Raw genomic sequence first — 115343 nt, 5'->3', positions numbered from 1 at the left:
GCCGGTGCCCCTGCCGGTCGCGCTTGGTTTCGAGATAACGGCTGTTGTGCGGGTTTTCGCCGAAGCTGTGCGGCACCAGTTGCTCGACCGTGATGCCCTGTTCGGCAAGCGCCTGCGCCTTGGCCGGGTTGTTCGACAGCAGGCGGATTTGCTGCACGTCCAGCATGTACAGCATAGCGGCGGCGAGGTCGAAATCGCGTTCGTCTTCACCGAAACCCAGCCGCAGGTTGGCGTCCACCGTGTCGAAGCCCTGATCCTGCAATTGATAGGCGCGCAACTTGTTCAGCAGGCCGATCCCCCTGCCCTCTTGCTGCAAATACAACAGGATGCCTCCGGTTTCTGCGATGCGGGAGACGGCGGCGCGAAGCTGCGGGCCGCAATCGCATTTCAGGCTGCCCAGAACATCCCCCGTCAGGCAGGCGGAGTGCAGGCGGACGAGCGGCGTGCCCTCTGCTTGCCCGATCAGCAACGCCAGATGCTCTGGCCCGCCGTCTGTCGGGCGGAAGGCGACAACCTGTGTGTCCTCCGCGCCGTCCAGCGGCAGACGGGCGCGGCTGATGATCTTCAGGCGCGGTGCGCGCCGCCAGTTCAGCGCGGCAGCGGCATCTGCCTGTGCCCGGTTCGGAGCGCTGGATTCGGCAGGCGTGGCGAACAGCGCGGGCAGCAACGCGGCGCGCTTCGCCAGCGCGATTCCCGCCGCACCCGCGCGGTGCAACGCACCCAGCGGCCGGGTGGGGAACGGCCCCTTGAACGGCTTGGACAGGTCATCGACCGGGTCCGCCGTCGCAAGGCTGGTGACAAGATCATGCCATGAGCGGCGCGTGATCGCGATCACATCAGCTCCTGCCGCCGTGCGCTGGTTCAGCATGTTCAGGGTCGCGGCGCGCTCGGGCGTGATCAGCAGGTCGGCCGGGCCGCCCTGCTCCAGCTCGCCCAGCCGTTCGGCTGTCGCCAGTTCGGCTGCCAGCAGGTCCAACCCCTGTTCGCCGTCTGTCACCCGGATAATCTCACCGCGCCTGAGGTCGTCCACGGCGCGCGCCAGCGCCAGATCAGAGGCGGGATCGATCAAAGATCGAACTCGGCCACCAGCGGCACATGGTCAGACGGACGCTCCCAGCTGCGCGCGGGCACCAGCGTGTGCAGCGCCGTCGCAGTGCTGGCGATATCCGGCGACGCCCACACATGATCCAGCCTGCGGCCCCTGTTCGAGGCCTGCCAGTCAGACGCGCGATAGCTCCACCATGTATAAAGCCGTTCGGGCACCGGCACGAAGCGGCGGCCCAGATCGACCCAATTGTGGCTTTCGCGCAGGTTCGTCAGCGCCTCAACCTCCACCGGCGTGTGGCTGACAACATCCAGCAACGCCTTGTGATTCCAGACATCTTCCGGGTGCGGGGCGATGTTGAAATCGCCCAGAATGATGGACGATTCGCCCAGCGCCCCGGACCAGTCCGTCATGCGGGAAAGGAAATCCAGCTTCTGCCCGAACTTCGGATTCAGGGCACGATCCGGGATATCGCCCCCCGCCGGCACATAGACATTGTGCAGCACCACGCCAGACGGCAGCCGCACGGCGATGTGCCGAGCTTCGCCATTGGCCTGCCAGTCATAGCGATACACAGGTTCCAGCGGCAGCTTCGACAGGATGGCGACGCCATGGTGCATCCGCTGCCCCGCGAGGTTGAAATGGCGGAAGCCCAAGGCCTCCATCGCCGCGCGCGGGAAGGCGTTGTCTTCGCACTTGGTTTCCTGAAGGCACAGGATGTCGATATCATGATCCGCCACCAACTGCTGGATCAGGTGCGGGCGGGCGCGGATGCTGTTGATGTTCCACGAGGCGATGCGAAGAGACATGATGCGCGCATAGATAGGCCGGGCGGCGACGTCACGCCAGAAAAGCGCGAGGGCGCGCGAATCGCTTGTGTGAAACTCGGCGGAGGCCGGAGCGGCTGAGGCCCCCCCAGGCAGGTGCCAACGCGCTCCTTCCTCCCACTCCTCTCCACCCGCTCAGGCTGAGCCTGTCGAAGCCCGTGGAACAGGCCCACCGGCCCAACCGTTGCGCTTCCACGTCCGGGGCTTCGACAGGCTCAGCCTGAGCGGGTGGAGAGGGGGCAGGACAGGTTGGCCGGGTGAGGCAAAGTGCCAAGCAAGCGACGCCTGTTCGCAAAGGATGCAATCGCAAATAAATTGGCCCCCGCTCCGGGGGCATGGAGCGAGGGCCGTTTATGCGTTCGTCACGCAATCAGCGGACTTTCAAGGCCGGGCAACAGGGGGCAAATCCCGGCTTCGCGTCTCGCTGACATCCAGACATTTAGCAGAGGGTTTCTTGCCTCAGCCTGAACAGAACTCTTTTCTGCCCAGACCATCACTTTGTCAAACAGGATTCACGCAATCCAGGCCAAAATGGGCGCTGTTTTACCCTAAATACTGTATCAGCCCGCACGCCCCGGCGGTTTCGTCACCGGGCGCGGATCGCGGAAGCTGAAGTTCGAATCAGCGATGGGGGCGTTGAAGCGCATGTTGCGAAGCTCCACCGTGGTCAGATTCCCCTGCGCGTCCGTCACGCGCCAGCCTGTCAGGCGCAAGCCCCCCGGCGCGGCCGAATCGGGCGCGAGGAAGAACAGGATGCGGCCGATATCCGGCCGCTTCGCATCCTGCGCCAGCACGCCCACTGTGCCCGGCATGGGATTGTCCGCCGCGGGCACGATCTTCGCCACCTTCGCCAGATCGGCGTTCGGATCCAGCAACACGCCCAGCGGTGTCTGCCGCACCGGCCATTGCGAGACCTGCCGCACCTTATAATCCACGAAGCTCAGCCGCGAACCATCCGCCACCACCAGATAGCTGGCCTCCGGCCCATAGTCGAAGCGCACGCGCCCCGGCCGCTTCAGCAACATGGTGCCGCGCGCCTGACGGCCATCGGTCGCCGTCTGCACGAAATCGGCCGACACGGTCTGCGTCGCGGCCAGTGCCTTTTGCACGTCGGCAAGCGACGGCGCGCCCGCCGCCGGGGCGGCGATCAGCGCGATCACCGCAAGTGGAGCAACATATCTCATGCGCGGTCAGCTGCCTGCCGGGCCGTGAACTGCCCTTGAATGGCGCTGATTGCAGGCTCCAGCTCGTTGAAATGGTGGATAAGTTGATCCGCCCCCAGCGTGGCGACGGGTTCCGTGGAATAGCCGAATGACACCAGCACCAGCGGCACCAGCGCGGCCAAAGCCGTGTCCGCGTCTGTCCGGCTGTCCCCCACGAAAATCGCCCGCTGCCCCCCGGCGGCGGCCAGCGTGTCCGTCAAATGGCGTGGGTCCGGCTTGCGATAGGGCCGCGAATCGGCCCCCAGCAGGGCGCGGAAACGCCCTTGCCAACCCAGCGCCTCCACCAGTTGCTCCGCCAGCGCGACCGGCTTGTTGGTGCAGATGGCGAGGCGCAGCCCCTGCGCCTCCAGCCCGCTCAGCGCCTGCTCCACCCCATCGAACGGGCGGCTGTGCACCGCGATATTCGCGCCATAATAGTCGAGGAAGGGCTGAACGCCCGCCTCCACCAGGTCCGGGGAAACCTCCCCGGTGGCGGCCAGCCCGCGCTCCAGCAACTTGCGCGCACCATGGCCCACCATGGCGCGCACGCCCGCCGGATCGATGGCGCGGCGGCCCAGCACGCCCAGCGCATGGTTCAGGCTGGCGGTCAGGTCGTCGGCGCTGTCCACAAGGGTGCCGTCGAGATCGAAGACGATGGTATCGGCCTGCATACGCCCTGCCCTAGCGGCGCACGCCGCAATGGCAAAGCCGGGCTGGATGCTTTTCTTGTAAGCCGCGCTGTGGCAGGGCGCTCGCCATGGCACCTGTTCCCGCCCGGCCCGTCGCCGCCATCATCCTTGCCGCCGGCAAGGGCACGCGCATGAAATCCGATCTGCACAAGGTGCTGCACCCGCTGGGCGGGCGGCCGATGCTGATGCATCTGCTGGCCAGCCTGACCGCGCTCGCGCCGGAGCGGCAGGTGGTCGTGGTGGGCGACAAGGCCGAACAGCTGCGCGCCGCACTGACAGGCTCTGACGTCCAACTGGCCGTGCAGGAGCCGCAGCTGGGCACCGGCCATGCCGTTCTGCAGGCCGAAGCCGCGCTGGCGGGCTTCGATGGCGTGGCGCTGATCCTGTTCGGCGATGTGCCGCTGGTGTCGGGCGCGACCATGGCGCGGCTGGTGCAGGCCGTGGCAGATGGCGCGGAGATCGCCGTGCTGGGGTTCCGCCCCGCCGTGCCGGGCGCTTATGGCCGGGTGATCGCCGATGCAGACGGTCGCATCCGGAAAATGGTGGAGGCGAAAGACGCGACGCCGGAGGAACTGGCCGTGCCGCTGTGCAACGCCGGGCTGATGGCGGTCGACTCCGCCCGCCTGTTCGGCCTGCTGAAGCAGGTGGGCAACGCCAATGCGGCGGGCGAATATTATCTGCCGGACATCGTGATGCTGGCGACTGCGGCAGGCGGGGACTGCCGGGTGCTGGAAGCGCCTCCGGGCGAAGTGCTGGGCGTGAACAGCCGGGGTGAACTGGCGGAGGCCGAAGCGCTGTTCCAGCAGCGCCGCCGCGCAGACCTGATGGCCGCTGGCGTGACGCTGACCGCGCCGGAAACCGTGTTCCTCAGCTTCGACACGCTGATCGGCCGCGATACGCTGGTGGAGCCGAACGTGGTGTTCGCCCCCGGCGTGGAGGTGGCGGCGGGCGCAACCATCCGCGCCTTCAGCCATCTGGAAGGCGCGCGCGTGGCGACTGGCTGCGAAGTCGGCCCCTATGCCCGGCTGCGGCCCGGCACCGTGCTGGAAACGGGCGCGAAGGTGGGCAATTTCGTGGAGACGAAAAAAGCCGTGCTGGGTCCGGGGGCCAAGGCCAACCACCTCAGCTATCTGGGCGACGCGACCGTCGGCGCGAAGGCGAACATCGGCGCGGGCACCATCACCTGCAATTATGACGGCTTCGGCAAATATCAGACGGTGATCGGCGAAGGTGCGTTCATCGGCTCCAATTCGGCACTGGTCGCGCCGGTGACGATCGGCGACGGCGCAATCGTCGGCGCGGGCAGCACGCTCACGCAGGATGTCGCGGCGGATGCGCTGGCGCTGGTGCGGCCACCGCAGGTTTCAAAGGCTGGCTGGGCTGCGCGCTTCCGCGCGGCGGCGCTGGCACGGAAGGGCAAGTAAGCGAATGTGCGGGATTGTCGGGATTCTCGGGGCCGCGCCGGTTGCAGGCGAACTGCTCGACGGGCTGAAGCGGCTGGAATATCGCGGCTATGATTCGGCCGGCATCTGCACCGTGGTGGATGGCCAGTTCCACCGCCGCCGGGCTGAAGGCAAGCTGAAGAACCTCGCGGCGCGGCTGGCGGAAGATCCCTTGCCCGGCACATCCGGCATCGCCCACACCCGCTGGGCCACGCATGGTGCGCCAACGGAAGACAATGCGCACCCGCATATCGTGGGCGACGTGGCGGTGGTTCACAACGGAATCATCGAGAATTTCAAACCGTTGCGAGACGAACTTCAAGCGGAAGGTCGCAAGTTCCTCTCCCAGACGGACACCGAAGTCGTCGGCCATCTGGTCGCGCGGGAACTGGAATCGGGCAAATCCCCGCAAGAGGCCGTGGCCGCCGTGCTGCCGCGCCTGCACGGGGCTTTCGCGCTGGCGCTGCTGTTCCGCCACGATCCCGATCTGCTAATCGGCGCGCGCCTCGGCGCGCCGCTGACGGTGGGCTATGGCGAGGGCGAGAATTACCTCGGCTCAGACGCGCTGGCGCTGGCCGGGCTGACCCAGCGCATCGCCTATCTGGAAGAAGGCGATTGGGTCATGGTGCGGCGCGCCAGCGTCGACATCTTCGATCGGCTGAATCGGCCGGTGACGCGCCCGGTGGTGCAATCCGGTGTCTCCGCGACGATCACCGAGCGCGGCAATTACCGCCACTTCATGCAGAAAGAGATTCACGAGCAGCCGCTGGTGGTCGCGCAGACGCTGCAATCCTATCTGAAGCCGCTGGCGGGCGAAGTGGCGCTGCCCATTCCGGATTTCGATTTCTCCGGCGTGAAGCGCGTGCAGATCGTCGCCTGCGGCACCAGCTATTACGCCGGGATGGTCGCCAGCTATTGGCTGGAGCAGTTCGCGCGGATTCCGGTTGAAATCGATTTTGCCTCCGAATTCCGTTATCGCGAACCGGTTCTGGAGGACGGCGGGCTGGCGCTGTTTATCAGCCAGTCCGGCGAAACGGCGGACACGCTGGCGGCGCTGCGCCACGCGCGCGCTGAAGGGCAGAAGATCGCCGCCGTGGTGAACGTGCCCACCAGTTCCATGGCGCGCGAAGCGGACCTGCTGCTGCCCACCCACGCGGGCACTGAGATCGGCGTCGCCTCCACCAAAGCCTTCACCTGCCAGCTGGCGGTGCTGGCGGCGCTCGCCGCCAATCTGGCGCGGGTGCGCGGCAAGCTAAGCGCGGAAGCCGAGCGCGAGATCGTGAGCCATCTGGCCGAAGCGCCCGCCGCGATGAACGCCGCGCTGAACCATGACGAAGCCGTGCAGGCCATCGCCCCGCTCGTCGCGAAAGCGCGGGACGTGCTGTATTTGGGGCGCGGGCCAGATTTCGCCATGGCGCTGGAAGGCGCGCTGAAGCTGAAGGAAATCAGCTACATCCACGCCGAAGGTTATGCAGCGGGTGAAATGAAGCATGGCCCCATCGCGCTCATCGACGAGCATGTGCCGGTGATCGTGCTGGCCCCTTCCGGCCCCTATTTCGAAAAGACCGTCTCCAACATGCAGGAGGTGATGGCGCGCGGCGGCAAGGTGATTCTGATTTCCGACGCCGCGGGCGTCGCCGCCGCAGGCGACGGCTGCCTCGCCACGTTGGAGCTGCCGGTGGTGCACCCGCTGATCGCGCCGCTGGTCTATGCCATCCCCATTCAGCTGCTCGCCTATCATGTGGCGGTGCTGAAGGGCACGGACGTCGATCAGCCGCGCAACCTCGCCAAATCCGTGACGGTTGAGTAACTCTTTCACACTGAGCAATTCAGCTTGTTGGCGCTCTGCCCCGAACGGGCTTAAGGGGGCGGCATGAGCTTCGACTATGATTATTTCGTGATCGGTGCCGGCTCCGGCGGCGTGCGGTCCTCCCGCATCGCCTCCGGCCATGGCGCGAAGGTGGCCATCGCCGAGGAATATCGCGTGGGCGGCACCTGCGTGATCCGCGGCTGCGTGCCCAAGAAGCTGCTGGTGATCGGCGCGCATTTCGCGGAAGATCTGGAAGACGCCCGCCGCTACGGCTGGGAGATCGAGGGCAAGCGCTTCGACTGGCCGACGCTCCGCGACAATGTGCTGGCCGATGTGGACCGGCTGAACCGCGCCTATCAATCCACGCTGGATACGCACAAGGTCGAGACCTTCCACAGCCGCGCCACCCTGATCGGCCCGAACCGCGTGGCGGTGGATGGCCGCGAGGTGACTGCGAAGCATGTGCTGATCGCCACCGGCGCGCGGCCGCAGCTTCCCGACATCCCCGGTGCGGAGCTGGGCATCACCTCCAACGAGGTGTTTCATCTGGACAGCCTGCCCAAGCGGGCGGTGATCGTGGGCGGCGGCTATATCGCCAATGAATTCGCCGGAATCCTGCACGAACTGGGCGTGGACGTGACGCTGGTGGTGCGCTCCGGCAAGCTGCTGCGCGGCTGGGACGAAAGCCTGTCTGACCGGCTGCTGACCATTTCCACCCAGAAGGGAATCGATTTCCGTTTCAACAGCGTGCCAGCGAAAGTGGAGAAGCTGGAGAGCGGCGCGCTCGCCATTTCCTGCGAGAATGGCCGGGTGCTGGAAACGGACCTGCTGATCTGGGCCATCGGCCGGGTGCCGAACAGCGAGGGGCTGGGGCTGGAGCAGCTGGGCATCGAGCTGAAGCCCAATGGCGCGATTCCGGTGGACGCAAACAGCCACACCAGCCTGCCATGGCTGCACGCCGTGGGCGATGTGACCGACCGGCTGCAACTGACGCCGATTGCCATCCGCGAAGGCCATGCGCTGGCCGACGGGCTGTTCGGCGGGAAGAATTGGACGGTGGACCATGACTGCGTGCCCTCCGCCGTGTTCAGCCACCCGCCGCTGGCCAGCGTGGGGCTGACGGAAAGCCAGGCCCGCAACAAGCTGGGATCGGTGAAAATCTTCACAAGTGATTTCAGACCGATGAAGAGCGTTCTTGCAGAACGGAATGAGCGCTGCCTGTACAAGCTGGTGGTGGATGAAACCACAGATAAGCTGGTGGGCGCGCACATGATCGGGCCGGATTCGCCCGAGATTTTGCAGGCGCTGGCCATTGCGGTAAAGGCGGGGCTGACGAAGGCCCAGCTCGATCAGACGGTCGCGCTGCATCCTTCCATGGCTGAAGAACTGGTGTTGATGCGATGAGCAAGACGAAGTGGACCCCGGAAAGCTGGCGCAAGGCCGAAGGCAAGCAGATGCCGCTGTGGCCGGATGCCGCCAAGGCAAACGCCGTGGAAGCGGAAATGCGCAGCTATCCGCCGCTGGTGTTCGCGGGCGAAACCCGGCTGCTGAAAGATCGGCTGGCCGATGTGGTGGATGGCCGCGCCTTCCTGCTGCAAGGCGGCGACTGCGCCGAAAGCTTCGCCGAATTCCACCCCAACAACATCCGCGACACCTTCCGGGTGCTGCTGCAGATGGCCGTGACGCTGACGTTCGCCAGCCATATGCCGGTGGTGAAGGTGGGGCGTATGGCCGGGCAGTTCGCCAAGCCGCGCTCGTCTGACATCGAGGAAATCGGCGGTGTCGCCCTGCCCTCTTACCGGGGCGACATCGTGAATGACATCGCGTTCGAGGAAGCCTCGCGCATCCCCGATCCGGATCGGCAGAAGCGCGCCTATATGCAGGCGGCTTCCACGCTGAACCTGCTGCGCGCGTTCGCGACCGGCGGCTATGCCAACCTGCATCAGGTGCATAAGTGGAACCTCGATTTCGTCTCGCGTTCGCCCTGGGCGGAGCGTTATTCCGAAGTCGCCAGCCGCATCGGCGAGGCGCTGGCCTTCATGGAGGCTTGCGGCATTTCGCCGGATACTGTGCCGCAACTGAAGGGCACGGAATTCTACACCAGCCACGAAGCGCTGTTGCTGGGCTATGAGGAAGCCATGACGCGGCAGGACAGCCTGACCGGCAATTGGGTGGACACTTCCGCGCATATGCTGTGGATCGGTGACCGCACCCGCTTCGAAGGCTCTGCCCACATCGAATTCCTGCGCGGCGTCATCAATCCGCTGGGGCTGAAGGTCGGCCCCTCGATGAAGCCGGACGAGCTGATCCGGGTGATCGACACGTTGAACCCCGCGAACGAGGCCGGGCGGCTGACACTGATCTCCCGCTTCGGCGCGGACAAGGCAGAGGCGCATCTGCCCGCGCTCATCCGCGCGGTGAAGCGCGAAGGCCGCCATGTGATCTGGAGCTGCGACCCGATGCACGGCAACACGGTGAAGGCGGCTTCGGGCTATAAAACCCGCCCGTTCGACCGCATCCTTGCTGAAGTGCGGCAGGTGTTCGGCGTGCACCGGGCAGAGGGCAGCTATATGGGCGGCATCCATATCGAGATGACGGGCCAGAATGTGACGGAATGCACCGGCGGTGCCATTGCCGTGACGGACGAAGGCCTCGCGGATCGCTATCACACCCATTGCGATCCGCGCCTGAACGCCGGGCAGTCGCTGGAACTGGCCTTTTTGCTCGCCGAGGAACTGGCTGCAAACCGCAAGGGCCTGCCAAAAGCGGCGTGATTGTATTGGGCGCGTTATACGTATAGTCTCTCCGCATAATTCGGGGAGAGACTATGAACGCGCCTGTAAATCCGAAAGACCTGTATCCGGCTGACCTCAGGGTTCAGGAGTATGAGGATCTGGTGCATGTGCCGGGGCCGCCGCCCGCCACGTTCCGCACATGGAAGACCATCAAGTTCCTCGCCGATCCGCGCGGCACTATCGAGGGGCTTGCGAACGAATATGGTCCGGTGTTCCGGCGGCAGGATTATATGGGTTGGGGCGTCACACTGCTGGGGCCGGACGCCAACGAACTGGTTCTGTTCAACCGCGACAAGATTTTCTCCAACAAGCTCGGCTGGGATCCGGTGCTGGAACTGCTGTTCCCCAACGGCCTGATGCTGATGGATTTCGAGCCGCACCGGCAGGATCGCAAGACGCTGTCCGTCGCCTTCAAGCCCGCGCCGATGAAGGCCTATCTGAACGGCCTGAACGAGGGGATCGACCGGCGCATCGGCCAGTGGAGCAAAACCGACAGCTTCAAATTCTATCCCGCAATCAAGGATCTGACGCTGGATCTGGCCGCCGGCTCCTTCCTCGGCCTGCCGTGGGGGCCGGAAGCACAGCAGATCAACAAGGCCTTCACCGATATGGTGCAGGCGTCCGTCGCCATCGTGCGGCGGCCGCTGCCCTTCACCCAGATGCGGCGCGGCGTGCAGGGCCGGGCCTTCATGTGCGAATTCTTCGCGCGGGAGATTCCCAACCGGCGTGGCAAGGAAGGCGACGATTTCTTCTCCCAATTCTGCAACGCCCGCGACGAGAATGGCGATCTGCTGGGCGACGAAGCCATCATCGATCATATGAACTTCCTGATGATGGCCGCGCATGACACGCTGACATCATCCATGACGTCGCTTGTCTATTTCCTGGGCCTCTATCCCGAATGGCAGGAGAAACTGCGCGAGGAAGTGGATGGCGTGCGCGCGAGGCATGGCGACACCCTGCCCTATGAAGCGTTGGGCGAACTGGAATTGGTGGAGATGGCGTTCAAGGAAGCGCTGCGGCTGCTGCCGCCGGTGCCGATGATGCCGCGCCGGGCGCTGAAGGATTTCGAATTCGGCGGCTACAGGATTCCTGCCGGGTCGGGCGTCGGCATCAACACGCTCTATACCCACCATATGGAAGAGCATTGGCCCGAGCCGGAAAAGTTCGATCCACTGCGCTTCACCACCCAGCTTTCGGCCAACCGGCACAAATATGCGTGGGTGCCGTTCGGCGGCGGCGCGCACATGTGCCTTGGCCTGCACTTCGCTTATATGCAGGCCAAGGCCTTCTTCTTCCGGCTGCTATCTGAACGGCGGATCGTGCTGCCGGAAGGCTATGAGGGCAAATTCTGGATGATTCCGATGCCGCGCCCGAAGGACGGCCTGCCCGTCAGGCTGCTGCCGCGCTGAGCCGATCCAGCCGGGTTTTGGCAAAGGCCTGAACCCGGCCTTCGGCAATCGCCTCACGCAGGCCCTGCATCAGCTGCTGGTAATGCCAGATGTTGTGCTGGGTCAGCAGCATCGGCCCGAGCATCTCCTCCGTCTTGAACAGATGGTGCAGATAGGCGCGGCTGTAATGCGCGCAGGTGGGGCATGGGCATTCCGCGTCCAGCGGGCCCGCGTCTTCCGCGTGGCGGGCGTTCCTGAGGTTCAGCGTCCCATCCATCACGAACGCCTGCGCGGTGCGGCCGGATCGCGTGGGCATCACGCAATCGAACATGTCCACCCCGCGCAGCACCGCGCCGATGATGTCGGACGGGCGGCCGACGCCCATCAGGTAACGCGGCTTTTCCGTGGGCAGCAGCTCCGGCGCAGTGTCCAACGCCTCGAACATGGCCTCCTGCCCTTCGCCCACAGCAAGGCCGCCAATGGCATAGCCTTCGAAGCCGATCTCGATCAGCTTTTCCGCCGATTCCCGGCGCAGGTCCGGGTAAAGGCTGCCCTGCTGGATACCGAACAAGGCGGGCGCAGGATTCGCTTCAAACGCCTCGCGAGACCGCTTCGCCCAGCGCATCGACATCCGCATGGAGCGCGCCGCTTCCTCATGCGTGGCGGGGTGCTTGGTGCATTCATCAAACGCCATCACGATGTCCGATCCCAGCAGCCGCTGAATCTCGATGGAGCGTTCAGGCGAGACGAAATGTTTCGAGCCATCCACATGGCTCTGAAAACTCACGCCCTCCTCGGTGATCTTCACCAGCGCGCCGAGGCTCATTACCTGAAAGCCGCCGCTGTCCGTCAGGATCGGCTTCTCCCAGTTCATAAAATGGTGCAGCCCGCCCAGCCGCGCCATCCGTTCCGCGCCGGGGCGCAGCATCAGATGATAGGTGTTGCCAAGGATGATATCCGCCCCGGCGGCGCGCACGGCTTCCGGGTGCATCCCCTTCACCGTGGCGGCGGTGCCCACCGGCATGAAGGCAGGCGTGCGGATCGTGCCGCGATCCGTTTCGATCAGCCCGGTGCGGGCGCGGCCGTCTGTGGCGTGGATTTGAAAGTTGAACATCGCGCGGCAGCGCTTAGGGCAGCAGCAGCGAGGAGTCACCATAGCTGTAGAAGCGATAGCCCTGCTGGATGGCGTGGGCATAGGCCGCCTGCATCCGTTCCAGCCCCATCAGCGCGCTGACCAGCATGAAGAGCGTGCTTTTGGGCAGGTGGAAGTTCGTCATCAGCCCGTCGATGGCGCGGAAGCGGTAGCCGGGCGTGATGAAGATGTCCGTGGTGCCCGTGAACGGCTCCAGCGCGGAGGATTCGAGCAGGCGCAGAGAGGTGGTGCCCACCGGGATGATACGCCGCCCTTCGGCCTTAGCCACCTTCAGCCGGGCGGACACATCGGCAGGCACATGGCCCCATTCGCTGTGCATGCGATGGTCCGCCGTGTCGTCCGCCTTCACCGGCAGGAAGGTGCCCGCGCCCACATGCAGCGTCACCGTCTCCCGCGTGATGCCGCGCGCGTCCAGCGCGGCCAGCAGCTCGGGCGTGAAGTGCAGCGCGGCGGTGGGGGCCGCCACCGCGCCATTGTGGCGGGCGAAGATCGTCTGGTAATCGCGGGCGTCGGCCTCGTCGATGCCGCGCTTGCGGGCGATATAGGGCGGCAGCGGCATCTGCCCGGCGCGCTCCAGCGCGACTTCCAGCGGCTCGCTGCTTTCGAAGCGCCAGTGGATTTCGCCGCCCTCCCCCTTGGACAGCACGATCCCGTCCAGATCGAGGCCGAACGTCACCCGGTCTCCGGGCTTCAGCCGCCGGGAATTGCGCACGAATGACAACCACTCATACGGCCCCAGCCGCATGTGCAGCGTGACGTCGATGCTGGCGTCCCCCTTGCGTCCCGAAAGCTGGGCCGGAATCACCCGGGTGTCGTTCGTCACCAGCACATCGCCCGGCGAGAGCAACGTCGGCAAATCGCGGACGATATGATCAGACAGACCCTGCGGCGACACCCGCAGCAGCCGCGCCGAATCGCGCGGGGCGGCGGGGCGCAGGGCGATGCGGTCTTCCGGAAGGTTGAAGTCGAAATCGGCGACGCGCATCGGCGCGGCCTACTTCTTCGGCGGCTGGTTCTTAGGTGGCTGATTATTCGCCGGCTGGGCCTGCTGCATCAGCTTGGCGGCTTCCTCCGCGACCGGGTCCGCGCCGGCCTTGGGGGCCGGGAAGGCGGGCGGGGCCTTATTGTCTGCGGCTATGGAGGCTTGCAGGATGCGCGACGGGTTGGCGGGCGGCTCGCCGCGTTCGATGGCGTCCACCCATTGCATGCCGGAAAACACCCGGCCGAACACGGTGTAGGTGCGGTCCAGCCTCAGCAGCGGCTGGAACATGATGAAGAACTGGCTGTTGGCGCTGTTCGGATCCTGCGTGCGCGCCATGGAAACCGCGCCGCGCACATGCGGCAGATCGTTGAACTCGGCCTTCAGGTCCGGCAGGTCGGAACCGCCCTCCCCCGTGCCCTTCGGGTCACCGGTTTGCGCCATGAAGCCGTCGATCACGCGGTGAAAGACGATGCCGTCGTAAAAGCCGCGCCGCACCAGCGTCTTGATCCGCTCCACATGGTTTGGCGCAGCCTGCGGGCGCAGCAGGATCGCCACCCGGCCGCCGGTGGAGAGATCCAGATAGAGGATATTTTCCGGGTCCAGCAGCGGCGGCTGCGACGTGGCCACGATGGTGGCGGGGGCTACTCCGCTATCCGCCTTGGGCGCGGATTCCTGCGGCAACTGGGCAAGGGCCGGGGATGCGAAGGCCAGCGCAGCGGCGGCAAGGAACAGGCGGATCATGGGTTGCGCTTCTCGCGAGCAAAGGATTGCGGCAGGCTGAACGACAACACTCAACCCCTGCCCTTGTTGGCGGCGATGCGCGCCGTCACTTCGGCGGCAATCGCCGGGGAGACGAACTTGTCGATCGTCCCGCCATAGCTGGCGATTTCCTTCACCAGCCGGGAGGCGATGGGCTGCAACGCCACGTCCGCCATCAGGAACACGGTTTCGATCTCCGCGTTCAGCTGCTGGTTCATGCCCGCCATCTGGAATTCATACTCGAAATCCGCGACCGCGCGCAGCCCGCGCACGATCATCGAGGCGCCCTGCGCTTCGGCGAAGTGCATCAGCAGCGCATCGAACGAGACCACATCCACATTGCCGATCCCAGCGGTTTCACGGCGCACATGCGCCACCCGCTCGTCCAGCGTGAACAGCGGCGATTTGGATGGGTTGGTGGCGACGCCGATGATCAGCTTGTCCACCAGCTTCGCGCCGCGGGCGATGATATCCATATGCCCCAGCGTGATGGGGTCGAAGGTGCCGGGATAAACGCCGATCCGCATCAGCGGTCCCTTTCGATGGCAAAGCGGGCGATGGCGCGAAGCAGATCTGCTTCCGGCCCGAAGCCCTGCAAATGGTCTATGGCCTGATCGATCAGCATCGCCGCCTGCCTGCGGGCGCGCTCCACCCCCAGCAGGGAGACGAAGGTGGATTTGCCGCGCCCTTCATCCTTGCGCAGCGCTTTGCCGGCAGTTTCGGCGTCGCCCTCCACGTCCAGCAGATCGTCTGCAATCTGGAACGCCAGCCCCAGATCGCGCGCATAGCCTTTCAGCTTCAGCCGGGTCTGCGGACCCACCTTGCCCATGATCGCGCCGGATTCCACCGCGAAGCCGATCAGCGCGCCGGTTTTCAGCTGTTGCAGACGGGTGGTGGTGGGCAGATCGAAGGTGGTATGCTCCGCCTCCAGATCCATCATCTGCCCGCCCGCCATGCCTGCCGGGCCGGAGGCGCGGGCCAGTTCCAGCACCAGTTCGGATCGCACGAACGGGTCTTCATGGGTGGCGTCATCCGCCAGCACTTCGAAGGCGACGGCGAACAGGCTGTCGCCCGTGAGAACGGCGATGGCTTCGTCCCACACCTTGTGCACGGTGGGCTTGCCCCGGCGCAGGTCGTCATCGTCCATGCAGGGCAGATCGTCATGGACGAGGCTGTAGACATGCACCAGCTCGATGGCGAGCGCAACGCGCAGCGCCCGTTCGCGATCGACGTTGAACAGGTCGCACGCCGCCACCACAAGCAGCGGCCGCATCCGCTTGCCGCCGCCGATCACGGCATAGCGCATCGCCTCGTACAGGCGACGGCGCGGGTCTTCAGGAAGCGGGAACAGCCGGTCAAAGCGGGCGTCGACGGCCTCGCTGATGGCTTCCAGCGCGGGTTTCAGGTGCAGGCTTGCTTGCATGGGCGTGGCCAACCTAGCTGGCAAAGGGAGCTTCGCCCACCGGGCGGCCCTCTGCATCGAGCTGGAGTTGGGCGATGCGGGCTTCAGCGGCGGACAGCCGGGCCTCGCAATGGGCTTTCAGCGCCTGCGCTTCCTCGTACAGGCCAATGGCGGCTTCCAGCGGAGCATCGCCGGATTCCAGCTGCTTCACGATGGACTCCAGGCGCTGCAACGCCGCTTCGAAACTGAGCGTGGAAATGTCGGTCGCTGATGCCATGATCTCTCCAGTCAGGGCCTTTGGACGGCGGCGGTTGGCCGGTCAAGCCGATTGACGCGCTTGCCCCCGCCGCCCTAGCGTTGCCGCCCCACAGACAGGAGCCTTCGATTGCGCCAACTGACTCTCGCCGCACTGCTTCTCGCCGCGCCCGCTTCGGCCGCAGTGCCCGTTTCCGCCGTCAACACGCAGGCCGATGCGGTGGAAGCGAAGGTGATCGACTGGCGACGGGATATCCACCAGCACCCCGAACTGGGCAACCGCGAGGTGCGCACCGCCGCGCTGGTGGCCAAGCATCTGCGCGCGCTGGGGTATGAGGTGCGCGAGAAGGTAGGCGTGACGGGCGTCGTCGGCATCCTGAAGGGCGGCAAGCCCGGCGGCGTGGTGGCGCTCAGGGCGGATATGGATGCCCTGCCGGTGAAGGAAGCGACCGGCCTGCCCTTCGCTTCGCAGGCGACCGGCACCTACAATGGCGCGACCGTGCCGGTGGCCCATGCCTGCGGGCATGACGCGCATGTCGCCATGCTGATGGGCGCGGCGGAAGTTCTGGCGAAGCTGAAGGCGGATATTCCGGGCACCGTGGTGCTGGTGTTCCAGCCCGCCGAGGAAGGCCCCCCGGCCGGAGAAGCGGGCGGTGCCTCACTGATGCTGAAAGAGGGCGTTTTCAACGCTCCCAAGCCGCAGGCGATTTTCGGCCTGCATGTGTGGCCGGGCGTGGCGGGCTCGCTGTCATGGCGGCCGGGCGCGATGATGGCCGAGGCAGACACCGTGCACATCACCCTGAAGGGCGTGCAAACGCATGGCGCGGTGCCGTGGCGCGGCACCGATCTGATCGGGCAGGTGGCAACAACCGTGCACGAGGTGAACCGGCTGGTGACGCGAACCATCGATCCGACACAGACACCCACCATCCTGACGATGTCAGCCATCAACGCCGGGCTGCGGCACAACATCATCCCCGACAAGGCCGAGATTTTCGGCACCATGCGCAGCTTCGACCTCGCCCGGCGCGACCAGTTGAAAGAGCAGCTGGAGAAAATGGTGAAGGGAATCGCCGCCGTCTACGGCACCGAGGCGACCGTGGACATCAGCAGCGCCGGTGCGCTGACCTACAACGAACCCGCGCTCGCCACTTGGCTTAGCGGGCCGCTGGCCGAGGCGACCGGCAGCGTTGACCAGATCCACCCCGATGCACCACCGGTGACGGTTTCGGAAGACGTCAGCCTGTTCATGAACAAGGTGGGCGGGGTCTATTATTTCCTTGGCATCAGCCCCGATGGTGTAGCGGCAGGCGAAACACCGCCGAACCACAGCCCCTTCTTCACGGTGAACGAAAAGGCGCTGAAAACCGGCGTGAAGGCGCATGTGCTGAGCGCCATTCGCTTCCTTGAGCAGCAGCCAAAGCGCGAACGGCCTGCCAGCTGACAGAGTCAGGGCCAGAGCGGCTGAACGCCGCTCCGGCCCCGATCAGGTCAGTCAGATCAGATTGCCCGGATCAGGCAGCGACGACGTTACGGCGGCGACGCGCGGATGCGCCGACCATGCCGAAACCGAAAATCATCATCGCCCAGGTGGCCGCTTCCGGCACGCCGCCCGTCATTTCGGTGATGCTGATTGTGCTCAGCTGGGTGAGTGCGACGACGCCACCGCCGGGATTGTCGATGCTGTTGGTGATGCCCGAGCCACCATAATCATAAAGATTATACGACACGCCGCCGGCGTCGAAGGAAATGCCGCCGAGCGTGAAATAGGGGGCTGCGGCAAGCAGGGTCTGGTTGGCGCCGGCATAGCTGCTGAGGCCGGTGATCGCGTTGCCGTTCAGCAGGCCGTCGATCCCCACGACAGTGGTGGGCGCAGCATCCAGCGTGTGGAACTGCCCGCTACCCGTGTAGCCCGGAGCGGTGAAGTTGAACAAATAGGTTGCGGACATCGCCGGAGTGGCCATCGCCACCGCCATGCCAACCATCACCGCGCGTGCAGACGTCATTTTCATTTTTTGCGACCCTTGTGCCTTGTTTTTGTTATGTGGCTTGTTCTCGTTGTTGTCGGCACATTGGAACAATCGGGACGCAAAATCGATTCCAAATAATCGATTTAAATCAATGATATAACAGTGATTAACAATGAACTGGCTGAGAATTCTCAGGCTGCTGCGGCAGCCTTCGCCCGCTCTTCCGCTTCCAGTTCCTTGCGGCTCAGCTTGCCGATCATCGTCTTGGGCAGGCTGTCGCGGATTTCCACGGCGACCACCCGTTCATGCTTGCCCAGATGGCCGTTCAGCCATTTCAGCAACTGCTCGGCGGTGGCATCCGAACCGGCCTTCAGCGTCACGAAGGCCTTGGGGCGCTCGCCCAGATAATCGTCCGGCACGCCCAGCACGATGGCCTCGCTGATCGCCTCATTGGTGTAGAGCACATCCTCTACCTGGCTGGGGAACACCTTGAAGCCGCCGACGATGATCATGTCCTTCAGCCGGTCGACGATGCGGTAATAGCCGTCCTCGTCCACCTCCGCGACATCGCCGGTGCGCAGATAGCCATCCGCGAACACGTCCGCATTGTCGCGCTTCCAATAGCCCTTCATCATCTGCGGGCCACGGAACGCCAACTCCCCGTTCGCGCCGGGCGGTGCCATTTTCGAGGGATCATCCTTGTCCAGCAGGCGGATCAGCGTGCCCGCCAGCGGCTGGCCGATGGTGCCGGGCTTGCCGCCGGAATAGGGGTTGGCGCACACCACCCCGGAGCTTTCCGTCAGGCCATAGCCCTCGATCAGCTTCGCGCCGGTCGCCGCCTCGAACGCGGTCTGCACCGGCTCCGGGCATGGCGCGCCACCGGAAATGCAGATGCGGATCGACGAGAGATCATATGTCTTAAGATCGGGGTGATCGAGCAGCGCGCGATACATGGTCGGCACGCCCGGCAGCGCGGTGATCTTCGCGCGCTGGATCGCTTCCAGCGCAGCCTTCACTTCGAATTTCGGCAGCAGCACCATCTGCGCACCCTTCAGGATGGTGCGGTTCATGATGCAGGTGTGGGCGAAGATGTGGAACAACGGCAGCGCCGCAAGAATGCGATCCGGCGCGTCCGGCTGATCGTCCATCGCGTTCACCTGCTGCGCGTTCACAGACAGGTTGGCGTGCGTCAGCATCGCCCCCTTGGGTGTGCCTGTGGTGCCACCGGTATATTGCAGCAGCGCCACTTCCTCAGGCATCACCGGCTGGCCGTGCGGTTGATATTCCGTGTGGGCGAGCAGGTCCGCGAACGGAATGTGGCTTAGGTCCGTCCGGAACGGCGTGCGCTCGCTGCCCTTGAACAGCCGGTAGAGCAAAGATTTCGGGAAGGGCAGCGCTTCGGCCACATTGCCGATCACCAGCCCCTTCAGCCGGCTGTTCTGCAGCACCGTCTCGATGGTGGGCAGCAGCGCTTTCACGTCCAGCGTGACCATCAGGTCCGCCTCTGCGTCTTCCACCTGCACGCGCAGTTCGTCTGCGGTATACAGCGGCGAGAAATTGGCGAGGCGGGCACCCGCCGTCCATGCGCCATAGGCGGCGATCACATAATGCGGGCAGTTCGGCAGGAACAGCCCCACGGTGGAGCCCGGCCCGATGCCCCGCGCGCGGAACCCGGCCGCCGTGCGGCGCACCTGAGAGGCCAGTTCGGCATAGCTGGTGACGCGCCCCATGAAATCGATGGCGGGTGCCTGCGGCACGCGCGCGGCGGTGCGGAACAGCAGGTCGGGCATCCAACTCGGCTCGAACACCGTCTCGAACGGTGTCGGGTGATCATATCTGGGCATTGAACAATCAGGGCTTTCGGGTTGCTGTGATCCGCACCTTGATCGGAACCGGGAAGGCGACCCAGGCTCCATCGGCGTCGCTGTCCATCCCGATCTTGAATGATCGGCGGTCCAGCATCGTCTGGCCCGTCATCACGGCCGTATTGCCGTTGATGGCGAGCGTGAACGGCAGGGAAACGGGCACCGCGACGCCGCGCAGCGTCAACGTGCCTTTGGCAAGATACTGGCCCGGCTTCACCTGCGTGATGCTGGTGGAAACGAAGCGCGCGGTGGGGTTCTTCTTCACATCGAACCAGTCGGGGCCGGGTAGGCTTCCGTTCACCGTCTTGTCTGCTGTGGTGGCGGCGGACAGATCGATCACGGCCTCCACCCGCGCGTCGGCCAGCTTCGCGGGATCGAAGCGGATCTGCGCGGTGAATTTGGGGAATTTCCCCTCCACCGCCTTTCCGTTCCATGTCGGCGCGAACGCAAGGCTGGATTGCGCGGGCACCACCGCCCAATCGCTGGCGGCGGCAGGCGCGGCGGCCAGCACCACTGCTGCGAACAGGGCGCGCATCAGGGCTGCTTCCGGCGCAGATAGGGCAGCATGCGCGCCAGCACATCATCCCGATCGAGGAAATGATGCTTCAGCGCGCCGCCCACATGCAGCACGAACAGGGCCACGCCGAACCATGCCAGCAGTTCATGTGCTTCCGATGCGCCGCCGCTGATCGCCTTGCTGGTGCCGATGGGCAGGTGCGGCCATTCGAACAGGCCGAACCACATCGTCGGGAAGCCCAGCGGGCTTGCCGACACCATCACCCAGCCGGACAGCGGCAACAGGATCATCACCGCGTAGAAGCCCCAATGCGTCAGCTTCGCCAGCAGCCGCTCTATAGACGTCATATGCGCGGGCAGCGGCGGCGTGCCCGCGAACAGCCGCAGGGCAAGGCGCAGCAGGCTGAGCACCAGCACCGTCAGGCCGAAGCTCTTGTGCAGTTGCACGATGGCAAAGCCCAGCTGCTTTTGCGCGGCCGTGGCATCGGGTTTCAGCAGATCGTCCATCAGCAGGCCGCCCGCGAAATTGCCGATGATCATCAACGCGATCAGCCAGTGCAGCGTGATCGCCGCGGCACTGTAGCTGCTGCGCGCGGCCGTCATTTCTTCAGGAACTCAAGCTCGATCAGCACGGTGATTTCATCGCCCACCGGCCCCAGCAGGAAGTTGGAGCCGAAATCGGAGCGTTTGAAGCTGCCCGTGGCGCTGACACCCAGCACCGGCACCTTGCGCATCGGATGTTCCTTCGCGCCGTTCAGCGTGACGTCCAGCGTAACGGGCTTCGTCACGCCCATCAGCGTGAGGTTGCCCGTCAGCTTACCCGTCGTCTTGCCGGTGGCCTTCAGGCTGGTGGACTGGAAGGTGATGGTGGGATGCTCGCCCGCCATCAACACCTTTTCCGCGATCACCTTGTCGAAATCCTCCTTCTCGGGGAAGGGGAAGTCCGTTTTCACCGAGCGCGGATCAATGGTGACAGACACCGACGAATTCGTCACCACTTTGGGATCAAGGTTGATGGTCGCATCGAAACCGGTGAAGCGGGCGGTGTAGTATGACAGGCCGAGGTGGTTGATCTTCCATGTCAGGCTGGCGTGCGTCTTTTCAAGCACATACTCGCCCGCCGGCACGGAGAGCGGCGCGGCCTGCGCCAGAAGGGGCGTGACGGGCGCAAGCGCGGCGAAGGCCGCGACCACCAGCATCGAACGGATTTGCTTCATCGAAAGAGGCTCCCCACCTGCGAAATATGTGTGAATGGTAAACGCCATGGCCCCGACCGGCAAGTGCGGTCGGGTCACGACGTTCGAAGCAATTGACGGCCGCCCTGAGACGCCCGGAATTCGGCGGCCCCCGCGATCAGGCGGCAGGCAGGCCCGGGTTGGCGATCGCGAACAGGCTGCGCATCTGCGACAGAGAGAACAGGTGCGCGTACACAAGGCCGAGCATGCCGTTCTGCACCATCTTGCGGGCCTGATCGCCGCGCAGGTTCTGCAGCTTCTGCTCGTCCACCATCTTGAAGCCGGCGAAGGTCGCGGGCTGCTCCATCCCCGGATTCTGGATCTGCGCCTGACCGTCCATCAGCAGACCCAGCTTGTTCAGCTCTTCCATGAAGCTCTTGGTGCGGGCAATCGCCTGTTCGAATTGCTCGCAGAATTGCAGGATGTTCTTCGTCACATCGGTCGGCTGCTTGTCGGCGTCGAACATCTTGCTTTCAAACTCGGGGCCGACAAGGCCGGTGGTGTCGTCGAACACCAGGCTCAGCACGTTGGCGTCCGGCGTCAGGCGCGCCAGCATGAAGGGGTGGCGGCGGATATAGGCCGGGATATAGGCACCCGGCGTCCAGTTGCCCTCGGCGTCGACGAACAGATTCTCGCCTTCGCGCAGGCCCACCAGCGCCAGCGGCACGCCGTCTGTGCCTTCCGAGAAGACGATCGGATAGTTGCGCTGGCACATCACGAACTCGTCCACGGTGATCGGAACGGCATGGGTGCCACGCGCGAACGACAGTTCGGTGCGCTCGCCAAGGCCCCAGTCCGCATGCAGGTCAGACGTCAGCGGAATCAGGTTGTTGTAGAAAAGCGGAAGCTGGGCGGGTTGGCTGGCCATCTGGAAATCCTGCTTGGTTGGCTTCGGAACGGCACCCTGCCCCCTCTGGCGCGGGCGGTGCCAACTGTTGGCGGCGGCTCTAGCGTGGGCGGGTGCCCTGCGCAAGCAAGCGCATCCCGCTGCCCTCAGGCAAAAAGCTTGGCCGGGTTCATGATCCCCTGCGGGTCCAGCGCGGATTTGATCGCCCGCATGGCCGCCAGCTTGGCCGGATTGCCCAGCCGGGCCAGTTCGGCAGCCTTCAGCGTGCCGATGCCATGTTCCGCCGAAATGGAGCCCTGATGCTGCGCGATCAGATCGTGCAGCAGATGGCGCGCCTGTTCGCCCTCCTGCTTCAGCCACAGCGGCTGCGCGCCGGGCGGCGGCAGGATGTTCCAGTGCAGATTGCCGTCGCCCAGATGTCCGAACACGAACGGGCGGGTGCCGGGATAGGCAGCTTCCAGCATCTGAACGGCCTCTGCGTGGAAGGCCGGAATATCGGCCACGGCGACGGAAATGTCATTCTTGATGGAGCCGCCATCGCGCTTCTCGGCTTCCGGAATCGTCTCGCGGATCAGCCACATCGCCTCTGCCTGTGCGTCCGACGCGGCGATTGCGGCGTCTTCCGCCTCCCCCGCTTCGATGGCCGCCATCAGCACGGATTCGAGCATGTCCGAAGGCCCGCCCAATTCGATCAGCACATGATAGCGGTGCTTGCCCTGCAACGGCGATTTCAGCGCGGGCATATGGTGCAGTGTAAGCTCCAGCGCTTCAGCCGCGATCAGCTCGAAGCTCTCCACCGTCTCCCCGGCTTCGGCGCGAAGGCGTTTCAGCACCGCCAGCGCCTGCTCGGGGCTGTCCAGCCCCACCCAGCCGGTGCTGCGCGCCACCAGCGCCGGAGACAGCCGCAGCGCCACACGGGTGACGACGCCCAGCGTGCCTTCCGCGCCGATCAGAAGCTGCTTCAGATCATAGCCGCTGTTGTCTTTCCGCAGCGCGGACAGCTGATCCAGCACCGATCCATCCGGCAGCACCGCTTCCAGCCCCAGCACCAGCGCCCGCATCGTGCCGTGGCGCAGCACCTGCACGCCGCCTGCATTGGTGGAAACCAGCCCGCCGATGGTGGCGCTGCCCTTCGCCCCCAGCGAAAGCGGGAAGCGGCACCCCGCCTGCTCGGCGGCCTCATGCACATTGGCCAGAATTGCGCCCGCGCCTGCCACCAGCACAAGGCCCGCCGGATCGATCGATTCGATGGCGTTCATGCGCCGCAGCGACAGGATCACCGCCGGGCCGTGCGGGGCCGGTTCCGGCACCCCCCCGCCCACAAGCCCGGTGTTGCCGCCCTGCGGCACCAGCCCCACGCCATGGCGGCCCGCCCATTCCACGATGGCGACCACCTCGGCCGTGCTGCGCGGCAGCAAAAGCGCATCGGCACTGCCGGTCTTCTGGCCGCGCCAGTCCGTCAGGTGCGGGGCGAGATCATCGGGCGCGGTGCGGACGATGTCAGCGGGAAGTTCGGCAAGCGCCGGAGACAGGCTGGACACGGATGCGGCTTCAGTCTTTCACCAGCTTTTCGATCTTGGCCTGAAGCGCCTTCAGTTCGGCCTTGAGCGCCTTCACATCGGCTTCGGATTCGGCCGGTTCGGCTTCCGGGGTTTCCGCCTTGGGCGCGCCCGGAACGCCGGGAACGCCTGCCGCACCCCAGATATCCGTGGCGGCCTTCATCATCGCCATATTCTGCCGGGCCAGCGCTTCGAACGGGTTGGAGCCCCCCGCCATCATGCCCATCATCGTGCTGCGCACCTGTTCCTGGTTGCGGCGGAACGCCTCCATCGAGGCTTCCAGATAATGCGGCACCATCGATTGCATCTGATCGCCATACATGGCGATCAGCTGGCGCAAAAAGCTGACGGGCAGCAGCGTCGTGCCGCGATTCTCCTCCTCGACGATGATCTGGGTGAGCACGCTGTGCGTGATGTCGTCGCCCGATTTCGCGTCCACCACCTTGAATTCACGGCCCTGCCGCGTCATCGCGGAAAGATGTTCCAGCGTGATATAGCTGGAGCTTTCAGTGTCATACAGACGCCGATTGGCGTATTTCTTGATGATGACGGGGGCGGTATCGCCTTCGGGAGATTGAGCCATCTGATCCGATCCGGAAGAAAGACTGATGAATGAAACGGGACTTAGCATGTGCAACATGAGGCCGCAAATGCAGCTTGTGCGCTTTTCTGCTGCGCAGCATGGCTGAGCCTCGTTCCGCACGCGGACGCGGGCCGCATCCGCTGCCGCTGTTCCTGTCGCTCGCCAGCCGTTCGCTTGCGGAACAGCCCGAGCGGCTGAAAGCGGTGCTGGAGGGGCTGAATCGCTATCAATCCGCCCCCGTTTCGCCGCCGATGCCCGCAATGGCGGAATTGCTGCACCGGGGCGGCGTGCGAATCATGGAAGTGGGCGGCCCGGCGGATGCCCCTCCCCTGCTGGTGATCCCGTCGCTCATCAACGCGCCTGCCGTGCTGGATCTGGCACCGGACAAATCGCTGGTGCGCTATCTGGCGGATGAAGGGCATCGCGTGCTGCTGGTGGATTGGGGGCAGATGGGGCGCAGCGAACGGCGGCTGGGGCTGGCGGGGCTGGTGTCTGCCCGGCTGATGCAGCTGCTGGCGCAATTGCCGGGGCCGGTTTCGCTGCTGGGCTATTGCCTTGGCGGCACGCTGGCGATTGCGGCGGCACAACTGCTGGGGCCAAGGCTGGGGCGGCTGGGGCTGATCGCCGCGCCATGGCATTTCGATGGCTTTTCCGCGCAGGCCCGGCGCGGCGCGCTGGAGACATGGGCCTCGATCCGCCCGCTGTCCGCGCAGCTGGGCGCGGTTCCCGTCACCTTGCTGAACCCGCTGTTCTGGAGCCTCGATGAAGAGGCGGTTCTGGCGAAGTTCGAGGCGCTCTCCCGCCGCCCGCCGGGCGATCCGCAGATCGGCTGGTTCGCCGCCGTGGAGGATTGGGCGAACAGCGGCGCGCCGCTGCCCATCCCCGCCGCGCGAGACCTGTTCCTGAAAGGCTTCGGCGCGGATCATACCGGCACCGGCCGCTGGAAGGTGGCGGGGCAGATCATTTCGCCGGAGCGGATCAGCGCGCCCATCCTCGATTTCGGCGCCACGAAAGACCGGATCGTTCCCCCGGCCGCCCGGATTCGCCGAAGCGGGGTCGACCGGCGCGACGTTCATTCCGGCCATGTCGGCATGGTCGTCGGCTCCGCCGCGCGCGAAACCCTGTGGGAGCCGCTTTCAAACTGGCTTCGCCATCGCTAGATCAACAGCGAAGAATAAATCCGCGAGATCAGGAGACCAGCCATGACCGAAGTCGTGATCGCAGCCGCCCGACGCACCGCCGTGGGCAGTTTCCTCGGCAGCTTTGGCAGCACGCCCGCGCATATTCTGGGGAAAGCCGCCATTGAAGCCGCGCTGGCAGACGCGGGCGTGACCGGTGCCGATGTTGGCGAAGTGATTCTGGGGCAGGTGCTCACCGCAGCACAGGGGCAGAATCCGGCGCGGCAGGCCTCCATGGCGGCGGGCGTGCCGCAGGAAGTGCCCGCTTGGGGTGTCAATCAGGTGTGCGGATCGGGCCTCCGCTCCGTGGTGCTGGCGGCGCAGGCGATCCGCAACGGCGATCACAAGGTGATGGTGGCCGGCGGACAGGAATCCATGTCGCTCTCCAACCACGCGCAGGCGCTGCGCGCCGGGCAGAAGATGGGCGCGCTGGAACTGGTGGATACCATGATCAAGGACGGCCTGTGGGACGCCTTCAACGGCTATCACATGGGCGTCACCGCCGAAAACATCGCCGAGCGGTATCAGATCAGCCGTTCCGCGCAGGATGAATTCGCCACCGCCAGCCAGAACAAGGCGGAAGCCGCCCGCAAGGCCGGAAAGTTCAAGGATGAAATCGTCCCGGTCACACTGAAGGGCCGCAAGGGCGATGTGATCGTCGATACGGATGAATATATCCGCGACGGTGCCACGGTGGAGGCGATGGCCGCGCTGAAGCCCGCCTTCAAGAAAGACGGCAGCGTCACCGCCGCCAATGCCTCCGGCCTGAACGATGGCGCAGCGGCGCTGGTGCTGATGTCGGCCGAGGAAGCTGCGCGCCGGGGTGCGCCGGTACTGGCGAAGGTGAAAAGCTGGGCGTCGGTGGGCGTCGATCCGGCGGTGATGGGGCTGGGGCCGATCCCCTCCTCCAAGAAAGCGCTGGAACTGGCAGGCTGGTCTGTCGCCGATCTCGACCTGATCGAGGCGAATGAAGCTTTCGCCGCGCAGGCGCTGGCCGTGGGGCAGGAACTGGGGATCGATCCCGCCAAGCTGAACGTGAACGGCGGGGCCATCGCCATCGGCCACCCCATCGGGGCTTCCGGCGCGCGGGTGCTGGTGACGCTGCTGCACGAAATGGGCAAGCGCGACGCGAAAAAGGGCCTCGCCACGCTGTGCATCGGCGGCGGCATGGGCATCGCGCTGACCGTGGAGCGCTGATGGCGGCAGGTGAAGCTGTGGGTGGCGAAGCCGGGGCGCTGGCCCCGGCGCGGCTGAACCGCAAGCCCTCGCCGCCGGGCGAGGGCGAGGCGATCCTGTGGCAGGGCCGCCCGCGCATGCTGGCGCGCAAGCTGTGGGAACTTGCCGGGTTCCTGCTGCTGCTGAGCCTGCTGACATGGGCGGCGGTGGAACTGATCCGCCCGCACCTCGCCGGGTCGCAATTCGCGGGGCAGCCGGTGAACCCGTCCCTGCCGCTGATCCTGAGCATGGTGGCGGGAATGGTGATGATCATCGCGCTCCCCGTCTGGCTGCGCTCCAGCGCGCGGGCGCGGGCGCATTACATGCTCACCAACCGGCGGGCGCTGGTGTGGCTGGGCGGCAACGTGATCGCCGAAGCGCAATTGTTCGGGGCGGAGATGGAGGCGGACGCCAGCGAAGTGCGCTTCGACGCGCCGCACATGCTGCTCAGCTGGCGGCTGAAGGACGAAGGCGCGGACAGGCTGCGCTTCGAGCAGATCGCGGACGCGCCCGCCGTCGCGGCGCTGGCAGAAGAACATGGCGCGCGCTGGCTGAACCGGCCGGAAGATCCTCCAGCCGCGCCCGACAGCGCCTCAGGCTGACGACGACGGCCGCGCCTTCATCCGGGCGTGGAAGGCATTGATGTTCGGATGCTCCGGTCCCGTGCGCAAATTCACCCATTTCGCGAAATCGAGACAGACATAGGCGGTGATGTCGGCCACTGTGAAGCGATCGATCGCGACGAACTCGCGCCCTTCCAGCCGCTGCTCCAGCCTGTCCAGCCAGTGGCGGGCCAGCAGCAGCCCGCGCTCCGTCAGGCCGGGGATGCTGGGGGTGGCGGGCATGGTGCCGGCAGCGCCGCGCGTCGCATAGGCTTCGGCCGAATTGCGGAAGGCGGCGGCGATGCTGAACAGGCCTTCGAACTCCATCTGCCGCTGCAGCTGCTCCACCTCCGCCTGTTCCCACGCGGTGCGGCCGAACAAATTGGGTTCGGGGTGCAGCACGTCGAAATAGCGGCAGATCGCCATGCTTTCATCCAGCGTGCGGCCGTCCTCCAGCAGCAAAGTGGGCACAAGGCCGCGCGGGTTGATCGCCAGATAGGCAGGCGAGAGATTCTCGCCGCCCGGGATATCGACCTCCTGCCGGGGCACTTCGACGCCCTTCTCCGCCAGAAAGATGCGCACGCGGCGCGGGTTCGGCGCCTTCACCATGTCATAGAGTTTCATGGGTCTTTTCAATCCTCCCCGCCTGCGGTATAGGCGGCGGCACCATGCAAGGTCACGTCTCTAAACAGCTAATGCTGTCCAAACCGCTGACGCGACGCGGCTGACCGCCGCGCGCCCGCCTTTGGGCGCAGCGCGGCGGGCGGGTGGCTGGCGGCCATCCGGCGGGGCAGAGGCCCCAGCACAAACGGGGCGAGGAACGCCTCCGGAAGTTCAAACTTCCATCATGACCTCGAAACAATTCAAATGCATGGACGTGGCTGTGGATTATCTGTCTCATGATAGCGTGGCGCCCGAACGGGTCGCCGAATTGCTGGACCTCTGCTTTGGCCCCGCCCGGCAGAAGCGCACGGCGAGCCTGCTGCGCGCCGACGCGCCGCGGATCGAGCGGGCGAGCTTCGTTGCGGTGGATGGCGACGAGCTGGTCGGCAGCGTGGAATGCTGGGAACTGGAATGGCGGCACCCGATGGGCGTGCGGCGGATCGCGCTGCTGGGGCCGCTGGTCTCCCACCCCGGTCGGCGTGGCGAGCGTATCGGCGTGCGGCTGATGGACCTGGCGCTGGCCGAGCTGGACGCGCAGCATCTGCCGGTGATGCTGATCGGCGACGAACCCTATTATGGCCGCTGGGGCTTTTCTGCCCGGCACACCGGCGAATGGCTGCTGCCCGGCCCGGTGGACCGCGACCGGCTGCTGCTGCGCACGCGCGCCGGGCACCGGCTGCGCGGCCCGGCGCAGATTTGCGCGGCTGCCAACAGCAGCAGCGCCGCCGCCTGATCCTGCCAGCTTGACCTTGCCAGCTTGACCTTGCCAGCTTGACCTTGGTGGGCATGGCGGCCATGCCAGCCCCATGGTCTCGACAGCGGAACCGATCAGACCTCCCGCGCTGGATCTTTCCCGCGCCAGCCTGGCTGATATCGCCAGTGCCGTGGCGGAAAAGCGGCTGCCCCCTGTCGAGCAATGGAACCCCACCCATTGCGGCCACAGCGATATGCGCATCCGCGCAGACGGCAGCTGGTGGCATGGCGGCACGCCCATCGGCCGGGCGGCGCTGGTGAGGCTGTTCTCCACCATCCTTCGCCGCGAGGCGGATGGGCGGTTCGTACTCGTCACCCCGGTGGAGAAGCTGGACATTGAGGTGGACGACGCGCCGTTCCTCGCCGTGGAGGCGACGAGCGAGGGCGAAGGGCCGGGCCGCACCCTCGCCTTCCGCTTGCTGACGGATGATATCGTGGTGGCGGGGCCAGCAAACCCGCTGCGACTGGAAACCGCCGAGGATGGCACCCCCCGCCCCTATCTGCACGTGCGCGGGCCGACGGAACGGCCGCTGGAAGCGCTGCTGAACCGGCCGGTGTTCTACCAGCTGGCCGACATGGCGCTGGCGGAGCAGGACAAGCTCGGCGGGCCGCTGGGGCTGTGGAGCGGAGGCGCATTCTTTGCCTTCGCTGATTGATCGCGTCCGCTCCGGGCTGCTGAACCCTGCTGGCCCGGTGCTGGCGGGGGATCAGGATTTCGGCAGCTTCGGCACCACGCCCGGCGGGCTTCTGGTGCCCGCCGCCGTGCTGGTGCCCATCGTGCGCGCGCCCGAACCCCGGCTGCTGCTGACGACACGCACCGCCCATTTGCGCAACCATGCCGGGCAAGTCGCCTTCCCCGGCGGCCGGATCGACCCCGGCGATGTCGGCCCGGTGGAAGCGGCGCTCAGGGAAGCGCAGGAGGAAATCGGGCTGGACCCGGCCGCCGTGGAGGTGATCGGTATCGACGAACCCTATCAGACGGGCACCGGCTATCGGGTGCAGCCGGTGGTGGGCAGCATCGAGCCGGACCTGCCCTTCGTGCCCAATCCGCAAGAGGTGGCAGACCTGTTCGAAGTGCCGCTGGACTATGCGCTGGACCCGAAGAACCATGTTCTGCGCGAGGCGATGTGGAAGGGGCGGATGCGGCGTTATTATGTGATCGAATGGGAAGGCCGAACGATCTGGGGGGCGACGGCGGGGATGCTGGTGAACCTGTCGGCGCGGCTCAGATGAGGCGGCTGGACCCGACGCTGTGGCGCGACCGCCCCGGCGTTTCCCGGCTGCTGGAGGTGCTGAAATCGGCTGACGGCGAAACGCGTCTGGTGGGCGGCGCGGTGCGGGACTGGCTGCTGGCGCATCCGGTGGCGGATGTCGATCTCGCCACCCGGCTGACGCCGCCGCAGGTGATCGCGGCGCTGGAAGGCGCGGAGATTCGCGCCGTGCCCACCGGCTTGCAGCATGGCACAGTCACGGCGGTGGCGGGCGGCGCGCCCTATGAAGTGACGACGCTGCGCCGCGATGTGGCCAGCTTCGGGCGGCACGCCGAAGTCGCCTTCACGTCCGATTGGCAGGAGGATGCGGCGCGGCGCGATTTCACCATCAACGCGCTGTACGCGGACCCGCTGACGGGGGAGATTTTCGACTGGTTCGGCGGGCTGGACGATCTGGCGGCGCGCCGAGTCCGCTTCATCGGCGAGCCGTTGCAGCGCATCGCCGAGGATCATCTGCGCATCCTGCGCTTCTTCCGTTTCTCAGCACGTTTTTCGCCCGAGCCGGATGCGCAAGGGCTGGCGGCCTGCGCCGCGCGCGCCAACGATCTGATGGCGCTGTCGCGCGAGCGTATCCGCGACGAGCTGCTGAAGCTGCTCGCCCTGCCCGCTCCCGCGCCCACGGTTTCGGCGATGCTGGCGCATGGTATCTTGAAGCCGGTGCTGCCCGAGATCGACGCCGCGCGCGTGGCCGATCTGGAGGCGCTGATCGCAGCGGAAACAGCCGCGCGCGTGGCCCCGGACGGGCTGAGACGGCTTGCCAGCCTGCTGCCACAAGAGCCGAAACTGGCAACGGACATCGCCGCGCGCCTGAAGCTTTCCAACATGGACAAGGGCCGACTGGTGCATGCCGCCTCTCGGGAAGCGGTGCCCGCCGATCCGCGCGCGCTGGCCTATTCGCTCGGCCCCGCCACCACGCTGGATCGGCTGCTGCTGACGGGCGACAGCCGCGCGGCGCACTGGGCCGGGCCGCTGTCTGCCTACAGCCGCCCGCGCCTGCCCGTGTCCGGGAAAGACCTGATCGCCATGGGCCTGCCGCCGGGGCCTGTCGTCTCGCGCAGGCTGGCGGAGGTTGAAACGCGCTGGATCGAGGCGGGGTTCCCGGCGGATCGCAACCGGGTGATGGCGCTGGCGCGCGACGTGCTGGGGATACGCTGATGCGGCTTTCGGTTCTGGATCAATCGCCTATCGCAGAGGGCGGCTCCGGCGGGCAGGCGCTGCGCAATTCGCTGGAACTGGCGGCGCTGGCGGACGACCTCGGCTATCACCGATTCTGGATGGCGGAGCATCACGCCACGCCCGCGCTGGCCTCCGCCTCGCCCGAACTGATGCTGGCGGCGCTGGGCCGGGAAACCAGCCGGATCCGCATCGGCACCGGCGGGGTGATGCTGCCGCATTATTCGCCGTTCAAGGTGGCGGAAAGCTTCTCCATGCTGGCGGGACTGTTCCCCGGCCGGGTTGATCTGGGGCTGGGCCGCGCGCCGGGTTCCGATCAACTGACCGCCTATGCCTTGCAGCAAGACCGGCGGCAGCGGGTGCAGATGGAGTTCCCGCAACAGGTTCAGGAACTTCTGGGCTATTATGACCGCGCCCTGCCGGATCAGCACCCCTTCCGCCACCTCGCGCAGACCCTGCCCTGCGCCGAGGCGCAGCCGGACATCTGGATTCTCGGCTCCAGCCCTGACAGCGCCGAACTCGCTGGCGCGCTGGGCCTGCCCTATTGCATCGCCGATTTCATCGCTGGAGAGGCTCCGTTGCTGGCGGATCGTTACCGCGCCGCCTTCCGGCCCTCCCCCCGCGCGCCCGCGCCGCAGCTGATCGTCTGCTGCTGGCTGGTCGCGGCTGACAGCAGTGCCGACGCGCAATGGCTGGCCGGGCCATCGCGGATGATGTTCGCGCATCTGCAACAGGGGCAGCTGATCGCCGTTCCGCCGCCCGATGTCGCGGCGGACTGGCTGGCCCGCAACCCCGTGCCGACTCCAGCGAACCGCCGCCCCATCGTCGGCACGCCCGCCGAATGCCGATCCGCGCTGGAGGCGAAGGCCGCGCTCTATGGCGCGGACGAGCTGATGCTGGTGAATATCCTGCACGGCCATGCGGACAGGATGAACAGCTACCGGCTGATGGCTGGCTAACCGCCGCGCGGAATCTGCCGCACCATCACCACTTCGTCCACGGCGAAGGCATGGGTGAAATGGCCGCTGCGGGTGGAGGCTTCGGCGATCAGGCCGTCCATGCGGAGGGCCAGCACGCCCTCAATCAGGCAGCCGGAACGGAGCTGGATGCACAGCGTCTCCACCCGGCCGGAGGCGAGCGCCGACCATCCCGTCGCCAGCAGCGAAAGGCCGATCTGCGAAGGCCCGGCCTGTGTACGGCCGCCCTGCCGGAATGTGGAATGTGCACCCAGATCCATCGCCAGCCCCGCCCGAGCCTGTGCCCCGAACGGTTACGGCCGGGCGGTGCGGAAGTTGCGGGGCGGGTTCAGCCGGCTCCGCCGTTGGCCTTCAGATAGGCAATCAGATTCGCCCGCTTTTGCGGATCCTGAATCCCAGCGAACGCCATGGTGGTGCCCGGCACCATGGCGCGCGGGTTCTTCAGATAATCGAACAGCTTGTCCTCGGTCCAGACGATGCCGCTGCCCTTGTTCGCATCAGAATAGCGGAAATCGACGACATGCCCCGCAGTCGCCCCGATCACCCCATGCAGCGAGGGTCCGACGCGGTTTTCACCCGGCTTCAGCGAGTGGCAGGCCTGGCACTGGATGAACACCGTCTTGCCCGCCGCCGCATCGCCGGTGAAATCCGCGAAGGCCTGCGCCGCGACCGGTTCGGGCGCAGCCTCCGGCGCAGCCGGGGGGGCTTCTGCCGTGGCGGATGTGTCGTTGGCCGGGGCCTCCTGCGTCTTGGAGCCGCCGCATCCGGCAAGCAGCAGCAGCGCAGCAGCGGATCCCAGCAAGGCTTGATTACAGATGGTCATCCCGATTCCCCCGATTCCTTGAGAGCAGATTTTAACCACGGACGTCATGGTCCGGCCCCGAGCACCCCAATATACCGCACAGGTCCTGTGCCGCAATGCACAACTGATGCTATCATGTTGCAACACAGACAGAATTGAGGACGTCGGCAGACTGCTAGGCGCATCGTCGCCCGCCAGCGCGCGCCGCAGCCGGAAACGCCGGTTCGGGCCGCCATATTTTCCATTCGGAAAATTCTTGCTTGACGTGAAAGTGAAGGTCGCCTCAAATCCGTTTCATGGAAACAGGGTCTGCGCCGGAACGGCATTCGTCCAGTTGGTTTGAACGGCGGCTTCTGCCGGGTTTCGCCTTCAAGGCGGTGATCATTGGCGGCGGCTATGCCACGGGCCGCGAACTCGCCGAATTCTTCGGCCCTTCCGGCGCGCGGGGCGGGCTTTACGGCATGCTGGTGGCCATGGCGGTGTGGAGCGTCATTTGCGCCCTCACCTTCCTCTATGCCCGTTCAACCGGCACCCGCGATTATCGCAGCTTTTTCCGCCATTTGCTGGGGCCATTCTGGCCGCTGTTCGAGATCGTCCTGCTCTCTCTGTTCGTGCTGGTGCTGGCCGTGTTCAGCGCGGCGGCGGGCGCAATCGGCGCGGCGCTGTTCGGTGCGCCGCCGATCGCGGGACAGCTGGCGTTGATGATCTCGATCGCCGGGTTCGTCGCCTTCGGCAGCGAATCGGTGGAGCGGCTGTTCAAATGGGTCAGCTTCGTTCTCTATGCCACTTATGCCGTGTTTCTGGCGCTTTCGATCTGGCGTTTCGGCGATCAGATCGTCGCGGAATTGTCCGTGCCTGCCCAAGGGGTTGGCTGGATCGGCGATGGGCTTTCCTATGCCGGTTACAATGTGATCGGCGCGGTGGTGATCCTGTATGTGGTGCGCCATTTCTCCACCCCGCGCGATGCCGTTCTGGGCGGAATCCTGTGCGGGCCGCTGGCGATGCTGCCCGCCATGCTGTTCTTCCTCGCGCTGGCCGCCGTGCCCGCCGCGATGCAGGCGGAACTGCCGTCGGACTATCTGCTGGAACGGCTGAACGTGCCTTTCTTCCCCTATTTCTATCAGTTCATGATTTTCCTCGCCTTGCTGGAAAGCGGTGCCGGGGCGGTTCACTCCATCAATGAACGGATCGGCCATGTGGTGGAACGCAGCGGCCGCAGCTTCGGCGTTCGGCCCCGGCTTGGTGTCGCCATCGCGGCGCTGATTTTCACCGGTTTCGTGGCGCAATCCTTCGGGCTGGTGGCGCTGATCGCCTCTGGCTACCGCTACATTTCCTACGCCGTTCTGGCGGTGTTCGTGGTGCCGATGCTCACGCTGGGCGTGTGGCGGCTGTGGCAATGGCGGCGCCTGCCGGGCGGCATGGCCCCGGACGCCGGGCAGCTTTAAACCGGAACGGCACACAGAAGACATAAAATCGCAACGAACCAACCCCGGACGCTTGACAATTTTCTGATCAGGACTGTTAGTGCCAAACGGAAAAGGCGGGGCGTGAACCAGCCCTGTTGAAGTTCAGGGAGATGGCGATGGGCGCGATGCGAACGGCGTTCGGTTTGGCTGTTTCGATGCTGACGGCATCGGCGGCCTTTGCGCAGGGGCCGGCCGCTCCGGCCAAGGCCCCTGCGATTCCGCCACAGCCGGTTGTGGCAGCGGCCACTGCGGCCCCGGCCAATGGCGCCCACCCGCTGACGGCGGAAGATGTCGAGACATTTCTGGACGGCTTCGTGCCCATCGCCATGTCGCGCGGGGGCATTATCGGCACCGTGGTGGTCGTGGTGAAAGACGGCAAGGTGCTGGTGAAGAAGGGCTATGGCCTTTCCGATCTGAAAACGCGCAAGCCCGTCGATCCGGACGCCACGCTGTTCCGCCCCGGTTCCGTGTCCAAGCTGTTCACATGGACTGCGGTGATGCAGCAGGTGGAAGCGGGCAAGATCGACCTTGATGCCGATGTGAACACCTATCTCGATTTCAAAATCCCGCCCCGCAACGGCAAGCCGATCACCATGCGCGACGTGATGACCCATACGCCCGGCTTCGAGGAAGCCATCCGTGGCCTGATCACCGCCAATCCCGCGCTGGGCAACAACGAGGCGAACCTGAAACGCTGGACGCCCAAGCGCGTGTTCGACGCCGGGACGACGCCTGCCTATTCCAACTATGCCACCGGCCTTGCCGGCTACATCGTGGAGCGGGTTTCAGGCCTGAAGTTCGACGATTATATCGATCAGAAGATCCTCGGCCCGCTGCAGATGCACAACAGCAGCTTCCGCCAGCCCCTGCCGGACAGGCTGAAGCCGATGATGTCCACCGGCTATCTGGATGCAACCAAACCGCCGGTTCCGTACGAGATCGTCTCCCTGCCGCCCGCCGGAAGCCTTGCGGCCACAGGCACCGACATGGGCAATTTCATGATCGCGCATCTGCAGAACGGCAAGTTCGGCGACGGCCAGATCATGAAGCCGGAAACCGCCATCCAGATGCACGAAACCGCGCGCAGCGTGATGGCGCCCTTGAACAACATGCGGCTGGGCTTTTACCAGCAGGATATCAACGGCCAGCGGGTGATCACCCATGGCGGCGACACCATGGCCTTCCATTCGCTGCTGACGCTGTTCCTCGATCAGAATGTCGGCCTGTTCCAGTCTGTGAACACCACCGGCGTGCCGAACGGCAATTTCCGTCAGGCGCTGTTCGAAGCATTCGCGGATCGCTATTTCCCGGCCCCCAACACCGATACGCCCTATGATCCGAAGCTGGCGGCCGCACAGGCGAAGCAGATCGCGGGCACCTATGTGACGGCGCGCGGGGCCTTTTCGAATTGGGCCGCCGTCGGTTCGCTGCTGGGCCAGCCGAAGATCACCGCCAATGCCGACGGCACCGTTTCGCTGAACATGATGAAAGATGGCGCGGGCTTCCCGAAGCGCTATGCCGCCATCGGCCCGTTTCTGTGGCGCGAAGTCGGCGGGCATGACCGGCTTGGCGCGAAGCTGGTGGACGGCAAGGTTCGCTTCGTCTCCACAGACGCGCTGTCCGCGATCATCGTGCTGGAGCCGGTGCGGCCGGGCATCAACGCCGGCTGGCTGACGCCTGCTGCCGGGGCTGCGGTTGCCGCCCTGCTCGGCACCGTGCTGCTGTGGCCGGTTGCAGCCATCGTACGCCGCCGCTTCGGCAAGCCGCACGGCTTCACCGGGCAGCGGCTGAAATCCTATCGCGCCGTCCGCATCAGCGCGATCCTGCTGCTGGCGGTGGCCGGACTGTGGACCTTCCTGATGACGACGCTGTTCGGCCCCGGCGGCATGGAAAAAATGATGGCGATGGACTGGCTGCTGATCACCACGCAGGTCCTCACCAACATCGCCTTCGTCGGCGGCCTTGGCGTGGCGCTGTGGCACCTGTGGGCGGTGTTCAAAGGCCCGTCGGGCTGGTTCGGCAAGCTGTGGAGCGTGGTGCTTGTGCTCGCCTTCGCGGTGCTGCTGTGGTTCGCCTGGAACGGCAAGCTGCTCGCTATCGGGACGAACTTCTGATGCTGGCGATCTCCACCATCCTTCGCGATCTGCCGCTGAAGTCGCCGTTCCGGATTTCGGGGCATGTGTTCGAAAGCCAGCCGGTGGTGGAAGCCCGGGTGACGCGCGGCGGCCATGTCGGGCGCGGCGAGGCATCCGGCATCTACTACACCGGCGACACGCCGGCGGCAGCGAAACAACTGCTGGACGGGTTGCAGCTGGACGAGAGCATCAGCCGCGAGGAGCTGCGCCGCCTGCTGCCCGCCGGAGCCGCCCGCAACGCGCTGGATTGCGCGCTGTGGGAACTGGAAGCGGCGGAGGCCGGGCTACCCGTGTGGAAGCTGGCGGGCTTCTCCGCCGCGCGGCCGCTGCTGACGACGATGACGCTGGGCGCGGACGATCCCGCAACGATGGCGGCGGGCGCGATCGGCTATGCGGGTGCACGGGCGTTGAAGCTGAAGCTCAGCGGCGATGTCGATGTGGATATCGAGCGGGTCCGCGCCGTGCGCGCGGCGCGGCCAGAGGTATGGATCGGCGTGGACGCCAATCAGGGCTATGCCAGTGCCGACGCGCTCGCGCCGCTGGTGCCGGTGCTGGTCGATTGCGGGGTGCAATTGCTGGAGCAGCCGTTCAAGCGTGGCGGCGAAGCCGCGCTGGACGGGCTGAAGCTGCCGCTGCCGGTGGCGGCGGATGAAAGCTGCCTCGATCTCAACGAACTGGAAACGCTGCCGGGCCGCTTTCAGGTGGTGAACATCAAGCTGGATAAGTGCGGCGGGTTGACGGAGGGCCTGCTGATGGCGCGGCGCGCGCAGGAACTGGGCCTGAAGCTGATGGTGGGCAATATGGTGGGCACCAGCCTCGCCATGGCCCCCGCCTTCGTGCTTGGGCAGCTGTGCGATGTGGTCGATCTGGATGGGCCGGTGTTCATCGCCCGCGATCCGGAACCCACCGTGGACTATTCAGGCGGCGATATCTGGTGCCCGCCCGACGTGTGGGGGCCGGACGCAATGCTGGAAAACAGGGCCTGATTGCGAAGCGATAGCGGGGGACGGCCGACGGTTCGGGGATGATATCCGAACGCTCAGGACATGGCGACTGCCACTCGGAACGGAAGGATGAGGGGATGTCCAATCGTTGGGAAAAGCGGCGCTGCTGTCACCGGGATCAAGCTTGGCTTCACCTATTGAGTTCAGTCCGCTTGGGCACCCCTTCGGGGGTGCCCATTTTTCCAGATCTAGAATGGGGGATTCACCAATGAAGGGGCAACAGCTGGTTATGGAGCGGCGCACGGCCTTGGGGCTGGCTGGCGCGGCGATGCTGATGGGGGCCACGCGGGGCTGGGCGCAAGGCGCGGGCTGGACCAAGGTGGAAGCGCTGGCGGCTGACTTCCTCGCGAAGGGGTTCAGCCCCGGCGTCGCGATCACTGCCGCCCGCGACGGACAGCCCTTCTATTCCAAGGGGTTCGGCATGGCCAATCTGGAAACCGGCGCGGCGGTTACGCCTGCCAGCGTGTTCCGCATCGGCTCTGTCACCAAGCAGTTCACCGGCGCGGCGCTCGCGCTGCTGGAGGCGGAGGGCAAGCTCTCCCTGAATGACAGGCTGGCGAAATTCCTGCCCGCCTTCCCCGGTGCCGCCGAGGTGACGCTGTTGCAGATGCTGCATCACACGTCCGGCTATGGCAATTACACCAACCAGAAGAACCCGGCCGATTTCCACAGCTTCGGTCGCCTCAATCATGATCCGCAGGCGCTGGAAGATATGATGCGCGAGCAGACGAACCCGATGTTCGTTTTCTCGCCGGGAACGGACTGGCGCTATTCCAATACCGCCTATGTGCTGCTGGGCCGGGTGATCGAGCGAGTGACGGGCGCGCCCTATGCCGACTATTTCGCCAAGCGCCTGTTCGCCCCCGCCGGGCTGATCGCGACTGCGGTGGACAATGAAGCCGATGTCGTGCCCAACCGCGCCTCCGGCTATTCGGCGAAGAAGGGCGACCCGAAGGCCTTTGTGAACGCGGACTTCATTTCGATGACGGTGCCCGGCGCGGCCGGCAACATTCGCTCCACCACGGAAGATCTCTGCCGCTGGCACAGCGCGCTGTTCGGCGGCAAGATCCTGCCGCCCGCCGCGCTGAAGCGGATGCTGCAGCCGGGCGTTCTGAACAACGGCAAGCTGCCGATGGTGCCCGCTGATCGCGCCAAGCCGGATGAGAAGAAGCCGATGAGCTACAGCCTTGGCCTGTTCACGCAGGAGATCGAAGGCCGCAAGTTCATCGAACATGGCGGCGGCATCTTCGGCTTCATCTCTGCGATGGGCACCTTCCCGGCCGAGCGGATTTCGATCGCGGTGCTCACCAACAGCAACGCGCAGGAACGCGAGGGCTATGCCGCCGCGCACAAGGCGCTGGTGGACACCGCAAACCGGGCGGCGGTGGGGCTGCTCTGACAATGCGGCGCGCCCCTGCCCTGCTGGCGGCGGTCGCGGTGTGGGCGCTGCATGCCGCAGCGCTCGCGGCCCCGCCCGCAACGCTGGATGCCGATATAGAGGCGATGCTGGCCGCCAATGCGACGCCGGGCCTTGCCATCGCCATCGTGGAAGATGGCAAAACGGTTCTCTCCAAAGGCTATGGCAGCAAGCGCGCGGGCACCGCCGACCGGCCCGATGGCAAGACGCTGTTCGAAATCGGCTCCACCAGCAAGGCCTTCACCGCCGCCGCGCTCGCCATGCTGGTGGACGAGGGCAAGCTGAAATGGGATGATCGCGTCGTCGATCATATGCCCGAATTCCAGATGTATGATCCGTGGGTTACGCGGGAATATCGGGTGAAGGACCTTCTGGTGCACCGCAGCGGGCTGGGGCTGGGCGCAGGGGACCTGACGTTCGTGCCACGCACCACCCACAGCCGCGCGGAAATCATGGGCGCGCTGCGCTGGCTGAAGCCGGAAACCAGCTTCCGCACCACATTCTCCTATTCGAACCTGAATTATGTCGCCGCCGGCCAGCTGATCGAGAAGGTGAGCGGCCAGCGCTGGGAGGATTTCGTCACCGCCCGCATTCTGAAACCGGCGGGCATGGCGGGCAGCTTCGCCGACGGGACACAGAGGTTCGGCACCGCCAACCGGGCGCAGCCGCATGCCCGGCTGGGGCCGCCGATGCGCGGCGCGGGGCCGATTTCCGTGCTGGACGAAAAGCGCGGGCTGGGGCCGAACACTGGCCCGGCCGGCGGCATCGCTAGCAGCGCCGACGACATGGCGCGCTGGATCGCGCTTCAACTGGCGCAGGGCAAGGCGGCGGGCAGCACAAAACCGCTCTGGTCCGCCGCGCAGGCGCGCGAGATGTGGCAGGTGGCGACACCAACGCCGATCGCGCCCACCGAAGGGCCGATGGCGGCAGCCGCGCCGAAATTCTCCGGCTATGCGCTGGGCTGGTCGGTGCGGGATTGGCACGGCGAGCGGGTGATTTCCCATTCCGGCGGCACGCTGGGCTTCCTCACCCATGTGCTGCTGCTGCCGGATCGCAATGTCGGCTTCGTCTTCTTCCTGAACAGCGAGGATGGCGAGGTCTTTCAGGCGCTGATCTACAATTTGCTGGATCATTACACCGGCCAGCCGAAAACGGATTGGTTCACCCTGACACAGGCGCAGAAGGCAAAGCGGCTGGAGGCCGCGAAGGCCGCGCTCGCCAGCATTTCCAAGCCGGCCAATCCGGTGCCGCAATCGCTGCCCGCCGCCGGCTATGCGGGGGCCTATCGCGACGCCTGGTATGGCCCCATCACCGTGCGTGCGAAGGGCGAGGCGATTGAACTGGAGTTTCCGAAAACGACAGGCATGGTCTCTACGCTGGAGCATCTGACGGGCGACAGTTTCGTGGCGCGCTGGGCCGATCCGGCGATAGAACCCGCCATCATCCGCTTCAATGTCGATGTCGGCGGCAAGGTGGAGTCCGCTTCGATGAAGGCGCTGTCTCCCATCGCGGATTTCAGTTTCGATTATCACAATCTGGATATCAGGCCCGTGCGCTGAGCCGGACGAGGAGACAAGCATGACGCAGGCAAGGGGCATTTCGCGCAGGACTTTGATGGCGGCCGCTGCCGTTTCCGCCCCGATGCTGAACTTCGGCCTGTATCGCGCCCATGCCGCTTCGCCCAAACGCTATTCGAAGCGCGCTGTCGAGGTGGTGAAAAGCTCGCTCATCATCGACATGCTTGCGCCGCTCGCGCTGGATTTCCGACCCACCTTCCCCGCCCACCGGCTGACGCCGGAGCTGGCCCAACAGTTCCGCGACAGCCAGATCACCGGCTTCCACAATGCGGTGGGGATCGGCGGACCGAATGCCGTGCAGCAGACACTGGGCTGGTTCGCGCAATGGACGGGCTTCGTGGGGCGCAACAGCGATCTGTTCACGCTGGTGGACACGGCAGACGACCTCGACCGGGCCAAGCGCGACGGCAAATGCGCCGTGATCATGGGCCTGCAGAATGCCGATCATTTCCAGACCACCGCCGACGTCGAGAAGTTCTGGCTGTTGGGGCAGCGTTGCTCGCAACTCACCTACAACAGCCAGAATCTTCTCGGCGCAGGCGGGACGGACCGGGTGGATGGCGGCGTCAGCGATTTCGGGGCCGGAATTATCGCTGCGATGAACAAGCAGGGCATGCTGGTGGACGTGTCGCATTGCGGGGACAGGACCACGCTGGACGCCATCGCGGTGTCGCCGCGCCCCATCGCCATCACCCACAGCAATTGCCGGGCGCTGGTGAACCACCCGCGCACCAAGACGGACGAGGCGATCAAGGCGCTGACGGCCAAGGGCGGCGTGATGGGGATCACCGGCGTGCGCATGTTCGTGCGCGACAAGGAGCCGACCACCATCGCCCATATGGTGGATCATATCGATCATGTGGTGAAACTGTCCGGCATCGAGCATGTCGGCATCGGCAGCGACGCCGACCTGAACGGTTATGACGATATGCCAGCAGATCAATACAAGATGCTGAAGGCGGGGTATAAAGACAGCTACGCCTTCCGCGACAAGATCGACACCGACGGCTTCGATCACCCGCTGAAGATGTTCGATCTGGCCGAAGAGCTGATCCGTCGCGGCTATTCGGATGCCAACATCCGGCTCGTGCTGGGCGGCAATTTCCGCCGCCTGCTGGGCGACGCCTGGGTTCCGCAAAAGGCCTGACGGAACCCGCAGGGCGGTCAGGCCAGCGCCTGCTCCACCACCCGCTCCGTGCCGAAGCGCAGCGGGTCCATCACCGGCAAGCCGTGTTGCGCCTCAAGGCTGGCGGCGAGCGCGTTCGCTTCCACCTCGGACAGGCCTGACGTGTTGAGGCTGATGCCCACGAAGCGCGCATCCGGATTCGTCACCCGGGCGAGGCTGAGATAGGTCTCCATCGTCTCCTCCAGCGGGCGGATCGGGAAGCCTTCGAACATGCTGATCTCTGTGCGGCGCGGATCGTGGCACAGCACCAGCGCGTCCGGCTGGGAGCCGTGCAGCAGCCCCAGCGTCACCCCGGCATAGGCCGGGTGGAAGATGGCCCCCTGCCCTTCGATGACATCCCAATGGCCCGGTGCTGCCTCGGGAGACAGCGTTTCCGCCGCCCCGGCGATGAAATCCGCCACCACGGCATCAATGGCGACGCCGTCTCCGGAAATCATGATCCCCGTCTGCCCCGTGGCGCGGAAATCGGCATCGACCCCGCGCTCTTTCATCGCGGCGGCCAGCGCCAGCGCGGTGTATTTCTTGCCCAGCGCGCAATCGGTGCCCACCGTCAGCAGCCGCTTGCCGCTGCGCTTGCGGCCGGAGGCCACCGGGAAGCTGCGGCTACTGTGGCGAACGTCGTGCAGGCTGCGGCCGAGGCGCGCGGCGGCTTCGGCCACTTCGGGAATGGCCGACAGGCGGCCGTGCATGCCGCTGACAATGTCCAGCCCCGCCTCCAGCGCCTCCAGCAGCAACGGCACCCATTCGTCTGGAATGCGCCCGCCGATCGCGGCGATGCCGATCAGCAGGGATCGCGCACCCGCCGCATAGGCTTCGGCCGGGGCCATATCCGGCAGGCCGAGGTCCGTCGCGCCCGGCGACTGCCGCCACTGCCCGGTGCAATCTTCGCGCGCCCAGTCGCGGACGCCCTCGGCCGTCTTGGTGACAGCCGAACGCGAGGCGTCGCCGACGAAGATGAGATAGGGCTTCCGAACCATGCAATCCCCCGAGATCGTTCTGAGATGAACCGAAAGTGGCTCAAAATTCTCTGATCGGAAATCGTATTTCATAAGCCGCATGTCAAGCCAAGCGTGGTGAAAATGGTGTGATTTCACTGCCGGAGACTCGGCGGTGAAAAAACCGAAGTGAATGTCAGTTCTCTGATCAGGCTGACGAATGCGCCTGTTCGGCCGTCCTCAGGCCGGGTCGGCGCTCACCGGACTGTGATGTTCCAGCATATGCTGCATCTGGTCCGGCTCGCCGCTGGCGCAGGCGCCGATCACCACCGCTTCGTCGCAGCCTTCGGCCAGCACATAGGCATGGCCCATATTGCTATCGAGATAGACCGACTGGCCGGTTTCCAGCGTGATCGTCTCGTAAAATTCCGAGTGCACGCGAATCCGGCCGGACACGACATAGATCCATTCCTCGCCGCTGTGCCGCACCAGATCGCCGAATTCCGCCAGCGTCCGCGCCCGCACATGGGTGATGATGGGGATCATGCGCTTTTGCCGGAGTTCCGGGAAAAGATAATAATAGTCGTAGTTTGCTGTGCTGACTTGAAGTGCAGATTCAAGCAGGCCGATGCTGCGCCGGGCGGTCACACGGTCCGGCTCGCCCATGGATTCCGGTTCCGCGAACAGGTCCGACAGCCGCATATTCAGCCGTTCGGACAGTTGCAGCAGCCGGTCATAGGTCAAGGTCAGCCGGTCATGCTCGATCTTGGACAAGGTGGAGACGGGAATACCCGTCCGCTCGCTCATGTCCTTCAAGGTCCACTGGTTGCGCACCCGCAGCGCCCGCAGCAGCGATCCCAGCGTGGGCCGGGACGAAGCGGATGCGGCCGGTGGCGCAGCCGCCGTGCGCGGTTGCGGTTTTCCTGCGGAGGGGTTCAGTTTGGCGACAGAAGCCTTGACCATGGCCAAAGCTGTATCAGCGCGGTTGAAAAAGGCAACGCGGGTTGCAAAGCATGAAAGTGCAGCTGACAGGATAACGATTCCGCAGCCAGTGAACAGGAAAGACCAGCATGGCCCATCTGACGGACCACAGCGCCATGTCTGGCGCACAGGCGAAGCGCCTCAGATGGTATCAGCATCTTTATTTTCAGGTTCTGCTCGCGATCATCGCGGGCGTGACGCTGGGGCATTTCTGGCCGGAAACCGGGGCGGCGATGAAACCCATCGGAGATGCCTTCATCAAGCTGGTGAAGATGATCATCGCGCCCGTCATATTCCTGACGATCGTGACGGGAATCGCCGGGATGCGCGACCTGAAGGCGGTGGGCCGGGTGGCGGGCAAGGCCTTCGCCTATTTCCTGTTCTTCTCCACGCTGGCGCTCATCCTTGGGCTGATCATGGGCAACCTGGTGCAGCCGGGCGCGGGGCTGAACATCGATCCCGCCTCTTTGAACGGGGCGCAGGTGGCCGATTACGCCGCGAAGGCGCATGAAAGCACGATCACCGGCTTCCTGATGGGCATCATCCCCACCACCCTCTTTTCCCCGCTGACAGAGGGGAATGTGCTGCAAACGCTGTTCGTCGCCATCCTGTTCGGCACCGGGCTGGCGATGATCGGCGACCGCTGCGACCCAATTGTGGAGCGGCTGGAGGACATTTCCGTCGCGGTATTCAAGGTGGTGGCGCTGCTGATGAAGGCCGCGCCGCTGGGCGCGTTCGGGGCCATGGCCTTCACCATCGGCGAATATGGGCTGGGCACGCTCGTCAATCTCGCGGCGCTGGTGGCGACCTTTTATGCAACCGCGCTGCTGTTCATTGTCGTCGTGCTGGGCGCGGTGGCAAGGGTTTGCGGCTTTTCGATCTTCCGGCTGATCGCTTACCTGAAGGCGGAACTGCTGCTGGTGCTGGGCACGTCATCCTCGGAAAGCGCCCTGCCCGCGCTGATGGAGAAGCTGGAGAGGGCGGGCTGCCCCCGCTCCATCGTCGGCCTGGTGGTGCCCACCGGTTACAGCTTCAATCTGGACGGCACCAATATCTACATGACTCTGGCCGCGCTGTTCATCGCGCAGGCGGTGGGCGTGGAGCTGAGTATCGGCGAACAGCTGCTGCTGCTGGGCGTCGCGATGCTGTCGTCCAAAGGGGCTGCCGGGGTGACGGGCGCGGGCTTCATCACGCTGGCCGCCACGCTCTCCATTGTGCCTTCCATCCCCGTGGCGGGGATGGCGCTGATCCTTGGGGTGGACCGTTTCATGAGCGAATGTCGGAGCCTCACCAACTTCATCGGCAATGCAGTGGCAACGGTGGTGGTTTCCATTTGGGAAGGCCAGCTGGACCGGACGAAGTTCGATCTGGCTCTGGCAGGCAAGCTGCCGCCGCTGCCCGAGACAGCAGCGGCAGCGCACCCCGCCCCGGACACGACCGGCTAAGCGGCGATCTTTTCAGCCACGGGGCCGGACGCACCACTATCCCGCCCGTGCGGGCACAATTCTCCGATAAGAAAGAATAATTTAATCGACTGATCACAAATGAAAAATATTCTCGACCCATTTCGCATTTGAATTTTCTTGTCCTGATTTGAAAATTCGTCCTAAATATGAGAATAGCTTGCAAGCCAGAGAATCGGCGAAGGGGACGAGTGGATGGTTCGAGCGAGATGGTTCGCGACTGCGCATGGCGTTGCCCTTGCACTGGCTCTGGTGTCGGCGGTTCCGGCTCCTGTGGTTGCGAAGTCCGCCGCCAGCCTCTCCTCCGGCCAGCTGGCCGATCTTCCTGCCTTCATCGACGGCGTGATGGCGCAGCAGATCGCGACGCGCGAAGTCGCGGGCGCAGTGGTGACCGTGGTTTCCGGCGGCCGGGTGATCTTCAACAAGGGCTATGGCTTCGCCGATGTCGACCGGCGCATCCCCGTGGATGCGAACAAGACCCTGTTCCGCCCCGGCTCGGTGTCCAAGCTGTTCACATGGACTGCGCTGATGCAGCAGGTGGAAGCGGGCCGCGTCAGCCTTGATGACGAGGTGAACAAATATCTGGATTTCCGCATTCCGGATACGCAATCCCGCCCGATCCTCGTGCGCCACCTCATGGACCACACACCGGGGTTCGAAGATCGCTCGGCGGGGATCATGTCGAAAACACCTGCGGATTTCGTGCCGCTGGGCGAATTCCTGAAGGCCAACATCCCCACCCGCGTGCGGGAACCGGGGATCGAATCCTCCTACTCCAATTATGCCACTGCACTGGCGGGCTATATCGTCGAGCGGGTGTCGGGCGAGCCGTTTCCCGACTATGTGGAGCGCCACATCTTCCAGCCGCTGAAGATGCCCGGCGCGACTTTCCGCGAGCCGCTGACGGGATCGCGCGCGGAAAATATGGCGCTGGGCTATGAACTGAAAGACGGGCGCTTCATCGCCCGGCCGTTCGAACTCTATCACAATATCATGCCCGCCGGATCGGCCTCGGCGACCGGGCCGGACATGGCGCGCTTCATGCTGATGCATCTGGGCGACGGCAAGCTGGACGGTGCGCGTATCCTGCAGGCGAAAACCATGCAGCAGATGCGGCAGACGCTGCACCGCAACGCCCCCTCTCTGCCCGGATTCGCCCATGGTTACATGGTGTTGCGCGATGAAGGGCCGCGGATGATCGGCCATGGCGGCAACACCGCCGATTTCCATTCGATGATGGTTCTGGTGCCCGAAACCGGCTTCGGCTTCTATATTTCGATGACGGGCGGCAACGGCAGCTATGGCGGCCGCACCGAGTTGCAGAACGCCATCATCGGCCGCCTGTTCCCCACCGCTCCCGCGCCGCGCTGGGCCGGCACGTCGGCGTCGCCGGCCGGCACCTATCGGATCAACCGCCGCACCTACAGCGAGCCGCCGCTGCCGCAGCATGACATCAAGGTCGTCGCCGCGGGCCCGAACGAGCTGGTGCTGCAATCGGCGGACGGCACGACCAGTTTCTGGGAGCAGACCGGCCCTGACCGCTATGAAAAAGTCACCGCCATGCGCGCGGGCGGGCCGTTCGAAACCATCCTGTTTCACGGCCCCGAGGAGGACCGCCGCCTGTCCTTCTCGTCGCAGCCGCACGTTCTTTACCGGCTCGTCCGGTAGCACCTTGGGAGTCGGATCCACCTGTCAGCCAGGCTCTGCAGCAATCGGGGCATGACCCCGCCGGGACACACCGGTGCAAAGCCTGCCGGACAAGAATATTGAGAAGGGGAACAACATGACCATGACGATCGGGATGACCGGCCCGGGCCGCCTGACCTCCGCCAGCGTGATCGCGCTGGGGCTTGCGCTGGCAGCCGCGCCTGCGTTCGCGCAATCCACCGAAACCGCCTCCACCGACGAGATGATCGTGGTGACCGGCTCGCGCATCAGCACCGCCGGGTTCGATGCGCCGACGCCCACGACCGTGATTACCGCGACCGACCTGAAGGTTGCCGGGCGCACCGACATTCAGGCGACGCTGACCGATCTGCCGCAATTCCGCATGACGCAGAGCGCCACCTCCACCAACACCGTCACCTCGTCGGGCCAGTCTCCGGCGGACCTGCGCGGCCTTGGTTCGCCGCGCACGCTGGTGCTGATCAACAGCCGCCGCCATGTCAGCTCGAACGATCTGCAGACCATTCCCTATTCCATCGTGAAAAGCATCGATGTCGTCACCGGCGGGGCATCGGCGGCCTATGGCTCGGGCGCGGTGGCGGGCGTGGTGAACATCCTGCTCGACAATGAAAAGGAAGGCTTCGACATCGGCGTGCAGAGCGGCATCTCCTCGCAAGGGGACGGCGCGAAATATCTGCTGGAAGGCTCGGGCGGCATCAGCTTCGCCGACGGCAAGGGCCATTTCGTGTTCGCCGGCGATTATCTGAAAGACAAGGGCGTGATTCCGGGCACCTCGCGCCCGCTGATCGGCGCGTCCGCTTTCTTCCCCGGGGCAGACGGCAAGCTTTATCCCACGGCGAACCTTCGCGAATCCAACCGCCACGAAAATGGCGTGATCACCTCCGGCGTGCTGGCCGGGCAGGTGTTCAACAACGACGGCACGCTGCGGCCGTTCCAATATGGCACCCGTTATCCGGGCGCGCCGACTCTGATGATCGGCGGCGAAGGCTATCATATCGACAATTACCGCTCGCTCTCGGCCCCGATCGAACGGATCAACCTGTTCGCGCGCGGTTCCTACGAAGTTGCGGACGCCGTGAACCTGTGGGTGGAAGGCAATTACAACCGCGTCGCCGACAAGCGGCCCTTCTTCCCCGATCTGTGGATCAACCAGCTGACCTTTTCGGCCAGCAACCCCTATCTGAACAGCAGCATCCGCAGCCAGCTGGCCGCGGCCGGGCAGACCAGCTTCACCATGGGCCGCGCCGTCACTGATGTCGCCATGGCCATTTACGACTATACGCGCGACACCTTCCAGGTGTCCGCAGGCGTGGACGGCAGCTTCGGCGACGGGCGCTGGCGCTATGACGCCTATATCAGCCACGGCCAGCAGAAGCAGGACCAGACGCTGCAAAACATCACGCTGCGTCAAAACTTCCTGAACGCCATCGATGCCGTGACCGGCCCCGGCGGAACACCCGTCTGCCGCATCGCCCTCACCGATCCGTCCACGGCCTGCCGCCCGCTGAACCTGTTCGGCTCGGGCAACGCCGATCAGGCCGCGATCGACTATGTGACGGCCGACTGGAACGCGGTGACGACGACCTGGCTCACCAGCATGGGCGCCAGCATCAGCGGCGAGCCCTTCCATTTGTGGAATCTGCCGGTCTCGTTTGCAACCGGGGTGGAATATCGCGAGGAATCCTTCCGCACGCTTTACGATGAAAACTCGCTGGCGGGCCGGTTCGGCACCATCAACGGCGCGAACATCGAAAAGACGGGCAACAATGTGAAGGAAGCCTTCGCGGAAGTCGCCGTGCCGGTGTTGGCGGACCTGCCGCTGGTGAAGAAGCTGATGTTCAACGGCGCGGCCCGCATATCGGATTACAGCACGCGCGGTTCCATCTGGTCGTGGAAGCTGGGCGGCGTGTGGACGGTGAATGACAGCATCACGCTGCGCGCCACCAGCTCCCGCGATATCCGCGCCGCCAACCTCACCGAGCTGTTCAGCCTGCGCTCCACGCTGTACACCACGGTGGTGGACATGGGCCTGCCCACACGGCCCACCACCAGCATCATCCTCTACACCGGCGGCAATCCCGAGCTCGACCCGGAAATCGCCGACACCTTCACCACCGGCGTGGTGCTGACGCCCAGCTTCCTGCCGGGCTTCAACCTCTCCGTTGATTACTACAATATCCGCATCAAGGATGTGATCACCACCCTGTCGGCGCAGCAGATCGTGAACAGCTGCTATACCGACAACAACAACGGGGCCTGCGCGCAGATCACCCGCAACACGTCCGGGGCGATCAGCGAGATCAACGCCTCTTACATCAACGTCGCCAGCTTCCAGACGAAGGGCGTGGACATCGAGGCGGCCTATCGCACCAGCCTCGGCGGCGGCCAGTTGCAGGTGCGCGCACTTGCCAACTATGTCGACAAGCTGAAGTCCGGCCATATCGACGGGGCCGGCTACGCGGGCAGTCAGGCGGTATTCCTTGTGCCGAACTGGCGGGGCACGCTTTCCACCACTTATGAAAGCGCGCATTTCGGCGGCGACATCCGCTTCCGCTATGTGGACAGCAGCGGCTATGCCCCGCCCACGGTTCTGGCCGGGCAAGGCGACAGCGTCGGCATTTCCAGCCGCACCTATGTCGATATCGGCCTGCGCGCCTATGTGCCCTTCGGCGACGGCAAGCGCTTCACACTGTTCGGCAATGTGCAGAATTTGTTTGATCGCGACCCGCCGGTCGCGGCGGTCAGCTCGCCTTATTATGACCTGATCGGGCGCTACTTCACCATCGGTGCCCGCGCCAGCTTCTAGGCGAGGCTGCCACCCGGCCCTGCAAAAGCCCCGGAAGCCGACTGCTTCCGGGGCTTTTGTGCCGATTCCGTTGTGCAACGGGCCGCGGACGGGCATGGACCGCCGATGACAAGCTCAGCCAGCGCAGGCCTTGTGAACGCGGCCCGCACCTGTATCGTGCAATCGGGCATCCATGGGCTCAGCATGCGCGCCGTGGCGCGGGAGGCCGGGCGTTCGCTCGGCTCGCTCAACTATCATATCGGCGACAAGATCGACCTGATCGCCCGGCTGATCGCGGAGGAGACGGCCGAGCGGCAACGGCTTGCCGAGGCGTGGCGCGTGCGGACCGACACGCTGGATCTGGCCGATCCTTGCGTGCTGGCAGCGGTGATCGCCGCCTTTCTGGATGAAGCGGCAACGACACGGCGGGACTGCACCCTTGCGGGCTGTGAACTGCTGCTGGACGCCGGGCTGGATCCCGCCGGCTATCCCGGCCTCGCCGGGCTGCTGGAAGCCGAGGACGGCTTGTGGGCGGATTGTCTGGCCCCGGCCCTTGGGGCGCATGCCACCGCTTTCGCCGCCGTCATCTCGGCCTATTGCCGCGACGAACTGCCGTTCAGCCTTGCGCTCGACTCCAGCGATTACCGGCTGTTGCGGGCCGCGACCATCATGCGCGTGGCAGAGGGCTTCACCGGGCAGGGTCAGGGCCTTGCCCTCTCGTTCGACAGGCTGGTGGCCCGCTGTGGCGAAGCGAGCGCGGACGTCCGGTTGCCGGTGGACCTGCCGCCGGGCGCACGGCGGACGGAACTGGCAGCACTGATCGCGCGGATGATCGTGGAACAGGGCATCGGCAGCATTTCGCACCGGGCTGTCGCGGCGCGGGCGGAAACCTCCAATTCCAGCGTCGCCCACCATTTTCGCACCCGGGAGGATCTGCTGCAGGCCGGGATGGGCTCGCTGATTCTGGGCCTGCGCGCGGAGTTGCAAACTGCCGACAGGCCCGGTGGCGAACGGGGGCTGCTGCTGATCCGCGCAACCCATTCCATCGCTTTGAGTGCGGTGCGGGATCGCGCGCTGCTGCCCTTCGCGCTGGATATGCGACGGCGGCGGGCGGAAAATGTGCGGGAAAGCATCGGCCGACAGATCGGCGGAGCGGCGGGGCTGGATGGCGCGGGCTGTCAGGCAGCGGTGATTGCGCTGGTTGGGCATGGGATGGCGGCGATGGCGCGGCAGCCGGCCGTCGCATCTGTGCCGATGATCGACCATATCGCGGCGCTGAGGACCGCGCTGACACAGGCTGCCGATCAGGGCTGATCGGCTATGGTCCGCCGGGCAACAAGCGCCGCTGCCACAACCGACGCAGCAAGCGCCCCCCACGCCAGCGGCCAGAACGCCTCGGGCGGCAGGCGGACAGCCCCGCCATCGGCCGACAACCAGCTGCCCACCGCCAGCGCAGACAGGCCAAGCCCGATCTTCATCGCCATGGTGAACAGGGCGAAGGCCGCCGCATAACGTTCGGGCGCGCGGGCATGCAGCTCCGCGCCCAGTGTCTCAGACAGAACCGCCCAGCTCAGCAGGGCGATGCCGCCGCCCGCGATGCCCGAAACGGTGAGCAGCGCCACCAGCGCCGGGGCGTTGGCAGACGCCGCCAGCGAAGGGATCAACAGCGCCTGCGCCCCGGCCAGCAGGTAAGACAGCGCCAGCGCAGGCCGATTGCCCAGCCGTCGCGCCACCGGGCTCCACAGCCAGACCGCCGCCAGACGACCCGCCGTCATCAGCACCACCACCGCTGCACCCAGCGCTGCGATGGTGAATTCCAGATGCATGAGCGCCTTGCCGGTGGCCGCCAACGCCCCCAGCCCGATCAGCGTGGCAAGGCACAGCCGCCGGAAATCCCGGCCCTGCCCCATCTGCAACCCGGATGTGGCGGCTGGCTCATACCCATTCAACAGCAGCGGCAAGGGCAGCATCAGCAGCAACGCGCAGGCGCCCAGCGCCCCCACCAGCAGGGGCGCGACATCGCCTGCCCCGGCCCCGGCGCGCAGGATCGGGAAGCTGGCCAGCCCCACCAGCAACGCCGCGCTTCCAGCCGCAACGGCGCGGACGCGGGCGATCCCCAGATGCCCGCTGTGCGCCGCATAGGCACCCGTCAGACCATTGTGCGGCACATCGGCGAGGCTGAATCCGGTGCGGAACAGCAGCAACAGCAGCGCCGCAGGCAAGGCGTGGCCGGGCGGCAGCAGCGGCAGAGCGACAAAGGCAGCGCAGCTCAGCAGCAGCGCCGCCAATGCGATTTCGGGCAGCCTGCGCCGCACCGCCGGCCAGCGCTGCTGCGCCGCGCCGAACAGCCCGTCACACAGCGCGTTCCACAGGGCGCTGGCCAGAAACAGCCCACCCGCCAGCGCGGGCGGCAGGCGCAGCACGACAACGAGGATGTAGAGCGCGAGGATATCCTCCCCCGCCCACAACAGGCTCTTGCCAAACTGCACGCAGCCATAGCCGACAAGACCCGGCGAAACGGAGCCCGGCGAAACGGAACGGAACCGCATCCACCGCACCTACCCCACAGCCATGACAGCCGCGCGACAGCCACGTCGCGCGCCTGCGCTGCTATTTTTTCGGCACTTCCCGCGCCGGGCCACCGCCCGGAAGCGTCACCACATAAGGCGTGCCGTAATTGTTGCCTGCCACTTCGAAATCCGTGGAGACGATCTGCGCGCCGCTGGCGAAGGCGGCTTCGGCCCGGCGCATATCGTTCACCTTCGCCTCATAGGTTTCGATGTCCGCCCGGGAGCGGACGATATAGCCTTTCTTCACCGCGTCGCGGATTTCCGCCCCGCGCACCAGCGCATTGTCGTCCAGAATGAAGGCGGCATGATCCTGCCCCGGCTGGGAATCGAGGAAGGCCACCCGGCCCTTCAGCCCCGGATGCCCTTCCAGATAGGCCGATGCGCCATCGCGCCCGGTGGCGGTGATCAGCTGGAAGATGAACTTGCCGCGCGCGTCACCCAGCTTTGGCCAGTTGCCCGCCAGCACCGCCTGTTCCAGCGTGGAATAGCGGCCGCGCACATCGTCCGGCGTGATCAGCGCGTCGCGGCCGAACACCTCCAATATGGTGCGGTCGATCTCGTCATAGGTCTCCGCCGTGAACGGCGGCGGCGAAGCAGAGCCGGGCACGATGGGCATGGCCTGCACCTTCGCTTCCAGCATCACGAACACCGGCACATGCCCCGGATTTGCATCGGACCATGTTTTCATCTCTTGCAGGCAACCGCGGAAGGTGGGGCAGCTGCTGCGGAAATCCACATCCGCCATGTGCAGCACCTTCAGCCCCGGTGCCGCCAGCGGGGCCGGATCGAACGGCAGCAGATCGCTGACGCCCTGCCCGCGCAGGAAGCGATAGGCCGCCGGATCGGCATAGGCCCCGCCCTGCGGATCGGCGTTCAGGTCCAGCTCGATCGCCCGCACCCCCAGCTTCAGCTGCTCGGTCAGGCTGGGGTGGCGATAGTTCAGCGCTTCGGAAAAGGTCACGTCATTGGGATGCGCCAGCAGGAACTCCCGGCGCTTCTCCTCTGGCATGGCCCCCAGCATCTTCCCCATGGAGGGGATGCGCTGATCGATCAGCGCCAGCACGCGCGGATCGACCCCTTGCGAGTAGCTGTTGTGCGTTCCCAGCACCTGAATGCGGTTCAGCGGCAGCTTGTCTGACAGGTGAGGCGCTTCCACCGGCGGCTTCGCCAGCAGCGGAGTGGCGAGCGCCAGCGCGAGCAGCGGCATCATTCGGGTGAACATATTCGTTTCCTTGCCCGGCCGCATCAGAAGCGGAAGTTCACGAAAGCACCGGCGGTGCGGCGGGCGTTCGGTGATGTGTAATGCAGCAGCCCCAGCGCGCCGTAGATCTGATAACCCGTTGAGAAATAGGTATCGAACAGGTTGCGGGCATAAGCCCCCACTTCCAGCCGATCATCCAGCAGCAGCACGCCCGCGCGCACATTCACCAGCCCATAGGCGGGCACCAGCGAATAGTCGGGCTGGCCAACGACCGTCCAGTATTTGCTGCGCCAGGCATAATCGGCGTGCAGTTTCAGGCCCATATTGTCGCCAAGACGCGGCGTGTAATCGACCAGCGCCGTGGCCGACCAGTCCGGGGAGTTCGGCAGGCGCGTGCCGGTGTAATCCGTGGTGGCATTGTACACATAATCGGTGAACTTGGCGTCCGTGTAGGTGCCCGACAGCGTGAACGACAGGTCGCTGACCGGCCGCGCCGTCACCGTTGCTTCCACGCCCTGGCTGCGCAGGCCGCCTGCATTGCCGATGGCGGTGGCCAGCAGGTAACCGCCCTGCCCATCCGGCACGCGCGTCAGGATCGTCGCCTGAAAATCGGTGAAGTCAGAGCGGAAGACATCCAGATTCACCCGCAGGCGGCGGCCGAACCATTCCGATTTTAGGCCGACTTCCCACGCCTTCACCGTTTCGTCTTCATAAGGGGCATATTTGTTGCCCACAAAAGCGATCCCCGCGGGCTTATAGCCGGTCGAGAAGCTGGCATAGACCATCGCATTGTCGGCGATCTGATATTCCGGCGAGACACGGATGGAGACATTATTCCCCTTCACCCGGCCAAAACGATAGACGGGTGGCGCGCTGGTGCCCACGAACACCGGCGTGAAGCCGATGATCGGCTCGGGATCGAGATAGACATAATCCAGCCCTTGCGAATTATTGTCGTGGGTATAGCGCCCGCCCACGGCAAGGCGCAGGCTATCGGTGAAATTATACTGCACCTGCCCGAAGATGGCGGCGCTTTCGTTCACCGAATGGAAGCGAGAGGTGTTGCCCGTCTCTCCGATCGCGCCGGACAGTGCGTAAAGCACCTTCGTCGGCACACCGTTGGTGTACACCGGCGCGCCAAGCGTCGCCCATTGATACTGATCCTGCCGCGCTTCCAGCCGGTTGTAGAACAGGCCGACCAGATAGGTCAGCTTCTGATCAGACGGCGAGGCGAGGTGGATTTCCTGGCTGACCTTTTCCGTGCGCAGCCGGCCGAGGTTGTAGGGGATATAGGCGAATTTATCGATCGGCAGCAGATTGGCCGGAGTCCAGTTGTTGTAGCCGCTCTGCCGATAGGCGGTGATCGACGTCAGGCTGTGTGTGCCGAGCTTTGCGTCCATCCGCGCGGAAAGGCCCCATTCCTCGGTTTCGATCTGGCCATATTCGGAATCGGCAGTGTCGGCATTTTTCGGCCCCGGATAGACCCCCAAGCCGTTCAGCAGCGCCGTCACGCCTGCAGGTTGCCCTGATACAGGTGTACGGACACTGCTGTCCCAATGATGGCCATAATCGGCGGACAGCAGGATGCTGAAACTTTCCAGCGGGTCCACCAGCAGGCGCACCCGGCCGCCATAATCATGAGTGGAGCCGACCAGCTTGTTCAGCGTGACGTTTTTGCCGAAGCCGTCCTGTGCATTGTCGAACAGGGAGAAGCGCAGCGCCGCGTCATCCCCCAGCGCCATGTTGACGGTGCCGTTCAAATTGCGGTCGTTGTGCTCACCATAGCTGGCACTGCCCCGCACGCTCTGCTCGCCCAGCACCGGGCGATTGGTGGAAACCGCAATCACGCCCGAGGTGGAGTTTTTGCCGAACAGCGTGCCCTGCGGCCCCATCAGCACCTCCACCCGGGCGATGTCGACAAGGCCAATCAGGCCGTTGGCGCGCTGCGCATCCATCACCACATCATCGACGACGACGTTGACGGACTTGGCGTTGGAGAAATCGAACGAGGTGGTGCCGACGCCGCGAATCTGGAACGCCGCCCCCTGTGTCGGATCATATTGCAGGCCCGGCGCCATATATTGGAGATCGGTGATCGAGGTGTAGCCCGCATTCTCGATCGCCTCACCGCTCACCGTCTGGATGGCGACGGGCACGCGCTGGCTATTCTCGGTGCGGCGCTGCGCCGTCACCACGATTTCGGGCAGGGCCTCATCTTCGCCACCGGAAACCGAAGGCCCGCTTTGGGCGAAAGCACCCCCGTGTGACGCAACCGCGGCAATGGCGATCACGGAAGCTTTGCAAAACAGATGAGCGGCATTCTTTCGCGCGTTGAACATGCGAATCCCCTTTGTGCATCCTTGAAGGTGTAACGATCGGATGGCGGGGCATTAGCCAGCGTTGATGACATTCATAAGTCATCTGTACTGTTCATTCGAAACGCGCGGTACGTTCCCGCAAAAAGCCGCCTGCCGGACGGACGTGCGGCAGGCGGCGAAGGCGGGTCAGTTCAAAAGCTGCGGCGGGAAATCCAGTTCGAACTCAGACAGGTTGGCCGCTGTGCCGAAGGTCTTTTCGCCGTTGCGCCCGGCATAACGGCCCAACAGGGGCGAATAGGTGTAGAAGCGGATTTTCCGCTTTTCGGTGTCGAACTCCATGAAGCGCGTCCAGCCCGCGCCGCCGGTGGCCGAACCGGGCTGACCATCCTTGCCGATGGTATAGCCCTGATAATCCTGCAGGATCTGATACACGGGGTGCCCGGCGTCATTCCGGTCGATCCTGAGATTTTCGCCGTGGGACAGGCCATTCTCGGTCGGCGTCCAGTGGTGGCCGGACAGGATCATGAAAATCGCCGGATTCATGCGAATGAACTTGTCCCAGATTTCATCCGGAGACAGGTTGGCAGCTCCCTTGAAATAGGCGTCATAGCCGCTCGGCCGCTTCGCCTCTGCCACGGAAGCCGGGCTCAGCCACTCGTGGGTGGAGATGATCACCGGCTGGCCCGGATGGGCATCGATCACCTTTTGCGCCCATGCCAGCGCTTCGGGCCGCGGGTCCATCTCCAGAGACAGGTGCAGGAAACGCTTCCCGCCGCCGCTGAACTGCTGATAGCTGTTCAGCCCCTGATTGAACGAGCCGCCATACCAGTTCTTGCCCGCGAAATGCCGGGACTCCGGGCCGAAATAGAGGTTCCACACCCGTGCATCGGCCAGCGGGCGGCGGGTGCCAGGGCTGTTTTCGCCATCCCACCAGCTGTAGCTGTCATAATCATGGTTTCCCGGCACCATGCCGAAGGGAATCGACGAGCGGCTGAGGATGGAGATGGCGCGATTGGCGTTGTCCCATTCGGCCCGCGTGTCCCAGTAACGATAGGTCCCGTCCGGCGCGCCCGGCACCCGCGTGCGGAACTGGCCGTCGCCATGCTGCACGATATCGCCCACGAAGGTGGCGAACACGATGTTCTTCGTGGCCTGCTGATCGACCAGATATTGCATCTGCTGTACGAAGGTTTCCACCCCGCGCGGCTGCGGCAGAGAGGCGTCGGAGTAATTCTGCGTGTCCGGGATGACGGCCACGGTGAAGGTTTCCGCCTGCGCCGGGGCGGCGGCGGCCAGCAGCGCGGCGCAAAGCGCGTGCGCCATCCTGCGGCGAGTGAGCATGATCATATCTGTGTCTTTCCGTTTGCAACCGGCCCGCCGCATCGCATCCCGCCGTTACAGGGGTGCGATGCGGCTGCCCGGTCCACGCAGCGCTGCGATCAGAATTTCGTTCGTGCGCTGATGAAGAAGTTGCGGCCGACAACATCGTAAACACCGCCCGCGCCCAGATAGGTGCCCTGAAGATAGGGGGGCATCCGGTCCGTCAGATTGTTGATGCCCAGCGTCAGCCGCAGCCGATCGTTGAAATTATAGCCGACGGACAAATCGGTGTAGAAAATCGCCGGAATCTCGTCTTCGTCGTTATATTCATCCGATATGGCGTTGGGATCATAGATGCTGGAACCGATCAGGCGGCCATTCACCGCCATGTCGAAGCCACCCTTCGAATAGCTCACCGTCATATTGCCGCGAAGGCGCGGATCCTGAATACCACCCATCTGCAGCACGATGCTCTGCGGCACGCCCGGAACGGCCTGCAGTTCCTTCTTCAGCAGGTAAGTCGCCTTGAAGGCGAGGCCCAATTCCCCCTGCCACAGCGGCACACGGTAATTGGCACCCAGGTCGATCCCGCGCGCTTCCAGCCGCGAGGCGTTGATGGTCTGCGTGGACAAGGCGATCACTGAACGCACAGGATCATTCGGGTCCCGCGTGATCTGCTTGCAGAACACATTGTCCAGCGTGGGCAGGTCCACGCAATAGTTCAGGATGGTGTTGGCGGCGAACTGCGTCACCACATTGTCGATCGTGATGTCCCAGTAATCCAGCGTCATGTCGAAGCCGCGCAGGAAGGTCGGCTGGAAGATCGCCCCCAGCGTGAGGCTGTTCGAGGTTTCCGGCTGAAGATCAGGATTGCCGCCCGCCGTCACGTCTGTCAGGCTCAGGCTGTTCGGCGGCGGCACGGTGATGCCCAGCGCCCGGCAGTTCGCAGAGCGGGTTTCGTTCGCATAGAAGAACGGATCCTCGCAGGGGTCGGCCAGATTGGCCTGCGTGACGTTCACCGGCTCGTACAATTCACCGAAATTGGGCGTGCGAACACTGCGGGAGCGCACGCCGCGGAGTGTAAGCCCCTGGAACGGGGCCCAGATACCGCCGATCTTCCATGTGTCGGTGCCGCCCACGGTGCTGTAGTTCGAATAGCGATAGGCCCCTTCCAGCTCCAGCCGGTGCGCGAACGGCACGTCGCGCAGCACAGGCACGACGATTTCGCCGAACAGTTCCGAAACCTTGAACGACGCCTCGATATCGGGGTGCTTCGACAGCAGGAAGCCGTGCGACAGCTCGCCAGTGGTGGAAAGCGGATCGTCCACCGTCTTCAGCGTTTCATAGCGATGCTCAACCCCGAACGCGACTTGCAGGTCTCCGTAAGGCAAGGCGAACGCCGGGCCGACGATGTTCGCGCCATACAGCTGCTGGGTGTTGGTGCGGCTTTCCTGCCGATCCGTGAACAGCCATGCGCGCTGCTCTGCCGTCAGCGCGCCGGTGCCGAAAATGTTGAAGGGAACGCAACCGGCCGCGCGCGCCGCGGTATCGCGGCAGACGGGCTGACCGGTCAGCGGATCGGCAATGACGTCGCGCGCCGTCACCCAGCGGGAGGCCCGCAGGAAATCCGGGTAGGTGCTGTCATTCTTCGTGCGGCCATATTGGGCATAGGCTTCCCACTTCAGATCGCCCGGCAGTTTTCCGGTCAGCGTCTGCGAAATGGTGAAGGAATCGCGCTCCTGCACGTCGCGGAAGATACCAAACTCCTGATAGGCCCGGGAAATCCGCAGGCGTGTCAGGCCATTCGCCTCCATCATCTGGCGAACGGAGGCAGGCAGATAGGGGTTGTCCAGATAGGCCCAGGGGCTGCCCGCGCCGTTCATGAAGTTGCTGCGGCTGTCCTCGCGGTAATAGGTCAGCGTGCCGTCATAGCGCGACCGCCCGTAATCGAAGCGGAAGATGCTCTCTACATCGTCGGTCAGATCATAGTTGAGGCGCGTGGTGATCGCGAACTGCTCCATCGGCGCGCGCAGCTGGTTGCCCTCGTTCAGGTTGCGGATGTCGCTGACGCCGCCGCCGTCCCCGCCATAATATTCGCCACGGGCGTTCACCGGGGTTTGCACGTAAAGCTGCCGAACCGCACCGTTCTGATAGCCGTAGTTCACATTGTTCAGCACGAAGGTGGGGTAAAATTGATAATAGAATTCACCGAAATCATAGGAGATGATCCGGTCCGGAATGCCATCGTCAAGGCCGGTATTGGCCGGGTTGGCCACATAATTCAGCCGGGTGCTGCCGAACTCGCGGTCATAGGTGGTCAGCCCGTCGCTTTTCACATAGGTCGCCCCCACGCTGACAGAGCCCCGGTCATTCGCGAACCGGCCGCCGCCCAGAAAGGAGGCGGAGAAGTTGGATGCGTCTCCGCGCTGTGAAATGCTCTGCGTCGCCGTGACTTCGAACCCATCCACATCATGTTTGGTGATGATGTTGACGGCCCCCGTCACGGCATCCGCGCCATAGATGGCCGCCGCGCCGCCGGTGATGACCTCGATCCGTTCGATCATCCCGGCCGGGATCAGGTTGAGATCGACTGCGGACGACCGGGCCGACCCGCTCACGCGGCGGCGGCCGTCGATCATCGTCAGGGTGCGGTTGGTGCCGAGGTTGCGCAGGTTGATGGAGGCGGTTCCGCCGTCCATGCTGGCCTGGGCGTTGCCCCGCCCCACCCCGATGCCGATCGCGGGTTCACGGATCAGGGCGTCATAAACCGTCACCAGCCCAAGCCGCTCGCTATCCTCCATGCGCACCACGCTGACGGGCATGGGCGATTCCAGCTCCGGCCGGGCGATCCGCGACCCGGTCACGACGATCGCATCCTGCGACGCGGCGACATCGACCGGATCACCTTCAAGGATCGCGACCTTGCCATTGAAGGAACGCACCCGCAGGCCGGTTCCCTCCAGCAGCCGGTCCAGCGCCACGCGCACGTCCAGTTCGCCCTTCACGGCGTTGGTCGAGCGCCCCTCGGTCGCGGCCCCGGCCGCGATCACCTCGATATTCGCCTGACGCGCGAACGCGCGAACACCGTCTGACGCGGGCTGGGCGGCAATATCGAAGCGGTGGGTCTGCGCATGAACAGGAACAGCCGCCACCATTGCCACGGCAACAGCCGCCAATGAGATGGAATTGAAACAGCGAAATGAAGTCATCGAGACACGCCCTTGATCTGGTTGATTTGCTCTCAGGACGCGCCTCTCCAACAATTCCGTCAGACGAGAATCTGTTATTGTTTCAAGGCATTAAGACTTCATTTTTATGACGATCCGCCCCTTCTCATGCGCCACCTCGGCGTCTGCGAACTGCGCGACGGCTTCTGCAAAACCCTCCGGATCATTGGCGCGGAACAGCCCGACGATCCTCAGATCGCCGATCGCCGGATCCGCGATTACGATCTGTGTCGAGTTGATCCGGTTGAAGCGCGCCACCGCAGAAGCGATCGGCACATCGTCCAGCGAGATTTTGGCGATCGCGGGCGGCGGCAATGGCCGTTCCGCCGCAACCGTCCGTTGCGGCGCGAGCGTCGGTTCCAGCGCCAGCTTGTCGCCGGCGCGCAACAGCACCGCCTGCTCCCGCTCATCCCGCGCCCAGACCAGCACGCTGCCCTCCGCCACGGCAATGGCACCACCACTCTCACCTTGCCGCCTGACAGAGTAGCGCGTGCCGGTGGCCTGCGCATAAACCGAACCGGATTGCACCACGAACGGCCGCGCCTGATCCTTCGCGACCTTGAACGAAGCCTCGCCAGACAGAAGGACAATCCGGCGGGTCTGATCCGACATCGAGACCTGAATGCGCCCGCCATCCCGCAGGGTCACCACGGACCCGTCGGCCAGCTTCATCGTTTCCGCAGCATCTGGCATGGCCGGTGCCCGCACCGGCATGATCGAAGGCAGTCCGGCCGGAATGACGAGCAAAAGGCAAAGCGCCAGCCCCGCCATCAGCACGGCTCCACCTGCCCCGCCCTGCCCGCGCAAGCGCCGGAACAGCCCGGCATCCCGCCAGCCGGGCTTGTCATTGTCGTTGACGTGCGATTGCCGGGGCGGTTCCGCCGTCAGCGCCCGGTCCAGGATCTTCAGGCCGGCACGCGCCCGCAGATAGGCCCCGCGATGGCGGCGATCCCTCGCCAGCCAGAGGTCGAGTGCAGCCTGCTGCTCACCGTCCAGTTCGCCATGCGAGGCACGAACCGCCCAATGCGCGGCCGCCTGCTCGATTCCGGGATCAGAACTGGTCAAGCTTGCCTCCCATCCTGTCCGTCAAACGGCCCTCCTCCTCGGCGATCGCTGCCAGAACCTTGCGCAGCCCTCTGGTGACATGGTTCTCGACGATGTTCTCGCTCACCCCCAGCTGCTGCGCGGTTTCCTTCTGGGACAATCCGTGAACCCGCCTCAACATGATGATCTGACGCGCGATTTCCGAAAGCCCGTCCAGTGCCGCCCGCACCCGCTCGAACTGCTGACGGCTTTCGACAACCCGATCAGGCAGGGGCGATTCATCCATGACGTATTGCCAGTCGATTTCCGTCATCGAGCGGATATTGGCGACTTTCGCCCGGCGAACCCCATCCAGCACCACCGATTGCACGGTCGCGAAGAAATAGGCCCGGCCACTGTCGATATGATCAACCGAGCGCAGCGCGGAAATGCGGCAATAGGCTTCCTGAAGCACATCCTCCACATCCACGCTGCGCCCCCAGCGCCGGACGAGCCAGCCACGCACCAGCGCTTCATGGGGCAGGATCTCGTCCGCCACCCATTCGGCCAGCCTGTCCTGTTCATCATCCATCAAATGCGCTCAGCCTGTCGAAGAAGCGCTGAGCTACAAACAGCATGTCGTTGCAGAATTGTGACAATTTGGAATCAATTGCATGACGGGCTGGAAAGTCGCCCGGAAAGAGCGCCTCGCAAAATTCCTGCGATCAGCAGTGGATTTTTCCCTTGGGCACTATATATACCGCTCGTTATGGAAGCCGACACCGCACCAGTTCAGAAAGGCCGTCCGCGCGAATTCTGCACGGATCGCGCCCTTGCGGCTGCGCTTCAGGTGTTCTGGAGCAAGGGCTATGAAGGCGCGTCGCTGACGGACCTGACAGAGGCGATGGGCATCACCCGGCCCAGTCTCTATGCCGCGTTTGGCAACAAGGAAGCGCTGTTCCGCAAGACGCTGGACCTCTATGAAACCGAGAAGCTCGACTATGTCGGCAAGGCGCTGGCAGAGCCGACGGCGCGGGCGGTTGCCGAACATTTCATGCGCGGCGCACTTGAGAACCAGACCCGCAAGAGCGAACCGCACGGCTGCCTCGACGTGATCGCGTCGGTGGCCTGCGGCGAGGAAGCCGCCTCCATCCGCGAGGAAGTGCTGGCGCGCGGGGCCACCGCCCGGCGCAAGCTGGTGGAGCGGATGCAGCGCGCCCGCGACGAAGGCGATCTTCCCGAACAAATCGATCCGGAAAGCATCACCAGCTATCTCTATGCCGTGCTGCAAGGGATGGCCGTGCAGGCCGGTGCGGGTGCCTCGCGCGAGGAACTGGAGCGGCTGGTGGAGACCGCGCTGCTGATCTGGCCGTCGCACTGACAGCGACTGCCAGCCCGGATCGACAAAAAGATATCGACCGGTATAAAAGCTTCTTGACGCAGCGCAGCGCAGTATATATACCGATCAGTATTGAATGATCGGCGACACGCAGTCGGCGATGGATCAAGAGGATCATGCCATGCCGCAGTCGCTCAAACACCCAACCGGCTAACAATCACCGGGCAGCTAACAATCATCGGGGTGCCGCACGGCCCCCATGCAAGCTCCTTAGTTCAGGCTGAACGCATCGACGGCAACTCCCGCCGTTGAGGGTGCCCGCCTGCACGACAACCGGATCAGATCGACTGATCCGGCATCGGCGGAGCTTTGCCGGCTTTTCTTGCTCTCAGGACAAAGGGGATATCCCATGGCCTTCAGGACTTTCTCGGACACGGCCGACATGGATATGGCCGCAGGCATCTCCGCCCGGATCGATGCCGCCAGCTTTACCGATCTGGAATGGTCGGTTGTGGATATCGCCCGGCGCGATCCGCTCTCCAGCATCCAGGCACCGGGTCGTTTCGCGGGCAAAATGGCGGCCCTGCTGGGCAGCCGCCGCTCACTGCCGCTGGCCGATCCGCGGCTGGAAGCGCTGCGCCGCTTCGCCGTTGTCGACCATCACCTGCGCGAGCGGCTGCCGGATTCAGAAGTCGCGCACTTTGTCGGCGCGGGCTTTTCGATGGCGCATGTGCGGCTGCTGCGATCCAGCCCTTCCCTTCCCCACTCCTTTGCCATCTGACGGAATTTCCCGATGACCCACCAGCCCAACCGCTTCGAAGCGGTCACCGAAGTCGCCGCCCCCACGCTTGACGATAACGACGCACCGCCGCGCCGCTTCCCGCGCCGGGCGCAGCTTGGCCTTGCGGCCCTGCTGCTGCTCGCGACGGCGGGAACCGGCATCTATCTCGCTGGCGGCAGGCCGGCGCAGGCCGATGCCCCGCCGCCGATCCCCGACGTCACGGTGAGCGCCCCGCTGCAACGCGCGATCACCGAATGGGATGATTACACCGGCCGTTTCGAGGCCAGCCAGGCCATCGACATCCGCCCCCGCGTGTCGGGGCAGCTGGTGTCCGTGCATGTCCGCGATGGCGATGTCGTGCGGAAGGGGCAGCTGCTTTACACCATTGATCAACGCCCGTTTCAGGCGGCGCTGGCCGAGGCGCGGGCGCGGGCCGCAGCTGCCGAAACGCAGGTGGCGCTGGCGCGCAGCGAATATGCCCGCGCCGCCCGCCTGCTGAGCGACGAGGCGATCAGCCGCGAGGAAGTGGATGCCCTGCGCGCGGCGGCGAAATCCGGCGAAGCTGCCGTTGCCGCCGCGCAAGCCGCCGTCCGGTCGCGCCAGCTCGATCTAGAATTTACGCAAATCCGCGCCCCCGCAACGGGCCGCATTTCCGATCGCCGCGTCGATGTGGGCAACCTCGTCAGCGCGAACGACACGCTGCTGACCACGCTGCTGGCGCTCGATCCGATCTATTTCAGCTTCGATGGGTCTGAGGCGCTGTATCTGAAGGCGCAGCGCCGCGACGGCGGGGCGGCGACCACGCAGCAGGTGGAAATCCGCCTGCAGGATGAAAGCGGCTACAACTGGCGCGGCAAGGTGGATTTCACCGACAATGCCATCGATCCCGGCTCCGGCACGATGCGCGGACGCGCCGTGATCGCCAACCCGGACTATTTCCTCGTGCCCGGCCTGTTCGGCAACATGCGGCTGACAAGCGGCGGCAGCGTGCAGGCGCTGCTGGTGCCGGATGCGGCCGTCCGCACCGATCAGGCGCGCAAGGTGGTGTTCGTCGTCGGCGCAGACGGCATTGTGGCGGCCCGTGCCGTGGAACCCGGCCCGATGGTCGGCGGGCTGCGCAGCATCCGCAACGGCCTGAAGCCGGAGGACCGGGTGATCATCAAGGGCGTTCAATTCGCCATGCCGGGCGGCAAGGTGAACCCGCGCCCCGGCCGCATCGACCCGCCCGCGCAACTGGCCGCCGCCGCCCCGGCGCAAATCCCCAATGCCTCTCAGGCGACGCTCGCGGTCAACTGAGCCGCGCCTGAAGCCACCGAAAGACCCCGCCATGGGCATCAGCCATTTCTTCATCCGCCGGCCGATCTTTGCCGGCGTGATCGCTATCATCATCAGCATCGTCGGGCTTGCGGCCTATTTCGGCCTGCCGGTCGCGCAATATCCCGATGTGGTGCCACCCACCGTCACCGTGTCTGCCAACTATCCCGGTGCCTCTGCCGAGACGGTCGCCGACACCGTTGCCGCCCCCATCGAGCAGCAGATCAACGGCGTGGACAATATGCTCTACCAGTCCTCGCAATCGACCGGGGACGGCAAGCTGGCGATCACCGTGACCTTCCGCATCGGCACCGATCTGGATACCGCGCAGGTGCTGGTGCAGAACCGCGTGGCGCTGGCTGAACCCAGCCTGCCGGACGAGGTGCGCCGTCAGGGCGTGGTGGTGCGCAAGACCTCGCCGTCGTTCCTGATGGCGGTGAACATCCTGTCGCCCGGCAATGTGCTGGATCGCGGCTATGTCTCCAACTACGCGCTGACGCAGTTGAAAGACCGGTTCCAGCGCATCGAGGGCGTGGGCGATGTGCAGATGTTCGGCGCGCGCGATTATGCGATGCGGGTTTGGATCGATCCCGGCCGCGCCGCGGCACTTGGGCTGACGGCGGGCGACATTGTTGGTGCGCTGAGGGCGCAGAATGTGCAGGTCGCGGCGGGCACCGTGGGCCAGCCGCCCTATGATCGGGGCGTGTCGCAGCAACTGGCGGTGGAAACGCAGGGCCGTTTCAAGACCGTCGACGAATTTGCCGCCATCGTCATCCGCACCGATCCCACCTCGGGCGCGCTCACCCGCCTGCGCGACGTGGCGCGGGTGGAGCTGGGGGCCGAGGATTATGGCGTCAACGGCTACCTCTCGGGCCGGGATTCGCTGATCATGGCCTTCACCCAGCGGCCGGGCAGCAATGCGCTCGCCACGGCAGACGCGATCAAGTCCGAACTGGCGGACGCCGCGAAAAGCTTCCCTGAAGGCCTTGAATATAAGATCATCTGGAACCCCACCGAATTCATCAGCGAATCCATGGCCGCCGTGCAGGACACGTTGTTCGAAGCGGTGCTGCTGGTCGTGCTGGTGATCCTTGTGTTCCTGCAAAGCTGGCGGGCGGCGCTGATTCCGGTGATCGCAATCCCTGTTTCGCTGATCGGCACCTTCGCCATGCTATCGGCGCTTGGCTATTCGCTGAACAGCCTGTCGATGTTCGGGCTGGTGCTGGCGATCGGCATCGTCGTCGATGACGCCATCGTCGTGGTGGAAAATGTGGAGCGCAACATTGAGTATGGCCTCAGCCCGCGCAAGGCCGCCCACCGCTCGATGGACGAGGTGTCCGGCGCGCTGGTCGCCATCGTGCTGGTGCTGTGCGCGGTGTTCGTGCCCACCACCTTCCTCACCGGCATTTCCGGCGAATTCTACCGGCAGTTCGCCGTCACCATCGCCACGGCGACGGTGATCTCGCTGCTGATGTCGCTCACGCTGTCCCCGGCGCTGGCCGCGCGGCTGCTGAAGCCGCGCGCCGAACAGGCACCGGCAAGCGGCTGGCGGCGCATCGCCTTCAACGCGGGCGCGGCCTTCAACAACCGCTTCGAGCAACTGTCCGACTGGTATGGCGATTTCACCCGCCGCGTGGTGAGCGCGCCGAAGAAGATGCTGGGGCTTTATGCGGCGCTGATCGTCGCCACGGGAGCGCTGTTCTGGGCCACCCCCACCGGCTTCGTCCCGGCGCAGGATCAGGGCTATTCGCTGGCCGTGCTGCAATTGCCGCCGGGCAGTTCCATCACAGAGACGGACCGCGTGCTGAAGGGGGCCGTGACGAAGCTGCTCGCCGTTCCCGGCACGGAAGCGGCTGTGATGTTCTCGGGCTTCGATGGCGCGTCCAACACGCAGGCCTCCAACACGGCGGCGGCCTTCATCACCTTCAAACCCTTCGCCGAACGCGCGGGCACGGATCGCACCGCGCCCAATATAGAGGCCGACATGCGCGCGGCGCTCGCGGGCACCGATGAAGCGATGGTGTTCGTGGTGCCGCCCCCGGTGATTCAGGGCATCGGCAACGGCGGCGGTTGGCGCATGATGGTGCAGGATCGCACCGGGGCCGGGCCGCAGGCGCTGGAGCAAGCCGCAGGCAGCCTGATCGGCGAAGCGCATAAAGAGGCGGGCCTCGCCAACGTCTTCACCCTCTACAACACCGCGTCCCCGCGCATTTATGCCGATATCGACCGCGCCAAGGCGGACATGCTGGGCGTGCCGCCCGCGCGGGTGTTCGAGGCGTTGCAGGTCTATCTCGGCTCGGCTTACGCCAATGACTTCAACCTGTTGGGCCGCACCTTCCGGGTAACCGCGCAGGCCGACGCGCCTTTCCGCGACGATCCGTCTGACATCGCGCAACTGAAGACGCGCTCCAACTCTGGCGCGATGGTGCCCATCGGCGCGGTCGCCACCTTCGAGGATCGCACCGGGCCGTATCGCGTCACGCGCTACAATCTGTTCCCGGCGGTGGAAGTGGATGGCGAAAGCGCCAAGGGTCATTCCTCCGGCCAGTCCATCGCCACGATGGAGGCGCTGGCGGAAAAGCTACCCGCTGGTTTCAAGGGCGAATGGACCGGCATCGCCTATGAGCAGAAGCAGGCAGGCAATGTCGCCGCGCTGGTGTTCGCTTTCTCGGTGCTGTTCGTATTCCTCGTGCTGGCGGCGCAGTTCGAAAGCCTGATCCTGCCGCTGGCGATCATCCTGATCGTGCCGATGACGCTGCTGGCGGCGATGGCTGGCGTGAACATCCGGGGGATGGATAACAATATCCTCACCCAGATCGGCCTGATCGTGCTGGTGGCGCTGGCGGCGAAGAACGCCATCCTGATCGTGGAGTTCGCCAAACAGGCCGAGGAACGTGGTGCCACCGCCATCGAAGCGGCAGTGGAAGCCGCCCGCGCCCGGCTTCGGCCGATCCTGATGACGAGCTTCGCCTTCATCCTGGGCGTGCTGCCGATGGCCACCGCCTCCGGCCCCGGCTGGGAACTTCGGCAGGCGCTGGGGACGGCCGTGTTCTTCGGGATGATCGGCGTCACCCTGTTCGGGCTGGTGTTCACGCCTGTGTTTTACGTCGCGCTCCGCTCGCTGGGCGGGCGGCGCGGCACCGGCGGAGCGCCCGCTCCGATGCCGGCGGAATAAGGATTAAGCCCATGCGTTTCGCAAAAGCCGCCCGGCTGGCGCTGTCCGCCGCCAGCCTCCTCACCCTCGCCGCCTGCGCGGTGGACCCTGATTTCGTGATGACCTTGCCGCCGCAGACCAGCGCCGGGGCCTTTGTTTCGGCGGCCAACCCGGCCTTCACGCCGCAACAGCCGGAAGGCCAATGGTGGCGGCTGTATCAGGATCCCGTGCTGGACAGCCTCGTGGCCGATGCGCTGGCGCACAACACGGACCTGCGCGTCGCCAGCGCCAACCTCGCTCGCGCCCGGGCGGTGCTGGGCGAAAGCCGCAGCGCCCGCCTGCCGCAGACGCGCGTGGCGGCAGGCGCCAGCTATCAGCGGGCCGACCGGCAGACGGTGGAAGGCTATGATATCGGGCTGGAAGTCGCCTATGAAGTCGACCTGTTCGGCCGCGTGCGCCGCTCCATCGAAGCCGCCCGCGAAGACGCCGCGGCAACCGAAGCGGCCCGAGACGCCATGCGCGTCGCGGTGGTTGCGGAAACCACGCGGGCCTATGCCGATGCGGCGGCCGCCGCCGAGCGGCTTTCAGTTGCGGAGCATAGCGTCGCGCTGATCGACCGCACGCTGAGCGTCACCACGAAGCGCTTCGAAGCGGGCCGGGGAACCCGGCTGGACGTCGCCCGCGTCGCCTCGCTGCGCGATCAGCAACGCGCCGCCGTGCCCATGCTCAGGGCCGAGCGCGAAGCCGCGCTGTTCCGGCTCGCCACCCTCACCGGCCGCCTGCCCGCTGATCTTCCGGCCGAAGCGGCGGCGCGCCAGACGGTGCTGCGGCTCGATCAGGCGATCCCGGTGGGCGATGGCCGCGCGCTGATCGCCCGCCGCCCCGATGTGCGCGAAGCCGAACGGCGGCTGGCAGCCGAAACCGCCCGCATCGGCGTGGCGACGGCAGACCTCTATCCCACCATCAATCTGGGTGGCTCCATCGGCGCGACCGGGGCATCATTGGGGGATCTGTTCACCGGCGGGCCGTTCCGCTGGCTGATCGGATCGCTGATCGACTGGTCTTTCCCGAACCAGCAGGCCAGCCGCGCCCGCATCGCTCAGGCCGAAGCCTCGGCAGCAGCGGCACTCGCGAATTTCGACGGCGTGGTGCTGAACGCCTTGCAGGAAACCGAAACCGCGCTCTCCGCCTATGCCAACGAGCTGGACCGGCGCATCGCCCTCAACGATGCACGCGGGCAGGCGGAGGTCGCCGCAAGGCTGGCGCGCATCCAGCTGCGCGAAGGCAAGATCGATTCTATCGAACTGCTGGATGCCGAACGCTCCCTGGCGCAGACGGAAGCGGACCTCGCCCTGTCCGATTCCCGCATCGCCGACAAACAGGTGGACCTGTTCCGCGCACTGGGCGGCGGCTGGCAGGCCTGACCGACGAAAGGCGCGGAACAAGCAGACCCGGCTCAATTCACGAACACATTGCCCCCGGCTTTCAGATTCGTCAGCGCTTTCACGCCGTCATTGGCCCAGATGGTGAAGGCTCGCTCGAAATCGGACTGGTTGGTGACTGAGTTGCGCGCCCACATCATGGTGCCGCTGTCGCCGATGTCGCGCTTGTCGACGGCCCGGCCGAGCAGCTTGCCGCTCACCGAATCCGCTGCTTCCAGCGTCATTACCGCAGAGCCAGCGTCGCGTGCGTAAGTCCGTCCGCGCCCTGCACTGTTGATGTCCGGTGCCGTCACCCGGATGTCAGACAGGCTGACCTTCACCCGCAGCACATCCGGGCCGGGCTGCTGGACGATGCGATAGCCGCCCTTCGTGAAGCTTTTCGTGAACACCCCGGCCGCGCCCGTGCGGACCTGATCCAGAATTTTCGCGGCTTCCTCGTTGGTGATATCCGTCCCCAGACCGGGCGAGTTGCTGTTGTAATCCCGCTGCCAGTTCTTTGCGAAGCTGGCGTCCACCGGCTCCAGCAGGATCGCGGTGTAGGGCCGGAAATCCGCCCCCGGCAGCACATAGGCCTGATCGACGCGCTTCGCCTTCACGGCGGCAAGCCCGTCCGCATCCGGCGCGGGTTCCGCCCACAGCGGGTTCGCAAACAGGGTGATGGCTGCAACAGCCGCAAGGGTGTGACGGGAAAAGGCAGTTCGGTTCATGGGTGAATATCCTTCACTGAAAGGCGCGTGCGGCTTCAGAACCGGGCCAGCGCGTAAAAGAGCAAGTTGTTGGAATTCCAGTCGATCACGCCACGGAAGCGCGGCTTGGTCACCTCCACATTCACGCCCGTGTGCATGAAGCTGAGGCCGACGCCGAAGTTGCGCGCGAACATATATTCAGCGCCGGTGCTCAGCAGCCAGACGGAGCCGTCGACGTCCCCGATCTTGGCTTTCAGCCCGGTAAGCGACGCCTTCAGCTGCAAGCTTGGCGTGGCATACCAATCGACCGAGGCGCCGATCAGCGGCAGCGGAACCGTGGTGGACGATGAGTTGCTGAAGTTGCGCGGCTGGGCCTCGGTGGTCGTCGCGGCCAGATCGAAGGAGAAGCGGCTGGCATAGAGGCCGAGCACGCCCGCGATCTCGACATCTTCCGTCTTTACGATCGAGTAAGCGTAATCCGCGAACAGATATCGTTCTTTCGCGGTGACATCCAGTTTCGAACCGGCCGGAATCAGCTGGTCACCGACTTCGATGCTCTGATCCAAAGTCCGGCTGCCGGACCGCGAGGAGCCGAAATAGGTTCCCGAAATGCGGTGACGCGCGCCGGGCCGCCATGTGCCGGACACCACGAGGTTGTTCGTTTCCTTGTCCAGCCCGTCCCGCTCCAGATCGATCAGGGAGCCGTCGTTGACGGTGCCGTCGATCCGCACATTGGTATCGAAGCGGGTCAGCACGCCGCCGATGGCGACGCTGAACCTTTCCTCGCCGCCTGTCACCGGTTCGGCGGCAGCGGCAGGCGCGGCGGCAGCCAAAGCTGCGGTGATGACGGCAACGCGCCGTGCCGTTGAATGAAATCCAGCCATCTGTCTTCTCCCTCCCTTCGCCGTGCGTCAGAAGCTGATGCTGATGCCCAGCGTCGGGCCGAATGTCGTGATGTCGTAGACGAAGCGGTTGGCCCCCTCGCCGGTGCTGTAGTCGGTGTAGATCAGCCGGTATCCGGCGGAGACCTTCACACTGTTGCTCACCTTCCAGCCGAACGAAGGCCAGACCTGAGCGGCAACGTCGGAGCCGATCCCGAAGCCGCCCAGATCAACCAGCAGCGTGAAATCGAACGTGTCGCCGATGGGCAACACGGCGCGAGCACCGATCAGCGGATCCACCCATGTCCGGGAGCGGGAGCCGCTGCGGTGCTGGCCCAGATTGTCGAAGCTTTCCGCATGCAGCCCAAGGCTGTTGACCCGCATCCCGGCATACACGTCCAGCCCCGGCGCAACCCGGACCAGCCCGGTTGCCGAATAGGCCCCCTGATGGCCGTTGATCGATCCGCGCGCCCGGTCATCCGTCGCGTCGAGGTTCATGTAAGTAAGGTCGAGATTGACGCCCCAGACGCCGTTGTGCGCCTCCAGCAGGCCCATGAAGCCCCAGTTGAGATTGCTGAACACATCGCCTGGAGAGGTGGAGACATCGACCCGGAGCGGCCCGACCTGTGCGTCGCCGCTCATGGACGGGAACATCAGATAGGGCGTTGCGCTGAACTGCCAGTCTGCCGCGCTGGCAGGCGTGGAGACCGCCGATGCAAGGGCGCAGGCAAGGCCCGCCAGCAAGTGCAGGGGGCGGAAGCGATCGAGCGTCATGATCAATGCTCCCCGTGCCCGGCGGCGGGCTGGCCGCCGAACACCGGCGGATTGGCGAGCGTTGCCCGCAGCGCCTCCATCGCGAACAGCGGCGGCTGCATGGCGGTCGCCAGTTCGACGACACGCGCCTGCAACGCCTTCACCTTGTCCGGGTTGGCGGTTGCGAGATCGGTGGTCTCGCCGGGGTCTTTCGCGAGGTTGAACAGCTGCAGCGCGCCCGGCAGCGTCGTCAGCCAGACCAGCTTCCAGTCGCCGTCGCGGACGGAGCCTTGCGTCAGTTCCACGTTCAGCACCACGTCTTTTCGCGGCGAAATCGTCTTGCCGGCGATGGCGGGCCAGACATTCACACCATCCAGCGGCTTGCCGCCGTCTGCCGAGGCACCGGCCACCGCTGCCAGCGTCGGCAGCATATCCACCACGTGGAACAGCCCCTCGGCCTTGCCCGGCTGCACCTTCCCCGGCCAGTTGACGACGGCACCCACGCGGACGCCGCCTTCGTAAAGCGTGCCCTTGCCGTCTCGGAAGGGGCCGTTGTTGGGGGGCAGGTCTCCACCCACGGCGGCTTCGCCCGCGAACATCTTCGAACGCGTGCCGCCATTGTCGCTGTGGAAGATGATCAGCGTGTCGTCGCGCATGCCGCTCTTTTCGAGCGCGGCGATCACCTTGCCGATCTGGTCGTCCATGGCGCTGATCTGCGCGGCATAGGCGCGCCGCGACGGGTCGGCGATATGGGCATAACGCGCCATCCAGGCATCCGGGGCCTGATAAGGCGTGTGCGGCGCGGTGAAGGCGAGATACAGAAACAGCGGCGTCGCCTTGTTGTGCCCGGAGATCAGGCGGATCGCGTCCTGCCCGAACAGGTCGGTGTCATAGCCTTCTTCCACCAGCGGCTCGTTGTCGCGGAACCAGTCCCGGACGCCGTGCGAGCTGTGCTTGAAATGGTCGATTTCGCCGATCAGCGGGCCATAGGCATAGTCGAAGCCGCGCTGCTTCGGCCAATAGGCCTTGTCGCCATGGCCCAGATGCCATTTGCCGACGATCGCCGTCTTGTAGCCAGCCTCTTTCAGCACTTGCGGCAGGGTCTGCTCGTCCGTCGCAAGGCCATAGCCCGCGCCGGACGGGATCACCCCCATCTGCAACCCGTAACGCAGGGGATAGCGCCCGGTCATAATGGCGGCGCGGGTGGGGGTGCACATCGGCTGGGAATAGAATTCGTCCAGCAGCCGCCCGCCGCTGGCAAGGCGATCGATGTTCGGGGTGCGGATATCCGACCCGCGGAAGCCGAGATCCTGCCAGCCCACATCATCTGCGAGGATGTAGAGGATATGCGGCTTCTTGCCCGTCGCGGCCATGGCACCACCGGGCATGGAGGCCAGCGTGGCGACAGCCGCCGCGAAGGCGGCGCCCGACTTCAGCACGGCCCGGCGACCGACTTGTCCATCCTGATCTTCTGGCTCTGACATTGAATTTTCCTCCGCCGGGCGGCACCGCCGACCTTGTGTTAAAAAATGACTAAATGGTCATTGGTTCATTCAAATCGATCTGTCAAGCTGGCCGCCAAAGGGTATTTTGGCCGAATTGGCGTGAATATCTTTTTGACGATATCGTCATTTATATGGCATGGGTGCAATTCGCCGCTTGCGGTTGGCCAACGCCTGTGATGCAGGCAGAGTCGAGACGCCCGCCATTTGGGCAGAGCCAAACGCCCGCCATGCGGGCAGGCGGCTTGCGCCGGGCGCGACAATGTCGGACGGCGGTTTGTCAGTCGTCTGACCGAAGGGAACGGCGGCTGCCGGAACGAGGAGTGTGGAGATCATGACGTCAACCGCCGCCGCGCAGAGGGCCTCAGCCAAGAAGCTGCAGACGCGCGACGCCATCCGCCGGGCCGCGCGCAAGCTGTTCGCCGCTCATCCGGTGGAATCCGTTGCGATTGACGCCATTGTTGCCGAGGCCGGGGTTTCGAAGGGCAGTTTCTACAACCATTTCACCAGCCGCGACGATGTGGTCGAAGCCGTCGTCGGCGAGATCCGCGATTTGCTGAACGCCGCCGCGACCACCGGAAACGCCGACGAGACGGACCCGGCACGGCGGGTCGCGCGCGGGTTCTGCATCTTCCTGCGCAGCGCCGTCGACGATCCTGAAGGAGCAGCGGCGCTCATGCGGATTCATGGCGGCTACCTGTCGCTGGACGGTCACTACAACCGCCCGCTGGTGGACGATATCTCCGCCGGGATTTCATCCGGGCGTTTCAGCATTCCAACGCTGGAATCCGGGGTGATGCTGGTGATCGCCGTGACCCAGGTGGCGGTGATACGCATCGTTCAGGAGCCCGGCCTCGCGCTGGCGGTAACGAAGGCGCAACAGATGCTGCTGCTGCTGCTGCGCGGGCTGGGCGTGGAAACCAACGAAGCCGGGCGGATCGCGGCGCAGTTCGCGGAAGAAGTCGTGCGCGTCGGTTCGGGAGCGCAAACGCAATGAGCGCGGCGGGCGGCGCGACAATCGCCGCGGCAGTCTGCGCCGATTGTGGCACGCCTGCGCCCAGCCGCCACTGCCCCGCCTGTGGGCAGAAGACCACGCTGGACAGCTCGTTGGGTGCGATGATTTCCAGCCTGCTGCACGACCTCAGCCATGTAGATGGCAAGTTTTTCCGAACCTTGCCGATGCTCGCTTTCAGGCCGGGCCTGCTGACCCGACGCTATATCGACGGGCAGCGCACCCGCTATGTCGGCCCGTCGGTCATCTTCCTCAGCAGCGCCTTCCTGATGTTCCTGTCGTTCAACCTGTTGCCCGCCTCGCCTCCTCCGCCCGCGTGCGATTCCACAAGCGCCTTGCATCGCGCCGGCACCGCCGTGCGGAAGGATTTGCAGGAACTGGGGCCAGCGGTCGGCTCGATTCTGCCGCCAACATCCCCAACCGGCCTGCCCGCCTCGGTGCAATGGATCGAGCGCCATGCCTCCGCAGACATCCGCGCCAAGGCGGAGGCCTCGCTGCGCAACCCGGAAGTCGCGCTGATGAAGGTGAAGCAGAAGGCCTATAAACTTGGCTTCCTGCTGATCCCGCTCTCCTTCCCGGCGCTGTGGCTGCTCGTGGGGCTCAGGCCCGGGGTCAGATCCTATGATCTGGTGGTTTTCTCGCTGTATTCAGTTGGAATCATGTCGCTTCTGCTCACGGTCGTGATGCTGCTGGCGGGAACCGGCCTGTTCGCATGGCCGCTTTATACCACCCTGTTGCTGGGGGTGCCGCCGGTGCATTTCTTCGTCCACCTGCGCGGCACCTTCGCACTCAGCAACGCGGACGCACTGTGGCGCACGGCAGTCCTCTGCGTGGTTGCGACCCTGTCTCTCGTCGCGTTTCTGATGCTCGTCCTTGTATGGGGCATTCTCATTTAGTCGGGCAATCATCGCACCCGACCCATGGGTATAGCCATCGTCTATCCCGAACGGCGGCATCTCTCCAGGCAGGTCCAGCTGTTCGCGGATTGGCTGGAACAGCTGCTGGCGCGACATCTCCACCCGTAAAGCCCCACCCTCCCCGGAGAGGGCAGCGCCATGACAAAAAACGGGCCTCTTATCAGAAAACTGACGCCAAATTTCCGCTGGAGGCCGGGGCGGGCTGTGCCCTTGCTGCGAAGCCGTGCAAGTCGGGGACATTCGAAAGACTCAGACAGGGACGGACAGTTTGATGCGATCCATTTCCAGCTTCACCGCCCTGCTGGCGCTGGCCGCGCCGCTCATGCTGGTGCCGGCCCCCGTTCCCGCCGTCTTTGCGGCGGCGGCGCAGTCAGGCTCTGTCATCTGCCAGTCCAAATCGAACGGCTATAATGAATGCTTCGCCGGAAAGTGGAGCGAGCCGGTTGTGGTTCGCCAGCTGTCGCGCACCCAGTGCGTGCAGGATGACAATTGGGGCTATAATCCCAAGACGAAATATGTCTGGGTCGGCAGCGGCTGCTCTGCTGAGTTCGCAGACGGCGGACCGGGTGGCGCGGCCGGTTGCCACGGCACCGGTTGCCTGGTGGATCGCCCGGACGACACGCCGCCACCGCCGCCCCGGCGCGACCTTTACGTTGACGGGATTGATCGTTGCAGCTCAGCCGCGCTCGCCAAAGGCCGGTCCATGGGCCACAACCCGCGCATCAACCGCATCGTCGATCAATACCCCGACAAAGACGGCTATCATGTCGAAGGCGAAATCCGCGTGACCCGCTCCGACGGCGACTTCGACATGCAGTTCCTGTGCCTGTGGGACGGCGACTCCGCCACGGTGATGTTCGGGTCAGGCCTCTAGGCTGCTGTTCGAGCCGGTGAGAAAGGCATCGGCGGCCCGGACACGCCATGCCTGCCACCAACCCCGGATCGCCGCCCCGCGCGAATCGCGCTGATCGGCGGCGGACGCCGGGGAAAATGCCATATGCGTTGCAAAATGGCGGAACCGCCGTCCCCACAGCGTCTTTTGTCTATAGAATAGATTAGCTTTCTTCCCCGCTATTCAACGTTGGCATAGCTTGCCGGGGCGGCTGGATAGCCCGCCGCCCCGGCTGAGACGACAACGTCAGGCGCCCCAAGGCCCACGAAGCCCATGGAGATAAGCAATGACGGCATCAGCGCGGGAAGCCCTCCCGAATGCGGGATTTCCGGCCGCCTGGATGGCCGAGGCAAAGCCCGGCCGCCATCAGCATTTGCAATGAGCTGATCGCGGCCCATCAGGCGGGGCAATTTCGCCCGAAAATTCCATCAATTCAATGAATTAAATTGACACTTCAGAAGGGTCAGGGAATGCGATTCAAGATTTCCGCCGCGCGGACCAGCGCAGTTGCGATTGCTGCGGGGCTGGGGGTGTTCGCCCTGCCGCAGCAGGCCAGCGCCGAAGAAGCAACGGAACTGGCTGCCGCCGAAGATAACGGCAGCGACATCATCGTAACGGCGCGCAAGCGGGCCGAAAGCCTTCAGGATGTGCCCGTCGCCATCACGGCGATTTCGGGTGAGACGCTGAACCGCCAGCAGATCAACCGGGTTGCCGATTTCGCCGCCAAGCTGCCGAACTTCGGCGCGGTGCAGCAGAATACGCGGGTGTCTGGCCTTTATGTGCGCGGCCTTGGCGGCAACGCCAACAATGACGGCGCGGAATCCGGCGTGGGCCTGATCGTCGACAATGTGTTCTTCACCCATGTCGGCTTTTCCTGGCTGGATTTCGTCGATGTGGAGAGCATCGAGCTGGTGCGCGGGCCACAGGGCACGCTGCTGGGCAAGAACACCACCGTCGGCGCGCTGATCGTGACCACGAAAAAGCCCAGCTTCACGCCGGAGGCGAGCTTCGAGGCAGGCTATGCGAATTTCGGCCGCTACCAGCTGCGCGCCAATGTCTCCGCGCCGATCATCGCCGACACGCTGGCCTTCCGCATCACCGGCTATCGCGACAAGTCCGACGGCTGGATCACCAACCAATATGACGGTCAGAAATTCCTGGATGTGAACCGCTGGGCGGTGCGCGGGCAATTGCTGCTGGAACTGCCGAACTTCACCAACCGGCTGATCGTCGAGCGGTACGACAGCAATGAATACAACAACTTCTACCCGGCGTTCGCCGATGTCACCAACTTCGTCAACGGCTCCGTCCGCGCCGCCAGCTGGGAACGCAAGCTGGGCAGCCTCTTTGGCTTCACCCCCAGCTATGATGTGCCGGACAACGCCAATGTGAACACGCAGGAGCGGATTTCCAGCAAGGTCTGGGGGGTTTCGAACCAGTTCGACGTGCAGCTGGGCGATCACACTGTCACCTCTGTCTCGGCATGGCGGCAACTGCGCTTCCGGCCAAGGAATGACAGCGACAACTCGCCCTTCTCCATCCTGAGCGCGGGCTTCGATGTCGATGTCGATCAATATTCGCAGGAACTGCGGCTCGCCTCCCCCACCGGGCAGACGGTCGATTATCAGGTCGGAGCCTTTTACCTGTATGAGGATCTGGTCAGCAACAACCGCAACATCTTCCAGTCGGATTCGACGAAATGGTTCCTCACCGGCGCGCTGCCGCCGGCCTTCCTACTGCCGCTGGTGCTGGACGGCGTGGAATATCAGCAGCGCGGCACCGCCAAGATCGAAAGTTCGGCGATCTTCGGGCAGGCGACATGGCATGTGACCGACAAGTTCGACGTGACCGGCGGCCTCCGGCTCACGCGCGAAGGCAAATCGGTGAGCAATACCGGTCAGGCCTTTGGCGGCACGCCGCTGACGGGGGCGCTGGCCGCTTTGGCACCGGCGCGGGCGGCCATCATCAACGCCTTCGGCGGCATTTTCCGGCTGACGGATTCGCAGACGCTGACGGGCTGGTCGTGGCTGATCAACCCGTCTTACAAATTGTCGGACGACGTGCTGCTCTACGCTTCTGTCAGCCATGGCGAGAAATCCGGCGCGGCCAATTTGTCCGCCACGCCCGGCAAGCCGCTGCTGATCGATCCGGAAAAATCCACCTCCTATGAAGCCGGGGTGAAATCCCGCTTCGCCGACGGCACGGTGACGCTGAACGCCAATCTCTATTGGAACGATATCAGCGGCTTTCAGGCGACGCAGGTGGACCCGAACCGGCTGGCGCTGGGCAATTACCTCGGCAATGTCGGCAAGGTCCGGCTGCGCGGGGTGGAACTGGAAGGCAGCTTTGCCATCGCGGCGGGGGTCACGCTGTCGGGCAACGGGGCCTTCAACGATGCGCGCTATGTCTCCTATGCGAACGGCCCGGCCCCGGTGGAGTTCCAATATCCGGGCGCGCCCACCTATGCGGACTGGTCCGGCAAGCGCGTACTGGGCGCGCCGAAATGGTCCGGGCAGCTCAGCTTCGATGTCGACACGCCGATCAGCCACGCACTGAACATCACCGGCTTCGCCAACCAGACCTGGCGTTCGGCGGTGAACCTGTCCAACCCCTTCTCCGACTATGGCAAGCAAGAGGCTTATGGCCTGACCAACGCCGGGATCGGTGTGCGCGCGGGCGACGGCCGCTGGTCGCTCAACCTGTGGGGCCGCAACCTGTTCGACAAGCGCTACATCGTTGGTGTCGGCGCCGCCAACGCGGTATCCTCCTATATCTGGGTGCTGGGCGATCCGCGCACCTATGGGGTTACCGGCAAGGTGCGCTTCTGATGCCGGCGGCAGACGGCAAGCTCCGCCTGGGCCTGTTCGTGCAGGGGGTGGGGCACCATCTTTCGGCTTGGGAACATCCGTCGGTCGATCCGGCCGACCTGTTCCGGCTGGAACATTATCAGCGCATCGCGCAGACGGCCGAGCGGGCGAAGTTCGACATGATCTTCTTCGCCGACAATGTCGGCCTGCTCGCCGGGCTGCACCCGCTCGCGGAACGCACCGCGCTGGTCTATCATTTCGAGCCGCTGACGCTGCTGGGGGCGCTGATCCCGGCGACGGAGCGGATCGGGCTGGTGGCGACCGTCTCCTCCACCTATCTCGCGCCCTATCACGCCGCCCGAAAGTTCGCCTCGCTCGACAATCTGAGCGGCGGGCGCGCGGGCTGGAACCTCGTGACATCGGGCACCGACGCAGAGGCCCGCAATTTCGGCCTGCACGAGCAGCTCGGCCACGCCCAGCGCTATGATCGGGCAGCGGAATATGTGGAGGTGGTGCGCAAGCTGTGGGACAGTTTTGCGGACGACGCCATCCTGCTCGATCAGCAGGCGCAGCGCTTCTTCGACACCTCCAAAGTGCGGCCCGTTGCGCATCAGGGCCGATACTTCGAAGTCGCCGGGCCAGCGCAATGGGCGCGTTCGGTGCAAGGCCATCCGGTGCTGGTACAGGCGGGGTCGTCGGCAGACGGGCAGGCGCTGGCCGCTGCGACCGCTGATGTCGTCTTCACCGCGCAGCAGCTTCGGCCAGACGCCATCGCCTTTGCGCAGGGGTTGAAGGATCAGGCCGAGGCGCATGGGCGGCGGCGCGACGATCTGTTGGTGATGCCCGGCATAACCGCCTATGTCGCCCCAACCGAAGCGGAAGCGCGGGAGCGTTACGAGGAGTTGCAGGAATTGGTCGATCCGAAGGTCGGGGTCGGCCTGCTCTCGGCGATGATCGGCTGGGACTTGTCCGGCGCGGATCTCGATGGCCCGCTGCCGGAAGCGCCACGCACCGAAGGCTGGCAAAGCCGCCAGCAGCTGTTCGCCGATATCGCCCGCGCCGACAATCTGAGCGTCCGCCAGCTGGTGGGCCGCATCACCGCGGCACGCGGCCATTGGGTGGTGGTGGGCAGCGCGACACAGGTGGCAGACCAGATCGAGGACTGGTTCCGTGCCGGAGCTGCAGACGGTTTCAACGTGCTGCCGCCGACATTCCCGGGCGGGCTGGAGGATTTCGCGGACCTCGTCATCCCGGAACTGCAACGGCGCGGGCTGTTCCGCACCGAATATGAAGGGCGGACCCTGCGCGACCATCTGGGGCTTGCCCGGCCCACCGTGCAACGCGCGCCCGGCGCGCAGCCCCTGACGGCAACCGGCTGAAGCCAATACCGGTGTATCGAGCCTACACCGTTCGTGCAGCGGCAGGGGCTCGGCAGCCGCCGCGAATCTGCTATGCCTTACCCTATGACAGACGCTGAAACCCAGACGGATGTCGCGATCATCGGCGGCGGCTTCTCCGGCACGCTGCTCGCCGTGAACCTCGTCCGCCACAACGGCCCGGCCACCACCCTGATCGAGCGCAACCACCGCCCCGGCCTTGGGCTTGCTTATTCCACCGTCTCGCAGTCGCACCTGCTGAACGTCCGCGCCGCCAATATGAGCGCGCTGCCGGACGATCCCGCGCATTTCGAACGCTGGGTGCAGGCGGAATATGCGATGCCGCGCACCAGCTTCGTGCCGCGCGCCGCCTATGGCCGCTATCTCCACGGCTTGCTGGAAACGGCCCGCGCGGATGCGCCGGATCGCCTTCAAACGGCAGGCGCGGAGATCGTCGCGCTGGAGCCGGTCGCCGATGGCTTCCGCCTCATCCACGCAGACGGCAGCAGCCATATGGCACGGCGAGTGGTGCTGGCCACCGGCAACCTCCCGGCCTCGGCCCCCGCCGGAATCAGCGCCGACGATCTCGGCCCCGCCTATCTGAATGACCCATGGGTGCCGGAACTGCTCGACATGCCTGAGCCTCTAGCCGCCACGCTGCTGATCGGCACCGGCCTCACCGCAGTCGATGTCGCGCTGCTGCTGCGGGAGAACGGCCATACGGGGCCGATCATCGCGTTGTCCCGTCGGGGCCTGTTGCCCCGCGCCCATGGCGAGCCGGAAGCGGTGCCGCCGCTGGCCACCGCGCCACGGCCAAAGGCGCTCGCCATCCTGCGCCATCTCCGCGCGCAATCCGCCGAAATCGGCTGGCGCGCCGCCATCGACCAGTTGCGGCCGCACAGCCAGAACCTCTGGCGGCGCATGCCGCTTAACGAACGCCGCCGCTTCCTGCGCCACGGCCGCACCCTGTGGGACGTGCACCGGCACCGGATGGCCCCTGATGTGGCGCAGCGGCTGAAGGCGCTGATCGCCGAAGGCTCGTTCACCGTGTGTCCCGGCCGCATCCTCTCGGCGCAGCGCGACGGAGACGGCGCAAGCGTCAGCATCCGCCGCCGCAACGGCGCGCTCGACGAACTGAAGGTCACCAGAATCGTCAACTGCACCGGCCCCGGCCCGGTGCAGGGCTGCGAACATCCGCTGGTTCGCTCCATCCTTGGGCAGGGCCTTGGCCATGCGGACCCGCTGGGGATGGGGCTGGAAACGGATCATCTCTGCCGCGTTCTGGACAGCCGGCGCAGGCCGGTTCCGGGCTTGTTCGCTGTCGGCCCGCTCACGCGGGGCAGCTTCTGGGAGATCACCGCCGTGCCCGACATCCGGCAGCAGGTCTGGTCGCTGGCCCGGCTGCTCTCCAACGCGCATTGGGTGGGCGGCGAAGGGCTGTAAACTGCAAGGCCCTGCCGACCTGTCAGGGTCTGGCGCCGGGCCCCGCGTGAAGAACCCGGCGCTATTCCGCCGCAACCGCCAGCAGCGGCAAAGGCCGGATCAGGCGGCTGGTGCGGCCGTCCAGCACCGGCGCACGCTATTTTCGATCCGCGTCGCAAACGGCTGGAACAATGGGGCCTGATGTTGCTGCATCACCGCGTCACCACGTCGCCCGAAACCGTCACCCGCTCCAGCATCCGGTCGGCGGGCACATAATCGCCCACGGCGTAATGCTGGGTCGCGCGGTTGTCCCAGATGGCGATGGCGTTCGGTGTCCATGTGAAGCGCACCTGATATTCCGGCACCTTGATCCGGTCGAACAGCAGCCGCAGCAGCGCGTCGCTTTCCTCAGGCTCCACGTCCAGAATCCGCGAGGTGAAGGTGTAGTTCACATACAGGATCTTCTCGCCCGTTTCCGGGTGGCGGCGCACCACCGGATGCCGCACCGGCGGGAAGTTCCGGCCCAGTTCGGCCTTCTTTTCCTCGCTCACCCGCCCACCAAAGCTGCGCACGATGTCATGCTCAGCGTCCAGATGCTCGATCTGCTCTTTCACCGCTTCCGGCAGGCCGCGATAAGCGGCGGCGGCATCGGCGAAGATCGTGTCTCCGCCAACCGGCGGCAACAGCCGCGCGCGCAGCACAGAGGCGATCGACGGCTTTTCCCGGAAGGTCACATCGGTGTGCCATTTGTTATAGGCGCGGAAGCCCTCGATAGTTTCCGGCGTCGGCTTCACGCCTTCCACGCCGCGAATGCTCAGGATTTCCGGATGGCCGGGCACATGCGGGATCACCGGATGCCCTTCCAGTTCCCCGAACAACCGGCCCAGACGGATATGCGCTTCGTGGCTCAGGTCATTGTCGCGGATAAACACCACCTTGTGCGCCAGCCACGCCTCGCGAAGGATCGCGGCGTCCTCGGGGGTCAGCGGCGCTTCAAGCTTCAGCCCGCGAATTTCGGCCCCGATGAGGGCAGTCGCGGGAAAAATGCCGATCCCGCGTGCAGCGGCCCGTTCGGCCAGATCTGGATTGTCGCGCAACTGAGTCGCCATTGCCCATTCCTCCTTTGCTGGAGAGCGCAGGCTCTGCTTTTGCAATCTCAACCACAACAAAAGAGAAATATCGACACCCCAAGACAGTCTATCGCGCCCGCCCTGCCCCGGCGGCCGCGCCGGGCAATTGTCCGACACCGATGGTCGGCGAAGACGGCGGCTGCGTCTGTGGTCGCACCATGGAATGAGGCAGCTTCGGCCTCCAATTCCCGCGTCGTCACGCCGCGCAGCACCGTCTTCACCGGCGACACTGTCCGATAACAGTCGTCCGTTCAGGGCGCTGGCGTTTGAGGGTCGTCTCCCATCATGTTCACGCCGCCGCTGACGACATAAGCGCGCAGGCGGCTGAGATCGAGCTCGCGAACTGCGAAAAGCGTGACATACCAGTTGCTTTCAAGCCGCGTGTTGTGGCGGTCCTCGTCCTCAATGGCGCGCGTGTCGACACGCACGCGTTCGATCAGTTCGGCCAGCCGGCTGTAGCCCGAAAGCGAAAGGCGGATGATCTCGCCCTGATAGAAAACCTGTGACGAGGAATAATCCAGCTCGACGAACTGGCGCTTCACATAGCGTTCGAACTGCGCGCCCATCAGGTGGCGGCGCCAGCGGACCTTGCGGTCGATGCGGCAACGGATCCGGCCGCCGGGCAGGCGGTCGATCAGGGCGAGACGTTCGAGCCGTGACAGGCGCTGCTCGATTTCCGCTTCCGGCATGTCGACGTTGGCCAGCAGTTCTTCCGGAGACCAGCCGCCCAGGATGGCGAAAAACATCAAGGTCATGAACGGATCAGAAACCAGTGCGGTTTCCTGTGCCAGCGTCAGCTGCGACTTCAGGCGGACGGGCTGGTCGATCAGGCGAATGATTTCCGGCAGACTTGTGTCGGCGAGAAGGCACAGGTCGTCGAGCTTGTCGACCGTCATGCCGTGCCCTGCCAGCCAGCGCTTCAGCGTCGCCTCTGCAACGCCCAACGCCTGAGCCGCCGCCTTGATGGTATATCCCGCGCCGCGCAACTGGCGGCGCAACTCGGCCAGCACTGCAGGCATATGTCCCGTGCGCGTATCCGCCATTCCGATCATCCCCCTTCATTCGCGCCGTCCGGGTCAGCTGTCCGCCGGGGATGCGCGCGATCCCGTCAACTCCCGCGCTCGGGCCAAGGCAACGGTGCCGGAACGGTTGCGGCGATCACAGTCACCAGCCCCGCCCGTCAAACGAACCATTTCGGCTCGCTGGATGAGCCGGACTCCTCGGAAACCCGTTCGCGCCAATTGTCGATGTATCGGCCGAACCATAGCATCGCCCGCGTTCTCTGTCACCGAAGGTCCGCAGCGGGGCGGCCTGACCCGTCCGGCACCGCCGGACGAAGGTGATGGAATCATGGGGGAATATTATGTCATTGGTCACATCGGACACTCTTTCACTGCAGCGATGGCGCGGGCGGCAGGCCGTATTCAGGAAAGCTTCGCTTCGCATGGTTGCGGCTGTGGGTATGCGTTGCGTTGCCCTGTTCGCAGCCGGGCTGGCAGCGCCCGTGCTTGCGGCGGACCCGCCGGGGACGGGGCCGGTCTTCGTCTATAAGCTGACCGGTTCCGGCTTTGCGGATATTGTGTTCAGCCTTCGCGCATGGCCCGAGATTCCCTATTACGTGGAGGGGGCCAGCTTCTCCACATCGACGGTTCCAATGACCGGCACCAGCGCCGGGCGCGGCACTGCGATGTTCATGACCAAAGCCTATCACGGCGGCATTGCCATCTTCGACGATGATGCGCAGAAATTCATCGTCGAAACGGCTGGCTTCGAGCTGTTCGCGGGGCCGCTGTCGGCGCCTGAGATGATGACCGGGGAATTCCCGATGTTTGACCGGTATACCGAGGCGGAATATCATCTTTCGGTCACGCTCCGGCAGGTGGGCGAAACACCCGCCGTCCCTGAGCCGGCTTCCTGGGCCCTGATGATCACCGGCATCGGCCTGACGGGCTGCGCGTTGCGCCGTCGCCGCGCCGCGGCGCTCGCCACGGGCTGAATCGTCAGGGGCCGTCTGCGGCACGGATCGGGGGCATATGAACAGGACGACGACCATACACGGCCTCTCCGGCCGGGTGAGCCGCGCACGCGCGGGGCTGCTGGCGGGGACGGCTGCGGCTCTTGCTCTCACGGCTGCCCCGGCCGCCGCATCCTGCACGAATCCGCCCGACAATCTGAATGGCATATGGGGCATCGATTGCGCCGGGCCAGATCAACCCAAGGCCCCGCTCGGCTCCACCGAGCAGACGGGGCTGCCGTGGGAAGCCACGCACAGCAATGACGGCCCGGCTGGCCAGAATGCCGCGCCGGGCGACGACATCACAGCCTCCCAGTCCTCCCTCACCCTTCCGGGAAGGGCCGGGTTCCCGACGATCCTGATCCAGTCGCACGGCGGAAAGGGCGGCGACGGCGGCGATTCCGGCGCCACCGTGGGGGACTGGGCCAGCGGCTATTCGGACGGCGGGGCCGGCGGCACCGGCGGCAATGGCGGGGCGGTCAGCATTGGCCTGAACGCTTCCACCGTCAGCGATGCGTCCGGGACCACGCCCGTCAGCATCACTTCAACCGGCGGCGATGGCGGCGGCGGCGGGCTCGGCTTCACCTTCGGGCAAGGGGGCGCGGGCAGCGCGGCAGGCAATGGCGGCGCTATCAGCTTCAGCCAGACAGGCGCGACGACGGTCACCAGCGGAACGGCACTGCTTCCGGCGATTGCGATTGTCTCGGCGGGCGGCAATGGCGGCAACGCCGCCTCCGCGCGGGACGATCTGACCCACGCCTATGGCCTGAACGGCGGCAGCGGCGGCAATGGCAATGCCCTGACGGTCGCTCTGGCGGGCACCATCAAATCCGCTGGTCATGGCGTGCAGGCATGGTCCGTCGGCGGCAACGGCGGCGATGGCGGCAACGCCTCAAGCGATCTTGGCGAGGCGACCGGCGGCAATGGCGGTGCCGGTGGTTCTGCCGGATCGGTTCATGTCACGCTGACGGGCGAGATACAGGCAACCGGCGTCGACAAGCCGGGGACCGGCCAGACGCTGGGCAATCTCACCTTCTCGGACATCACCGCCGGAATCTGGGCCGCCGCCCTGAACGGGATCGGCGGCGATGGCGGCACCGGCGAGGGCGGCTTCGGCAAGGGCTCGGGCGGCAACGGCGGCAGCGCCAATACCGAGGACGTGACCAACGTCACTGTCAACGGCGGTTCCATCGACACCTCGGGCTATGCTGCGGTCGGCATATTGGCGCAAAGCGTCGGCGGCCATGGCGGCAACGGCGCGTTCGGCGGCGGCGTGTTCGTCGCCACCGGCGGCGACGCCTCGCCCGGCGGCGACGGCGGGCAGGTGCTTGTCGTCACGCTCGGCTCTGGCAGCATCATGACCAGCGGCAAGCACAGCACGGCGATTATTGCTCAAAGCATCGGCGGCGGCGGCGGCTTCGGCGGCGACGCCATCGCGAACGGTGTGGTGACCGGAGTCTCGCTGGGCGGCAGCGGCGCGCAAGGCGGCGACGGGCAGCTGGCGCAGATATTCAACGGCAACCCCACATATGGCCCCGGCGAAGTCATCACGGCGATGCCCGATGGCCAGTTGATCGTCACCAGCGGCAACAAATCCTCCGGCATCGTCGCGCAGAGCATTGGCGGCGGCGGCGGCACCGCCGGAGACGCGAACACGCTGGATGCGGGCGGCGTGCTGGCGGTCGGGATTGGCGGCAATGCCGGAACGGGCGGCGACGGCGGCAGCGTCTTCATCGCCAATGGCGGCACGGTGCAGACACGCGGCAGCCATGCCTATGGGCTGGACGCGCAGAGCATCGGCGGCGGCGGTGGCAATGGCGGCGCTGCCAACGCCATCGACGTCGGCGTGCAGATCACCACCTCGGCAGCGGTGGGCGGCAAGGCTGGCCAGGGGGGTGTTGGCAGCGACGTGTCGCTCAGCAACTTCGGCCAGATCATCACCGACGGGCATGACGCAACCGGCATCTTCGCCCAGAGCATCGGCGGCGGCGGCGGGCATGGCGGCACCTCGCTCGCCTCCACTTACCAGCTTTACACCGACCCGGAGTTTCCGTCGGTCAATCTGGATGTCTCGCTCGGCGGCTCGGGCGGCACAGGCGGGGCAGCTGGTGCGGTGACCGTGGTCAACAACGGATCGGTGCTGACGTCCGGCGCGACGGCGAACGCTGTCATCGCACAGAGCATCGGCGGCGGCGGCGGCAATGGCGGCGATTCCGACGCACTCAACCTTGCCTTCAAATCCTCCAACGTGATCGTGAACACGGTGATCGGTGGCAAGGGCGGCAGCGGCGGCAATGGCGGCACGGTCACCGTCAGCAACAGCGGCCTGCTCGGCACGATGCAGCATGATGCCATCGGCGTGTTCGCGCAGAGCATCGGCGGCGGCGGCGGCAATGGCGGCTATGGCAATGCCAACAGTGGTGCGCTCCGGCCCAACGACATCTCCGCCTCTGTCACCGTCACCATCGGCGGCAGCGGCGGCGCGGCAGGGGATGGCGGCGCGGTGGTCGTCAACAATCTGAACGGCGGCATCTTCACACTGGGCAGCAATGCGTTCGGCGTTCTGGCGCAAAGTGTGGGCGGCGGCGGCGGCACCGGCGGCGGCACGCTGGCGAACGGCACCGGTGGCAACCAGTTCACCGCCGATGTCGGCGTCGGCGGCAATGGTGGCGCCGGGGGCGAAGGCGGGGCCGTCACCATCACCAATGTCGCCGCCATCGTGACGTCGGGCGGCTCGGCATCGGCCGTCTATGCGCAAAGCGTCGGCGGCGGCGGCGGCATCGGCGGCGAGGCGGCGACGGGCACGGGCATTTCCATCATCGCGTCGATGGTGGACTTTCTGGAGCAGGGTTTTGCCGGCAACGCGGATGTCACGCAGGAAGGGCCGGTCTACCGGCTGAATGATCTGGTCTATGACGCCTGGAACGATCGCAATCGCCTGAAGACGGTGGTCTCGGCCGCTCAGGCCCTCTTCCCGCAGGATGGCTCTCCGGCGGATCCGGGCAGCCTGAAAAGCCTGATCAGCGTCAATGTCGGCGGCGCGGGGGCGGGGGCCGGCGGCGCGGCCGGTGCCGGCGGTACGGTGAGCGTCAACAACAGCGGCAACATCGCGACATTGGGCGCTTTTTCCGAAGGCGTGTTCGCGCAGAGCGTGGGTGGCGGCGGCGGCAACGGCGGGGCGGCGGCGGCTTCCAACGGCTATTCCACGGCGGACGGCAGCGTGGGGGTCGGCGGCCATGCCGGTGCTGCGGGCGACGGCGGCATCGTCGATCTCACGAACAGCGGTTCTGTCACCACGGCGGGCGACCTCTCCTTCGGCCTCTATGGGCAGAGCATCGGCGGCGGCGGTGGCAAGGGCGGCGCATCCGTCGGCGATCCGGCGGCGCTCAGTGATTTCAGCGTCTATATCGGCGGCAAGGGCGGCGCGCAGGGACATGGCGGCGCGGTGACGCTGACGAACAGCGGTGCCATCACCACCACCGGTCGCGACGCGATCGCACTCGTCGCGCAGAGCATCGGCGGCGGCGGCGGGCTGGCCGGGCTGATGTCGGTCAGCAGCGACAACAGCGGCGGCAGCACCGGCAGCCAGACCGGGGACTGGGCACCCACCACCATCATTCCGGTCGGCATCGGCGGCGGCGGCGGGGCATCGGGCGATGGCGGCACGGCCACAGTGACCCTGTCTGCCGGTGTCGTTTCGACGGCAGGCATCGATTCCTATGGTATCCTCGCGCAGAGCATCGGCGCGGGCGGCGGGCTGATCGCGGGCGCGCCGGGCGAGGCCAGCGTGACGACGGCCGACGGTGCCTATGGCGCAGACTCCTTCTTCGCCGGAGCCGGGGGAGCAGTGAACGCCACGCTCTCCGGCAACAGCCAGATCGTGACGACGGGCATGGGCGCGGCGGGCATCGTTGCGCAGAGCATCGGCGGCGGCGGCGCGTTGATCGGCGGCCTGTCCCAGATCGACCTCACCCTTGCCCCCGAACGGGCAAGCGAGTTCTTCCATGCAGGCTCAGGCGGCGACATCCTTGTCGATGTGCAGGCCGGAAGCGCGATCAGCACCAGCGGCCAGCGCGCGCACGGCATCTTCGCCCAGAGCGCCGGACAAGGCGGCGGCCTCTATGGCCATGCGGACGGCAGCGGTTTCGTCATCGCCGGGTCCGGCAGCGCGGCCTGCGACCCCCTGTGCATCGGCACCGTTACCGTCAATGTCGAAGGCAATGTGCTGGTGACCGGCGCGGACTCCTACGCGATCTATGCCCTCAGCCGCGGCAACTCGGCCAATGTCGTGAGCGTCAACATCGCCACCAACGCCACCGTGCGGTCGGACGGGCAGGCAGCAGGCGCGCTGGTCGTCAGCGGCGGTTACGATATCACAGGGTCACTCCCCGCCTCCCAAATCAACGTGGCCGGGCGGCTGGAGGGCTATAGCGGCCCGGCAATGCGCCTCGACAGCGCCGCCAGCATCCGCAACAGCGGCTTCATCACCGGCGACATATTGGCCGCCAGCGCCGACCTGCAAAATCTCTCGACAGGCACGATTTTCACCACGGATCAGTTGACCGTCGGCACGCTGGAAAACGCGGGCACGCTGTGGATCGGTCCGCACGATGCCGTCTTGCAGCAGACCAGCATCACCACGCAGGCGTTCAGCAGCACCGGCTACATCGTCGCGGGCGTCGATTTCGTGAACGGCACCAGTGACAGCCTCACGATCAACAGCTCCATCGTCGAGCTTGGCGGAAAACTGTTCCTGCAACCCCTCTCGCTCGCCGGAAACAGCGTGACGATCCTGACGTTCCAGAATGCCGTCCCGCTCTCCCTGTCGAGCGATTTCAGCGTGGAAGTCTATGGTGGCAACCCATCACCGATCTACAGCTTCAGCTATGCCCTTGAGGACAACAAAACCAGGCTGACGGTCACCGCGAAGGCCGATTACACGCCCGCCAACATCGCGCTGAACGCCAATCAGCAGAATACCGCGAACCATCTCCAGCAGATTTGGGACAATGGCCGCGTGCAGGCAGGCGGCGGCGTGGTGCAGGCTCTGGCCGATCAGATCGCCTCCGCCGACGACTATGTCAGCGCGCTCGACAGCCTTGGCGCAGACGTGCTGGGCAGCTTCGCCGTCACCCGCCCGCAGGCGCACCGCGTCTTTGTCGGCGAAATGCTGAACTGCCCGGCAGCGGACCGCGCCGACCCGCCCGGGGAGGAGCGCAACTGCCTCTGGGTGCGCGCCGTCGGCAGCGATCTCGATCGGGAAAGCACGGCCGAGGCCATCGGTTTCCGCACCAAATCCGGCACGTTGCAGATCGGCGGCCAGCGCGAAGTCGGCGACGGGCTCTTTCTCGGTGCATCGCTGGCCTATGAGCATGACTCCATCGATTCCATTCAGAGCCGCGCCCATGTCAGCGGCGACACCCTGCATCTGGGGGCCTTTCTGAAGAAGCGGCAGGGCGCGCTGCTGATGTCGCTCGCCGTCTCGGGCGGGATGGGCTGGTATGACTCGCACCGCCGAATCTCGATCGGCGCAGACCAGACCATCGCCACCGCCTCCCCCCGCTCGCGCTATGTCGGCAGCCATTTCGGCATCGGCTATCAGCAGGCGTTCGGCGATTTCTACCTGCTCCCGCAAGTGGAGGTCGATGCGACCTATGTGCATGTTGACAGCATCGCGGAACGCGGCTCGCCCTACGCGCTGCTCCTGAAGCAGACAGGCAACACCACCTTCGCGGCAGCCCCGACAATCGAAGCAGGCGGGCGAATCCCGCTCGGGCAGGAGACCATGTTGCGGCCCTTCATCCGTGCAGGCGGCCTGTTCGAGGCGCGGAACGACTGGCGGGCAACCGCACGTTTTGCCGATGCACCAGACCTCGCGCCGTTCGTCAGCACCACCTCCCTGCCGAAACAGCGGCTGATCCTCGGCGTCGGCGCGGAACTTCTCCGGAAGCGGAACATGACCTTCACTGCGGGCTATGATGCGGATCTGGCACAAAATTACACCAGCCAGCGCATTTCGGCCCGCTTCAGTCTTTCATTCTGACGGCAGTCGCTCAGCCGTTTCCCTCAGGAGGCAAAATTGCCGGCACTCACCCGTCGCACACTCCTGAAATCGTCTCTGGTGGCCGCTGCCGCCGCTGAACTCGGCAGCGCAGGCGCTTTCGCCGCAGACACGCCGGAGACGGTGTTGCGCCTGTTGCGCCGCACCATCGAGGTCAACGGCAAGGCCGCTTCCGTCTATGGCATCCAGCAGCCTGACGGCACTTCGGGCCTCACCCTGAACGCGGGCGACCGCTTCCGCGTGAAGGTGGAAAACCACATCGAAGCGCCCAGCCTGCTGCACTGGCATGGCCTGACGCCCCCATGGCAGCAGGACGGCGTTCCCGGCATTTCAGGGCCGCCGATCGCGCCCGGCTCCAGCGCACGATATGATTTTCCGCTGCGCTCCGGCGGCACCTTCTGGATGCATTCCCATGCCAGTTTGCAAGAGCCGCTGATGATGTCGGCACCGCTGATCATCCACGATGATCGGGACCGGGCCGACGAGCAGGAGATCGTGCTGATGCTGCACGATTTCAGCTTCACCAGCCCGGAGGAGATTTTCGCATCGCTGCGCAAGCCCAAGACGATGGCACCCATGGCCCCCATGCAAGACATGGCCGCCCCCGGAAAGGCCGCGCCCGACCTCAACGACGTCAAATTCGATGCGTTCCTTGCCAACGACCGCACGCTAGCCGACCCGGAAATCGTCAAGGCCGAACCCGGCGGCCGGATTCGGCTGCGGGTGATCAATGCGGCGGCAATGAGCAATTTCCACTTCGATCTCGGCGCGCTGACGGGAGAGCTGATCGCTGTCGATGGTTCCCCGGTGGTGCCGGTGAAGGCCCGGCGCTTCCCGCTGGCGGTGGCACAGCGGCTGGACATCCGCCTGACCCTTCCAAAGGAGGCCGCCACCTACCCGCTGCTCGCCCTGTTGGAAGGCACGGCAAGGCAGACCGGCCTGATCCTGCGTGCGGGCAACGCGCCGGTTCAGCGGGTTGCGGACATGGCCGGAGCCAGCGCTCAGGCCGTCACGCTAGATCTGGAAAGCCGCCTGCGCGCCACGAAACCACTGAAACCGCGAAAGGCCGACCGGGTTCACACCATCAACCTGACCGGGGACATGGCCAACTATATCTGGTCGATCAATGGCGTCCCATGGTCGAGCGATGTGCCACCGCTTCCCGTCGCGCCGGGCGAACGGGTGGAGCTGGCGCTCGTTAACAAGACGGGCATGGCGCACCCGATGCACCTGCATGGCCACACCTTCCAGGTCGTCGAAATCGGTGGGCAGCGGTTTTCAGGAGCAATGCGAGACACCGTGCTCGTGCCGCCGAACGGGCGGGTGGTGCTGGCGTTCGATGCCGACAATCCCGGCTGGTGGGCGTTCCACTGCCACATGATCTACCATCTGGCCGCAGGGATGTTCACCACGATCCGCTATGTCTGAGGCGGACGCCGACGTTGCCCACACAACCGCCCCTTGCCCACAATCTCACCCACAATCGGCACCGGCTGCATGTGAACGCACCTGAACCGAGGTGAACAAGTTAGGCAAGAAACATCAGGGGAAACAAGGAAAAATGAACGGGCATGAACAGCCCTGAACACTGCGGTGGCGGAGTCGGAGGGATTCGAACCCTCGGTACCGGTTACCCAGTACGGCAGTTTAGCAAACTGCTGGTTTCAGCCACTCACCCACGACTCCGAGCAGCAGCAGACGGCGGGCTATAGAGAGGGATGCCCGCCGTTGCAACCGGGCGTCAGCGGCCGATTCCGCTGTATTCCAATCCATAACGCGCCATTTCGTCCGGCCGATAGACGTTGCGCAGGTCAACCACCACCGGCGAGCGCAGCAGGCTCTTCACCCGCGACAGATCCAGGGCGCGGAAGGCGTCCCATTCCGTCACCAGCACCATCACGTCTGCGCCGTCCAGTGCGGCATAGGGGCTGTCGGCATAGTCGACATTCTGCAGCACCAGCTTCGCCTGCTCCACACCCTCCGGATCGAACGCGGAGACTTGCGCGCCGGCATCCTGCAGCGTCTGGATGATGGCGATCGCCGGGCTGTCGCGCATGTCGTCGGTGTTGGGTTTGAACGTCAGGCCCAGCACGCCGATCTTCTTGCCGCGCACGTCGCCGCCCGCCGCTGCGATCACCCGGCGGCCCATGGCGCGCTTCCGGTTGTCGTTGATCTGCGCCACCGTCTCCACGATGCGCACCGGGGCCTCATTGTCCTGCGCGGTCTTGATCAGCGCCAGCGTGTCTTTCGGGAAGCAGCTGCCGCCATAGCCCGGCCCGGCGTTCAGGAATTTGGAGCCGATGCGGTTGTCCAGCCCATGCCGCGCGCGACATCCTGCACATTCGCCCCCACCTTCTCGCACAGATCGGCGATTTCGTTGATGAAGGTGATCTTCACCGCCAGAAACGCATTGGCGGCATATTTGGTGAGTTCCGAGGTCCGGCGGCTCGTCACCATGATCGGGGCCTGATTCAGGTAAAGCGGCCGATACAGTTCTTCCAGAACGGCTTGCGCGCGGTCATCCTCCACGCCGATCACGATTCGATCCGGGCGCTTGAAATCGGCGATGGCCGCGCCTTCGCGCAGGAATTCCGGGTTGGAGGCGACTGCGAAATCGGCCTTGGGGTTGGCCTCGCGGATGATCCGCTCCACCTCGTCTCCGGTGCCGACGGGCACGGTGGACTTGGTGACGACGACGGCAAATCCTTCCAGATTCTCGGCAATCTCTTTCGCCGCCGCATAGACATAGCTGAGATCGGCATGGCCATCGCCCCGGCGCGACGGGGTGCCGACCGCGATGAACACCGCCTGTGCACCCTTCAGCCCTTCGGCCAGATCGGTCGTGAAGCTCAGCCGCCCGGCCTTCACATTGGTTTCAACCAGATCGTCCAGACCCGGCTCGTAGATGGGCATCACATTCGCCTTCAGGCGCTCGATCTTGCCCGGGTCCTTGTCCACGCAGACCACATCATGGCCGAAATCCGCAAAACATGCGCCGGACACCAGCCCGACATATCCCGATCCGATCATAGCGACGCGCATGCTGTTGTCCGTTCCCGCTCTGTTGAAAGCTGTTGGTCTCGTTAGCCGGTGCAGCATTGCAGGCGCAAGCGCGCCGGCTGGTTAAGAGGACAAACGATCAGGGCGCAGACGCCAGCGGCGCTGCGGTGGCCGAAGCTGCCGGAACGGCGGGCACAGCAGCCGGCAGATGCGCGATCGCGGTATCCAGCGCTTTCGACTCAAGGTCTCCCAGCGCTGCTTCCGCTGCCAGCAACTGGCGCGCATCGGCCACCCATTCGCGAAGCGCCGGGGTCTGCGGCAGGGCTTGCAGCGTGGTGACGGCCAGTTGCAGGTCGCCTTCCGCCATCGCCTCCTTCGCGGCGGCGAGCCGGGCTGACGCGTCCATCGGTTCCGCGCCACGCTCCTCCCGCACGGTCACAAGCCCGCCCAGAGTCGCCTTCAGCCGATCCCACCAGCCTGCCGGGGCTGCCGTCGGCTTGTCCGCGGCCAGTTGCAGCGCCTGAAGCCGCGCCGCCAGCGTCTGCCGCGTCTGCGGCGTGCGGGACCATGCCAGCAGCGCCCCCAGAGACGCCTGGTCAGACGCCTGATAACGCGCCACCAGCGCCGGCTCCAGAGGCGTCAACGGGCGGCCCGCTTCCACCATGCGCCGCGTGACGGCCATCAGGTAGAGATCGCGGAGGCGGCCATCCTCCTGCTCCATTTGCGACAATGTGCGGGACTGTTCGGCGGCGAAGGCGTCGATCCGCCCCGCCTGCCCTGCCAGTTGCGATTCCAGCGCAGTCAGCCGGTTGCCCACAGTCTCTATCGCGGCGCTGTCTTGCGGCGCTTGCGGCACCACCGGCAGCGCCGGGTTGCGCGCCAGCAACTCCAGCTGCGTCACCCGGTCCAGCAGCGAACTCACCCGGGGATCGGGCAACGGGGTCACGTCGGATCGAAGTTCCTCGGGCAGATGCGCCCTCGCCTGCCGCTCGAACCAGGGGCTGCCGATCAGCCCCAGCGCGAAGGCCAGCAGGATCGCGGCCGTGATCCACGGCCAGATCGGGCGGGCGCGGCGCGGCGTTTCGCCGCCACGGGGTGCAAGTTCCGCATCGCGAGAGGCGCGAAGTCCGGCCTCCCGCGACGCAAGGCTGCGCGCGGCCAGCCGGTCCAGTTCGTCCAAGGGGCTATCTGCCATGGCCGCTGCCTTGCCACAGAGCCTGCGCCGCTGCCAGTGCCGCATCGAGCGTGGGCACGGCGGCGATGCCGATGCCGCCCCATCCCCCGCCCGCCGCTTCTGCGACGGCGGCGCTGAAGCAGACGATCCGCTGCCCCTGCGGTTCGACCCCGGCGGCTTCTGCCAGCGCGCGGAAATGCCGCGCCGTCCGCGCGGAAAACAGCAGCGTGGCGAACAGCTCACCCGACAACGCATTCACCGCCGCTGGCGGCAAGGCCGACACCAGCCGCGCGGCATAGACCGGCACGCGAACCAGCCGCACCGCATCGGCAATGTCGAGCGGCGCAGTGTCTGCCCCGGCCAGATGCAGGATCTCGCGCCGCCCATCCCGCGCCATGGCCGCCAGAATCGCGCTGCCGTCGCCCAGCCCCTCGCCCGCCAGCCGGAAGCCCGCCGACACCGCTGCCGCCGCCGTCCGCTGGCCCACCGCATAGGCGGGAATATCCAGCAACACAGGCGCACGGCGCGCGGCCAGACCGGGCGCGCGGGCACTGGTGAACAGGATCGCATCCGGCCACCCCGGCGGAACGGTCCATTCCAGCGGTTCGATCTGCAACAGCGGTGCAGCGACAGCCTCGAATCCGGCGGCGCTCGCGGCCGCCATGGTTGTCGCCATCTCCTCGGCGGGTCGCGTCAGCAGCAGCAGAGGCCGGGTCAAGCCGCAGCCTGTTCCAGCGAAGCGAGGATCGCGGGTGTCGCGCGCGCCATCAGTTGCGCCGCCAGAGCCAGCCCCAGTTCGCGCGGATCGCCCGATCCGCTGCTGCTGGCCACAATCCTGTCGCGGCCGTCCGGGCTGAACAAGTCCGCGCGCAGCTGCATCACATCGCCGGGCACGGCATGGGCGGCGACGGCGGTGTGGCAGCTGCCGCCCAGCCCTTCCAGCACCGCCCGCTCCGCCCGCAACGCGGCGAAGCTGGGGGCGTGGTTCACCATCGTCAGCAGCGCGGCGACATCCGTATCGCCTGCGCGGCACGTCATCCCCACGATGCCTTGCGCGGCCGCGGGCAGCCATTCGTCCAGCGGCAGCCCTGCGCCCGCCTCAATCCCCAGCCGGTCCAGCCCGGCAGCGGCAAGGAAGGTCGCCGCGACTCGCCCATCCGCAATGGCCTGAAGCCGCGTCGCCACGTTTCCGCGCAGGCTGACCACCTGCAAATCGGGGCGTTGATGCAACAGCTGCGCCACCCGGCGCGGGCTGGAGGTGCCGATCACCGCACCTGCTGGCAGGTCCGCAAGCGTGGCCGCGCCGATCAGCCGGTCGCGCGGATCGGCGCGGGGCAGCACGGCCGCCAGCGCGATGCCCGGCGCCAGCCGTGTCTCCACATCCTTCATCGAATGCACCGCCAGATCGATCTCGCCCTCGATCAGCGCGCGGTCCAGCTCCTTGGTCCACAGCGCCTTGCCGCCGATCTCGGCCAGCGGCCGGTCCTGCACCCGGTCCCCCATGGTCTGCACGGGGATGATCTGCACGTCGTGCGCACCGGCCCCGGCCAGTGCCGCAGCCACGAGATTCGCTTGGGCCAGCGCCAGCGGAGAGCCGCGCGTGCCCAGCCTGAGAGGAGAATTTGATGTCACCGTGCCCTTCTGCCCGCTCCCCCGCCAAACGGGCAAGCTGCGAATTGGCCGGGAATGAGGGCGCTTTGTCAACAAACAGGCTTGAATTACAGCCCGGCTTCATGCAAGGCGCGAAAACTTCGTGCCGAATGCTGCAAATGCTGCTGTTCGTTACGGGTTTGCGGCCGCAAGGTGCCTCTCTTGGGTTCGTCCCCATGGCCTGCAATAACTTGGGTCTAGTGCCCGATCAGGAGGTCAGAATGAACAAGGCTCTCACCATCGCTGCTGTCGCCAGCCTCGCCGTCCTCGCCGCTTGCGGCGAAAAGAAGCCGGCCGACGCCACGGCTGATGCCGCTGCCGACACCGCCGCTGCCGCCGACGCCACCGTCGATGCTGCTGCTGCCACGGTCGACGCTGCTGCCGACACCACTGCCGCTGCTGCCACCGACGCTGCTGCCGCCACCACCGACGCTGCTGCCGGTGCGACCGCTGCTGCTGCCGACGCCACCGCTGCTGCGGCTGGTTCGGTTGAAGCCGCTGCCGGTGCGGTGCAAGAAAAGGCTGCTGAAATCGCCAAGTAAGCGATTTCGCATCCAGCGAATCGAAGGGGTCGCAGCCGTCAGGCTGCGGCCCTTTTTCGTTTTGGGCGTGGTGCGCGCGGATGGGCCGGCCGGCAGCCAAGCTGCCGAGTCCGGCTGGGTTTTCAGAACCAGAAAGTAAGAGCACGGCAGAGCCGTGCCGTCGGACGGGTTCGTCGGGCTGATGCCCTCCGCCCCGCCGGCCGTGACTGCGGCGAGTCCGCGAGTTAGCGCTTTGCGCTAATCGCGGCCGCCTTCGTCAAATCTCCACCTGACTCCCAAGCTCCACCACCCGGTTCGTCGGCAGCTTGAAGAACTCCATCGCGCTTTCCGCGTTGCGCAGCATCCATGCGAACAGCTTTTCCCGCCAGATCGCCATGCCGGGCCGCTCAGACGGCAGCAGCGTCTGCCGTGCAAGGAAGAAGCTGGTGTCCATCATCTTGATCTGCGGGCCGCAATTTTCCACCAGCTTCAGCACGGCGGGCACGTCGGGCTGCTGCATGAAGCCATAGCGCAGGATCATGCGATAGAAATTCTCGCCCAGATCCAGCACCTCCACCCTGTCTTCCAGATCGACGAAGGGCACTTCGTCGATCACCACCGTCAGGATCAGGATTCGATCGTGCAGCACCTTATTGTGCTTCAGATTGTGCAGCAGCGCATGCGGCACCCCCTGCGGCGTGGAGGTCATGAACACCGCCGTGCCCGGAACCCGCGTGGCTGTGCGCGCGGCGGATTTGATGAACACCTCCATCGGCATGGCCGATTCGGTCAGCCTGTCGTTCATCAGTTGCCGCCCGCGTGCCCATGTCGTGAGCAGCACGAAGGTGATGATCGCCACCAGCAGCGGGAACCAGCCGCCATCCGGAATCTTCAGCAGGTTGGAGGCGAAATAAGCCCCGTCGATGATCAGGAACGCGCCCACGATCACGCCAGCCAAGATGCGGTTCCACTTCCAGATGGAAAGGATCAGCACCGCCATCATGCAGGTGGTGATGAACATCGTGCCCGTCACCGCGATGCCATAAGCGGCGGCAAGGTTGGAGGAGCTTTCGAAGCCGATCACCAGCATCAGCACCATCGCCAGCAGGATCCAGTTCATGAACGGGATGTAGACCTGCCCCTGCGTGCTGGCGGAGGTATGCTCGATGCGCAGGCGCGGCATATAGCCCAGCTGCACCGCCTGCCGCGCAACCGAGAATGCGCCGGAAATCACCGCCTGACTGGCGATGACGGTGGCCATCGTCGCCAGCACCACCATGGGCAGGCGCAGGTTTTCAGGCGCCAGCAGATAGAAGGGGTTGGTAATGGATTGCGGGCTGCCCAACAGCAGCGCGCCCTGCCCCAGATAGTTCAGCATCAGCGCGGGCAGCACGATCCACAGCCATGAAAAGGCGATGGGGCGACGGCCGAAATGCCCCATGTCGGCATAAAGCGCTTCCGTGCCCGTCACCGCCAGCACCACCGATCCCAGCGCCAGAAAGCCCAGCTTCGGATCGTCCACGAAGAAGGTGAAGGCATGATAGGGCGACAGCGCCCAGAGGATTTCCGGCCGCTCGAGGATGCTCATCGCGCCCAGCACCGCCAGCACGATGAAGTAGAACAAGGTGATCGGCCCGAACAGCGCCCCCACCCGGCTGGTGCCGACGGACTGGATCATGAACAGGGCGATGATGATCCCCACCGAAATGGGCAGCACCAGCGGCTGCAGCCCGGCCTCCACCGTCGTCAGCCCTTCCACGGCAGACAGAACAGAGATGGCAGGCGTGATGATGCAATCGCCGAAGAACAGCGCGGTGGCGAGAATCGCCATCAGAGAGACCGGCCGCATCCACCCCTTGCCATGGCTCTGGCGGGAGATCAGCGCGTAAAGCGCCAGCGAGCCGCCCTCCCCCCGGTTGTCCGCGCGCAGGATGATGAACACATATTTGAAGGTGACGACCAGCATCATCGACCAGAAGATCAGGCTGATCACGCCCATCACGTGCAACTGATCCACCGTCAGCGGATGGTGGCCGATGAAGCTTTCCTTCAGCGCATAGAGCGGCGAGGTGCCGATATCGCCGAACACCACGCCCAGCGCGCCCAAAATCAGCTTGGGTAGGCCATCCTGCGAATGGCCGTGCGAGCCGGCTTCGCCGGTCGCGGAGCCAGAGGAACTCAACGAAGCCGCCGTCGGAACCCGGCCTCAGCGGCCGGTTCGATGGCAGGGCAATGGCAGACCAGCTTCATGCAGTCCCCGCATCTGGAAGCCCCTGCAACAGGGTCTTATCCGGCCGCGCGCTAGCACCGTTTCGCGGGCGCAGCAACGGGGTCACGCATAGGCGTAAGGGCCGCCCTTCTCCAGCGCGCGGACGAAGGCCGGGCGGGCCTGAAATCGTGTCGCCCAGGCGTCCATCGCCGGGTAGCGGCTCCGCAGCCCGAACACGCGAGCGATATCCGCCACGAAGCTCAGCTGGATGTCCGCGCCCGTCAGCCCGTCTCCCACCAGCCAGTCACGGCCGGACAGCTCCGATTCGATCCAGCCCAGATGGCGGGCGATCTCACTGTCGATTCGCGGCTTCAGCGGCGCGCCCGCCTCGCCCAGCCGTCCCACATACAATTGCAGCATCAGCGGCAGCATCGCCGAGCCTTCGGCATAGTGCAGCCACATGATGTAGCGATCATAATCCGCTGTCCCTTCGGCCGGGGCCAGCCGCCCGCCGCCCAGCCTGCGGATCAGCGTTTCGATGATCGCGCCCGATTCGGTGAGGATCTGCCCATCCAGCTCCACCACCGGGGATTTGCCCAGCGGGTGCACGGCTTCCAGTTCGGGCGGGGCGAGGTTGGTGACGGGATCGCGGCTGTAGCGCCGGATTTCATAAGGAAGTTCAAGCTCTTCCAGCAGCCAGAGAATCCGCTGCGACCGGCTGTTGTTCAGATGATGGACGATGATCATGGCCCGATCTCCCTCCGCTTCAGGTGCCCGGCGATCCCTCCCCGTCGGGCGGAACCGGCATCATAGCCTGCCCCACCCCCATGTCCCGCATTCTGTGGGCGGCGGCAATCTGCCGATCCAGCAGGGAAACCCATGGCGCATCGTCCGCGCTGCGGGCGCGAAGTTCCCCCCATGTTTTCAGCGCATTGTCCACGTCGCCGGATTGCAGCCATGCAAGGCCCAGGAAATAGGCGGGCGCGGGATGATCCGGCGCCAGCCGGGCGGCACGGTCAAACGCCAGCCGCGCGGCGGGCACGACCTCTCCGTCGGCGTGCGCCACCAGCGCCACCCCCATCTGCACCCACAGGTCCGCGTTGCCGGGAATGGCTTCCAGCCCGCTCTGCATCGCGGACACCGCCGATTCCGTGCGCCCGGTGCGAATCAATGCGTCTGACAATGTCAGCCATGCGCGCACGTCGCCGAAATTGTTCAGCAATTCCTTCGAGGCCTGCTCGGCCTCCGGCGTCAGGTCCGGGTGCGGCGCGCTGCGTTCAGATGGCGCGGATTTCAGCCCCGGACTGCCGACGACCATATAGCCGCCGAAACCCAGCAGCAGCACCAGCGCGACGGGCAGGATGGTTTTCCAGTTCATCGGCGGAACCTGCGCGCCACCAGCGCCACGCCGATGCCCAGAAACAGCAGGGGCGCGGCCCACAACAGCGCGGTATCCTCGCGCGCGGGCGGCACGAAGCTCACCCAGTCGCCATAGCGCTCCACGAAGAAGGCGCGCACGGCCTCCGGCTCCTCGCCCGCAGCGATCCGCTCGCGCACTTCCATCCGCATCGCCTGCGCCTGCGCGGCATTGGAATCGGCGATGGACTGGTTCTGGCAGGTCAGGCAGCGCAATTCCGCCATCACTGCCTTCGCCCGCTGCTCCTGCACCGGGTTGCTCAGCGGCACGTCCGGCGGCGTCGGCGGTTCGGCCAGCACCGGGGAGGCGATCAGCAGCAAGGCGATGGCGAACGCCTTCATTTCGCCTTCTCCAACTCGGCCATCAGCAGATCGACATGTTCGGCACGGATTTCGCCCAGATGCTGGTAACGGATCACGCCCTGCGCATCGACGACATAGGTTTCCGGCACGCCAGAGGCGCCAAAGGCCAGCATCATCCGCCCGCCCGGATCCTGCCCGATGCGGGTGAAGGGGTTGCCATGGCGGGCCAGAAAGCCCGCCACATCGGCGGGTTCATCACGCAGGGCGATGCCATGGATGGTCGCGCCGCGATCTTTCAGCGCCTGCAATTGCGGAGCCTCCACCGCGCAGGGCAGGCACCAGCTGGCGAAAATGTTCACCAGCACCGGACCGCCGCCCTTCAAATCCACCAGCGCCAGCCCCGGCGCGCCCGCCACGCCCTCCAGCGCGAATTCCGCCAGCGGCTTGCCCACCATGTGGCTTTTGATCACCTGCTGCTGCGGCGCGCCCAGATGGTTCGCCATCAGCGCCACCAACCCTGCGAACAGTAGCAGCGGCAGCAGCCAGATCAGCCTTTTGCCCTTCACGCCACCGCCTCCTGCGCCACCGTCCGCACCCGGCTCGGCAGCCGCAGCTTGCCGCCCAGCGCCAGCAGCCCGCCGAATGCCATCAGCAGCCCGCCCCACCAGATCAGCCGCACCAGCGGCTTTACCCATAAATGAATCTGCCAGCGCCCGCTACCATCTGGCTTGCCCAGCACGGAATAGAGTTCACCGCCCCACCAACCCGCGCGCCCGGCCTCGGTGGTTTCCTGCGGCGGCGCGACGAACATGCGCGATTGCGGCTTCAGCGTCGCGACAGGCCGCCCGTTTCGCTGCACGTCCAGCGTGGCTTCAATCGCAGTCCAGTTCGGCCCGGCCACCGGGCGCACATCCTTCAGCTCCGCGCGCCACGGCCCCATCTCGATGGCGTCCCCTACTCGCATCGCCACCAGCGCCTCCTGCTGCAACGCACCAGACGCGGTGGCCCCAAGGATCGACACGGCGACGCCCAGATGCGCCACTGCCATCCCGGCGATGTTCAGCGTCACGCCCCGGCGCAGCAGGATGGAGAGGCTCGCCACCCCCAGCCACGCTGCCGCCGCAAAGCCCAGCAGCGCACCGATCCCGCGAATGCCGAACAGCAGCAGCGCCAGAATGACGATGCCCGTCGCCGCAACACCGGCGGGCAGCAGCCGTGCGGCCAGATGCCCGGTGCCGCTGCGCCGCCAGCCCAGCCATGGCGCAATCCCCATCAGCACGGCGGCCACGAACAGCATCGGCAGCGTGGTGCGGTTGAAATAGGGCGGCCCCACGGAAATCTGTGCGCCGCCCGCCGCCTCCAGCGCCATCGGATACAGCGTGCCCACCAGCACCACCCCCAGCATCGCCGACATCAGCAGATTGTTGGCGACAAGCGCGGATTCGCGGCTGACCAGCGCGAACTGCCGCCCCTCCGCCACGCGCCCCGCCGCCAGCGCATAAATGGTCAGCGCGCCGCCGATATACAGCGCCATCAACAGCATCAGGAACAGCCCGCGCGTGGGATCGACAGCGAAGGCATGCACAGAAGTAAGCAGGCCGGAGCGGACGATGAAGGTGCCCATCATCGACAGCGAAAAGGCCGCCACCGCCAGCAGCAGCGTCCACGCCCGCAGCGCGTCGCGCTTCATCACCACGGCGATGGAATGCAGCAGCGCCGTCGCCGCCAGCCACGGCATCAGCGCGGCGTTTTCCACCGGATCCCAGAACCACCAGCCGCCCCAGCCCAGTTCATAATAGGCCCAGAAGCTGCCCAGCGCGATGCCCAGTGTCAGCAGCGCCCATGCGCCCGCCACCCAGGGCCGCGTCGCCCGCGCCCATGCCGGGCCAACGGCATTTTCCAGCATCCCCGCCACGGCAAAGGCAAAGGCCACCGAAAGCCCGACATAGCCCGCGTACAGCAGCGGCGGATGGAAGGCGAGGCCGGGGTCCTGCAACAGCGGGTTCAGCCCCTGCCCTTCCGTGGGTGCAGGCACCAGCCGCTCGAACGGGTTGGAGGCGAGCAGCAGGAAGGCGAAAAAGCCCAGAGAGACAAAGGCCTGCACCGAGAGCACGCGAACACGGAACCGCTCCCCCAGCGCAGTCGGCACCAGCGCGACCGCCGCGCCTGCCAGCGCCATCACCAGCACCCACAGCAGCAAAGAGCCTTCATGATTGGCCCACACGCCGGTGAAGCGATACAGGTCCGGCTTCTGGCTGTGGCTGTTTGCGGCCACCAGCTTCACCGAGAAATCCGACACCCAGAAGGCCCAAGTCAGCGCCGCGAACGCGCCCAGCGTCAACAGCGCCTGCGCCAGCGCGGCGGGGCGGGCGAGCGCTGCCAGCGCTTCATCCCGTTTCCACAGCCCGATGGAGGGCGCGGCCGCCTGCAACAGGGCGAAAGACGCCGCCAGCCACAGGGCCAGATGCCCGAGTTCCGGGATCATGTCGGGCGACCTGCGCCCATCGGATGGCCGTTCTTTTCCAGCGCCTTGGCGACTTCGGGCGGCATGTAATTCTCGTCATGCTTGGCCAGCAGTTCGCGCGCCACGAAATGGCCGCTGGCATCGAAGCTGCCGGTGGCGATCACGCCCTGATTTTCCCGGAACAGGTCCGGCACGATGCCGCGATAGCTGACAGGCGTATCCGCCTTCATGTCCGTCACGGTGAAATTCAGCACCAGCCCGTCGGCCGAACGCCCGACGGACCCGGCCTTCACCAGCCCGCCCAGCCGGATGGTCTGCCCCGGCGCGGGCGGTTCGGCGGCGATATCGGACGGGGCCTTGAAATAGGCCGCCGTATCCTGAAGCGCGAAAATGGCGACGATGCCCGCCGCCACCATCACCGCCAACGCGGCCAGCGCCAGCACCAGCCGCTGCTGCTTGGGCTTGGCGACGGCCATCAGCGCTTCTCCTCCACCGCGCGTTCGGCGCGGCGCATCCGCCACAGGGACCAGACAAGGAACCCGCCCAGCAAGGCGATGGTGATGCCATAAGCGGCGGCGATGAACGGAAAATGCGGCATTTGGCTTGGCCCCTTATCCGGCTCGCGCGGCGCGGCGCATCGCCCGCATCTCAAGCCGCTGCTCGGCGATCAGCGTGCGCATCCGCACCAGCACCAGCCCCGCGAACAGCAGCAGGAACCCCAGCGCAGAGAGCAGCAGCGGTTGCAGCATGTCCGGGTGGATCGAACTGCCAGACAGGCGGATGGACGCGGGCTGGTGCAGGGTGTTCCACTTTTCGACGCTGAACTTGATGATCGGCAGATTAAGGGTGCCGACGATGGCCAGATAGCCCGCCATCTTCAGCCCGCGCGCCTTGTCGTCATGCGAATGGATCAGCGCGATCACCCCCAGATAGAGCAGGAACAGCACCAGCATCGAGGTCAGCCGACCATCCCACACCCACCATGTGCCCCATGTGGGGCGGCCCCAGATGGAGCCGGTGATCAGGCAGATCGCCGCGAACAGCGCCCCCACCGGCGCAATGGCCCGCACAGACAGCGCCGCCAGCGGATGCTTCCACACCATGGCTGCCAGCGCCGCAAGCGCCATGCCCAGATAGCCGCCCATCGCGAACCATGCCGACGGCACATGGATATAAAGGATGCGGACGGTCTCACCCTGAAGATAATCGGGCGGCGCAAAAAACAACCCGCGCCAAATCCCTACGGTCATGAAAGCCAGCCCAAGCACCAGCAGCCACGGCGTCAGCGCGGTCGCGAAGCGCTGAAATCGCAACGGATTGGCAAGGGCGTGAAGATCGGGGGCAGCCATAGCAGGGATCGGCCCTAGCACGGGGAATCGCAAGCCGACACCCCTCTCAGCCTCTCGAAGCCCGCAGCGCCGCCCCGCCCGCAAAGGGCGCGACCGCCGCCAGCATCATCGCCGTCGCCGCCGCCAGCCCCAACGCCCCCGGCTCCGTCGGGCTACTGCCGAACAACAGCATCGGAATCGCAAGCGGCAGCACCAGCAGCGCCACCAGCCCCGCCCCGCCGCGCGCGCCAAGGGTGACAGACCCGGCAATCACCGCCAGCGCAGACAGGCCGAGCGCCCCCGCCAGCAGCCCCGCCAGCAACGGCGGCAGCATCGGCAACGGCATCCCCAGCATCAGCGCCGCCAGCGGCGCGGCCAGCAGCAGCGGGCCGCCGAACCCCAGCCACAGCGCCACCAGCCGCGCCGCCGCCAGCGTTTCTGCGGCAATTCCGCGCACCATCAACTGATCCAGCGTGCCGTCCGCCGAATCGAGCGCGAACAAGGTGGACACCGGGATCAGGCTGGCCAGCAGCGCCCCCACCCACAATATCCCCGGTGCCAGCCGCGCCAGCAGCGCGACATCCGGGCCAATCGCGAAGGGCAACAGCAACGCCACCAGCAAAAAGAAGGCCAGCGGCATCAGCCACTCGCCCGGCCGCCCGGCCATCAGCGCCAGATCGCGCCGGATCAGCGCCAGCAGCAGCTTCACTTGCGGAACAGCGAATCCGCCGCCGAACGAAAGGCGCTCGCCGAGTCGCGCTTGGCCCGCGTGCGCGCCGCCTCCGCCTCCAGCAGGGCGATGCGTTCGGCCAGTTCATCAACAGACAGCCGGTCCAGATCCTCGCGCATCAGCTGCGCCAATGGGCTTTCGGGCCGCTTCGAGAGAAAATCGTCCACATCCATGCCTGCCTCCTTGCGGCCTCTCTTGCACTTTCGCCATTCCGCCAGCAACGGTTGCAGCATGACCTTGCCCACAACGATGCGCGCGATCGATCCCGCCCAGCCCGGCGGCCCCGATGTTCTTCAGGTGGTGGAGCGGCCCGTTCCCACCCCCGGCCCTGGCGAAGTGCTGATCCGCGTGCATGCGGCGGGCGTGAACCGCCCGGACGTGCTGCAACGCATGGGCCGCTACCCGGTGCCGCCCGGCGCTTCCACCATTTTGGGCCTTGAAGCCGCGGGCGAAGTGGTGGCGCTGGGCGAAGGCACAAGCGGAATCGAGATCGGCGATCCTGTCACCGCGCTGGTGCCCGGCGGGGCCTATGCCGATTATGTCGCCGCGCCCGCGGGCCAGTGCCTGCCGGTGCCGCCCGGCATGCGCTTCGCCGAAGCCGCGACGCTGCCGGAAACATGGTTCACCGTCTGGGCGAACCTGCACGATCTCGCCCATTGCCAGACGTGCGAATCGCTGCTGGTGCATGGCGGCACCTCCGGCATCGGCGTCACGGCCATCGATTTCGCCCGGCTGCGCGGGCTGGACATCATCGTGACCTGCGGCACAGACGCCAAGTGCAAGGCCGCGCTGGAGATCGGGGCGACCCACGCCATCAACTACCGCGACGGCGATTTCGCCCCCATCGTGCGCGAACTGACGGGCGGGCGCGGCGTGGACGTGGTGCTGGATATGGTGGGCGGCGAGTATTTCCCGCGCAACCTCGCCTCGCTGAAAGAAGGTGGGCGGCATGTCTCCATCGCCTTCCAGAAGGGCGGACGGTTGGAACTGGACATCGCCTTCGTGATGCGCCGCCGCCTGCATGTCACAGGCTCCCTGCTGCGCCCGCGCAGCGTGGAGGAAAAAGCCAGTATCGCCGAGGCGCTGAAGGCGGAAATCTGGCCGCATTTCTCAGACGGAACGCTGGGCGCGCACCTGTTCAAGGAGTTTCCGCTGGAACAGGCGGACGACGCGCACCGGCTGATGGAAGCGGGCGGCCATGTCGGCAAGATCGCCCTCACCCTCACCTCTGCGGGAGGTTGACGTAGCGGTAGCCCCGAGCGTCTATCTCAGCCATGCGTCACGCCTCTGTCATCAAACAGGAACTCGCAGCCCTTGGCGCGGAAACCGAAGTCGGTTTTCGCGCAGGCCCCGCTGCGACCGCCCGAATCCGCGAACTCGCCGCAGAGCTGGAGGGCATGAACCCCACGCCCGAACCGGCGCGCGCGGCCAGCCTGCTGCGCGGGCGCTGGCGGCTGCTCTATTCCAACTTCGAACTGCAACGGCGCACCACATTGGCGCAGCTCTCCACCCGCCTGCTGCCCGCAGACCCGGTGGAGGTGGTGGAACTGTACAATGAAGTCGATCCCCGCACCGGGATTTACGACAATGTGATCAACATCCTGTTCGACGATGGCACCCCCGGCATGGTGGTGATGTGCGGCCGTTACGAGGCGGAGGACGATCAGACGATCGACATCCGCTATTCCGACGCGCTGCTGATCGGCCCCGGCGCGCCCGTGCGGATTCCCTCCACCACTGCCCGCGTGTCCTCGCTGAGGACCGAAGTCACCTATCTGGACGATGGCTTCCGGCTGGTGCGCGGCGCTTATGGCAGCCTCTATGTGCTGGAACGGCTGGACCCAAGCCCGATGCTGTGGAGCCGGGACAGCTGATTGACCCCCTGAGATTGCTCAGGTCACAGCAGCAGCCGCCCATGCCTATTCCGGTTCGGTGCCCCCCAAGTGCGGGCCTGACGGGAGATGATCATGAGCGACAAGCCAGACGGCATTGGCCGGGAAGTTCTCTATGAAGTGGTCGACGGACATATCGGCCTCGTAAAGCTGAACCGGCCCGACAAGCGCAACGCTGTGAACGGCGATCTGGCCGCCGCATTGGACTGGCTGGTGAAGCACACCGAAGCCGATCCGGACATCCGCGTGGTGATTCTGGCCTCCACCTCCGACGGGGCCTTCTGCGCGGGCGCGGACCTCTCCGAAATTTCCAAGGGGCGCGGCGCGGCGCTTTCCACGCCGGACGGCGGCTTTGGCGGCCTTGCCCGTGCGAAGCGGGAAAAGCCGTGGATCGCCGCCGTGGCGGCTCCCGCACTGGCGGGCGGCTGCGAGCTGGCGCTCAGCTGCGACCTGATCGTGGCATCCGACAACAGCCGATTCGGCCTGCCCGAAGTGAAGCGCGGCCTGTTCGCAGGCGCGGGCGGGGTGTTCCGCCTCACGCGCCGCCTGCCGGCGGCCATCGCCTATGAACTGGTGGCGACGGGCGATCCCATCGACGCGCCGCGCGCTTATCAGCTGGGCCTCATCAATCGCCTGACCACGGCCGACAAGGTGCTGGACGAGGCCGTCGCGCTGGCGAAGGCGATCAGCGTGAACGCCCCGCTGTCGGTGCGCGAATCGCTGAAGGTCTCGCGGCAGAGCTTTGATCTGCCCGAAGAAGAGCTGTGGAAGATCTCCAACAAGACCTCGGCGCTGGTGTTCAGTTCCGAGGATGCAAAGGAAGGCCCCGTGGCCTTTCTGGAAAAGCGCGCGCCGGTCTGGAAGGGCCGCTGACGAACGGGAAAGCGCCGGGCAGGAAAGGGCCGGCAACCCCGGCCCTTTTCATTGCGCCACCTGCGCCTATATCCCCCACCTCGCACCGGCAAGGAGGAGGGATATGAATCACAAGCGCGGAAAAGCCCGGAACCGCCGGGCGGGCTGCAAGTTGTGCAAGCCGTGGAAAGTGAACGGCTTTCGCACCGAGCGGAAGGATGGCGAGAAGTTCAGCGATCACCGGCGGCGCATGGCCGCGCAGGCTCAGCCGACAAACCCGGCTTAAGCGGCCGGATCGACGCCCGGTTCCAGCAGCCGGTGCAGGTGCACCACCACATATTTCATCTGCGCGTCATCAACCGTGCGCTGGGCTTCCCCGCGCCAGGCCGCTTCGGCGGCGGCATAATCCGGGAAAATCCCCACGATATGCAGCGCGGACGGATCTTCGAAATCATGGCCGCGCGGATCTTTCACCCGGCCGCCGAATACGAGGTGCAGCTTGCTCATGCGGCGGCCTCTAGGGCACGGAATTCCTCGGTCAAGGCCGTGAGTGTGGATTGCAGCCATGCGTCGAACGCCGGGCCTTCCCACGCGCGATGGTCTCCGCTGGCATATGCCAGGGCATTTCGGTGATAGATCAGCGCGTTCATCCGGTTCGCCACCCAGTTGTTGGCCATGCGGATCACCTTCGCCGGGCTGCCGACCACGATGGAATTGGGCGGCACGATGGTGCCGTCCTTCACATAGGCATGCTGCCCCACGATCGAATTGTCACCGATGTAAGAGCCGCCGTAGATGGTGGCGTTGATCCCCACCAGCACATTGTTGCCGATGGCGGAGCCGTGGATGGTGGCGTGATGGGTGATGGAACAATGCGTGCCGATCCGCACCGGGCGGCCCGGATCGGTGTGGATCATCACGAAATCCTGCACATTGGTGTAGGCCCCGATTTCCACATGCGCGGCTTCGGACCGCACCACGGCGTTGCACCAGATGGAGCTGCCTTCATCCATCCGCACCTTGCCATAGATCAGCGCGCTGGGATGGACGAAGGCGGCGGCCGCAAGATCGAGTTCGCTGTTCCCGCTCATAATTCCCCCGCTTCGATTCCGGGAGGTTATTTGGCCTTCTTCATGAAGTCCACCAGCGCGTCGAAGCCGTTCTTTTCGATATAGGCCTTGAAGTCGGCTTCCTGCGTCAGCGCGATGTTCACGCCGTTCACGGTGATGTTCGTCACCTGCGGTTTCCCGGTTGTTTTCACCTGCCAGATCGCCTCGATGGGCTTGCCGCCCTTCGGATCGGTGATCCGTGTGAACACATCCACTTCGCCCCGGCTGCCGCGCGGCAGCGTGCGCACCACCGTCACCTTTGCGGCTGCGAAGTCATACAGCCGGTCGGAATAGGTGTTCACCACGAAATCCGGCAGCGCCGCGCGATAGGCGTTCACCTGCGCATCCGTCAGCTTGATGGGGCTGTTCGGCGCGCGATAGGTGCGGATCAGCCGAAGGCCAGTGCCATCCACATCGAAGTTCGCGCGCAGCAACGCACGGAATTTCGTGCGCGACTGGTCTTTCGAGAGGCTCTTGTCCTGAAGCACGGCCAAAGCCTGCCCGGTGAGGTCGGCAATGAAATCAGCCGCTGTCTTCTGCTGCGCCGGGGTCGCCGGGCCGCTGGGCGCGGCCTGCGCGAACGCGGGCGACGCCACGGCCACGGGCGCGGCGACAGCAAGCAGGATCGCAAGGGTAAAGCGCTTCAATTTCATGCTCCTCGTTGGGACAACCGGCCGTTGGAAGGCCCGGCACCGAAAAGGGGCCAGCCGGCAGGCCAACCCCTTCTCATAACACCACTTTCAGGAAGATGAACGCAAATCAGGCCCGGCGGCGACGGCCAGACGGCAGCAGCGAGCCGATCAGCGCGCCGGCTGCCAGCGCCACCAGAATCACCGTAGCCGGATTTTCCTGCGGCTGCTTCCTCGCCCACACGCCCGCTTCACCGGCGGCGATCCGCGCCTTTTCGGCGGCATCGCGGGCGGCTTCGGCGGCTTCATGCGCCTTTTCCTTCGCGATGGCAGCAGCTTCGGCGGCACGCTCTTTCGCGTCGCTGGAAAGGTCCGCCGCGCGGGAGCGGGCTGCGTAATAGCCGCCCTCGGCCTTTTCGGCGAAATGGACGGCTTCGTCCTTCACCTTGTCCCATGCGGATGCCGCCTTGGCGGACAGCGTCTCGTCTGCGTCGGTCATCAGGGGATCCTCCATGTCATAGGCCGCATAGAGCGGGATGGTTTTCCTGCGTGTGGCGAACCACACAAGCCCGGCGGCGGCCAGCGCGGTCAGCCCGCCGCCAACCACAACAGTGCGGTTGTCCTGCACCCAGGCCACGCTGTCGTTCACCAAATCCTCGGCAATGTTCAGCACTTCGTCCGTCACGCGATCCACCTCCGCCCAGGCCCTGTTTTTGGCTTCCTGCACCAGATTGCCGGGCCGCATCCGAACCGACAACTCGTCCATATTGCTTGCCAGCCGCAACCGCCGCGCATTGGCTTCCGCCCTCAGCGCCAGCAGTTCGGCGTCTTCCGCTTCAAGCCGCTTCACGAACGCCTCCAACCTTGGGGCCGGGCGGTGGCATGTCCGGCACCGGCGCCCTGTCTGCCATGGCGCCCAGATCGCGAGACAGCCGCTTCAGCGCCCGATCCGGCAGGATCGGCTGGCCAGACACGCCATCCAGACCCTTTGAGATCAGTAGCCAGCCGATCAGCGCGCACAGCGCCGCCACGATCAGCAGAGACGGCAGCAGGCCCACCAGAGCCGCCAGCGCTACCACAGCAGCCACCGTCAGGAACACCAGCGCCATCAGCGCCAGCATCCCGCCCGCGATCACCTTGGCCGATTCGCGGCCCACAACGCGCAGGTTGCGCTCCGTCTCGGCGCGGGCAAGCGCCGCCTCCGCCCGGACAAGGCCGCCCGCATCCGCGACGACCTCAGTCCAGGTTTCGACGATCGAGCGCGGTGGAATCGCCGCGCCCCCCTCGCCCGGGGCGGAATCAGGCGTCCCGACCACCAGAGCCCTTCAGGAAGCGGGCCAGTGCGAAACCGATCACGGCAGCAGCCCCGACCGCGATGGCTGGGTTGTTGCGAACGGCGCTGCGAGCATCCTCGGCGATTTCCTCCACCTCTTTCTCGCGCAGCTTGCTGGAGAAGCGGTCGATCGAATCAGCCGCCTTGCGGGCGAATTCCGCTGCCTTGGCGTTGCCGCTGTCGGCCGGGCTGTCGCTCAGCTTGCCCGCCACCTGCCGGGCCGCATCCGCGATTCCGGCAAGCCCGTCGGCCGCATAATCCTTGCCGGACGAGGCCGCGCTCTTCGCGCCGGCACCAGCCTTTTCGAAAATCTCGGCGGTTTCGTCCTTCACATCCACGAAGATTTCAGACGCCGTGTCAGCCGCCTTCTTGGAAGCGCGCTTCGCCTTTCCGGCCACGTCATCGGCCACGTCGGTGATGGTCTTGCCATTGGTCGCCATGCTGTACTCCTCGTTCAGCGCCCCGGCATCTGGGGCAAAACCTCTCTCACCACTCAAACTAGGAACATCCCGGCCGGGTTCCAACCCCTTTGCCAACATATCAGCCCAAACAGGCCCCGACCGGGATCAGATGCTTACAACACCTCGAACAGGCCGGCCGCGCCCATGCCGCCACCGATGCACATGGTGACGACAACATATTTCACGCCCCGGCGTTTCCCTTCCAGCAGCGCGTGGCCGACGAGCCGTGCCCCCGACATGCCGAACGGATGGCCGATGGAAATCGCCCCGCCGTTCACGTTCAGCCGGTCCAGCGGCAGCCCCAGCTTTTCAGCGCAATAGACAACCTGCACGGCGAAGGCCTCGTTCAGTTCCCACAGGCCGATGTCGTCCACGCTCAGCCCATGCTGCTTCAGCAGCTTCGGAATGGCATAGACGGGGCCGATGCCCATTTCGTCCGGCTCAAGCCCGGCCACCGCGATGCCCACATAACGGCCCAGCGGCGCCAGCCCCCGCCGCGCCGCTTCGCCAGCTTCCATCAGCACAAAGGCGGCTGCCCCGTCCGACAGCTGGCTGGCGTTGCCCGCCGTGATGTTCTTGCCCGGCCCGCGCACCGGCTGCAGGCCCTTCAGCCCCTCCAGCGTGGTTTCAGGCCGGTTGCCTTCATCCTTCGCCAGCGTGATGACATGTTCAGAGACTTCCTTCGTCTCCTTGTTCACCATCTTCATCGTCGCGGTCACGGGGATGATCTCGTCGTCGAAGATGCCCGCCTGCTGGGCAGCCGCCGTGCGCTGTTGCGACAGCAGCGAATATTCATCCTGCCGGTCCCGGCTGATGCCTAGCGCTCGGCCACCACTTCGGCGGTGTCGATCATCGGCATATACACGTCATTGTGCATGGCGATCAGTTCGGGATCGGCCTGAATCCAGTAATTGCCGCCCTGCACGGTGGAGATGGAATCCACCCCCGCGCCCACGGCGATCTGCTGGCCGTCGACGATGATCTGCTTGGCGGCGATGGCAATCGCCATCAGGCCCGACGAGCATTGGCGATCAATGGTCTGGCCCGAAACGGTGACGGGCAGGCCCGCGCGCAGCAGGGCAAGGCGGGCCACGTTCGGCGCGCCGGAGCCTTGCGTCAGCACGCAGCCCATCACCACATCATCCACTTCCGGGCCTTCCAGCCCGGCGCGCGCAACGGCGGCCTTCACGGCATGCCCGGCCAGCGTCGGCACCAGTGTGGCGTTGAAGGCGCCGCGGAAGGCCTTGCCAAGCGGCGTCCGGGCGGTGGAAACGATAACGGCGTCACGCATGTCTTGTGCTCCCTTATTCTGATCTGGATTCCGGTTTGAAACTGTTGGCCCCAAAGGCCTCAGATATAGGTCAGCGTCACCCATTCGGCGGCGAGCGCTGGCTTGTCCTCGCCTTCGATCTCCACCTTCACCTCCACAATGGCCTGAAGCACGCCGGGCGAACGCTCGCTCACGTCCTTCATGGTGAACTGGCCGCGCACCCGCTTGCCGCTTTTCACCGGGGCCAGGAAGCGCACGGAATTCAGGCCATAGTTCACGCCCATCTTCGCGCCCTGCAACCCGGGCAGCACGTCATAGGCCATTGCCGACAGCAAAGAGAGCGTGAGATAGCCATGCGCGATGGTGGTGCCGAACGGGGTTTTCTTCGCCAGTTCCGGGTTCACATGGATGAATTGATGGTCGCCGGTGGTCTCGGCGAACTGATCGATCCGGGCCTGATCCACCAGAATCCAGTCCGACGTGCCCAGATCCGTGCCCTTCAGCGCCAGATAGTCCGCCAGCGGCAATGCGCGCGCCATGTCTCTCTCCCCAAATTGGCTGTTCCGAATGAGGCCGTCCTTGCCCCCTGCCCCACCCTCACGCAACCCTGCTTTAGACAGGCTGGCTCAGGTGGGCTGGCGCATCAGTCAGTGGCGGCCGCCTTGCGCGCCCGAATCGGCTGCTTCGCAGACCCGCCCATCGGCGGATGCGGGTCGAAGATGTGCCCGTCCGGCCCGGCGAGATAGCTTGTCTGCGAGGGGAAGGCGAAGGCGATCCCCAGTTCGGCAAAGCGGCGCACCATGGCGATCATCACCGCCTGCCGCGCATCGAACATGGATTTCAGGTCCGGGCGCTCCACCATGAACACCAGCTCATAATCCAGCGCGGATGTCGCGAACTGGATCAGGTGCGCGCGATCGAAGCGGCAATCGGGAATGGCGTTCACCATCCGCTCCAATTCGGCGGGAATCTGCTCCAGCAACTTGGGATCGGTCTGGTAGATCACCTCGATCAGCAGCACGACGCGCCGGTGCGAAAAATCGGCGAAATTGTTGATCTGCTGGTTCAGCAGGTTCGCGTTCGACATCACCACCGCCTCGCCGGAAACGGCGCGCAACCGGGTGGTTTTCATGCCGATATGTTCCACCGTGCCCACCACCCCCTGCGGCCCGCCCACCTGAATGGTGTCGCCGCGCCGGAACGGCTGATCCAGCAGGATGGAAAGCGCGGCGAACAAGTCGGAAAAAATCCCCTGCGCCGCCAGACCGATGGCGATACCACCGATCCCTAGACCGGCGACCAGCGCCGTGACGTTCACGCCCAGATTGTCCAGCAGGATGATCCCGGCGAAGGCCCACACCACCACGTTGATGATGACCGTCACCACCCCCATCGCAGACGCCAGATTGGCGTCGTCCGCGCGGGAGGCCGCCTTGCGCTCCACCATGGAAAGCAGGAATTCCCGAACCCAGAAGGCCCCCTGCACGGCGGCCGCCACGGTGAACAGGAAGGAAATCAGCGCCGTCCAGCGCTCCGGCGTGGCGAACAAGTTGCTGACGATCTGCGCCGCAGCCATCGCCATGAAGAAGCTGCGCGTTCGCGCTGCAACTTTCAGCAGCACCCATGTGAAGCTGCCCGTCTCCACATGGCGCAGCCGCCGCCGCGCGATGTGCCGGACGCCCCAGAACAACCCATACAGAACCAGCCCCACCGCAACCCCGGCCAGAAGGCCGAGGCTGTCTGTCCGAAGCCAGTGAAACAGCTCAATGGTCAGCCCCTCCACCTGATCCGGCAGGCTTTTCAGATCACCATTGGCCTTTTCGGCAAGCTGGGGACCGGTGGCAGCCTTGGCCGGCGCTTCGGCGAGTGGGTCGAGCATGGACATTCCGCTTCCTTGCCCCAGCCCCCTAGCCGACGCAAATGCCGCGCCCTATGGCTGGGGGCATGAGCATCCCGGCCGAATTCACCACAGACGATGGCACGCCCCCCATCGCGCTTGTCACCGGCGCGGCGAAGCGCGTGGGGCGGGCGCTGGGCACGGCGCTCGCCCGGCGCGGCTTCCGGCTGGCGATTCACTGCAACAACTCGCGGGCTGAGGCAGAGGCGCTCGCCGCCGAACTCGTCGCGGAAGGCTGCCCAGAGCCACTGATCGTCTCCGCCGATCTGGCAGAGCCGGACACGCCTGCGCGCATCTTCGCCGCCCTGCCCGCCCCGCCCCGCCTACTGGTGAACAACGCCTCGCTGTTCATAGAGGACAGTTTCGG

101 protein-coding genes, 1 tRNA gene and 3 pseudogenes (2 of these 105 cut by a window edge) are annotated in these 115343 nt (G+C 65.5%); 44 read left to right on the top strand and 61 right to left on the bottom strand.

Annotation, left to right across the window (positions count from 1 at the left end; genetic code table 11):
• The 4 genes from FJQ54_RS02640 to FJQ54_RS02625 all read right to left on the bottom strand — a co-directional run.
• Nucleotides 1-1069 carry the 5' portion of a GTP cyclohydrolase II gene (locus FJQ54_RS02640; RefSeq protein ID WP_235890289.1) on the bottom strand. Its footprint begins 5 nt before the window's first position, so 1069 of the gene's 1074 nt are visible here — the first part of the coding sequence; its start codon is at nt 1067-1069; the stop codon falls past the left edge of the window.
• Nucleotides 1066-1854: an exodeoxyribonuclease III gene (locus FJQ54_RS02635; RefSeq protein ID WP_140926845.1), complete on the bottom strand. Its 789-nt coding sequence runs from the start codon at nt 1852-1854 to the stop codon at nt 1066-1068. Before FJQ54_RS02635 ends, FJQ54_RS02640 begins: the two co-directional genes overlap by 4 nt.
• 578 nt (nt 1855-2432) lie before the next feature.
• Nucleotides 2433-3056, bottom strand: a complete 624-nt coding sequence (locus FJQ54_RS02630) for a LolA family protein (protein WP_140926843.1) — start codon at nt 3054-3056, stop codon at nt 2433-2435.
• Nucleotides 3053-3745: an HAD-IA family hydrolase gene (locus FJQ54_RS02625; RefSeq protein WP_140926841.1), complete on the bottom strand. Its 693-nt coding sequence runs from the start codon at nt 3743-3745 to the stop codon at nt 3053-3055. The genes FJQ54_RS02630 and FJQ54_RS02625 overlap by 4 nt, the downstream gene beginning before the upstream one ends.
• Before the next feature lie 86 nt (nt 3746-3831).
• Here FJQ54_RS02625 and glmU point away from each other — a divergent pair, with 86 nt between their 5' ends.
• The 5 genes from glmU (at nt 3832) to FJQ54_RS02600 (ending at nt 11222) form a co-directional block, all read left to right on the top strand.
• Nucleotides 3832-5187 carry a bifunctional UDP-N-acetylglucosamine diphosphorylase/glucosamine-1-phosphate N-acetyltransferase GlmU gene (glmU, locus tag FJQ54_RS02620; RefSeq protein ID WP_140926839.1) on the top strand — a complete coding sequence of 452 codons (1356 nt, stop codon included), beginning with the start codon at nt 3832-3834 and terminating at the stop codon, nt 5185-5187.
• Between the two features lie 4 nt (nt 5188-5191).
• Nucleotides 5192-7015, top strand: a complete 1824-nt coding sequence (gene glmS, locus FJQ54_RS02615) for a glutamine--fructose-6-phosphate transaminase (isomerizing) (RefSeq protein ID WP_140926837.1) — start codon at nt 5192-5194, stop codon at nt 7013-7015.
• 63 nt (nt 7016-7078) lie between these two features.
• The gene (gene gorA, locus FJQ54_RS02610) at nt 7079-8419 is read left to right on the top strand and encodes a glutathione-disulfide reductase (RefSeq protein ID WP_140926835.1); all 1341 of its coding nucleotides are present in this window, start codon (nt 7079-7081) and stop codon (nt 8417-8419) included.
• Nucleotides 8416-9789 (top strand): class II 3-deoxy-7-phosphoheptulonate synthase, encoded by a 1374-nt coding sequence (locus FJQ54_RS02605; RefSeq protein WP_140926833.1) that lies wholly within the window; start codon nt 8416-8418, stop codon nt 9787-9789. The genes gorA and FJQ54_RS02605 overlap by 4 nt, the downstream gene beginning before the upstream one ends.
• Nucleotides 9790-9842: 53 nt before the next feature.
• Nucleotides 9843-11222, top strand: coding sequence for a cytochrome P450 (locus tag FJQ54_RS02600; RefSeq protein WP_140926831.1), 1380 nt, complete (start codon nt 9843-9845; stop codon nt 11220-11222).
• On the opposite strand, the gene tgt is transcribed toward FJQ54_RS02600, so the two are convergent.
• Genes tgt through FJQ54_RS02570 form a run of 6 tightly spaced genes read right to left on the bottom strand, consistent with a single transcriptional unit; the run spans nt 11203 to nt 15774 of the window.
• Nucleotides 11203-12315 carry a tRNA guanosine(34) transglycosylase Tgt gene (gene tgt / locus FJQ54_RS02595; RefSeq protein WP_140926829.1) on the bottom strand — a complete coding sequence of 371 codons (1113 nt, stop codon included), beginning with the start codon at nt 12313-12315 and terminating at the stop codon, nt 11203-11205. The genes FJQ54_RS02600 and tgt overlap by 20 nt on opposite strands.
• Before the next feature lie 13 nt (nt 12316-12328).
• On the bottom strand, nt 12329-13339 hold the full coding sequence (gene queA, locus FJQ54_RS02590; RefSeq protein WP_140926827.1) for a tRNA preQ1(34) S-adenosylmethionine ribosyltransferase-isomerase QueA: 1011 nt from the start codon (nt 13337-13339) through the stop codon (nt 12329-12331).
• A 9-nt stretch (nt 13340-13348) separates the two neighbouring features.
• A complete protein-coding gene (locus FJQ54_RS02585; RefSeq protein WP_140926825.1) occupies nt 13349-14077 on the bottom strand; it encodes a peptidylprolyl isomerase in 729 nt (242 codons plus the stop codon).
• A 50-nt stretch (nt 14078-14127) separates the two neighbouring features.
• Nucleotides 14128-14622 carry a pantetheine-phosphate adenylyltransferase gene (gene coaD / locus FJQ54_RS02580; RefSeq protein WP_140926823.1) on the bottom strand — a complete coding sequence of 165 codons (495 nt, stop codon included), beginning with the start codon at nt 14620-14622 and terminating at the stop codon, nt 14128-14130.
• Nucleotides 14622-15518 carry a polyprenyl synthetase family protein gene (locus tag FJQ54_RS02575; RefSeq protein ID WP_140926821.1) on the bottom strand — a complete coding sequence of 299 codons (897 nt, stop codon included), beginning with the start codon at nt 15516-15518 and terminating at the stop codon, nt 14622-14624. Before FJQ54_RS02575 ends, coaD begins: the two co-directional genes overlap by 1 nt.
• Before the next feature lie 13 nt (nt 15519-15531).
• Nucleotides 15532-15774: an exodeoxyribonuclease VII small subunit gene (locus FJQ54_RS02570; RefSeq protein WP_140926819.1), complete on the bottom strand. Its 243-nt coding sequence runs from the start codon at nt 15772-15774 to the stop codon at nt 15532-15534.
• A gap of 108 nt (nt 15775-15882) precedes the next feature.
• Between FJQ54_RS02570 and FJQ54_RS02565 the strand changes: the two genes are divergently transcribed.
• Complete coding sequence (locus FJQ54_RS02565) at nt 15883-17196, top strand: amidohydrolase (protein WP_140926817.1); 1314 nt, start codon at nt 15883-15885, stop codon at nt 17194-17196.
• Between the two features lie 70 nt (nt 17197-17266).
• Here the strand turns inward: FJQ54_RS02565 and FJQ54_RS02560 are convergent, their stop codons facing one another.
• From FJQ54_RS02560 to phaR, 8 genes are all read right to left on the bottom strand, one after another.
• The gene (locus FJQ54_RS02560; protein ID WP_140926815.1) at nt 17267-17764 is read right to left on the bottom strand and encodes a PEPxxWA-CTERM sorting domain-containing protein; all 498 of its coding nucleotides are present in this window, start codon (nt 17762-17764) and stop codon (nt 17267-17269) included.
• A 149-nt stretch (nt 17765-17913) separates the two neighbouring features.
• A complete protein-coding gene (locus FJQ54_RS02555; RefSeq protein WP_235890288.1) occupies nt 17914-19566 on the bottom strand; it encodes a long-chain-fatty-acid--CoA ligase in 1653 nt (550 codons plus the stop codon).
• A 7-nt stretch (nt 19567-19573) separates the two neighbouring features.
• Entirely contained in the window at nt 19574-20122 is a 549-nt protein-coding gene (locus FJQ54_RS02550) for a YceI family protein (protein ID WP_140926813.1), read from the bottom strand.
• Nucleotides 20122-20706 (bottom strand): cytochrome b, encoded by a 585-nt coding sequence (locus FJQ54_RS02545; protein ID WP_140926811.1) that lies wholly within the window; start codon nt 20704-20706, stop codon nt 20122-20124. Before FJQ54_RS02545 ends, FJQ54_RS02550 begins: the two co-directional genes overlap by 1 nt.
• Nucleotides 20703-21320: a YceI family protein gene (locus tag FJQ54_RS02540; RefSeq protein WP_207790340.1), complete on the bottom strand. Its 618-nt coding sequence runs from the start codon at nt 21318-21320 to the stop codon at nt 20703-20705. The genes FJQ54_RS02545 and FJQ54_RS02540 overlap by 4 nt, the downstream gene beginning before the upstream one ends.
• Nucleotides 21321-21456: 136 nt before the next feature.
• On the bottom strand, nt 21457-22206 hold the full coding sequence (locus tag FJQ54_RS02535; RefSeq protein WP_140926809.1) for a SapC family protein: 750 nt from the start codon (nt 22204-22206) through the stop codon (nt 21457-21459).
• A 125-nt stretch (nt 22207-22331) separates the two neighbouring features.
• Nucleotides 22332-23726, bottom strand: a complete 1395-nt coding sequence (locus FJQ54_RS02530) for an FAD-binding oxidoreductase (RefSeq protein WP_140926807.1) — start codon at nt 23724-23726, stop codon at nt 22332-22334.
• 10 nt (nt 23727-23736) lie between these two features.
• A complete protein-coding gene (gene phaR / locus FJQ54_RS02525) occupies nt 23737-24327 on the bottom strand; it encodes a polyhydroxyalkanoate synthesis repressor PhaR (RefSeq protein WP_140926805.1) in 591 nt (196 codons plus the stop codon).
• Between the two features lie 98 nt (nt 24328-24425).
• Between phaR and FJQ54_RS02520 the strand changes: the two genes are divergently transcribed.
• From FJQ54_RS02520 to FJQ54_RS02510, 3 genes are read left to right on the top strand one after another with little or no spacing between them, the layout of a single operon-like run.
• A complete protein-coding gene (locus tag FJQ54_RS02520) occupies nt 24426-25487 on the top strand; it encodes an alpha/beta fold hydrolase (RefSeq protein ID WP_140926803.1) in 1062 nt (353 codons plus the stop codon).
• Between the two features lie 42 nt (nt 25488-25529).
• Nucleotides 25530-26702: an acetyl-CoA C-acetyltransferase gene (locus FJQ54_RS02515; RefSeq protein WP_140926801.1), complete on the top strand. Its 1173-nt coding sequence runs from the start codon at nt 25530-25532 to the stop codon at nt 26700-26702.
• Nucleotides 26702-27322 (top strand): hypothetical protein, encoded by a 621-nt coding sequence (locus FJQ54_RS02510; protein ID WP_140926799.1) that lies wholly within the window; start codon nt 26702-26704, stop codon nt 27320-27322. The genes FJQ54_RS02515 and FJQ54_RS02510 overlap by 1 nt, the downstream gene beginning before the upstream one ends.
• On the opposite strand, the gene FJQ54_RS02505 is transcribed toward FJQ54_RS02510, so the two are convergent.
• A complete protein-coding gene (locus tag FJQ54_RS02505) occupies nt 27314-27946 on the bottom strand; it encodes a glutathione S-transferase family protein (RefSeq protein WP_140926797.1) in 633 nt (210 codons plus the stop codon). The two genes, FJQ54_RS02510 and FJQ54_RS02505, sit on opposite strands and share 9 nt — an antisense overlap.
• A gap of 247 nt (nt 27947-28193) precedes the next feature.
• Here FJQ54_RS02505 and FJQ54_RS02500 point away from each other — a divergent pair, with 247 nt between their 5' ends.
• The 5 genes from FJQ54_RS02500 to FJQ54_RS02480 all read left to right on the top strand — a co-directional run bounded on the left by FJQ54_RS02500 (nt 28194) and on the right by FJQ54_RS02480 (nt 32141).
• A complete protein-coding gene (locus FJQ54_RS02500) occupies nt 28194-28718 on the top strand; it encodes a GNAT family N-acetyltransferase (protein WP_181159948.1) in 525 nt (174 codons plus the stop codon).
• A 73-nt stretch (nt 28719-28791) separates the two neighbouring features.
• On the top strand, nt 28792-29394 hold the full coding sequence (locus FJQ54_RS02495) for a DUF1285 domain-containing protein (protein ID WP_140926793.1): 603 nt from the start codon (nt 28792-28794) through the stop codon (nt 29392-29394).
• Nucleotides 29378-29971, top strand: coding sequence for a CoA pyrophosphatase (locus FJQ54_RS02490; protein WP_140926792.1), 594 nt, complete (start codon nt 29378-29380; stop codon nt 29969-29971). Before FJQ54_RS02495 ends, FJQ54_RS02490 begins: the two co-directional genes overlap by 17 nt.
• Nucleotides 29968-31164: a CCA tRNA nucleotidyltransferase gene (locus tag FJQ54_RS02485; RefSeq protein ID WP_140926790.1), complete on the top strand. Its 1197-nt coding sequence runs from the start codon at nt 29968-29970 to the stop codon at nt 31162-31164. Before FJQ54_RS02490 ends, FJQ54_RS02485 begins: the two co-directional genes overlap by 4 nt.
• Nucleotides 31164-32141, top strand: a complete 978-nt coding sequence (locus FJQ54_RS02480; protein ID WP_140926788.1) for an LLM class flavin-dependent oxidoreductase — start codon at nt 31164-31166, stop codon at nt 32139-32141. Before FJQ54_RS02485 ends, FJQ54_RS02480 begins: the two co-directional genes overlap by 1 nt.
• Here FJQ54_RS02480 and FJQ54_RS02475 read toward each other — a convergent pair.
• Both FJQ54_RS02475 and FJQ54_RS02470 read right to left on the bottom strand, forming a co-directional pair.
• Nucleotides 32138-32419 (bottom strand): hypothetical protein, encoded by a 282-nt coding sequence (locus tag FJQ54_RS02475; protein ID WP_140926786.1) that lies wholly within the window; start codon nt 32417-32419, stop codon nt 32138-32140. The two genes, FJQ54_RS02480 and FJQ54_RS02475, sit on opposite strands and share 4 nt — an antisense overlap.
• A gap of 68 nt (nt 32420-32487) precedes the next feature.
• The gene (locus FJQ54_RS02470; RefSeq protein WP_140926784.1) at nt 32488-32982 is read right to left on the bottom strand and encodes a c-type cytochrome; all 495 of its coding nucleotides are present in this window, start codon (nt 32980-32982) and stop codon (nt 32488-32490) included.
• Between the two features lie 275 nt (nt 32983-33257).
• Between FJQ54_RS02470 and FJQ54_RS02465 the strand changes: the two genes are divergently transcribed.
• From FJQ54_RS02465 to FJQ54_RS02440, 6 genes are all read left to right on the top strand, one after another.
• Nucleotides 33258-34406: a YkvI family membrane protein gene (locus FJQ54_RS02465; RefSeq protein ID WP_140926782.1), complete on the top strand. Its 1149-nt coding sequence runs from the start codon at nt 33258-33260 to the stop codon at nt 34404-34406.
• A gap of 137 nt (nt 34407-34543) precedes the next feature.
• Entirely contained in the window at nt 34544-36541 is a 1998-nt protein-coding gene (locus tag FJQ54_RS02460; protein WP_207790339.1) for a serine hydrolase domain-containing protein, read from the top strand.
• Nucleotides 36493-37548, top strand: a complete 1056-nt coding sequence (locus FJQ54_RS02455; protein WP_235890287.1) for a dipeptide epimerase — start codon at nt 36493-36495, stop codon at nt 37546-37548. Before FJQ54_RS02460 ends, FJQ54_RS02455 begins: the two co-directional genes overlap by 49 nt.
• 226 nt (nt 37549-37774) lie before the next feature.
• A complete protein-coding gene (locus FJQ54_RS02450; RefSeq protein WP_181159947.1) occupies nt 37775-38965 on the top strand; it encodes a serine hydrolase domain-containing protein in 1191 nt (396 codons plus the stop codon).
• Between the two features lie 2 nt (nt 38966-38967).
• The gene (locus FJQ54_RS02445) at nt 38968-40542 is read left to right on the top strand and encodes a serine hydrolase (protein ID WP_140926779.1); all 1575 of its coding nucleotides are present in this window, start codon (nt 38968-38970) and stop codon (nt 40540-40542) included.
• Between the two features lie 19 nt (nt 40543-40561).
• A complete protein-coding gene (locus tag FJQ54_RS02440; RefSeq protein WP_140926777.1) occupies nt 40562-41707 on the top strand; it encodes a dipeptidase in 1146 nt (381 codons plus the stop codon).
• A 17-nt stretch (nt 41708-41724) separates the two neighbouring features.
• Here FJQ54_RS02440 and FJQ54_RS02435 read toward each other — a convergent pair whose 3' ends face one another.
• Together FJQ54_RS02435 and FJQ54_RS02430 are read right to left on the bottom strand one after the other, a co-directional pair.
• Nucleotides 41725-42723 carry a DUF1611 domain-containing protein gene (locus tag FJQ54_RS02435; RefSeq protein ID WP_140926775.1) on the bottom strand — a complete coding sequence of 333 codons (999 nt, stop codon included), beginning with the start codon at nt 42721-42723 and terminating at the stop codon, nt 41725-41727.
• Between the two features lie 198 nt (nt 42724-42921).
• Nucleotides 42922-43644, bottom strand: coding sequence for a helix-turn-helix domain-containing protein (locus tag FJQ54_RS02430; protein ID WP_140926774.1), 723 nt, complete (start codon nt 43642-43644; stop codon nt 42922-42924).
• A 107-nt stretch (nt 43645-43751) separates the two neighbouring features.
• Between FJQ54_RS02430 and FJQ54_RS02425 the strand changes: the two genes are divergently transcribed.
• The 4 genes from FJQ54_RS02425 (at nt 43752) to FJQ54_RS02410 (ending at nt 50910) form a co-directional block, all read left to right on the top strand.
• Nucleotides 43752-45107: a dicarboxylate/amino acid:cation symporter gene (locus tag FJQ54_RS02425; RefSeq protein ID WP_235890286.1), complete on the top strand. Its 1356-nt coding sequence runs from the start codon at nt 43752-43754 to the stop codon at nt 45105-45107.
• A 213-nt stretch (nt 45108-45320) separates the two neighbouring features.
• Nucleotides 45321-46793 carry a serine hydrolase domain-containing protein gene (locus FJQ54_RS02420; protein WP_140926772.1) on the top strand — a complete coding sequence of 491 codons (1473 nt, stop codon included), beginning with the start codon at nt 45321-45323 and terminating at the stop codon, nt 46791-46793.
• A gap of 115 nt (nt 46794-46908) precedes the next feature.
• On the top strand, nt 46909-49617 hold the full coding sequence (locus FJQ54_RS02415) for a TonB-dependent receptor plug domain-containing protein (protein ID WP_140926771.1): 2709 nt from the start codon (nt 46909-46911) through the stop codon (nt 49615-49617).
• Nucleotides 49618-49722: 105 nt separating this feature from the next.
• Nucleotides 49723-50910, top strand: a complete 1188-nt coding sequence (locus FJQ54_RS02410) for a TetR family transcriptional regulator (RefSeq protein WP_140926769.1) — start codon at nt 49723-49725, stop codon at nt 50908-50910.
• On the opposite strand, the gene FJQ54_RS02405 is transcribed toward FJQ54_RS02410, so the two are convergent.
• From FJQ54_RS02405 to FJQ54_RS02375, 7 genes are all read right to left on the bottom strand, one after another.
• Entirely contained in the window at nt 50901-52145 is a 1245-nt protein-coding gene (locus FJQ54_RS02405; protein WP_140926767.1) for an MFS transporter, read from the bottom strand. The two genes, FJQ54_RS02410 and FJQ54_RS02405, sit on opposite strands and share 10 nt — an antisense overlap.
• Nucleotides 52146-52206: 61 nt before the next feature.
• Nucleotides 52207-53388 (bottom strand): Ca2+-dependent phosphoinositide-specific phospholipase C, encoded by a 1182-nt coding sequence (locus tag FJQ54_RS02400; protein ID WP_140926765.1) that lies wholly within the window; start codon nt 53386-53388, stop codon nt 52207-52209.
• Between the two features lie 23 nt (nt 53389-53411).
• The gene (locus FJQ54_RS02395) at nt 53412-55562 is read right to left on the bottom strand and encodes a TonB-dependent receptor (protein ID WP_235890285.1); all 2151 of its coding nucleotides are present in this window, start codon (nt 55560-55562) and stop codon (nt 53412-53414) included.
• A 309-nt stretch (nt 55563-55871) separates the two neighbouring features.
• Entirely contained in the window at nt 55872-57032 is a 1161-nt protein-coding gene (locus FJQ54_RS02390; protein ID WP_235890284.1) for a metallophosphoesterase, read from the bottom strand.
• 92 nt (nt 57033-57124) lie between these two features.
• Entirely contained in the window at nt 57125-60214 is a 3090-nt protein-coding gene (locus FJQ54_RS02385; RefSeq protein WP_140926761.1) for a TonB-dependent receptor, read from the bottom strand.
• 90 nt (nt 60215-60304) lie between these two features.
• The gene (locus FJQ54_RS02380; protein ID WP_140926759.1) at nt 60305-61297 is read right to left on the bottom strand and encodes a FecR family protein; all 993 of its coding nucleotides are present in this window, start codon (nt 61295-61297) and stop codon (nt 60305-60307) included.
• Nucleotides 61284-61847 carry an RNA polymerase sigma factor gene (locus FJQ54_RS02375; RefSeq protein ID WP_140926757.1) on the bottom strand — a complete coding sequence of 188 codons (564 nt, stop codon included), beginning with the start codon at nt 61845-61847 and terminating at the stop codon, nt 61284-61286. The genes FJQ54_RS02380 and FJQ54_RS02375 overlap by 14 nt, the downstream gene beginning before the upstream one ends.
• Nucleotides 61848-62024: 177 nt before the next feature.
• On the opposite strand from FJQ54_RS02375, the gene FJQ54_RS02370 reads away from it, so the two are divergent.
• The 5 genes from FJQ54_RS02370 to FJQ54_RS02350 all read left to right on the top strand — a co-directional run bounded on the left by FJQ54_RS02370 (nt 62025) and on the right by FJQ54_RS02350 (nt 69267).
• The gene (locus FJQ54_RS02370) at nt 62025-62636 is read left to right on the top strand and encodes a TetR/AcrR family transcriptional regulator (RefSeq protein WP_140926755.1); all 612 of its coding nucleotides are present in this window, start codon (nt 62025-62027) and stop codon (nt 62634-62636) included.
• Between the two features lie 367 nt (nt 62637-63003).
• Nucleotides 63004-63375, top strand: coding sequence for a hypothetical protein (locus tag FJQ54_RS02365; protein ID WP_140926753.1), 372 nt, complete (start codon nt 63004-63006; stop codon nt 63373-63375).
• 12 nt (nt 63376-63387) lie between these two features.
• On the top strand, nt 63388-64671 hold the full coding sequence (locus FJQ54_RS02360; RefSeq protein WP_140926751.1) for an efflux RND transporter periplasmic adaptor subunit: 1284 nt from the start codon (nt 63388-63390) through the stop codon (nt 64669-64671).
• A gap of 31 nt (nt 64672-64702) precedes the next feature.
• Nucleotides 64703-67864 carry an efflux RND transporter permease subunit gene (locus FJQ54_RS02355; RefSeq protein ID WP_140926749.1) on the top strand — a complete coding sequence of 1054 codons (3162 nt, stop codon included), beginning with the start codon at nt 64703-64705 and terminating at the stop codon, nt 67862-67864.
• Nucleotides 67865-67875: 11 nt separating this feature from the next.
• Complete coding sequence (locus tag FJQ54_RS02350; RefSeq protein WP_140926747.1) at nt 67876-69267, top strand: efflux transporter outer membrane subunit; 1392 nt, start codon at nt 67876-67878, stop codon at nt 69265-69267.
• 32 nt (nt 69268-69299) lie between these two features.
• On the opposite strand, the gene FJQ54_RS02345 is transcribed toward FJQ54_RS02350, so the two are convergent.
• From FJQ54_RS02345 to FJQ54_RS02330, 4 genes are read right to left on the bottom strand one after another with little or no spacing between them, the layout of a single operon-like run.
• Complete coding sequence (locus FJQ54_RS02345; RefSeq protein WP_140926745.1) at nt 69300-69992, bottom strand: DUF3313 family protein; 693 nt, start codon at nt 69990-69992, stop codon at nt 69300-69302.
• A 35-nt stretch (nt 69993-70027) separates the two neighbouring features.
• Nucleotides 70028-70855 (bottom strand): hypothetical protein, encoded by an 828-nt coding sequence (locus FJQ54_RS02340; protein ID WP_140926743.1) that lies wholly within the window; start codon nt 70853-70855, stop codon nt 70028-70030.
• Nucleotides 70856-70882: 27 nt separating this feature from the next.
• On the bottom strand, nt 70883-71626 hold the full coding sequence (locus tag FJQ54_RS02335; protein WP_140926741.1) for a hypothetical protein: 744 nt from the start codon (nt 71624-71626) through the stop codon (nt 70883-70885).
• Nucleotides 71627-71628: 2 nt separating this feature from the next.
• Nucleotides 71629-73089, bottom strand: coding sequence for an arylsulfatase B (locus FJQ54_RS02330; protein WP_140926740.1), 1461 nt, complete (start codon nt 73087-73089; stop codon nt 71629-71631).
• 352 nt (nt 73090-73441) lie between these two features.
• Here FJQ54_RS02330 and FJQ54_RS02325 point away from each other — a divergent pair, with 352 nt between their 5' ends.
• From FJQ54_RS02325 to FJQ54_RS02300, 6 genes are all read left to right on the top strand, one after another.
• The gene (locus tag FJQ54_RS02325) at nt 73442-74104 is read left to right on the top strand and encodes a TetR/AcrR family transcriptional regulator (RefSeq protein ID WP_140926738.1); all 663 of its coding nucleotides are present in this window, start codon (nt 73442-73444) and stop codon (nt 74102-74104) included.
• Nucleotides 74101-75015: a DUF3667 domain-containing protein gene (locus tag FJQ54_RS02320; RefSeq protein WP_140926736.1), complete on the top strand. Its 915-nt coding sequence runs from the start codon at nt 74101-74103 to the stop codon at nt 75013-75015. The genes FJQ54_RS02325 and FJQ54_RS02320 overlap by 4 nt, the downstream gene beginning before the upstream one ends.
• A gap of 292 nt (nt 75016-75307) precedes the next feature.
• Entirely contained in the window at nt 75308-75910 is a 603-nt protein-coding gene (locus FJQ54_RS02315) for a DUF3011 domain-containing protein (RefSeq protein WP_140926734.1), read from the top strand.
• 488 nt (nt 75911-76398) lie between these two features.
• Entirely contained in the window at nt 76399-78756 is a 2358-nt protein-coding gene (locus tag FJQ54_RS02310) for a TonB-dependent receptor (RefSeq protein ID WP_140926732.1), read from the top strand.
• A complete protein-coding gene (locus FJQ54_RS02305) occupies nt 78756-80114 on the top strand; it encodes an LLM class flavin-dependent oxidoreductase (protein WP_140926730.1) in 1359 nt (452 codons plus the stop codon). The genes FJQ54_RS02310 and FJQ54_RS02305 overlap by 1 nt, the downstream gene beginning before the upstream one ends.
• 84 nt (nt 80115-80198) lie before the next feature.
• Nucleotides 80199-81554: an FAD/NAD(P)-binding protein gene (locus tag FJQ54_RS02300; RefSeq protein ID WP_140926729.1), complete on the top strand. Its 1356-nt coding sequence runs from the start codon at nt 80199-80201 to the stop codon at nt 81552-81554.
• 191 nt (nt 81555-81745) lie between these two features.
• On the opposite strand, the gene FJQ54_RS02295 is transcribed toward FJQ54_RS02300, so the two are convergent.
• A complete protein-coding gene (locus FJQ54_RS02295) occupies nt 81746-82642 on the bottom strand; it encodes a TauD/TfdA dioxygenase family protein (RefSeq protein ID WP_140926727.1) in 897 nt (298 codons plus the stop codon).
• 272 nt (nt 82643-82914) lie between these two features.
• On the bottom strand, nt 82915-83706 hold the full coding sequence (locus FJQ54_RS02290; protein WP_140926725.1) for an XRE family transcriptional regulator: 792 nt from the start codon (nt 83704-83706) through the stop codon (nt 82915-82917).
• 845 nt (nt 83707-84551) lie between these two features.
• Here FJQ54_RS02290 and FJQ54_RS18065 point away from each other — a divergent pair.
• The 3 genes and pseudogenes from FJQ54_RS18065 to FJQ54_RS02275 form a co-directional block, all read left to right on the top strand.
• A pseudogene (locus tag FJQ54_RS18065) lies at nt 84552-84659 on the top strand (PEPxxWA-CTERM sorting domain-containing protein); the annotation flags it as partial.
• Nucleotides 84660-84696: 37 nt separating this feature from the next.
• The gene (locus tag FJQ54_RS02280) at nt 84697-90720 is read left to right on the top strand and encodes an autotransporter outer membrane beta-barrel domain-containing protein (protein ID WP_140926721.1); all 6024 of its coding nucleotides are present in this window, start codon (nt 84697-84699) and stop codon (nt 90718-90720) included.
• A 36-nt stretch (nt 90721-90756) separates the two neighbouring features.
• Entirely contained in the window at nt 90757-92166 is a 1410-nt protein-coding gene (locus tag FJQ54_RS02275) for a multicopper oxidase family protein (protein ID WP_140926719.1), read from the top strand.
• Nucleotides 92167-92332: 166 nt separating this feature from the next.
• Here FJQ54_RS02275 and FJQ54_RS02270 read toward each other — a convergent pair.
• From FJQ54_RS02270 to hemC, 5 genes and pseudogenes are all read right to left on the bottom strand, one after another.
• Nucleotides 92333-92424: transfer RNA gene (locus FJQ54_RS02270), tRNA-Ser, on the bottom strand.
• A 55-nt stretch (nt 92425-92479) separates the two neighbouring features.
• Nucleotides 92480-93780: pseudogene (locus tag FJQ54_RS02265) on the bottom strand (UDP-glucose dehydrogenase family protein).
• Between the two features lie 97 nt (nt 93781-93877).
• A complete protein-coding gene (locus tag FJQ54_RS02260; protein ID WP_140926717.1) occupies nt 93878-94933 on the bottom strand; it encodes a hypothetical protein in 1056 nt (351 codons plus the stop codon).
• Entirely contained in the window at nt 94923-95630 is a 708-nt protein-coding gene (locus FJQ54_RS02255; RefSeq protein ID WP_140926716.1) for a uroporphyrinogen-III synthase, read from the bottom strand. The genes FJQ54_RS02260 and FJQ54_RS02255 overlap by 11 nt, the downstream gene beginning before the upstream one ends.
• On the bottom strand, nt 95627-96544 hold the full coding sequence (gene hemC / locus FJQ54_RS02250) for a hydroxymethylbilane synthase (protein ID WP_140926714.1): 918 nt from the start codon (nt 96542-96544) through the stop codon (nt 95627-95629). Before hemC ends, FJQ54_RS02255 begins: the two co-directional genes overlap by 4 nt.
• A gap of 239 nt (nt 96545-96783) precedes the next feature.
• Between hemC and FJQ54_RS02245 the strand changes: the two genes are divergently transcribed.
• Entirely contained in the window at nt 96784-97104 is a 321-nt protein-coding gene (locus FJQ54_RS02245; protein ID WP_140926713.1) for a hypothetical protein, read from the top strand.
• 256 nt (nt 97105-97360) lie between these two features.
• On the opposite strand, the gene FJQ54_RS02240 is transcribed toward FJQ54_RS02245, so the two are convergent.
• From FJQ54_RS02240 to FJQ54_RS02190, 11 genes are all read right to left on the bottom strand, one after another.
• Nucleotides 97361-99265 carry a potassium transporter Kup gene (locus FJQ54_RS02240; RefSeq protein ID WP_408006010.1) on the bottom strand — a complete coding sequence of 635 codons (1905 nt, stop codon included), beginning with the start codon at nt 99263-99265 and terminating at the stop codon, nt 97361-97363.
• Between the two features lie 150 nt (nt 99266-99415).
• Nucleotides 99416-100039, bottom strand: coding sequence for a glutathione S-transferase family protein (locus tag FJQ54_RS02235; RefSeq protein WP_140926712.1), 624 nt, complete (start codon nt 100037-100039; stop codon nt 99416-99418).
• A gap of 19 nt (nt 100040-100058) precedes the next feature.
• Nucleotides 100059-100670, bottom strand: coding sequence for a tetratricopeptide repeat protein (locus tag FJQ54_RS02230; RefSeq protein ID WP_140926711.1), 612 nt, complete (start codon nt 100668-100670; stop codon nt 100059-100061).
• Nucleotides 100667-101050: a cytochrome c-type biogenesis protein gene (locus tag FJQ54_RS02225; protein ID WP_140926710.1), complete on the bottom strand. Its 384-nt coding sequence runs from the start codon at nt 101048-101050 to the stop codon at nt 100667-100669. The genes FJQ54_RS02230 and FJQ54_RS02225 overlap by 4 nt, the downstream gene beginning before the upstream one ends.
• Nucleotides 101047-101577: a redoxin family protein gene (locus FJQ54_RS02220; protein WP_235890282.1), complete on the bottom strand. Its 531-nt coding sequence runs from the start codon at nt 101575-101577 to the stop codon at nt 101047-101049. Before FJQ54_RS02220 ends, FJQ54_RS02225 begins: the two co-directional genes overlap by 4 nt.
• Complete coding sequence (locus FJQ54_RS02215) at nt 101574-103496, bottom strand: heme lyase CcmF/NrfE family subunit (RefSeq protein WP_140926709.1); 1923 nt, start codon at nt 103494-103496, stop codon at nt 101574-101576. The genes FJQ54_RS02220 and FJQ54_RS02215 overlap by 4 nt, the downstream gene beginning before the upstream one ends.
• Complete coding sequence (gene ccmE / locus FJQ54_RS02210; protein WP_140926708.1) at nt 103493-103951, bottom strand: cytochrome c maturation protein CcmE; 459 nt, start codon at nt 103949-103951, stop codon at nt 103493-103495. The genes FJQ54_RS02215 and ccmE overlap by 4 nt, the downstream gene beginning before the upstream one ends.
• Nucleotides 103951-104073, bottom strand: a complete 123-nt coding sequence (gene ccmD, locus FJQ54_RS02205; RefSeq protein ID WP_140926707.1) for a heme exporter protein CcmD — start codon at nt 104071-104073, stop codon at nt 103951-103953. Before ccmD ends, ccmE begins: the two co-directional genes overlap by 1 nt.
• A gap of 13 nt (nt 104074-104086) precedes the next feature.
• Complete coding sequence (gene ccmC, locus FJQ54_RS02200; protein WP_140926705.1) at nt 104087-104824, bottom strand: heme ABC transporter permease CcmC; 738 nt, start codon at nt 104822-104824, stop codon at nt 104087-104089.
• A gap of 46 nt (nt 104825-104870) precedes the next feature.
• A complete protein-coding gene (locus FJQ54_RS02195; protein ID WP_268920553.1) occupies nt 104871-105512 on the bottom strand; it encodes a heme exporter protein CcmB in 642 nt (213 codons plus the stop codon).
• Entirely contained in the window at nt 105509-105706 is a 198-nt protein-coding gene (locus FJQ54_RS02190) for a DUF1192 domain-containing protein (protein WP_140926703.1), read from the bottom strand. The genes FJQ54_RS02195 and FJQ54_RS02190 overlap by 4 nt, the downstream gene beginning before the upstream one ends.
• A 58-nt stretch (nt 105707-105764) precedes the next feature.
• Between FJQ54_RS02190 and FJQ54_RS02185 the strand changes: the two genes are divergently transcribed.
• From FJQ54_RS02185 to FJQ54_RS17370, 4 genes are all read left to right on the top strand, one after another.
• Nucleotides 105765-106775 carry an NAD(P)H-quinone oxidoreductase gene (locus FJQ54_RS02185; RefSeq protein WP_140926701.1) on the top strand — a complete coding sequence of 337 codons (1011 nt, stop codon included), beginning with the start codon at nt 105765-105767 and terminating at the stop codon, nt 106773-106775.
• Nucleotides 106776-106807: 32 nt separating this feature from the next.
• Nucleotides 106808-107407, top strand: coding sequence for a PAP/fibrillin family protein (locus tag FJQ54_RS02180; RefSeq protein WP_140926700.1), 600 nt, complete (start codon nt 106808-106810; stop codon nt 107405-107407).
• 93 nt (nt 107408-107500) lie between these two features.
• Nucleotides 107501-108298, top strand: a complete 798-nt coding sequence (locus FJQ54_RS02175; protein WP_140926698.1) for an enoyl-CoA hydratase-related protein — start codon at nt 107501-107503, stop codon at nt 108296-108298.
• Between the two features lie 103 nt (nt 108299-108401).
• The gene (locus FJQ54_RS17370; RefSeq protein ID WP_181159946.1) at nt 108402-108563 is read left to right on the top strand and encodes a hypothetical protein; all 162 of its coding nucleotides are present in this window, start codon (nt 108402-108404) and stop codon (nt 108561-108563) included.
• Here FJQ54_RS17370 and FJQ54_RS02170 read toward each other — a convergent pair.
• The 9 genes and pseudogenes from FJQ54_RS02170 to FJQ54_RS02130 form a co-directional block, all read right to left on the bottom strand.
• Entirely contained in the window at nt 108560-108784 is a 225-nt protein-coding gene (locus tag FJQ54_RS02170; RefSeq protein ID WP_140926696.1) for a DUF4170 domain-containing protein, read from the bottom strand. The two genes, FJQ54_RS17370 and FJQ54_RS02170, sit on opposite strands and share 4 nt — an antisense overlap.
• The gene (locus FJQ54_RS02165; protein ID WP_140926694.1) at nt 108781-109368 is read right to left on the bottom strand and encodes a gamma carbonic anhydrase family protein; all 588 of its coding nucleotides are present in this window, start codon (nt 109366-109368) and stop codon (nt 108781-108783) included. Before FJQ54_RS02165 ends, FJQ54_RS02170 begins: the two co-directional genes overlap by 4 nt.
• A gap of 26 nt (nt 109369-109394) precedes the next feature.
• On the bottom strand, nt 109395-110033 hold the full coding sequence (locus tag FJQ54_RS02160) for an MlaC/ttg2D family ABC transporter substrate-binding protein (protein ID WP_181159945.1): 639 nt from the start codon (nt 110031-110033) through the stop codon (nt 109395-109397).
• Between the two features lie 112 nt (nt 110034-110145).
• Nucleotides 110146-110865 carry a DUF3618 domain-containing protein gene (locus FJQ54_RS02155; RefSeq protein WP_181159944.1) on the bottom strand — a complete coding sequence of 240 codons (720 nt, stop codon included), beginning with the start codon at nt 110863-110865 and terminating at the stop codon, nt 110146-110148.
• On the bottom strand, nt 110852-111331 hold the full coding sequence (locus tag FJQ54_RS02150; RefSeq protein WP_181159943.1) for a phage holin family protein: 480 nt from the start codon (nt 111329-111331) through the stop codon (nt 110852-110854). Before FJQ54_RS02150 ends, FJQ54_RS02155 begins: the two co-directional genes overlap by 14 nt.
• Nucleotides 111315-111788: a hypothetical protein gene (locus FJQ54_RS02145; protein WP_140926686.1), complete on the bottom strand. Its 474-nt coding sequence runs from the start codon at nt 111786-111788 to the stop codon at nt 111315-111317. Before FJQ54_RS02145 ends, FJQ54_RS02150 begins: the two co-directional genes overlap by 17 nt.
• Before the next feature lie 134 nt (nt 111789-111922).
• A pseudogene (locus tag FJQ54_RS02140) lies at nt 111923-113100 on the bottom strand (acetyl-CoA C-acyltransferase).
• Between the two features lie 59 nt (nt 113101-113159).
• Nucleotides 113160-113618, bottom strand: coding sequence for a MaoC family dehydratase (locus FJQ54_RS02135; RefSeq protein ID WP_140926684.1), 459 nt, complete (start codon nt 113616-113618; stop codon nt 113160-113162).
• Nucleotides 113619-113722: 104 nt separating this feature from the next.
• Nucleotides 113723-114964, bottom strand: a complete 1242-nt coding sequence (locus FJQ54_RS02130; protein WP_235890281.1) for a mechanosensitive ion channel family protein — start codon at nt 114962-114964, stop codon at nt 113723-113725.
• A 47-nt stretch (nt 114965-115011) separates the two neighbouring features.
• Here FJQ54_RS02130 and FJQ54_RS02125 point away from each other — a divergent pair, with 47 nt between their 5' ends.
• A protein-coding gene (locus FJQ54_RS02125; RefSeq protein WP_235890280.1) for an SDR family NAD(P)-dependent oxidoreductase crosses the window boundary here: on the top strand, nt 115012-115343 show its beginning. Its footprint extends 469 nt past the window's final position; only the first 332 of its 801 coding nucleotides appear in the window; its start codon is at nt 115012-115014; its stop codon lies off the right edge, out of view.

Source organism: Sandaracinobacter neustonicus (genome assembly GCF_006385875.1).
GTDB classification, from domain to species: Bacteria; Pseudomonadota; Alphaproteobacteria; order Sphingomonadales; family Sphingomonadaceae; genus Sandaracinobacteroides; species Sandaracinobacteroides neustonicus.
Note: the sequence above shows the minus strand (reverse complement) of the source record. Positions and strands in the feature narration are given on the sequence as shown.

Bases quoted from the DNA above. Each gene is read 5' to 3' on its own strand.
- FJQ54_RS02635 (WP_140926845.1), bottom strand. From the start codon at position 1,854: ATGTCTCTTCGCATCGCCTCGTGGAACATCAACAGCATCCGCGCCCGC.
- FJQ54_RS02630 (WP_140926843.1), bottom strand. From the start codon at position 3,056: ATGAGATATGTTGCTCCACTTGCGGTGATCGCGCTGATCGCCGCCCCG.
- FJQ54_RS02625 (WP_140926841.1), bottom strand. From the start codon at position 3,745: ATGCAGGCCGATACCATCGTCTTCGATCTCGACGGCACCCTTGTGGAC.
- glmU (WP_140926839.1), top strand. From the start codon at position 3,832: ATGGCACCTGTTCCCGCCCGGCCCGTCGCCGCCATCATCCTTGCCGCC.
- glmS (WP_140926837.1), top strand. From the start codon at position 5,192: ATGTGCGGGATTGTCGGGATTCTCGGGGCCGCGCCGGTTGCAGGCGAA.
- gorA (WP_140926835.1), top strand. From the start codon at position 7,079: ATGAGCTTCGACTATGATTATTTCGTGATCGGTGCCGGCTCCGGCGGC.
- FJQ54_RS02605 (WP_140926833.1), top strand. From the start codon at position 8,416: ATGAGCAAGACGAAGTGGACCCCGGAAAGCTGGCGCAAGGCCGAAGGC.
- FJQ54_RS02600 (WP_140926831.1), top strand. From the start codon at position 9,843: ATGAACGCGCCTGTAAATCCGAAAGACCTGTATCCGGCTGACCTCAGG.
- tgt (WP_140926829.1), bottom strand. From the start codon at position 12,315: ATGTTCAACTTTCAAATCCACGCCACAGACGGCCGCGCCCGCACCGGG.
- queA (WP_140926827.1), bottom strand. From the start codon at position 13,339: ATGCGCGTCGCCGATTTCGACTTCAACCTTCCGGAAGACCGCATCGCC.
- FJQ54_RS02585 (WP_140926825.1), bottom strand. From the start codon at position 14,077: ATGATCCGCCTGTTCCTTGCCGCCGCTGCGCTGGCCTTCGCATCCCCG.
- coaD (WP_140926823.1), bottom strand. From the start codon at position 14,622: ATGCGGATCGGCGTTTATCCCGGCACCTTCGACCCCATCACGCTGGGG.
- FJQ54_RS02575 (WP_140926821.1), bottom strand. From the start codon at position 15,518: ATGCAAGCAAGCCTGCACCTGAAACCCGCGCTGGAAGCCATCAGCGAG.
- FJQ54_RS02570 (WP_140926819.1), bottom strand. From the start codon at position 15,774: ATGGCATCAGCGACCGACATTTCCACGCTCAGTTTCGAAGCGGCGTTG.
- FJQ54_RS02560 (WP_140926815.1), bottom strand. From the start codon at position 17,764: ATGAAAATGACGTCTGCACGCGCGGTGATGGTTGGCATGGCGGTGGCG.
- FJQ54_RS02555 (WP_235890288.1), bottom strand. From the start codon at position 19,566: ATGCCCAGATATGATCACCCGACACCGTTCGAGACGGTGTTCGAGCCG.
- FJQ54_RS02550 (WP_140926813.1), bottom strand. From the start codon at position 20,122: ATGCGCGCCCTGTTCGCAGCAGTGGTGCTGGCCGCCGCGCCTGCCGCC.
- FJQ54_RS02545 (WP_140926811.1), bottom strand. From the start codon at position 20,706: ATGACGGCCGCGCGCAGCAGCTACAGTGCCGCGGCGATCACGCTGCAC.
- FJQ54_RS02540 (WP_207790340.1), bottom strand. From the start codon at position 21,320: ATGAAGCAAATCCGTTCGATGCTGGTGGTCGCGGCCTTCGCCGCGCTT.
- FJQ54_RS02535 (WP_140926809.1), bottom strand. From the start codon at position 22,206: ATGGCCAGCCAACCCGCCCAGCTTCCGCTTTTCTACAACAACCTGATT.
- phaR (WP_140926805.1), bottom strand. From the start codon at position 24,327: ATGGCTCAATCTCCCGAAGGCGATACCGCCCCCGTCATCATCAAGAAA.
- FJQ54_RS02520 (WP_140926803.1), top strand. From the start codon at position 24,426: ATGGCTGAGCCTCGTTCCGCACGCGGACGCGGGCCGCATCCGCTGCCG.
- FJQ54_RS02515 (WP_140926801.1), top strand. From the start codon at position 25,530: ATGACCGAAGTCGTGATCGCAGCCGCCCGACGCACCGCCGTGGGCAGT.
- FJQ54_RS02510 (WP_140926799.1), top strand. From the start codon at position 26,702: ATGGCGGCAGGTGAAGCTGTGGGTGGCGAAGCCGGGGCGCTGGCCCCG.
- FJQ54_RS02505 (WP_140926797.1), bottom strand. From the start codon at position 27,946: ATGAAACTCTATGACATGGTGAAGGCGCCGAACCCGCGCCGCGTGCGC.
- FJQ54_RS02500 (WP_181159948.1), top strand. From the start codon at position 28,194: ATGGACGTGGCTGTGGATTATCTGTCTCATGATAGCGTGGCGCCCGAA.
- FJQ54_RS02495 (WP_140926793.1), top strand. From the start codon at position 28,792: ATGGTCTCGACAGCGGAACCGATCAGACCTCCCGCGCTGGATCTTTCC.
- FJQ54_RS02485 (WP_140926790.1), top strand. From the start codon at position 29,968: ATGAGGCGGCTGGACCCGACGCTGTGGCGCGACCGCCCCGGCGTTTCC.
- FJQ54_RS02480 (WP_140926788.1), top strand. From the start codon at position 31,164: ATGCGGCTTTCGGTTCTGGATCAATCGCCTATCGCAGAGGGCGGCTCC.
- FJQ54_RS02475 (WP_140926786.1), bottom strand. From the start codon at position 32,419: ATGGATCTGGGTGCACATTCCACATTCCGGCAGGGCGGCCGTACACAG.
- FJQ54_RS02470 (WP_140926784.1), bottom strand. From the start codon at position 32,982: ATGACCATCTGTAATCAAGCCTTGCTGGGATCCGCTGCTGCGCTGCTG.
- FJQ54_RS02465 (WP_140926782.1), top strand. From the start codon at position 33,258: ATGGAAACAGGGTCTGCGCCGGAACGGCATTCGTCCAGTTGGTTTGAA.
- FJQ54_RS02460 (WP_207790339.1), top strand. From the start codon at position 34,544: ATGGGCGCGATGCGAACGGCGTTCGGTTTGGCTGTTTCGATGCTGACG.
- FJQ54_RS02450 (WP_181159947.1), top strand. From the start codon at position 37,775: ATGAAGGGGCAACAGCTGGTTATGGAGCGGCGCACGGCCTTGGGGCTG.
- FJQ54_RS02445 (WP_140926779.1), top strand. From the start codon at position 38,968: ATGCGGCGCGCCCCTGCCCTGCTGGCGGCGGTCGCGGTGTGGGCGCTG.
- FJQ54_RS02440 (WP_140926777.1), top strand. From the start codon at position 40,562: ATGACGCAGGCAAGGGGCATTTCGCGCAGGACTTTGATGGCGGCCGCT.
- FJQ54_RS02435 (WP_140926775.1), bottom strand. From the start codon at position 42,723: ATGGTTCGGAAGCCCTATCTCATCTTCGTCGGCGACGCCTCGCGTTCG.
- FJQ54_RS02430 (WP_140926774.1), bottom strand. From the start codon at position 43,644: ATGGTCAAGGCTTCTGTCGCCAAACTGAACCCCTCCGCAGGAAAACCG.
- FJQ54_RS02425 (WP_235890286.1), top strand. From the start codon at position 43,752: ATGGCCCATCTGACGGACCACAGCGCCATGTCTGGCGCACAGGCGAAG.
- FJQ54_RS02420 (WP_140926772.1), top strand. From the start codon at position 45,321: ATGGTTCGAGCGAGATGGTTCGCGACTGCGCATGGCGTTGCCCTTGCA.
- FJQ54_RS02415 (WP_140926771.1), top strand. From the start codon at position 46,909: ATGACCATGACGATCGGGATGACCGGCCCGGGCCGCCTGACCTCCGCC.
- FJQ54_RS02410 (WP_140926769.1), top strand. From the start codon at position 49,723: ATGACAAGCTCAGCCAGCGCAGGCCTTGTGAACGCGGCCCGCACCTGT.
- FJQ54_RS02405 (WP_140926767.1), bottom strand. From the start codon at position 52,145: ATGCGGTTCCGTTCCGTTTCGCCGGGCTCCGTTTCGCCGGGTCTTGTC.
- FJQ54_RS02400 (WP_140926765.1), bottom strand. From the start codon at position 53,388: ATGTTCACCCGAATGATGCCGCTGCTCGCGCTGGCGCTCGCCACTCCG.
- FJQ54_RS02390 (WP_235890284.1), bottom strand. From the start codon at position 57,032: ATGATCATGCTCACTCGCCGCAGGATGGCGCACGCGCTTTGCGCCGCG.
- FJQ54_RS02385 (WP_140926761.1), bottom strand. From the start codon at position 60,214: ATGACTTCATTTCGCTGTTTCAATTCCATCTCATTGGCGGCTGTTGCC.
- FJQ54_RS02375 (WP_140926757.1), bottom strand. From the start codon at position 61,847: ATGGATGATGAACAGGACAGGCTGGCCGAATGGGTGGCGGACGAGATC.
- FJQ54_RS02370 (WP_140926755.1), top strand. From the start codon at position 62,025: ATGGAAGCCGACACCGCACCAGTTCAGAAAGGCCGTCCGCGCGAATTC.
- FJQ54_RS02365 (WP_140926753.1), top strand. From the start codon at position 63,004: ATGGCCTTCAGGACTTTCTCGGACACGGCCGACATGGATATGGCCGCA.
- FJQ54_RS02360 (WP_140926751.1), top strand. From the start codon at position 63,388: ATGACCCACCAGCCCAACCGCTTCGAAGCGGTCACCGAAGTCGCCGCC.
- FJQ54_RS02355 (WP_140926749.1), top strand. From the start codon at position 64,703: ATGGGCATCAGCCATTTCTTCATCCGCCGGCCGATCTTTGCCGGCGTG.
- FJQ54_RS02350 (WP_140926747.1), top strand. From the start codon at position 67,876: ATGCGTTTCGCAAAAGCCGCCCGGCTGGCGCTGTCCGCCGCCAGCCTC.
- FJQ54_RS02345 (WP_140926745.1), bottom strand. From the start codon at position 69,992: ATGAACCGAACTGCCTTTTCCCGTCACACCCTTGCGGCTGTTGCAGCC.
- FJQ54_RS02340 (WP_140926743.1), bottom strand. From the start codon at position 70,855: ATGGCTGGATTTCATTCAACGGCACGGCGCGTTGCCGTCATCACCGCA.
- FJQ54_RS02335 (WP_140926741.1), bottom strand. From the start codon at position 71,626: ATGACGCTCGATCGCTTCCGCCCCCTGCACTTGCTGGCGGGCCTTGCC.
- FJQ54_RS02330 (WP_140926740.1), bottom strand. From the start codon at position 73,089: ATGTCAGAGCCAGAAGATCAGGATGGACAAGTCGGTCGCCGGGCCGTG.
- FJQ54_RS02325 (WP_140926738.1), top strand. From the start codon at position 73,442: ATGACGTCAACCGCCGCCGCGCAGAGGGCCTCAGCCAAGAAGCTGCAG.
- FJQ54_RS02320 (WP_140926736.1), top strand. From the start codon at position 74,101: ATGAGCGCGGCGGGCGGCGCGACAATCGCCGCGGCAGTCTGCGCCGAT.
- FJQ54_RS02315 (WP_140926734.1), top strand. From the start codon at position 75,308: ATGCGATCCATTTCCAGCTTCACCGCCCTGCTGGCGCTGGCCGCGCCG.
- FJQ54_RS02310 (WP_140926732.1), top strand. From the start codon at position 76,399: ATGCGATTCAAGATTTCCGCCGCGCGGACCAGCGCAGTTGCGATTGCT.
- FJQ54_RS02305 (WP_140926730.1), top strand. From the start codon at position 78,756: ATGCCGGCGGCAGACGGCAAGCTCCGCCTGGGCCTGTTCGTGCAGGGG.
- FJQ54_RS02300 (WP_140926729.1), top strand. From the start codon at position 80,199: ATGACAGACGCTGAAACCCAGACGGATGTCGCGATCATCGGCGGCGGC.
- FJQ54_RS02295 (WP_140926727.1), bottom strand. From the start codon at position 82,642: ATGGCGACTCAGTTGCGCGACAATCCAGATCTGGCCGAACGGGCCGCT.
- FJQ54_RS02290 (WP_140926725.1), bottom strand. From the start codon at position 83,706: ATGGCGGATACGCGCACGGGACATATGCCTGCAGTGCTGGCCGAGTTG.
- FJQ54_RS02280 (WP_140926721.1), top strand. From the start codon at position 84,697: ATGAACAGGACGACGACCATACACGGCCTCTCCGGCCGGGTGAGCCGC.
- FJQ54_RS02260 (WP_140926717.1), bottom strand. From the start codon at position 94,933: ATGGCAGATAGCCCCTTGGACGAACTGGACCGGCTGGCCGCGCGCAGC.
- FJQ54_RS02245 (WP_140926713.1), top strand. From the start codon at position 96,784: ATGAACAAGGCTCTCACCATCGCTGCTGTCGCCAGCCTCGCCGTCCTC.
- FJQ54_RS02235 (WP_140926712.1), bottom strand. From the start codon at position 100,039: ATGATCATCGTCCATCATCTGAACAACAGCCGGTCGCAGCGGATTCTC.
- FJQ54_RS02230 (WP_140926711.1), bottom strand. From the start codon at position 100,670: ATGAACTGGAAAACCATCCTGCCCGTCGCGCTGGTGCTGCTGCTGGGT.
- FJQ54_RS02225 (WP_140926710.1), bottom strand. From the start codon at position 101,050: ATGAAGGCGTTCGCCATCGCCTTGCTGCTGATCGCCTCCCCGGTGCTG.
- FJQ54_RS02215 (WP_140926709.1), bottom strand. From the start codon at position 103,496: ATGATCCCGGAACTCGGGCATCTGGCCCTGTGGCTGGCGGCGTCTTTC.
- ccmE (WP_140926708.1), bottom strand. From the start codon at position 103,951: ATGGCCGTCGCCAAGCCCAAGCAGCAGCGGCTGGTGCTGGCGCTGGCC.
- ccmD (WP_140926707.1), bottom strand. From the start codon at position 104,073: ATGCCGCATTTTCCGTTCATCGCCGCCGCTTATGGCATCACCATCGCC.
- ccmC (WP_140926705.1), bottom strand. From the start codon at position 104,824: ATGGCTGCCCCCGATCTTCACGCCCTTGCCAATCCGTTGCGATTTCAG.
- FJQ54_RS02190 (WP_140926703.1), bottom strand. From the start codon at position 105,706: ATGGATGTGGACGATTTTCTCTCGAAGCGGCCCGAAAGCCCATTGGCG.
- FJQ54_RS02185 (WP_140926701.1), top strand. From the start codon at position 105,765: ATGACCTTGCCCACAACGATGCGCGCGATCGATCCCGCCCAGCCCGGC.
- FJQ54_RS02180 (WP_140926700.1), top strand. From the start codon at position 106,808: ATGCGTCACGCCTCTGTCATCAAACAGGAACTCGCAGCCCTTGGCGCG.
- FJQ54_RS02175 (WP_140926698.1), top strand. From the start codon at position 107,501: ATGAGCGACAAGCCAGACGGCATTGGCCGGGAAGTTCTCTATGAAGTG.
- FJQ54_RS17370 (WP_181159946.1), top strand. From the start codon at position 108,402: ATGAATCACAAGCGCGGAAAAGCCCGGAACCGCCGGGCGGGCTGCAAG.
- FJQ54_RS02170 (WP_140926696.1), bottom strand. From the start codon at position 108,784: ATGAGCAAGCTGCACCTCGTATTCGGCGGCCGGGTGAAAGATCCGCGC.
- FJQ54_RS02165 (WP_140926694.1), bottom strand. From the start codon at position 109,368: ATGAGCGGGAACAGCGAACTCGATCTTGCGGCCGCCGCCTTCGTCCAT.
- FJQ54_RS02145 (WP_140926686.1), bottom strand. From the start codon at position 111,788: ATGGCGACCAATGGCAAGACCATCACCGACGTGGCCGATGACGTGGCC.
- FJQ54_RS02135 (WP_140926684.1), bottom strand. From the start codon at position 113,618: ATGGCGCGCGCATTGCCGCTGGCGGACTATCTGGCGCTGAAGGGCACG.
- FJQ54_RS02130 (WP_235890281.1), bottom strand. From the start codon at position 114,964: ATGTCCATGCTCGACCCACTCGCCGAAGCGCCGGCCAAGGCTGCCACC.